Origin of the sequence: Kitasatospora sp. NPDC001527, assembly GCF_040298605.1 — a bacterium.
GTDB lineage: Bacteria > Actinomycetota > Actinomycetes > Streptomycetales > Streptomycetaceae > Kitasatospora.
This window is the reverse complement of the sequence record NZ_JBEPAM010000004.1, coordinates 55,348-167,632: the sequence shown is the minus strand read 5'-3', so window position 1 is coordinate 167,632 and position 112,285 is coordinate 55,348. Positions and strand designations below refer to the sequence as shown.

Sequence of the window (112,285 nt, the reverse complement as noted above, 5' to 3'; positions counted from 1 at the left end):
CGCGCCCGCTCGACGCCGACCTGCGGTTCACCGGCCCGGAGCCCGCGCTGCCGCTCGCCCTGCCGTACGAGCAGGACGACGGCAGCCTCGCCAAGGCGGTGCGCCGCTGCGTGGGCGTCGCCAAGTGCGTCGACCCCGACACCGGGGTGATGTGCCCCAGTTACATGGCCACCGGCGAGGAACGGCACTCCACCCGCGGCCGCGCCCGGCTGCTCGCCGAGATGCTGCGCGGCGGCGGCCGCAGCGGGGGCGCGATCCCGGACGGCTGGCGCTCGGCCGAGGTCCGCGAGGCCCTGGACCTCTGCCTCGGCTGCAAGGGCTGCGCGAGCGACTGCCCGGTGCACGTCGACATGGCCACCTACCGGACCGAGTTCCTGTACCAGCACTACCGGCACCGGCCGCGGCCCGTCGCGCACTACGCGCTGGGCCGGCTGCCGCTCTGGCTGCGCGGCGCTGGCCTGTCCCCCGGCCTGGCGCCGGCCCTGGCCAACACCGTCGCCCGGTCCCCGGCGGCGGGCGCGCTCAAGCGGCTCGCCGGGATCGACCCGCGCCGGGTGCTGCCGGTCCTGCCGCCGGAGACCTTCACCCGGTGGTACCGGCGCCACCGCGCCGCCCGTCCGGCCCCGGCGGGCGCGCCGCCCGTCCTGCTCTGGCCGGACACCTTCGCCAACCACCTGCAGCCGGAGGTGCTGCGCGCGGCCGTCGAGGTACTGGAGCACCTGGGCTTCGACGTCCGGCTGCCGGCCGGACCGGTCTGCTGCGGCCTGACCTGGTACTCCACCGGCCAACTCCCCGGCGCCCGGCGGGTGATGCGGCGCAGCCTGGCCGCGCTCGCCGCCACCGGTCTGCCGGCCGGCACGCCGGTGGTCGGGCTCGACCCGAGCTGCACCGCGACGCTGCGCGAGGAGGTGCCGCGGCTGCTCGGCGCCGAGGGCCGCCCGCTGGCCGAACGGACCCGCACCTTCGCGGAGTTCGTCGACGAGTACGCGCCCGACGCACCGCTGCCGCAGCTGCCGGTGGAGGCGGTCACCCAGACCCACTGCCACCAGCACGCCGTGCTCGGCAGCGCGGCGGACCGCCGGGTGGAGCGGCGGATGGGCGTCACCAACCGGGTGCTGGACTCGGGGTGCTGCGGGCTGGCCGGCAACTTCGGCTTCGAGCTCGGCCACTACGAGGTGTCGGTGGCGATCGCCGAGCGCGTCCTGCTGCCGGAGGTCCGCGCCGCCGGACCGGACACCGTGGTCCTCGCGGACGGCTTCAGCTGCCGCACCCAGATCGCCCAGCTGGCCGACGGCCGGCGGGCGCTGCACCTGGCGGAGCTGATGCAGCGGGCGCTGCACGCCCACGAGACCAAGCCGTGAGAGCCGTGACAGCCGTGACAGCACGGCGGCCGAGGCCCTGACACCGCGCGCCCCGGCGGTCACCATGACGGGAGGACCCTCACCACCGCCGAGGCGGACAAGATCCTGGCCGACGACTTCGCCCCCTGGGTGCAGGCGCTCGGCCTGTCGGTGACCGACACCGGCGAGCGCCACGCCGTGCTCCGCCTGCCCTGGTCCGACCAGGTGGCCCGGGAGGGCGGCGCGCTCTCCGGGCAGGCCCTGATGGCCGCCGCCGACACCGCCGGGGTGATCGCGGTCTCGGCCGCCCGGGGCGGCTTCGGTCCGGTGACCACCGTCCAGCAGTCGACGTCCTTCCAGCGCGCGGTCACCGGGCGGGACGTCCTGGTGCACGCCCGGATCACCAAGCTGGGCCGGCGGATCGCCTTCCTGGACGTCACCCTCACCGCCGAGGGCGAGCAGGAGCCGGCGGCCCACACCACCGCGGTCTACGCGCTGGCCTGAGCCGCCCGGCCCCGCCTGTCCGTTCTGTCCGTCCTCAGACGCCCTGCGGCGTCTCCAGCACCTCCTTGGAGCGCGGCGGGTCCTCGGCGCAGACCGCCGTCACGAACTCCGCCACGCGCGCCTGCGGCATGCCGCGCGCGATGTCCGCCTCGCTGATCATGCCGACCAGCTCGTGCTCCGGGTGGTTGATCACCGGAAGCCGGCGCACCCGGTACTGCTCCATCACCCGCAGCACCTGGTCGACGTCCTCGTCCGCCTCCACCGTCATCGGCCGCCCCTGGGCCACGTCGCCGGCCGTCACCTGCTCCGGATCGAGGCCCTCGGCCACGCACTTGAGCACGATGTCCCGGTCGGTGAGGATGCCCAGCAGCTTCTGCCGCTCCCCGCAGATCGGCAGTGCCCCGACTCCGCGTTCCTTCATGATCCGGGCCGCGGCGGCGAGCGTCTCGTGCTCGCGCACGCATTCGGCGCCCCGGTGCATGATGTCGCCCGCATTGGTCATGATCGGCCTCCTGACCTGCCTGCCACTCCCACGTCTCCATCGTGGTCCGGCGCCGTGAGCCTCGCCACCGGGCCGGGCGCGGGCCCGTGCCCGGCCCGTCACGCCGGGCCGCCGTCCTCCCCGCCGCCGCCCTCGCGCCGCCGCTGCGGGTCCAGCGGCGAGCGGTCCAGCACCTCCTCCAGCGGCGGCAGTTCGAGCTGCTCCATGCCGGGCAGCGGGGTCTGCGCCGGCAGCGGCTCCGCCGGCTCCACCGCGTCCGCGTCCGCGCCGGGCCCGTCCCGCACCGCCGCACGCCGGTGGGTCTCGGCCGCGCTGTCCAGGAACCGCAGCAGCTCCACCGGGAAGGGCAGCACCAGCGTCGAGTTCTTCTCCGCCGCGACCTCCACCACCGTCTGCAACAGCCGCAGTTGGAGTGCCGCCGGGGTCGTGCTCATCACCGCGGCCGCCTCCGACAGCCGCGCGGACGCCTGGAACTCGCCGTCCGCCGTGATGATCCGCGCCCGCCGCTCCCGCTCGGCCTCCGCCTGCCGGGACATCGAGCGCTTCATCGACTCCGGCAGGGCGACGTCCTTGATCTCCACCCGGTCGATCTCGATCCCCCAGCCCAGCGCCGGACTGTCGATCATCAACTCCAGGCCCTGGTTGATCGGTTCGCGGTTGGCCAGCAGGTCGTCCAGCTCGCTCTTGCCGATGATCGACCGCAGCGAGGTCTGCGCCACCTGGGAGATCGCGAAGTTGTAGTCCTGGACGTTGACGATCGCCTTCACCGGGTCCTCCACCCGGAAGTACACGACGGCGTCCACCCGGACGGTCACGTTGTCCCGGGTGATGCCCTCCTGCGCCGGGATCGGCAGCGTCACGATCTGCACGTTCACCCGGCGCAGCCGGTCCGCGACCGGCACCAGCGCGACCAGCCCCGGATCGCGCACCTCGTCCCGCACCCGCCCGAACCGGAACACCACGCCCCGCTGGAACTGCTGCACCACCCGCAGGCTCAGGCCGCCCACCACGGCCGTCAGCATCAGCACCGCGACAATGACCCCGATCACCACATCGACGACCATGACGGCCTCCTCGCGCTCCTCGCGCAGCAGCGGGCCCCGGCCGTCGCCACCGCTGCCCGGCCGTCGGCCGCCGGAACCACCGCTTCCACGCTACGCCTGCCCGACGGCTGCGGACCCAACCCGATTTCCGCCCTAGGATCGCCCCATGCCGCAGCCCCCCGCCGGCCCGCCGGACCCCGCCGACGACCCGGAGCACCCGCGCCACCCCGCCGAGGCCGCCGCCCGCGCCGTGGACCTCACCGTCCTCGACCGCGTCGTCACCGGCTGCCGCGCCTGCCCCCGGCTGGTCGAGTGGCGCGAGGAGACCGCCCGCACCAAACGCCGCGCCTACCAGGACTGGGACTACTGGGCCCGCCCGATCCCCGGCTTCGGCCCGCCCGACGCCCCGCTGGTGCTGGTCGGCCTCGCCCCCGCCGCGCACGGCGCCAACCGCACCGGCCGGATCTTCACCGGCGACCCTTCCGGCGACCTGCTCTACGCCGCCCTCCACCGGCTGGGCCTCGCCAACCGCGCCGAGTCCGTCCGGCACGGCGACGGCCTGGCCCTGCACGGCGTGCGGATCACCGACCCGGTGCGCTGCGCCCCGCCCGACAACAAGCCCAGCACCGCCGAACGCGACACCTGCCGCCCCTGGATCGCCCGCGAACTCGAACTCCTGCGCCCCACCGTGCGCAGCGTCGTCGCCCTCGGCGGCTTCGCCTGGCAGGCGCTGCTCCCCGCACTCGACACGGCCGGCTGGACGGTCCCCCGGCCCCGCCCGCTGTTCGGCCACGGCGCCCACGTCACCCTGCCGGCCCGCGACGGCGGCCCGCCCCTGGAGCTGTTCGGCTGCTACCACGTCAGCCCGCGCAACACCAACACCGGCCGCCTCAGCACCCCCATGCTGCGCGACCTGCTACGCACCGCCGCCCGCACCGCCGGACTCGACCCGGCCGACGACTGACCGGCTCCGCCTCCACCGAGGCGCCCACCTGCTCCCCCGCCACCCGCACAGCACACCGAAACCGAACAGCCCCGCCGAGACACCCGCCCGCACCCGACCCCGCCGACGCCCCTCGGCCAAGCGCGCCGGCCTCGGCCGGGCCGCCCGTACAGCGCCCCGAAAACCAACGGCTCCGCCGAGGCGCCCGCCCGCTCCAGCAGAGCGGCCGACGTCCCGGTACTCGCCCAGCACCTCCTGAACGGCCCGCCACCGGCGCCGCGGCCTCACTCGCGCACCGGGCACGCCTGGCCGCCTACCGCGCCTCGTGCGACGCCGCATCCTTCTCCGCCGGACCCGACCCGGCCCAGGCACCGCTCAGGCGAAGCGCGCCAGCTTCGGCCGCGCCGCCCGCGCCCACACCCCCGGCAACGCGAGCCTCGCCCGCTCCGCCTCCGCCAACTGCTGCCCGTACAGCACACCGAAGCCGAACGGCTCCGCCGAGGCGCCCGCCTGCTCCCGCAGGGCGGCCGACGCCACCACCGCGTCCTGGTGCTCGCCCAGCACCTCCTGGACGGCCCGCATCCGCGCCACGTACCGCTCCGCCGCACGGCCCGCCACCGGCACCGCGGTCTCGCCCGCGTACCGGGCGCGCTTGGCCGCCTTCCGCGCCTCGTGCAGCGCGGCGTCCCGCTCCGCGCCGCCCGCGAGCGCCGCCCGCACCCGCCCGGCCGTGCGCCGCTGCTCCCGCTCGGCCACCCGGGCCAGCTCCGGCCCGGCCGCCCGGCCCGCCCGGCGGCGCAGCGGCGGGTCGGCCAGCAGCTCCGCCAGGCCGTCCGCCAGGGCGCGCCGGCGCGGGCTGTCCAGTGCGGCCACCACCTCCGGCCAGACCCGCCGGTACTCGCCGCTCCCCCAGCGCTCCAGCTCCGCCGCGACCCGTTCGGGCCCGCACTCCGCGGGCAGCTCGCGCGCCCGCGCGGCCAGCCGTTCGGCGAGCACCTCGCGATCCCGGGCCCGTCCCAGCGCCGCCGCCAGCCAGCGCAGCTCGGCCACCAACGTGTCCGCGGCGCCCGGCGTGAGCAACCGCCCGTAGGTGCGGAGCGCGCTGCGCAGCCGCCGGCAGGCGACCCGCATCCGGTGCACCGCGTCCGGCTGGTCGGCCCGGACGGCCTCGTCCAGCCCGGCCAGCACCTCGGCCTGCGCCCGGATCCGCCCGAGCACGACCTCACCGACGGTGACCACGTCACCCGCCATCCGCCCGCACCCCCTCCCGGGGACTCCGGAACACCTCCGGGTCTCCTCCAGGCTAGGCCCTCTCTTTCGGATCAGGTCGGACCAGCGGGCGTCTCCCCGGCCTTCGGCGACCGGCGACAAGCCGGCGCGGGGGCGCCGCCCGGCCGAAGGCCGGGGGAGTGCGTGCTCCGGCGGCGACCGCCCGGCGTGATCCGGAAGAGAGGACCCACCCGGTCGGCTGTCGGGCCCCGGCCGGCACCCCGATCAGGATCGGCGTCGGCACCCTCGACGGGCAGGCCGTCCTGGAGGTCGCCGACCACGGCCCCGGCCTCACCGAAACCCAGCGCCGGCGCGTCTTCGACCGCGTCTACCGCGCCGACGGCTCCCGCAACCGGGCCACCGGCGGCTCCGGCCTCGGCCTCGCCATCGCCGAGGCCCTGGTCACCGCCCACGGCGGCCGGATCACCCTCGACACCACCCCGGGCGGCGGCTGCACCTTCCGCGTCCTCCTCCCCCTGCCGCCGACCTGACCGGGTCCTCCCGGGCGGGGCGTCAGGGGCGGAGCTGGACGGCCAGGGACATGGTGTAGCCGACGAGCGAGGCGAAGAAGACGACGGCGGTGGTGTAGCGGGCGGTGAAGGGCAGGCCGGCGAGGGCGGGGTAGAGCAGGACGGCGGTGCCGGCGGCGATGTCGGCGAGATAGAGGCCCCGGGGCGGGACGACGCCGGTGGTGCGCGCGGCCCAGCCGGTGGCGACCAGGAAGCCGGTGAGCAGGATGAAGCCGGACAGCAGGCCGGAGCCGATGCTGGAGAGCACGGGATGGGGTTCGGGCGGTTGTTCGCCCTCGGGAACGGCCGGGCGCACCCGGTGCGCGACGGCGAGGGCGCCGACGGCGAGGATCACGCAGCCGGCGGCGCTCAGCAGCGGGGCGGGGTTCATCGGCGGCTCCGGGAGGTCGCGTGGTGGTGGCCCAGGGCGGCGGCGAGCGCGGCCGGCACCAGGACGGTGAGGACGAGCACGGCCGACCAGGTGGCCGGGTCGAGCCCGGCGGCGGGCGGCTCGGCGGGCGGCGGGGGCGCGGCGGCGACGACCGCGACGCCGGCCGCCGGGCTCGGGGCGGGCGGCGGGGCCAGGGGCGGGGGCTGGGGCGGGGCCGGGCGGCTCGGCGAGGCCAGCACCGGGCCGGGTGCGGGTGGCCACAGGGGTGGCGCCGCCTCCACGGTGATCGGGGCCCGGGGCGGGAGCGGAGCCGGTTTCACCGCGTGCGGAGAGGCGAGCGGGGACGTCGGCACCACCGCCACCGCCGACGGCACGAGCCCGGGCGCGGGAGCAGCGGGCACGGGCACGGGCACGACGGTCGGCGACGGCGACGGCGTGACGGCCGGGGACGGCACGACGGGGGTCGGCGCGGCCGTGGGCGAGGCCGGAGCGGACGGCGAGGGCGAGAGCGAGGGCGACGGCGAGGCGGCCGACGGTGACGGCGAGGCCGACGCCGACGGCGACGGACAGGGCCACGACCAGGGCGAGGGCCACGGCGCCGTCGGCCGGGACGGCGGAGAGGGCGGCGGAGGCGGCGACGGCACCGGAGGCCCCACCGGTCCCGCGCCGAGCGCGTAGTCCATCGGCCGATTGTCGGACCGCCCCACCACTCCCGTCTCCGCGGCCTGACGGCCCCTCACCCGCCCCGCGCCCCGCCAAACCCATCGCTCCGGTGAACTCTCCGCCCCCGACTCCCGAACGGGCGATCGATGCGGGACAACCTGTGCACCGATCCGGCCGGGAACCGGGACGCAGCCTCGTGCCCGATGTAAACGTCGTGACATACTCCCGAACATGACGACCTCCACCCACGCGACGAGGGCCCTGCGGGCCGCGGTGTTCACCGCGCTCGCCGTGCCGCTGTCCGCGCTGGGCCAGGTCCTCATCACCGGCCGGCCGCTGCCGCTCACCCTGGTGGTGCTGGCCGGCGTCGTCGTCTTCCTGGTCACGGCCACGCTGGCCGGCGGGGAACGGCGGCTGTCGCAGATCGCGGCCGTGATGGTCCCGGTCGAACTGCTGCTCAACACGACCTTCAACCTGGGCCAGACCACCTGTGGTCCGGCCCTCGGCGGTGACCTCCCGGCCCGCGGCATGAACCTGCTGGTCTGTGGCGGCGGCTCGGTGGACGGATCGTCGCTGTTCTACGGCCAGCTGGGGCACTCCGGGCGGCTGGCGCCCGCCGCCACCCAGCTGCTGCTCCTGCTGGTGCACCTGGTGATCGCGTTGGCCGCCGCCGCCTGGCTGCGGCTCGGCGACGCCGCCCTGTCCGGCCTCGGGCGGGCGCTGCGCGCGCTGCGCCAGGCCGTCGCGGCGCCGCTGCGGGCGCTGGTCCTGCTGCTGGTCCCGGCGCCGGCCCGGCCGGTGCTGCGGATCCCGCTGCCGGTCCCCGACCGGCGCCGCCCGCGCCGCGAGGACGTGGTGCTGAGCCCGGCACCGCGCCGCGGTCCGCCGCTGCTCGCGCCTGCCCGCTGACGAGCCTTTCGAAGGCCGGTCCTCCGAAGGACCCGTGGCGGGCGGCGCACAACTCCGACCTCTCGTCCGGTCCCCTCTCCGGCCGACGCGCGCCCCGTGCCGCGCGCCGGAGCGGGACACCCCCGCGCGCCCCGAGTCGCGCCCCACCACGGAGTTGACCGAGCATGGCTCACCCCAACCAGAAGCCCTCCCGCAAGCAGGCCCAGAAGATCAGCGCCCGTGAGCGCATCCAGGAGGCGCAGCGCCAGGAGAAGCTGGCCGCCACCCGCCGCCGGCGGATCGTCGTCGCCGTCTCGGCCGCCGTCGCGCTCGCCCTGGTCGGCGGCACCGCCCTCGCGATCAGCGCGGCCGGCGACAACAAGTCCTCCTCGGCGGCCGAGCCGACCGAGCTGGTCGTCCCGGCGAACACCTCCGGCACGGACGGCACCGTGATCACCTACGGCAAGCCGGACGCCGCGCACACCGTCCAGGTGTTCGAGGACTTCCGCTGCCCGGTCTGCAAGACCTTCGAGGCCGCCAACGGCGACTCCCTCAAGAAGCTGGCGGACGAGGGCTCCGTCAAGGTCGAGTACCACCTGGCCGCGTTCCTGGACAAGAACCTCGGCGGGAAGGGCTCGCGCACCGCGCTGGCCGCGGTCGGCGCCGCGGTGAACGAGGGCGTGGACAAGTTCAAGGCGTACCACGACGTGCTGTACGCCAACCAGCCGGACGAGCGCGAGGACGGCTTCGGCGACGTCAACCACCTGCTGAGCCTGGCCGACCAGGTGCCGGGCCTGAAGACGGACGCCTTCGTCAAGGCGGTCACCGACCGGACGTACGCGCCGTGGGCGAAGAAGGTCGCGGACGCGTTCAACGACAGCGGGGTGACGGGGACCCCGACGGTGAAGGTGGACGGCAAGCCGCTGCCGCTGTTCAGCGGCAACCGCGCCCTCACCCCGGAGCAGTTCACCGCCCAGGTGAAGCAGGCCGCGGGCTTGCAGTGAGCACCACCGGCCCGGCCGACTCCCGGCCGGGCCGGCCCCTTCCTCACCCACGGAGTGCTCTGCCATGACCGCATCGACCGCTCTGCCACCCTCCTCCCCGTCCTCCCGCCCCGCCTCCCCCGCTCCGGCGCCGCCCGGTGGGGCGCCGATCGGCGCGGGCCGCGTGTTCTCGCTGTTCGTGCTGATCGCCGGCCTGATCGGGCTGGCCGCCTCGGCCGTGCTGACCTTCGACAAGCTCCGCATCCTGGAGGACCCCTCCTACATCCCGAGCTGCAACCTCAACCCGGTGATCAGCTGCGGTTCGGTGATGCGCACCGACCAGGCCGAGGTGCTCGGCTTCCCCAACCCGCTGCTGGGGCTGGCCGCGTTCGGCGCGCTGGCGGCGGTCGGCGCCGGGCTGCTGGCGGGGGCCGCGTACCGCCGGTGGTTCTGGCTCGGCCTGCAGGCGGGGACGGTGTTCGGGCTGGGCTTCGTGCACTGGCTGATCGACCAGGCGCTGTACGACATCGGCGCGCTCTGCCCGTACTGCATGGTGGTCTGGGCGACGGTGGTCACGCTGTTCTGGTACACGACGCTGCACAACCTGCGCTCCGGGGTGATCCCGGTCGGGCCGCGCTGGCAGCCGGTGGTCCGGGAGGCGGCGCGCTACCACTGGGCGCTGCCGGTGCTGTGGGCCGCGGTGATCGCGCTCCTGGTGCTCAACCGCTTCTGGTACTACTGGTCCACCCTGATCTGACGCTCCGTCGCGATCGAACGACGGACCCCGGCCGCCCCTGCGGCGACCGGGGTCCGTTCCGTCGGCCCGGTCAGCCGAAGACCGCCCGGCGGAAGGCGTTGCGCAGGTCGGTGAGCGGCTGGAAGTCCCGGCCGTAGTGGACCTTGTTGGTGAGCAGCAGGGCCCAGCGGCCGCGCCGGCGGGAGACCCAGATGCCGGTGCCGGTGAAGCCGTAGTGCACGAAGGTGCCCTCGGCCGGATCGGTGCCGGCGGCGCAGAGCCAGGACAGGCCGCGGGCGGGCGCCAGTCCGCCGGTGTGCACCCGCAGCGACTCGGTGATCCACGGCTCGCCCCAGGGCAGTTCGGCCCCGGCGGGCGGGTCGAGCAGTGCGGTGAGGAAGCGCTCCAGGTCCCGGGCGGTGGAGAAGGCGCCGGCATTGCCGGAGACGCCGCCGAGCAGCCGGGCGGAGGGGTCGTGCACGAGGCCGCACAGCACCCCGCCCACCGTCCGCTCGTACTCGGTGGGGGCGGTGCGGTCCGCGTCCCGCGGGCCGAGCGGGCCGTAGCGGGTGTCGGCCATGCCGAGCGGGCGCCAGGTCTGCCGGGCGGCGAGTTCGTCGAGCGGGGCGCCCGCCAGGGACTCCACCAGATGGCCGAGCAGGACGGCGGCCCGGTCGGTGTACTCGACGGCGGCGCCGGGCGGGCGGTGCAGCGGGGCGGCGAGCACTCCGGCCCGGATCGCCGCCGGATCGCTCCCGTACAGCTCGGCGAACCGGGTGCGCAGCGGCAATCCGGCGGTGTGGGTGAGCAGTTGACGGGCCGTCACCGAGCCGACCGGGCGACCGGCGGCGGGCCGCCAGTAGTCGCCCAGCGGCCGGTCGAGCGGGAGGAGCCCGGCCTGCCGGAGGGCTCCGGCGCACGGCCAGAGCGCGATGATCTTGGTGACGCTGGCGAGGTCGAAGACGGTGTCGTGGCCCATCGGCCGCCCGCCGTACGGGCCCCGGCCGAGCACGCCGGCGCGGCCCCGGCCCCGGGCGCCGCCCGCGTCGCCGACCGACCAGACGCCGCCGGTCCCGGCGGCGCGCAGCCCGTCGGCCACCAGGCGCTCCAACGGCCCGCCGGGCGCGGCGAGTTCGTCGAGCGGGGCGGGTGGCGTTGCTCCGGTCACGATGCTGCTCCCCGTCTCCCGCGAGCCCTCCCGAGCGGGCCCCGTCGGACCCCTCGGGAGGCTACCCGCCCCGGGTGCGGGTCAGACGGCGGGCGCGCCGCCGAACTCCTTGCCGAGGCAGATGCTCTGCTCGTGCTCGCGGTAGAGGCCGAACTTCTCGATCGCCGTGTAGCCCTCGGAGGTGTACAGGGCGACGGCCTCGGGCTGCTCGGTGCCGGTCTCCAGGATGAACCGGGTGCGGCCGGCCCCGGCGGCGGTCTGCTCCAGGTGGCGCAGCACCACCCGGGCCAGGCCCCGTCCGCGCGCCTGCGGGCGGACGAACATCCGCTTGAGCTCCGCGTCGGTGGCGCGGATGCCGAACGACGCGGCCCGCTTGGCCCGCCAGCCGCCGCAGGCGACCGGCGCGCCGTCCAGGTAGGCGACCAGGAAGAGCCCGGCCGGTGGCTCGAAGTGCTCGGGGTGCAGCTCGGTGAGGTCGGCCTCGCCGTAGCGCCGGACGTACTCCTGTTGGACCTCGGCCGCCAGGAGCTGGGCGTCGGGGTGTCCGTAGCCGGTGATCCGGATCTCTATGCCGTCACCCTTCGTGTCGTGCACGAAGGCTCCGCCGGTGGTGCTGCTCTCCATGGTCGTCAAGGGTACGGCCCGCGCTCACAGCGCCTCGGGGCGGCCCTCGAATCGGGCGACCAGCGCCTCCTTGCCGAACATCCGGGCGGTGTCGACGGCGGACGGGGTGCCGGCGGACGGGTCGGCGCCGCCGGTCAGCAGCGCGTCGACGACGTCGTCGTTGCCCTTGAAGACGGCTCCGGCGAGCGGGGTCTGGCCCCGGTCGTTGGCCCGGTTCGCGTCGGCGCCGCGCTCCAGCAGGGCGGCGACGGCGGGGGCGTGGCCGTGGTAGGCGGCGAGCATCAGCAGGGTGTCGCCGCGGTCGTTGGTGAGGTCGGCCGGGGCACCGGCGTCGACGTACGCGGCGAGGGTGGCGGCGTCGCCGGCCCGGGCGGCGTCGAAGAGCCGGCCGGCCAGGGCGATCACATCGGCGTCGGGGGTGTCGGTCATCTCTCGGCCTTTCTCCGGGGACGCACCCCGCGCGGGGGCCGTCCGGCGTTGTCGGCGGTCGCGCCGCAGGCACGGTAGCGCACGGAGCACGGACGCGAAGGCCGCGCGGCCGTTGGGACGAACTTTCCGGCGCGGAGCGGCAAGTCCGGAAATCCACCCATTTGCCCCGTTCCATCCGCTATTACCTTTTGTCACGATTGTGGCACTTTCCGTGGCACTGTCCCCGCCCCCTCCCCCCGAGGAGCAGATCGTGATCCTCTCGATTTCCGGCATCGTCCTGTTCGGCACCATCGCCTTCCTCTTCTTCCGCAGGGACGGACTCAAGGTCTCCCATGCCATCGTCTGCGCCCTGCTCGGCTTCTACATCGCCGGCTCCTCGATCGCCCCGAGCATCACGGCGGGTGGCGCCAGCCTCGCCAGCCTGCTCGGCGGCATCAAGTTCTGACCCCTCTCCCCGTACCGGCCCGGGCGCGGATCCCACCGCCCCGGGCCAGGTCGTTGCAGCAAGCCCTTCCCACCGACCGTCCCACTCGCCCGGGGAGCCAGGAATGCCGCTCAACCGCCACCACCTCGCCAGGGGCCGCGACCTCGTCCGCACGGCCGGCGACCACGCCTCCGACATGTTCGCCCCGCTCACCGTCATCGGCCGCGGCCTGCGCCACCACACCGCCTGGGTCAGGGAGCGCTGGCAGTCCACCCCGAAGGACCGGCGCGGCCCGACGCTCTTCCTGACCGCCGCGATGCTGACGGGGATCTACCTGCTGCCGCACGGCCTGCTGTTCGCGCTGATCGCGCTGATGGCCAGCGCCGCCTGGGCGGGCCGCGCGCCCAAGGCCCCGCCCGCCGCCCCCGAGCCGGACCTCGCCGACGTCAAGCTCGGCGCGCTCTACGCCGCGCTGACCCCGTACCTGGCCGGACCGGACGGGCTCAGCCCGCTTTACCACCACGAGGGCAGCTACCGGGAGGTCTTCTCCGGGTGGGAGTTCGACGCCGAGGGCCGGCTCGCCCGGCTGGAGATCGCCTACCCGGCGTACTTCACCGACACCGAGCCGGCCGCCCGGGCCCGGATCGAGCAGGTCGTCCAGGGCAAGGCCGGGCGGGCCCGGGAGTACCGCTTCGACTGGGACGAGGAGTCCAACAAGCTGCGGATCGCCGCCCTGGCGCCGCTGCCCACCGACATCGCCGCCCAGCGGTTCGTGGCGGCCCCGGGCGAGATCGTGCTCGGCTTCACCGACGGGGACGGCAGCGCCCGCACCATCCCGGTGCACCAGGGCGGGGCGCTCGCCCAGCAGCCTCCGGTGGTCTGGCGCACCGGCCCGCGCTCGGGCGAGCCGCACCTGCTGGCGCTCGGCGTCAGCGGTTACGGCACCTCCAGCCTGATCCGCTCGGTGGCGCTGCAGGCCCTGCCGTTCGCCGACCTGGTGGTGATCGACGGCGCGGGGACCGGCGAGCACGCCTGCCTGGTCAACCGGCCGGGCGTGCACACCGTGGAGACCAGCCTGCACGGCGCGCTGGCCGCGCTGCACTGGGCGGCCCAGGAGACCGAGCGCCGGCTCACCGCGCTGAACGCCGCCCGGCACGCCGGCACCGCCCCGCCGGAGGACGCCACCCGGCCGCTGTGGCTGCTGCTCGACCACCCGACCGAGCTGAGCGAGCTGGCTCACGCCGAGGGGCGGCCGGACCCGCAGGACCTGCTGGAGCTGCCGCTGCGGCACGGCCGGGCCGCCCGGGTCACCGTGGTGGTCGCCGACGACGTCGAGGCCCGGGAGCGGATCTCGCCGAGCGTGCGGGCCACCACCCGGGCCCGGGTGGTGCTCGGCCCGACCGGCCCCGAGGAGGGCCACGCGGCGCTCGGCGTGCCGCTGGACATCGTGCCCGCCGCCCAGGCCCCGGCCGGGCGCGGCTACGCCCGGATCGGCGCCGGCGCCCCGGTCCGCCTCCAGGTGCCGGCCACCGTCGACCCGCTGGACGAGGACGCCCCGGCCGCGCTGCGGGACGCGGTGATCGCCCTGCTGCCGCACCGCGACACCCGCACCGAGGCGCCCGCCCCGGCCGCGCCCGCGCAGCCCGTGCAGCCGCTCCCGGAGGGCCCGCCGACCGTCCAGGTGGAGCTCGACCCCGCCGCGCACGCCGGGGTGGACCTCGCCAAGGGCCCGGCCGCGCTACGCTTCCGCCCGCTCGCCTGAACCGGCGGGCCGGCACCCGAACGGGAGGGGCGGCGCGGACCGCCGGTCACCGCCCCGGTAGGCTCGTCCGGGAACGGCTGCCCGATCACCAGATGTGAAATAGGTGACACCTGGGGTGATATCACCGGCCAGATGTGACAAATCGGGCGCTGGTGGGTACAAACAGGGGCGGCACGACAGACGACGCATGTCCCGGGACGGGAATCTTCGTCGGAAGCCGAGCGTTGACCGAACGACGAAGAACAGCGACCACTAGTCCTGTGGGCCATAAGCCCGGGAGGCACGATTCATGAGCGAGCGAGCTCTCCGCGGCACGCGACTCGGGGCCACTAGCTACGAGACCGACCGTGGTATCGATCTGGCTCCCCGCCAGACCGTCGAGTACGCATGTCAGAACGGACACCGATTCGAGGTTCCCTTCTCGGTCGAGGCGGAGATCCCTCCGGCCTGGGAATGCCGATTCTGTGGTCAGGAGGCGGCTCTTCTCGACGGCGACGAGCCGGAGGAGAAGAAGGTGAAGCCGACGCGCACCCATTGGGACATGCTGATGGAGCGCCGGACGCGCGAGGAGCTGGAGGAGGTGCTGGCCGAGCGGCTGGCCGTGCTCCGCTCCGGTGGGATGAACCTCGCGGTGCACCCGCGGGACACCCGCAAGAGCGCCTGACCCCGCTCCCGCCGAGGGGTGGGAGCACGCGAAAAGGGACCCTGGTCACCAGGGTCCCTTTCGCGTTGGCCGGGGTCCGCCTGCCAGGGGTGGCCGGAGCCGGCCGCCCCTGCGGGCGGCCGGCGGCCGCGGCCGGTCAGCCGTTCAGCGGTGGCCGGTAGGCGGTGTCCGGGCCCTGCGGGCCGGCGGCCGGACCGCTGCCCGGCTCGACCACCTCGCCCTGGATCACCTTGCCGTCCGGGCGGTGGATGCGCAGCTGCTCCTGCAGCCGCATCGCGTCCGCGAACGCGTCGGTGCCGACGCCCGCGGTGGAGCGCAGCGCCTTGTCGGCCATCCGGCGGCCGACCGCCCGCCACAGCGCGCGGGTCGGCGGGAGGAGCAGGGTCAGCGCCAGGACGTCCGACAGGAAGCCCGGCAGGATCAGCAGCAGGCCGGCCAGCACGGTCAGGCTGGTGCCGGTCTGCGGCTGCTTCGACTTCGGGTCGCGGGTCTGCTCGAAGGCCGCCGACAGCGCCCGCGCGCCGGCCCGCTTGATCAGCGAGCCGCCGATCACCGCGCCGGCGATCAGCAGCAGCACCACGGTCAGGCCGCCGAGCCAGGAGCCGACCTGGACCAGCAGCCAGATCTCCAGCACCAGCCAGGCGGTCAGCAGCAGCGGCAGCACCCGCCGCAGCTTCGAGCGCGGCGCCGGACGGGCGGGGGTAGCTTGCTGGGTCACGGTACGAATCCACTCCAAGCGGTGCTCTGCGCGCCGCACGGGAGGTCCGGGCCGGCTACGGCACCACCTGGTCCAACGATCAGCCGGCGGCCGGTGTTCCGTCCGGGGTGTCCGCCGTGCCCCTGCGGCCCCGGCGGGCGAGCAGCACGCCGCCGGCGCAGGCGAGCAGGCCGGCCACCGCGAGGGTCCACTCGGGGGCGGCGCCGACCCGGTCGGCGACGGTGGTGCCGTCGCGCAGCGGGACGGTCGCGGACAGCTCGGCGGCGGTCAGCTCCTCGGTGCGCTGGACGACGGTGCCGTCCGGGGCGATCACCGCGCTGATGCCGCTCGTCGCGGCGATCAGCACCGCGCGGCCGTGCTCGACGGCGCGCAGCCGGCTCATCGCGAGCTGCTGCTCCGGCTGGCCGGTCTTGGCGTAGGTGGCGTTGTTGGTCTGCACGACGAGGACCCGGGCGCCCTGGTCGACGGTGTCGCGGACGATCTCGTCGTAGGCGACCTCGAAGCAGATGACGTCGCCGATCCGCGCCGGGCCGAGCTGCATGACGCCGTTGTGGTCACCGGGGTAGAAGTCCCGGGCGACCCGCTGGAGCCGGGTGACGACCTTGGACAGCTGGTCGCGGAAGGGCACGTACTCGCCGAACGGCACCGGGTGCTGCTTGGTGTAGGAGGCGCCGGGGCCGGCCGTCGGGTCCCAGACGATGCCCTGGTTCTGCACGTGCTGCTCGTCCGGGCCGTCGACCAGGGTGCCGACCAGGGTGGGCACCCCGACCGCCCGCACCGCCTCGTCGATCCGCGCGTAGGCCAGCGGGTCGCTGAACGGGTCGAGGTCGGAGGAGTTCTCCGGCCAGATCACGATGTCCGGCTTCTCGGCCCGGCCCGCCTTGATGTCCTCGGCGAGCTTCTCGGTGGCGGCGGCGTGGTTGTTGAGCACCATCATCGGGCGGCCGAGGAAGTCCATGCCGGGGTTGGGCACGTTGCCCTGGATGACGGCGACCTTGACGGTGTCGGCGGGCGCGGTGGGCACCGGCACCAGGTAGCCGGCGAGCAGCGCGGCGACGGCGCCGAGCCCGGCGGCCGCGGCCTGCGCCGGGCGGCGGGCGGTGCCGCGGCCGGCCACCCGCAGGGCGGCCCAGGCCAGCAGGGTGCCGGAGAGGGCGACCGCGAAGGTCACCAGCGGCGCGCCGCCGAGCGCGGCCAGCGGGGTGTACGGGGTGGCGGTGTTGGCGAAGGCGAGCCGGCCCCAGGGGAAGCCGCCGAGCGGCAGCCGGTCGCGGGCCCACTCCTGGGTGATCCACAGGCAGGCGCCCCAGAGCGGCCAGCCGGGCAGCCGGGAGGTGACGGCGAGTCCGGAGCCGAGGGCGGCCAGGAAGAGCGCCTCGACGACCGACAGACCGATGGTGGCGTCCCAGCCGATCACCCGCAGCCAGCTGAGCAGCATCAGGAAGAACGGCAGGCCGAAGGCGAAGCCGGTCCAGGCGGCCTGCCGGCCGGTGCGGCCCCGGGTGAGCAGGGAGAGCGCCGCGACGCCGAGGACCGACAGCGGCCACAGGTCGAAGGGCGGGAAGGCCAGCGCGAGCAGCAGTCCGGCGAGCGCGGCCAGCCCGGTGCGGGGCAGGCCGGCCCGGATCCTGGCGAGGGCGCGGGCGCCGCGGCCCGGGCCTGGTGCCTCGTCGGGGGTCTCGGGTGCGGTACCGGACCGCTCCTGGGTGACGGGCATGGCCACCGTCGCACCATCTCTCTCGACGCCGCCCCGCGGGGGTACGGGGACGGCTGTTCGGACGCTGTCCGAAGAAGGTACCCCGGAACGTCACCCGGCTGTGAGCTGAGGGCCGTAGCGGTGCTCAGCGCGGGCTGTCGCGGACCTCGCCGAACGGCCAGTCGGCGGCCAGCCAGTCGCGGACGGCCCGGTGCAGCGGGGCGTCCAGCGCGGCCCGGTCGGCGCGGACCCAGGAGCGCACCCGGGGGACGGCGGGCTCCGCGCGGTCGGGGTAGAGGTAGACGCAGCCGACGACGGCGTCGCCGGGCACCTCGCGCACCGTGTAGGTGAAGCCCCGGCGGGCCTCGAAGTCGGCGGCGTGGCGGCGCAGGTCGTCGCGGTTGCGCTCCGGGCTCATGCCCTCGACCGGCGGCCAGTGGCCGTGCTCGAAGCCGGGGGTGGCGCGGATGTGGTCGATGCTGCCGCTCCAGGCGGCGTGGTCGGCCTCGTTGTGCTGCTCGCCGAGGGGCTCCAGGCGGAACCCCTCGGCGGCGAGCGTGCGGGGCACGGTGAACTCGGCGGGTACGAAGGGCTGATCGGTCATGGGGGTCAACCTACGGCAGGCCCGCCGCCGTGGCCGACCGCTTTTCCCCGCGGCGCTACTCCGCGGCGGCCAGGTGGACGGTGCGGCCGCGGACCACGGTGCGCAGGCAGGTGGGCAGCGGCTCGCCGGGGGTGAGGTCGGGCAGGCCCGGGGTACCGGAGCGCGGGTCGGTGGACCAGCCGGCCACCCGGTCGTCCGGGGCCTGGACGACCAGCTCGCCCGCGGCCCAGACGGCGAAGCTGGCGACCGCGCCGGGGACCAGCACGCCGTCCTGGTCGCGGCCGATCGCGCGCCAGCCGCCGCGGGTGTGGGCGGTGAACGCGGCCCGCACCGAGATCCGGTGCTCGGGGGTCCGGTGGAAGGCGGCGGCCCGGACGGTTCCCCAGGGGTCGAGCGGGGTGACCGGGGCGTCCGAGCCGAAGGCCAGCGGGACGCCGGAGCGCAGCAGCGCGGCGAAGGGGTTGAGCGCGGCGGCCCGCTCGGCGCCCAGGCGCCGCACGTACATGCCGTCCGGTCCGCCCCAGGCGGCGTCGAAGGCGGGCTGCACCGAGGCGGTCAGGCCCAGGTCGGCGAAGGCGGCGACGGTCTTGTCGTCCAGCGCCTCGGCGTGCTCGACCCGGTGGCGCAGCGCCCGGACCCGGTCGGCACCGACCCGGTCGCCGGCGGCGCGCACGCCCTCGACGACGGCGGCGACCGCGGCGTCGCCGATCGCGTGGAAGCCGGCCTGCAGGCCCGCCTCGGTGCAGGCGGCGACGTGGTCGGCGACCTGGGCGGCGGTCAGGTAGGCGGTGCCGGTGTGCGGGGCGTCGGCGTAGTCGTGGTGCAGGCAGGCGGTGTGCGAGCCGAGCGCGCCGTCCACGAAGAGGTCGCCGCCGGCGCCGACGGCGCCGAGCCGGCGGGCGGTCTCGACGCCGCCGCGCTCGCTCGGTTCGCCCCAGTAACCGAACACCTCGGGGCCCTCGCCCTCGGCGGCCAGCTCCAGCAGGCCGGCGAGGTCCTGCTCGGAGGAGATCTCCGGGCCGGCGCACTCGTGCAGGGCGCCGATGCCGAGCTCGGCGGCGCGGGCCAGGGTGGCGCGCTGGGCGGCGCGGCGCTGCTCGGGGGTGAGCCGGGCGAGCGCGGTGCGCCGCACCGCGTGGTGGGCGTCGCGGGTGAGCGGGCCGTCGGCGTCGAAGCCGGGCTGCCCGGCGAGGCCGTCGGTCAGCGCGCGCAGCGCGGTGGTGGCGAGCGCGGAGTGCACGTCGGTGCGGGAGAGGTAGACGGCGGCGCCCCCGGCGGCGGCGTCCAGCTCGGCGAGGGTGGGCGGGCGGCCCTCCGGCCAGCCGGTCTCGTCCCAGCCGTGGCCGATCAGCACGCCGCCGGGCTGCTGGGCGGCGGCGAAGGCGGTGAGCTCGGCCAGCGCGGCGGCCAGCGAGGGGGCGCCGGTGAGGTCGAGGCCGGTGAGCGCCAGCCCGGTGGAGGTGGCGTGCACGTGGGCGTCGACGAAGGCGGGGGTGACCAGGGCGCCGTCCAGCTCGACGATCTCGTCGGCGGTCTGCGCGTACGCCTCGGCGGCGCCGTCGCTGCCGACCCAGGCGACGTGCTCGCCCTCGACGAGCATGGCGGTGGCGAAGGGGTCGGCGGGGCTGTAGACGGCGCCGCCGCGCAGCAGGACGGTCCGGGGGTTGCGTTCGGTCATGCGGCCTAGTCTGCACCCCCGCGGGGCCCGGTCAGAGCTTCGGGGGTCGTGCCTCGTAGGGGGTGGACAGGACGACGGTGGTGCGGGTGGACACGCCGGCGGCGCTGCGGATGCGGGCCAGCAGGTCCTCCAGGTCGCCGGGGGCGCCGACGCGGACCTTGAGGATGTAGTTCTCGTCGCCGGCGACGCTGTGACAGGCCTCGATCTCGGGCAGGTCGGCCAGGCGCTCGGGTGTGTCGTCCGGGGCGCTGGGGTCGAAGGGTTTGACCGAGATGAAGGCGGTCAGCGCCAGGTCGACGGCGTCCGGGTCGACGATCGCGGTGTAGCCGCGGATCACTCCGCGCTGCTCGAGCCGGCGCACCCGCTGGTGCACCGCCGAGGTGGACAGGCCGGTGGCCTTGCCCAGGTCCGTGTAGCTCATCCGGCCGTCCTGGAGGAGCAGCTGGACGATGCGTTGGTCGAGATCCTCCACAAGGCGCAAACCTACCCCCTCGGGGGCACGCGGATCGCGGCGCGGGGGTCGTACGGGGGGCCTGCCCCAGAGGGGCGCACGGGAGGCCGAGGAGGGGGCGCGGAGCATCGCCGGGCGCGCCCCGGGGTGCCGTACGGGCACATGCCGGACGAATGTGGCGAAGGACACACCCGGTGCATCACAGTGCGCCGGACCGCAGGGTTATGAGTCCGTTTCGGCGGGAAGTGCTGGTTGTGGCCCCGGGCGACCACGCCGGGCCCGATCCGAGGGGGATCACCATGCGCGTTACGGACCAGCGCCCGACGGGCGCGGACGACGCCCACGATACGACCGACCGCGAGGACCTCGCGGTCCCCTACGAGACCGCTCCGGGGGTGGATCCGGGCGAGGCGGACACCTGGGACATCGTCCGGGTGCACTGCCCGTCGTGCCGGCGTCCGATCGCCCTGGTCGGCGACGAGGAGCGGCTGCCGCAGCACGCCGTCCTGCCCCGGCCCTGGCACCCCTTCTCCCCCGCGCTGTGCCCGGGTTCGGGCGCGCCGACGGACGATCTGGCCGAGGTGGAGAGCGCGGAGGACGCCGGGTCGGCCGGCCTGGAGAAGCTGCTGACGCACCCGGGCGAACTCGACTGGCGCACCCAGCCGTTCTCGCACGCGATGGTCCACCGCCCGGTCCGCTCGGCCGCCGCCCCGGCCGTCCCGGAGCAGCGCGGCCGATTCTCGCGGCGCTGAACACCCGCCCGCCGAACGGCTGCTGACGGCACGACAGGTACGACCGGTGAGACAGGTACGACAGAACGGCCCCCGGGCGTCGCTCCGCACCCTGGAGTGACGCCCGGGGGCCGTTCCGGGCCGCCCGGCGGCTCCGTGCGGAGCGCGGGCGGCCGGTCCGGGGGGTCAGGACTTGGTGAGGTGGCGGCCGATCACCAGCCGCTGGATCTGGTTGGTGCCCTCGACGATCTGCAGCACCTTGGCCTCGCGCATGAAGCGCTCGGCCGGGAAGTCCTGGGTGTAGCCGTAGCCGCCGAGCACCTGGACGGCGTCGGTGGCCACCCGCATCGCGGCGTCGGTGCAGAACAGCTTGGCCATCGCCGCCTCCTTGGAGAACGCCTGGCCGGCGTCGCGGCGGCGGGCGGCGGAGAGGTAGAGCGAGCGGCCGGCCTCGATCTGGGTGGCCATGTCGGCGAGCATGAACGACAGGCCCTGGAAGTCGGCGATCGGGCGGCCGAACTGGCGGCGGGTGCGGGCGTAGTCGACGGCGAGGTCGAGCGCGGCCTGGGCGACGCCGATCGCGCAGGCGGCGATGCCGAGCCGGCCGGAGTCCAGCGCGGCGAGCGCGATCTGGAAGCCCTGGCCCTCGGTGCCGATCAGCCGGTCGCGGGAGACCCGGACGCCGTCGAAGTGCAGCTGGGCGGTCGGCGAGGACTTCATGCCCATCTTCTGCTCCGGCGGGGCGGCCGAGAGGCCGGGCTGGGTGCCGGGCACCAGCAGGCAGCTGATGCCGCGCGCGCCCTCCTCGCCGGTGCGCACCAGCGCGCTGTAGAAGTCGGCCTGGCCCCCGTGGGTGATCCAGGCCTTGGTGCCGCTCACCACGTACTCCTCGCCGTCCAGGTCGGCGCGGGTGCGCAGGGCGGCGGCGTCGGAGCCGGACTGCGGCTCGGAGAGGCAGTAGGCGCCGAGCTGCCCGCCGGAGAGCATGCCGGGCAGCCAGCGGTCGCGCTGCTCCTCGGTGCCGAAGGTGGCGAGGGCGTGGCAGGACAGGGTGTGCACGCTGACGCCGAGGCCGACGGCCAGCCAGCCGGCCGCCAGCTCCTCCAGGACCTGCAGGTAGACCTCGTAGGGCTGGTCGCCGCCGCCGTACCGCTCCTCGTAGGGGAGCGAGAGCAGGCCCGCCTCGCCGAGCGTGCGGAAGACCTCGCGCGGGAACCGGCCGGCGGCCTCGTCCTCCGCGGCGCGCGGCTGCAGCTCGCGCTGGACGAGGTCCCGTGTGAGGTTCAGCAGCTCGCGGGCCTCCTCGCTGGGCAGCTGGCGGTCGACGGCCTTCACGGGGGAGGTGGTCATGGTGGCTGGTCGCCTCCTCGGTCGTGCGCCGGCCCCGGGGTTCGTCGGGCCCGCGCGGGGTCTGGCAGCTCGGCCCGGCCGGCACCGGATCGCGGTGAACGGCCGTTCACATGCTCGGCGATGCGAGTATGCCCGATCGCGGCCCTGCCGTCACGACCAGCACCGCATCACTGTCCGTATCGGCGCACCGGCGCCCGTAGGGTTGACGTTGTGGCTTCTTCCGAGACTTCCGCCGCCCCGGTAATGGGGACCCCCGCCGCCGAAACGCCCGCCGCGCGCGACGCGCTCGCCGCGCTCGCCGCCGAGCTGCGGGCGCTGCCGCCGTCGTGCGGCCCGGTGCGGCTGGTCGCGGTGGACGGGCACGCGGGCTCGGGCAAGACGACCTTCGCCGGCCGGCTGTCCGCCGCGCTGGGCGGCGCGCCGGTGGTGCACCTGGACGACCTGGCGACGCACGCCGAGCCGTTCGGCTGGACCGGCCGGCTGCGCACCCAGGTGCTGGAGCCGCTGGCGGCGGGGCGGGACGCGGCGCACCGGGTGTACGACTGGACGCTGCGCCGCTTCGCGGGGACGGCCGAGGTGCCGCTCGCGCCGGTGGTCCTGGTCGAGGGGGTGGGCGCGGGGCGGCGCGCGGTGCGGCCGTGGCTGAGCCGGCTGGTGTGGATGGAGCTGGACGCGGCGTCGGCCCGGCGGCGCGGCGAGGAGCGCGACGGTCCGCGGCTGGCGGAGTTCTGGGCCGGCTGGGCCGCCGCCGAATCGGCGCATTTCGCCGCCGATCCGAGCCGCCCGTACGCCGGCACGGTGGTCGACGGGGTGACCGGACGGATCGCGCCGGGCACCGTCGGTGAACCTTCAACAACCCCCTTGACCTGCGGCATCGCCGGGAAATAAGTTCTCACTCGTTGGCGGAGTCGACGATTCCGCACCTTCGGACCCGGCATTCCCGGCTTGTTCCCCCGTGAGCCGGGGATGCCGTCCGAGCGCCCCGGACCGGGCCGGGCGTCAACGACCGCCCGCCCGATCGCTTTTGAACTCGTGCGGCACCCTTCCGGATCAGCGCGGCGCCGGTACGATTCCTGGCAGGCGCATATGCGCCCCGGGGGCAGACGACCACCGGCGGGGTCCGCAACACCACCGCACCGGTCGGGCCCCGAGCCACACCGCGGGGGGCGTTGAGTGACGACGGAGAGTTCCCAGAACAACGCGGGCGGCCAGGCACCGAACCGGCTCGCCGACCGCGCCTGGCTGCGTGCCATGGACGCCTACACGGCCGGCGCGTACAGCCGCGCCGAGGAGGAGTTCCGCGCCGCCGTGCGGCTCGACCCCGGCATGGCCGACGCCTGGCTCGGCCTGCACGCGCTGCGCAGCGACACCTCCGGCGCGCTGCTCGCGATGTACCGCCACCAGCAGCGGTTCGGGGAGCAGCGCCGCCGGCACGCCCGGCCGCTCAGCTCCTGGTACTGGCTCGGCTGGTGGGTGCAGCCGGTGCTGGAGACCCCCCGCGACCTCGCCCTCGCGCACGCCTCGCACTGGCTGGACGGCCGCCATCTCGCCGAGCTGGACCAGGCGTTGGCGCAGTGCCCGACCCCGGCCGAGGACCCGTCGGCGCGCTTCCTGCACGCCTGCCGCTCCTATCTGCTGAAGGACTGGGAGCAGCTGATCCGGGACACCGACCGGCTGCTCGACGACCCGCTGCTCGGCATCGAGGCCGGGCTCTTCGCCGGCATGGCGCGGGTCCGGCTGGACATGTGCGCCCAGGCGCAGGCCCCGCTGGCCGCCTCGCTCGCCCGCTGCCGCTCCGAGCAGCCGCAGCGCAAGGAACTGCGCTACTGGCTGGGCCGCGCCTACGAGGGCGCCGGGCGCAGCGCGGCCGCGTTACCGCTCTACCGGGCGGTGCACCGGGCGGATCCCGCGTTCATGGACACCGCGGCCCGGCTCGCCGCGATCTCGGCCGAGGACGCCGTCGGTGACACCCTGCTGGACGCCGCCGGCGGCCGGGAGGCGGGGCGCACGGGCGGTCCGGAGGAGGACGCGCTGGACGCCGCGGTGCTGGAACAGCCGGACTTCGAGATGCTCGGCGCCGATCCGGCCGGGCCGGACCCGGCCGGTCCGTTCGGCGGGCCGGATCCGTTCGGCGGCCCCTTCGTGGACACACCCCTCGTGGACGGGCCGGAGGCGCCGGACGTCCTCGACATACCGGACCTGCCGGAGGTCCTGGAAGCCGAGCCGGACGACGAGGGCTCCCCCGTCGTGCCGACCGCCGCCGGACCGGGCGCGGGCACCGACAACCGGTCCGGCGGCGGCGCACCGCCCCCGCTGGCCGCCGGCGGACGCTCCGGCTCCACCGCGCCGCAGCCCGCCGCCGCCTCCCCGGTCGCGCCCGCGCCGGCCCGCGGCGAGGCCACCCTCCCCCGCCTCGCCAACGCCTCGCCGACGCTCGAACGCGAGGGCGACCAGGCCCAGTTGGACGCGGCGCTGGCCGAACTCTCCCGGATGGTCGGCCTGGAGCCGGTGAAGCGCCAGGTCCGGGCGCTCTCCGCGCAGCTGCGGATGGCCCGGCTGCGCGCCGAACAGGGCCTGCCGGTCCAGCCGCCCAAGCGTCACTTCGTCTTCTCCGGCCCCTCCGGCACCGGCAAGACCACCGTCGCCCGGATCCTCGGCCGGGTCTTCCACGCCCTCGGCCTGCTCTCCGGCGACCATCTGGTGGAGGCCCAACGGGCCGACCTGGTCGGCGAGTTCCTCGGCCAGACGGCGGTCAAGGCGAACGAGCTGATCGACTCCGCGCTGGACGGCGTGCTGTTCATCGACGAGGCCTACAGCCTCTCCAACTCCGGCTACAGCAAGGGCGACGCGTACGGCGACGAGGCGCTCCAGGTGCTGCTCAAGCGTGCCGAGGACAACCGGGACCGGCTGGTGGTGATCCTGGCCGGCTACCCCGAGGGCATGAACCGGCTGCTGGCCGCCAACCCCGGCCTCAACTCCCGCTTCACCACCCGGGTCGACTTCCCCAGCTACCGCCCCGGCGAGCTCACCGCGATCGGCGCCGCGCTCGCCGGCCAGGACGGCGACGGCTGGGACGAGGACGCCGCCGAGGAGCTGGCCTCGATCTGCACCCACGTGGTCCGCGAGGGCTGGATCGACGACCTCGGCAACGGCCGGTTCATCCGCACCCTGTACGAGAAGTCCTGCGCCTACCGGGACCTGCGGCTGACCCTGCTGCGCGAGCCGCCCGGCCGGGAGGACCTCGCCACGCTGCGGCTGCCGGACCTGCTGCAGGCCTACGGCGAGCTGATCGACGGCCGGGGCTGAGCCCGGGGACGGAACGCCCCGGGCTCCGGGCCCTCAGCCGGCCAGCGCCTTGGCCTCCAGCTCCGGGTCCAGCCCGACGGTCGGCCGGTCCGGGCGCTGCGGGGCGACGCCGCCGATCGACCGCAGCCACGCCCAGGTGTCGGCGACCGTCCGCGCCGCCGGCCGGCAGCGCAGCCCGGCGGCCAGCGCCTTGCCCGGGTCCGCGCCGTGCATGGTGTCGTAGAGCTCGCCCGGCGGGATCCAGAACGGCAGCTGGCTCCACGCCTCGATCCCGGCGGCGGCGATCGCCTCCGGGGGCGTCCAGCGCAGTTCGGCATCGGCGCCGGTGGCCGCCACGCAGGCCTCCAGCAGCTCGCCCATGGTGCTGTGCCCGCGCGGGCCGACCAGGTCGTAGGGGCCGCCGAGGCCGGCCGCGAGGGCGTCCAGGGTCCACTCTGCGAGGTCGCGGACGTCGATGAACTGCAGGCCGAGGTCGCGCGGACCGGGGGCGAGCACCGGGCCGCCGCGGGCGATCCGGTTCAGCCACCAGGGCAGCCGGCCGATGTTCTCGTACGGTCCGACGATCAGGCCGGCGCGGACCAGCAGCGCCCGGTCGCCGAAGGCGTCCAGCACCGCCAGCTCGCCGCCGCGCTTGGCCTCGGGGTAGGGCACCTCGCCGGCGTCCGGCGAGCCCTCCACCACCGGGGCGCTCTCGTCGGCCCCGGCCGGCGTCGGGTAGGCGTACACCGAGCGGCTGGAGACGTACGCGTAGCGGCCCACCCGGCCGGCCAGCAGGCGGGCGCTTTCGCGCACCACCGACGGGGCGGCCGACCAGGTGTCCACCACCGCGTCCCACTCCCCCTCGGCGAGGGCGGCGAGCCCGCTCCCGGCCGTGCGGTCCCCGTGCAGGACCCGCGTCCCGGGCGGCGCGGCGTGCGTCCCCCGGTGGAAGACCGTCACCTCCCAGCCCCGCTCCAGCGCCGCCTCCGCGACGGCCCGCCCCACGAACTCCGTACCACCCAGCAGGAGAAGTCTCATGCCGACCACCCTGCACGCGGGTGGCCGGCATGGGAACGGCAGCACGCTCAGAGCGGAATCGCCCAGAGCGAAGCGGCCTCGGGAACTCAGGCGGCCGAACGGTGGTCCGGGTCGTGCACCTCGCCGACCAGCTCCTCCAGCACGTCCTCCAGCATCACCACGCCGAGCGTGCGCCCGTCCTGGTCGAGGACGGCCGCGAGGTGGCAGGCGGCCCGGCGCATCGCGCCCAGCGCGTCGTCCAGCGGCAGGGTGCCGCGCAGCACGGTGATCGGCCGCCACAGGCGGGCCGGGACGGGGACCGTCGGGTCCTCGACGTCCAGGATGTCCTTGAGGTGCAGGTACCCGAGGTAGCCGTGGCCGGCCGGGTCGCCGTCGGTGACCGGGAAGCGCGAGAAGCCGGTGCGCAGCGCCAGCTGCTCGATCTGGGCGGCGGTCACCTTGGTGTCCACGGTGACCAGCTGCTCGGGGGTGAGCAGGACGTCGGTGAGCGGGCGGCGGCCCAGCTCCAGGGCGTCCTCCAGGCGCTCCTGGCGGTCCTTCTCCAGCAGACCGGCGTCCCCGGAGTCGGCGAGCAGGTAGATCAGCTGCTCGGTGGTGAACACCGACTCCACTTCGTCCTTCGCCTCCACCTTGAACAGCTTGAGCACGCCGTTGGCGAAGGTGTTGAGGAAGGAGATCACCGGGGCCAGCCAGCGGGCCAGGCGGTCCAGCGGCGGGCCGAGCCAGAGCGCGGCCTTCTCGGGACCGGCCAGCGCCATGTTCTTCGGCACCATCTCGCCCATCACCATGTGCAGGTAGACCACGACGGCCAGCGAGATGCCGTACGCCAGCGGGTGCTGGAGGCCGGCGGGGATGCCCAGCGCGTGGAACGGGCCCTCCAGCAGGTGGGCGATGGTCGGCTCGGCGAGCGCGCCCAGGCCCAGCGAGCAGACGGTGATGCCGAGCTGGGCGGCGGCGAGCATCGCGGAGACGTTGGACAGCGCGTGCAGCACGGTGCGGGCGCGCTTGTTGCCGGCCTCGGCGAGCGGTTCGATCTGGCTGCGGCGCACCGACACGACGGCGAACTCGGCGCCGACGAAGAAGGCGTTGCCGAGCAGCAGCAGGAGGGCGACGGCCAGTTGGAGCGCGGTCATCGGGTGCCGTCCTCGTCGGTGCCGAAGAAGTGGTGGTGTTCGGCGGTCCGTTCCACCCGGACCCGGCTGGTCCGGTGCCGGTCCACGGCCTCGACGGTGAACCGCCAGCCGGGCAGCTCGGCCTGCTCACCGGGGTCCGGGAGCTTGCCGAGCAGGTCGGCGACCAGGCCGGCCAGCGTCTCGTACGGGCCCTCCGGGGCGTGCAGGCCGATGGCCTCCAGCTGGTCGAGCCGGGCGCGGCCGTCGGCCGCCCAGACGGGCAGGCCGTCGGCCGGCGGCAGCGGCAGCAGCTCGGGCGTGTCGGCGGGGTCGTGCTCGTCCTGCACCTCGCCGACGATCTCCTCGACGATGTCCTCGACGGTGACCACGCCGGCGGTGCCGCCGTACTCGTCGACCACGATGGCCATCGGCTGGAGGCGGCGCAGCTGGTCGAGCAGCCGCTCGGCGGGCAGCGTCTCGGGCACCAGCAGCGGCGGGACGGCGAGGTCGCCGACCCGGACGGCGGCGCGCCGCTCGGCGGGGACGGCCAGCGCGTCCTTGAGCGTGACGGTGCCGGTGACCTCGTCCAGGCTGTCGGCGTAGACCGGGAAGCGGGACAGGCCGGTGGCCCGGGTGAGGTTGAGCACGTCGGCGGCGCTGGCGTCGCGCTGGAGGGCGGAGACGTCCACGCGCGGGGTCATCACGGACTCGGCGGTGAGGTCGCCGAGGCCGAGGGTCCGCACGAACAGGGTGGCCGACTCCTCGTCTATGGCACCCGCCTTGGCGGAGTGCCGGGCGAGCGAGACCAGCTCGGCGGGGGTGCGGGCGTGGCCCAGCTCCTCCTGCGGCTCGATGCCGAAGGCGCGCACGGTGCGGTCGGCCGAGCCGTTCAGGACCCGGATCAGCGGGCGGCAGGCCCGGGAGAACGCCATGTGCGGGGCGGCGACCGCGCGGGCCACCTGGAGCGGGCGGGAGATCGCCCAGTTCTTCGGGACGAGCTCGCCGATCACCATCTGGACGACGGTGGCGAGCAGCATGCCGATGACCACGGCGGCGCCGCGCGAGGCGCCGGCCGGCAGGCCGAGGCCGGTGAACACCGGCTGCAGCAGGGTCGACAGGGCGGGCTCGGCGAGCATGCCGACCACCAGCGAGGTGACGGTGATGCCGAGCTGGGCGCCGGAGAGCTCGAAGGAGAGGTGTCGCAGGGCCCGGGAGACCCGGCCGGACTTGGCGTCCCCGGCTTCGGCGGCGCGCTCGACGGCGCCGCGCTCCACGGTCACGAAGGCGAACTCGGCGGCCACGAAGAGGCCGTTGGCGAGGATGAGCAGCAGGGCCGCGAGGAGCAGCAGCCAGGCGGTGATCACAGTGCCGCCTGCCTTCCGGTGGTCGAAAGGTGGGCGGCGCAGGTACTACCGGACGGATCGTCCATGGACGGGGAGTGTCACTCCTCAGGTCGTTTTCGGCCAGATTCCGGGCAGGGCAATGCCTTTGCCCCGCTTTTACCAGCGTAGACCATACCCGTGCGGATGTAGGATCCCCGTTCGGACGCGCCCGGCGGGTCAGCCGCCGTGGTGCACGACCAGGTCGCGCAGGGCGCGGGCGTCGGCGATGGCCTGGGCCTTTCCCACCCCGGACTGGATGCCGACGGCGGCCAGCGAGGTGCCGTCGGCCAGGTCGAGGGTGGCCCACGGGTCGCCCTGGCGGAAGTTCACGCCGATGATCTCCGCCCAGGCCAGCCGGCGGCTGCGGACGAAGTTGACCACGGTCACGCCCTCGGCGTCGGCGCTGACCCGGGGCCGGGCCAGCATCAGGCCGACGGCGGCGAACAGCACGCCGCTGGCCGCCATCATGATCCGGTCGTTGAGCTGCCAGTTCGCCGGGAGGGCGACCGCCATGACGGCGAACAGCACCACCAGCAGCACGCAGACCGGCAGCAGCACGGCGCGGGTGCGGCGCGGGGCCCAGGTGACGGGGAACTCGGCGGGGGTGGACACGAGGGGGCTCCGGGGGTGCTGGTTCGAGTGGTACGGGAAGGGGTGGGGCGCCGGACGGCGGCCCACCCCATTCAACCGGTCCTTATGCCCGCGAGCCGGTCAGAGGCGGCAGGCGTGGATGTTGGTCACCAGGATGGCCCGGGCGCCGATGCTCCACAGGTCGTCCATGATCCGCTGGGCCTCCTTGCGGAGCACCATGGAGCGGACCGCCACCCAGCCCGCGGTGTGCAGCGGGGAGACGGTCGGCGACTCCAGGCCGGGGGTCAGCGCGACGGCGGCGCCGACGCTCTCGGCGCGGATGTCGTAGTCCATCAGCACGTAGCGGCGGGCCACCAGCACGCCCTGCAGACGGCGCAGGAACTGGTCGACGCCCGCGTCCTCGCCGGCGCCCTTGGGGCGGATCACCACGGCGTCGGAGATCAGGATCGGCTCGCCGAACACCTCCAGGCCGGCGTTGCGCAGGCTGGTGCCGGTCTCCACCACGTCGGCGATCACGTCGGCGACGCCCAGCTGCACCGCGGTCTCCACCGCGCCGTCCAGCTTGGTGACGGTGGCCTTCACGCCGTGGTCGGCCAGGTGCTGCTCGACCAGGCCGGTGTAGGAGGTGGCGATCCGCAGGCCCTCCAGGCCCTTGACGTCCTCGACGTCCACGCCGACCGGGCGGGCGAAGCGGAAGGTCGAGCCGGCGAAGCCGAGCGCGAGCACCTCCTCGGCGTTGGAGTGCGAGTCCAGCAGCAGGTCGCGGCCGGTGATGCCGACGTCGAGGCGGCCGGAGCCGACGTACACGGCGATGTCGCGCGGGCGCAGGAAGAAGAACTCGACCTGGTTGTCCGGGTCGACCAGGACCAGCTCCTTGGCGTCCTTGCGCTGCCGGTAGCCGGCCTCATGGAGCATCTCCGCCGCAGGACCCGAGAGCGAACCCTTGTTGGGGACGGCGATGCGCAGCATGGAGGTCAGTTCCTTACCTGTTCGGTGTGGGTGTGGGGGTTTCCGGGCCTGGGCCTAGAGGTACTTGTAGACGTCGTCGAGCGTCAGCCCGCGGGCGACCATCATCACCTGAAGGTGGTAGAGGAGCTGGGAGATCTCCTCGGCGGTCTGCTCGTCCGACTGGAACTCGGCGGCCATCCAGACCTCGGCGGCCTCCTCGACGACCTTCTTGCCGATCGCATGGACGCCCTGCTGGACGAGCTGCGCGGTACGGGAGGACGAGGGGTCGCCGGTGGCGGCCTTCTGCTGGAGCTCGGTGAAGAGCTCCTCGAATGTCTTCGAAGCCATGATGGCTCTCACCTTACGGCGTGCGGGCTGACAGGCGGTAAACGGTTCCGGACCGTGGACGGTCCGGTGGACGTCCACGGTCCGGAGGGCGGCCCGTCGGCCGGGGTTTCAGAGCGCGCGCAGCGCGACGGCGGTGGCGACGGCCGCGGTGACCGCCTCGTGGCCCTTGTCCTCGGCGGAGCCCGGCAGGCCCGCGCGGTCCAGCGCCTGCTGCTCGTCGTCGCAGGTCAGCACGCCGAAGCCGACCGGGACGCCGGTGTCCACGGCGACCTGGGTGAGGCCGGCGGTGGCGGCCTGGCAGACGTAGTCGAAGTGCGGGGTGCCGCCGCGGATCACCACGCCGAGGGCGATCACGGCGTCGAAGCCGCGCTCGGCGAGGCGCTTGGCGGCGACCGGCAGCTCGAAGGTGCCGGGGACGCGCAGGACGGTCGGCTCGGCGACGCCCAGCTCCTTGAGGGCGCGGTGGGCGCCGTCGAGGAGGCCGTTCATCACCTGCTCGTGCCACTGGGCGGCGATCACGGCGACCTTGAGGCCGGCGGCGTTGTCGATGGTGAGCTCGGGGGCTCCGTGGCCGCTCATGTGCGGGTGCCTTTCGGTGGTTCGGGCTGCGGGAGGTTCGAATGCGGGAGGTTCGGGACGCGGGAAGGGGGGCTCAGGCGTCGAGGCCGGGCAGGTCGTGGCCCATCCGGTCGCGCTTGGTCCGCAGGTAGCGCGCGTTGTGCTCACCGGCCGGGATCTCGACCGCCTCGCGGCCCTTGACCTTCAGGCCGTGCTCGGTGAGCGCGGTGAGCTTCTGCGGGTTGTTGGTCAGCAGGGTCAGCGAGCGGACCCCGAGGTCGCAGAGCATCTGGGCGCCGATGCTGTAGTCGCGGGCGTCGGCGGGCAGGCCCAGGTCGAGGTTGGCGTCGACGGTGTCGCGGCCCTGCTCCTGCAGCTCGTAGGCGCGCAGCTTGTGCGCCAGGCCGATGCCCCGGCCCTCGTGGCCGCGCAGGTAGAGCACCACGCCCCGGCCGGCCTCGGCGACCCGGCGCAGCGAGGCCTGGAGCTGCGGGCCGCAGTCGCAGCGCAGCGAGCCGAGCACGTCGCCGGTCAGGCACTCGGAGTGGACCCGGACCAGGACGTCCTCGCCGTCCGGCAGCCGGCCCTCGGCGTCCAGGCCGCCGGCGACCAGGGCGATGTGCTCGACGCCGTCGAGGGTGCCCCGGTAGCCGACGGCGGTGAACTCGCCGAAGGCGGTGGGCAGCGCGGTGACGGCGGCCCGGTCGACGTGCAGCTCGGTGCGGCGGCGGTAGGCGATGAGGTCCTCGATGGAGATGATCGCCAGGTTGTGCGCGCGGGCGAAGGCGACCAGCTCGGGCAGCCGGGCCATGGTGCCGTCGTCGTTGACCACCTCGGCGATCGCGCCGGCCGGCGGCAGTCCGGCCAGCCGGGCCAGGTCGACGGCGGCCTCGGTGTGGCCGGGGCGCACCAGCACGCCGCCCTCGACGGCGCGCAGCGGGAAGACGTGGCCGGGGCGGGCGAGGTCGCCGGGCCCGGTGCCGGGCGAGGCGAGCAGGCGCACCGTGCGGGCCCGGTCGGCGGCCGAGATGCCGGTGTCGACCCCTTCGCGGGCGTCCACCGAGACGGTGTAGGCGGTGCCCTTGCGGTCCTCGTTGACCTGGGTCATCGGGGGGAGCCTGAGCCGGTCCAGTTCGGCGCCGGTCATCGGGGCGCAGATCACGCCGGAGCTGTAGCGGATGGTGAAGGCCATCAGCTCGGCGGTGGCGGCGGAGGCCGCGAAGACGATGTCGCCCTCGTTCTCGCGGTCCTCGTCGTCGACGACGATCACCGCGCGGCCGAGCGCGATGTCGGCGATCGCCCGCTCGACCGGGTCGAGGACGAGTTCGCCGGACGGGTTGTCGGTCATGCCGTTGCTCCCTGCGGGACGGTGGTGGACACGGGGCGCGGCGCTCGGCTGCTGAGCCACCACGAGCGCAGCCCGAGCAGGACCAGGACGAAGTAGACGGAGTAGGTGAGGCCGGAGAAGGTGTAGCCGGAGTTGAAGGCGAGCGGCACGCCGACCAGGTCGACGGCGATCCAGGCGAACCAGAACTCCACCCAGCCGCGGGCCTGGGCGACCATGGCGGCGAGGGTGCCGACGAAGATGTAGGCGTCCGCCCACGGGCTCCACGAGCCGAGCGCGGGGATCGTCAGGAAGGCCCAGGCCACCAGGGCGGTGCAGGCGGCCGTGCCGGCGGCGAGCGCGGCGCGTTCGCGCCAGGTGGCGAACCGGACGGCGACCTCGCCGGCGCTCTGCCGGCCGCGCCGCCACTGCGTCCAGCCCCAGGCGGCGGCGGCGATGACGATCAGCTGCTTGCCGACCATGCCGGGCACGTCGCCGGCCAGGTAGGCGGTGATCAGGACGGCGCCGGAGGCCAGTTGGACCGGCCAGCTCCAGACCGACCGGCGCCAGCCGAGGGCGAGTCCGGCCATGCCGAACAGGTTGCCGATCATGTCGGCCCACTTCACGTGCTGGCCGAACACCGTGAAGGCGTCACCGTTGAGCCAGTTCACCGCTCCTCCCCGCCGGTCGCCGGGTCGGTCGGGGCCGCCTGGGGCAGGGTGCGGGACTCCAGCAGCCGCTCCACGTACTTGGCGAGGACGTCCACCTCCAGGTTGACGCTCTCGCCGACGGCCCTGGTGCCGAGCGTGGTCAGCGCGAGGGTGGCCGGGATGAGGCTGACGGTGAAGCTGTCGCGGGCGGCCTCGACCACGGTGAGGCTGACGCCGTCGACGGTGATCGAGCCCTTCTCCACCAGGTAGCGGGTGATGGACTCCGGCAGCGAGAAGCGCAGCACCTCCCAGCGGAGTTCGCCGGCGGCGTCGCGCTCCCCCGGCTCGCGGCTCAACAGCCGCCCGGTGGCGTCGACATGACCCTGCACCAGGTGTCCGCCGAGCCGGGCGCCGAGCGCCATGGCGCGCTCCAGGTTGACCGGCGAGCCGGGCTTCAGCTCGCCCAGGCTGGAACGGTGCAGCGTCTCGGCCATCACGTCGGCGCTGAACTCGCCGGTACCGGCCGCCAGTTGGTCGGGGGTGTCGACGACGGTCAGGCAGACGCCGTTGACCGCGATGGAATCGCCGTGGCGCGCGCCCTCACAGACGACCGGGCCGCGCAGGCGGATCCGCGAGGAGTCGCCGATCTCCTCGATCGACACGACCTCGCCGAGCTCTTCGATGATGCCGGTGAACACCCGGGTTCTCCTCGCGCTTGGGGCGCGGACTCCGGGGTGTGGCACGGGAGATGACACGGACGGGCGCAGGGCTGCACGGCTCGCCGGACGGCACCGGGGCCCGTCGCCGGGCCGCTGCCGCACCGGACGCCGGAGAAGGGGATCCCTCGACCGTCGCCGTCCACACCTCCGCGGTCCACCGGGGGACCACGGGCCTTGCTCACTCGTCCGCCGCGCACGCCTCCCATCCGGACTTTAACCGTCGGTCCAGGAATTTCACCTGGTCAACCGGCCGCTGGCTGCGGACGGGTCGCGGACTGTAACCGCCGGTTCGGATTTTCACCGACCCCGGAGTGCGCTGAACGTCACTGCTACTGCTGCGGTCATTCTGCCACGGCCGGGCGGGCGCCGGGAGAGGCCCCGGCTGTGGGCTGTTTCACGGCGGCGGCGGGAATGCGCGCCGGTGCGCGGGGGCGCAAGCTGGTGGGAGGGGCGGGTTCGGGCCGGGCGCGGGCCCCGGCCCCAGGAGGTGCGAGGGCGATGGCCAAGTTCATGGACGTCCACCACGGGATGGCCGGCATCACCGAGGAGCAGCTGCGCATGGCGCACCAGGCCGACCTGGACATCCAGGCCGACGAGGGCGTGCGGTTCGAGCAGGCGTGGGCCGATCCGGAGGCGGGCGTCGTCTACTGCCTCTCCGAGGCGCCCTCGAAGGAGGCCGTGCAGCGGGTCCACGAGCGCAGCGGGCACCCCGCGGACGAGGTGCACCCCGTTCCGCTCACGGTCTGACGGCCCGGGCCGTCCGGCCGGCGTCCGGGGCCCGGCGCCCGGGGCCCGGCGCCCCTGCCCGGTCCGGCCGCGGAGGCCTCCGTTACGTTTACCGGTATGACCAGCACACCGGGGACCGCCGTTCCGTCAACTCCCGGGCCGCAGGGCCCGTCCGGCCTCTTCGCCGCCCTCAGCGCGGACGCCGTGCGCGACACCGCGCGGCTGCGGGACGTCTACGAGCAGCCGGGCGAGCACGCGCGCCGCAAGCAGGTGGACCGCGTCCACGACGTCGCCCGGCAGTTGATCGGCTGCTCCTCGCTGGTCCTGGTGGCCAGCGCGGACGCCGCCGGGCGCTGCGACGTGTCGCCGCGCGGCGGGCCGCCCGGACTGGTGTCGGTGCTCGACGAGTTCACCCTGGCGATCCCGGACGCGACCGGGAACAAGCGGCTGGACACCCTGCACAACGTCGTCGAGACCGGCCGGGTCGGGCTGCTCTTCGTGGTGCCGGGCCGGGACACCACGCTGCGGGTCAACGGGCGGGCCTGCGTGTCCACCGACCCGCGGCTGCTGGAGCAGCTGACGGCGGTCGGCAAGCCGCCGCGCAGCGCCATCGTGGTGGCGGTCGAGGAGGTCTACGCGCACTGCCCGAAGGCGTTCCTGCGCGGCTCGGCGTGGAAGCCGGAGAACTGGCTCGCCGCGGACGCCCAGCCGAGTTCCGCCGAGGTCACCCTCTCGCACCTGGCGGACCCGGCGCTGACCATCGAGGCGATCGAGCGGAACGAGCGGGAGGCGCTGCTCCACCGCTACGAGTAGCTCCACCGGGTACCGGCGGGCGGTGGGTGCGGCGGCGGGGCCGGCCCCGGACACGACTGTCGCCCGGGGCCGGCCCCGCCGCCGCACCCGGCCCTCAGGCCGCGGCCTTGGGCTTCACGTCCACCACGCTCGCGCCGTCCGCCGCCCGCTGGACGGCCTCGACGCCCTTGTGGGCGGCGTCCTTGCTCGCGTACCCCTGGCCGGTCGCGACGATCTCGCCGTTGCCCGCCTTGAGCCGGAACCGGTACTTGCCTCCGGCGTCCTCGTACACCTCGAACTTGCCCGCCATCCGGGCCACCTCCTCGTCGACGGGACGCGCCGCGCGCCCCACCTGCACGGTGCGCCCCGACGGCACCGGAGCGCACCCGCTCGGGGTCCGCCCGGGTGACCTCCCGGCGGCCTCCCGCCGAGCGGATGCCGGGGGCGCGGCGGGCCGGTTGAATGGACGGATGGACTGCGTCTTCTGTGCGGTGGTGGCGGGCACGGAGCCCGCGCACCGGGTGCTGGACGACGAGGCGGCGGTGGCCTTCCTGGACCGCAGGCCGCTCTTCCCGGGCCATGTGCTGGTGGTGCCGCGCGCCCACCACCGCACCCTGGCGGACCTGCCGGCGGCGCAGGTCGGCCCGTTCTTCCTGCGGGTGCAGCGGGTGGCGGCGGCCGTGGAGCGCGGGCTGGGCGCGGCGGGCAGCTTCGTCGCGGCGAACAACCGGATCAGCCAGTCGGTGCCGCACCTGCACGTCCACGTGGTGCCGCGCAATCCGAAGGACGGGCTGCGCGGCTTCTTCTGGCCGCGCCGGACGTACCCCGACGAGGCGGGCGCGGCGCTGGTCGCCGAGCGGCTGCGGGCCGCGCTCGCCCCGTCCGAGGGGTAGTGCTCCGTCAGCCGACCCGGACGTCGTCCAGCACCCAGTACCAGTTGTTGCTCCCGGTGTACCGGAACCGCAGCCGCAGCCGGCCCGCGCCCGCCGGGACGGCCAGGTCGAGGCGCTGGCGGCCGTTGGTGTCGGTGGTGTAGCTCTTCACCTCGACCGGCGCGCCGCCGTCCCAGACGGCGAGCACCCGGGCGCTCTGCGCGCCCTCGGGGCGGTAGAAGGTGGTGAAGGCGACCGGAACGGTGCCGCGCCCCGCCACCGGGTACTCGGGGCTGACCAGGGTGGAGTCGTAGCCGCCCTGGAAGGCCTTGTCGGCCCACTCGTCGGAGTCGGCGACGGCGAAGACGCCCCGGGAGCGGACGTTCAGCTCGCGGTTCTGGTCGCGCTGGGTCTTGGTCCAGAACTCGTCGGTGGTGAAGGACCAGCCGCGCCACTCGCCGACGCCGCCGGTGCCCATCGCCGAGTTGTCGACCGACCAGCCGGCCGGCGGGGTGTGGGTGAAGCCGAGGACGCCGGCGGCGATGCCGGTCTCGTCGACCCGGCCGGTGAGCTGCGGGCGCAGCGCGTCGAAGGCGTCGGGGACGAGGGCCGGGATCGCCGAGCCGTTGGCGATCACGAAGGTCTGCCGCTCCTCCCAGCTGGAGCCGCCGTGGCCGCCGGTGGGGGTGTGCCCGTGGTCGGCGGCGGGGTGCTGCGGGGTCACGTCGTCCTCCTGATGCTGCGTCATGGCGCGGAAGGGGGCGGTGACCACGGTCGGATCGACGGGTGGACGGGGGTGGCCCGGCCGCCGGCCCGGGTGTGAACAACGCCCGAATTCGGTCCAGACCCGTTATCTTTTCGTGATCATGATGGAGGCGCGGAAGGACCCGGGCGGGCGCGTCAGTCCGCCCCGAGGCGGGTGGTGAAGCTGAACCGGTCGCCCCGGTAGAGCGAGCGCACCCGCTCCACCGGACGGTCCTCGGTGTCCCGGGTCAGCCGGTGCAGCAGCAGCATCGGCAGCGCCGGCGGCGTACCGATCAGCAGGGCCTCGCGCGGGGTCGCCAGCACCGTCTCGATCCGCTCGTCCGCGGCGCCGAAGCCGATGCCCGCCCTCTCGGCGAGATAGGCGTACAGCGAGGAGCCCGGGTCGAACTCCGCGTCCAGCGCCGGGACCCGGCCGACCGCCAGGTAGGTGCTCTCCAGACCCACCCGCTCGCCGTCCGCGAGCAGCACCCGCTCCAGGTGCCAGACCGGATCGCCCGGGGCGATCCCCAGCTGCCCGGCCAGCTGCGGGTCGGCGCCGAGCCGCTCCAGCCCGATCAGGGTGCGCCCGGGGACCCTCCCCTGGCGCCGCACGCCCTCGGTGTAGCTGGCGAGCGAGAGCGGCTGCTCCAGCTTGGGGCCGGCCACCACGGTGCTGCGTCCGCGCCGCCGGATCCGGCCCTGGAGCAGCAGTTCGCGCAGGGCCTGGCGGAGCGTCTCGCGGGCCACCTCGAAGCGGGCCGCGAGGTCGCGCTCGGTCGGCAGCACGCCGCCCTCGCCGAGTTCGTCGAGCAGCGCCTCCAACTGGCCCTTGACGGCGTAGTACTTGGGCACCCGGCCGTGCTCCGGGATGCCGGAGCGGATCGGTGCGCCCGGCCCGGAACGGGGGGCGGGATCGGGGGTCTCGTCCACCCGGCCATCCTTCCAGATGGAGAGACCTGACCATGACACGGCCGCCGGCGCGCCGTTCGCGCCGCGCGCCGTTTGCCCGAAACCCCTTGACAGGTATAGACCACTCCGCTTGAGTCTGGGTCAGCCCCGCACCCCCGCCCCGGCCGGACCGTCCCCCCACGACGTGCCGCCACCCGCGGGGCCCGGCTCCCCTGCCCCGACGTCCCTACCTCCACGACCGTGCGGCCCCACACCGCACAAGGGGTGATCAAGTGTCCACGAAACGCCTGCTCGCACTGCTCTCCGCCGTCGCCACGGCGCTGGCGGTGGTCCTGCTGCTGCCCGCGGCCAACGCCAGCGCCGCCGTCTGCGCCACGCCCTGGGCCTCCTCGGCCGTCTACACCGGCGGCGCCGCCGTCTCCTACAACGGCCACAACTGGCTCGCCAAGTGGTGGACCCAGAACGAGCCGCCGAGCACCGGCGGCTCCGGCGTCTGGTCCGACCAGGGCACCTGCGGCACCGGTCCGACGACGACCCCGACGCCGACCGTCACGCCCACCGTCACGCCGACGCCGACCGCCACCCCGAACCCGGGCGGATTCCCGGTCAGCCAGGCCCAGTTCGACCAGATGTTCCCGAACCGGAACCCCTTCTACACCTACCAGGGCCTGATCGACGCCCTCGCCGCCTACCCCGCCTTCGCGGCCACCGGCACCGACACCGTCCGCAAGCAGGAGGCCGCCGCCTTCCTCGCCAACGTCAACCACGAGACCGGCGCGCTGGTCTACGTCGTCGAGCAGAACACCGCCAACTACCCCCACTACTGCGACAGCTCGAAGTCCTACGGCTGCCCGGCCGGCCAGGCCGCGTACTACGGCCGCGGCCCGATCCAGCTGAGCTGGAACTACAACTACAAGGCCGCCGGCGACGCCCTCGGCATCGACCTGCTGCGCAACCCCAACCTGGTGCAGACCGACCCGGCCGTCGCCTGGAAGACCGCGCTCTGGTACTGGAACACCCAGAACGGCCCCGGCACCATGACCCCGCACAACGCGATCGTCAACGGCTACGGCTTCGGCGAGACCATCCGCAGCATCAACGGCTCGCTGGAGTGCAACGGCGGCAACCCCGCCCAGGTGCAGAGCCGGATCAACGCCTACCAGCGCTTCACCCAGCTGCTCGGCACCGTGCCGGGCAACAACCTGAGCTGCTGACGCGGGCACCCGACGCGACCGCGCCCCGCTCGTCCCCCGTACCTCCGGGGGACGAGCGGGCCGGCCGCGAAATCGTCGCCACGGTGGACGCCGCCGCCCCCCGCCGCTCCTAGGCTCGGGGCCATGAACGATCTTGGCAGCCTCGTCCAGCAGACCGCCGACCGCCTCGCCGGCCAACAGGTCGGCGCGGTGGTCGCCGGCCTCGCCCGCGGCGCGGTGGAGATCCGCGGCGCCGGGCGCACCGGCCCCGGCCCCACCGGCGGGGTGCCCGGTCCGGACACGATGTTCGAGATCGGCTCGGTGACCAAGGTCTTCACCTCGCTCGCCCTCGCCCGGCTGACCCTGGCGGGCACCGTCAGCCTGGACGAACCGCTCGCGGACGTCCTCGCCGACGCGCTCCCGCCCGGTGTCGCCGTCCCCGCCAAGGGGGCGCAGCCGTTCGCGCTGCGGCACCTGGCGACCCACACCTCCGGCCTGCCGCGGCTGCCCGCCGGCATGCTGCTGCCCTCCCTGCTCACCCCCAACAAGCCCGACCCGTACGCGCACTGCACCCCCGAGTGGCTGCTCGCGAGCCTCGGGCGGACCAAGGTGCGGGCCGCGCCCGGGCGCAGCTTCCGCTACTCCAACCTCGGCGCCGGACTGCTCGGCCTCGCCCTGGCGCACCGGGCGGGCCTGGAGTACGGGGAGCTGGTCCGGCGGGAGGTCTGCGAGCCGCTCGGGCTCACCGACACGGTCCTCGTGCCCGACGAGCGGCAGGCGGCGCGGCTCGCCCCGGGCCACACCGCGGGCGGCCGGCCGGTGCCGGGCTGGAACCTCGCCGGCCTCGCGGGGGCGGGCGCGCTCAAGTCCACCGCCGCCGACCTGGCCGTCCTCCTCCAGGCCCAGCTGGCGGCCGGCGACGGCGACGGCTCGCCGCTCGGACCCGCCATCGCGCTGACCCGCGAGGTGCGGCACCGGGTGAACCCGTTCGCCTGGATGCACCTCGGCTGGCTGGGCGACCGGCTGCACGCCCGCCAGGGCGGTCACCTGCGGATCTGGCACAACGGCGGGACCGGCGGCTACCGCTCGTTCACGGCCTTCGACCCGGAGAAGCAGGTCGCGGTGATCGTGCTGGCCAACGGCCGCCGCTCCGTCGACACCCCCGGCGTCCAGCTGTTGCGCGCCCTGCAGACCGCCCACGGGTAGCCGCCCGCCGCCCCGTGCGCCGCCGCCCGGGGCGGTGTGCCGCGCGGGGGTGGCGGGGCGCGTGGGAAGATGGCAGGGCTGGGTGGGCGACGAGCTCCGGGCGGTGCTGGCCATGGTGACCGAGCATGGTGAATGAGCGGCGCGAGGCCGCCGGGCCCGGACGCGCCGACGGTCCGGAGGCCCTGCTGATGGTGCCGATCGCCACCGCCCTGATCGAGGCCGACGGCCGGATCCTGCACTGGAGCAGCGACGCCGAGGCCCTGCTCGGCTACTCCGCGGAGGAGGCGATCGGCGAGCGGGCCGTACAGCTGCTGGCCTCCGACGAGCGGCGCCCCGAGGTGCTGGAGCTGTTCCAGGAGATCCTGGACGGCCGCGGCTGGTCCGGCGTCTTCCCGGTGCGCCACCGCGACGGCCACCACGTCAACCTGGAGTTCCGCACCCACCCGATCACCGGCCCGGGCGGCAGCCCGCTGGTGCTGGCGGTGGCCTCCGACGTGACGACGCTGCGCCGGATCCAGGCGGACCTGGCCGTGCTGGACGGCTTCTTCACCCAGGCCCCGGTCGGCATGAGCGTCTACGACACCCGCCTCGCCTTCGTGCGGCTCAACGCGGCGCTGGCCAGGATCAACGGGCTGTCGGTGGAGCAGCACCTCGGGCGGCGGCTGACCGAGCTGCTGCCCGGCATCAACGGCGCGGAGAGCGAGGCCGTGATGCGCCGGGTGCTGGAGACCGGCGAGCCGGTGGTGGACATCCGCTCGCACGGCCGCACACCGGGCGACCCGTCGCACGACCACGCCTGGTCGGCGTCCTACTTCCGGCTGGAGGACCAGGGCGGGCGGATCCTCGGGGTGAGCTCGACGGTCGTCGACGTCACCGAGCGCTTCCAGGCCGAGACCAGGGCCGCCCGCGCCCAGGAACGGCTCGCCCTGCTGGCCGAGGCCACGGCCTCCATCGGCACCACCCTGGACCTGCGGCAGACCGCCCGGGAGCTGGCCGACGCGATGGTGCCCAAGGTCGCCGACATCAGCGGCGTCTTCGCGCTGGAGGCGCTGGTCGCCGACCGCAACGTCGAGCCGCCGGACCCGGCCGCTCCGCTGCGGGTGCGCCGGCTGGCGCTGGCCACCGCCGACCCGCTCTACCCGGCGGAGTCGCTGCCGGTGGACACCGTCCACGAGCTGGCGCCGGACTCCCCCTACGCCCGGGCGCTGGCCACCGGACGGACGGTGGTGGTGCCGTCCTGGGAACTGCCGCCGCTGAGCGAGACGATCAGCGAGAGCCGCCGGCAGGCGTTCCTCGGCGACCGTCCGCGCTCGGTGCGGATCACCCCACTGGTGGCGCGCGGCACCACGCTCGGCATGGTGGTCTACTCCCGGCGCGGCGAGCGGGAGTCCTTCGCCGAGGCGGACATCACGCTCGGCGACGAACTGGCCTCCCGGGCCGCGGTCGCCATCGACAACGCCCGGCTCTACCTGCGCCAGCACCGGACCGTGCTGGCCCGCCAGCAGGCGCTGCGCGAGGCGAAGGCCGCGCAGGAGCGCCTGGCGGTGGTCAACGAGGCCTCCACCCGGATCGGCACCACGCTCGACCTCGCGCAGACGGCCCAGGAGCTGGCCGAGGTGGCGACGCCGCGGCTGGCCGACACGGTGGTCGTCGAGGTCCTGGACGACCTGGTGCGCGGTGAGCGCGAGGCCCGCCCGTCGGCCGACGGTTCGGCGCTGCTGCGGCGGATGGCCTTCCACACGGCGCGGCGCTCGACGCTGCGCCCGATCGACCGGACCGGCGGGGTGCACCGCTTCGTCGCCACCACTCCCTACGCCTGGGCGCTCGCGCACCGCGCCCCGGTGCTGGTGCCGCGGATGGACGCGGCCGGGCTGGCCTGGTTCCGGGACGACCCGGTGCGCATGGCGGCGGCGCGCGAGCAGAACGTCCGCTCGTTCATGGTGGTGCCGCTGATCGCGCGCGGGTCGCCGGTCGGCGTCGCCGCGTTCTACCGGACCGTCTCGGAGCACCCGTACGAGGAGGACGACCTGGCGCTGGCCGGGGAGTTGGCGGTGCGGGCGGCCGTGTCGATCGACAACGCGCTGCTGTTCACCCGGGAGCGGGACGCCGCGGCCGCCCGGCAACGGGCGCTCGACGAGGCGTGGGCCGCGCAGCAGCGGCTGTCGCTGCTCAACGAGGCGTCCGGCCGGATCGGTACCACGCTCGATCTCCACCGCACCGCCCACGAGTTGGTCGAGGTGGTGATCCCGCGGTTCGCCGACTTCGTGACCGTCGACCTGCGCGAGACGGTGCTGGACGGCGAGGACCCGGCGCCGGTGCCGCCCGACGGCTCGGTGCTGATGCGGGCGGTGGCGGTCGGCGAACTGGACGAGCTCGGCCGGATGTCGGACGCCGCCGACGCGATCGGGGAGACCTCGCAGTCGGCGCAGGTGTACGCGCAGAGCCTGCGCACCGGCCGGTCGATCCTGGTCTCGGAGGTGGACGAGGCGGCGCTGCGGCGGATCGTGGCCTCGCCGGACCGGGTGCAGCCGAGCCTGGAAGCCGGGGTGCACTCGTACCTGATGGTGCCGCTGCTGGCGCGCGGACTGGTGCTCGGCGGCGCGGAGTTCGTCCGCAACCGCAACCCGGTGCCGTTCGGGCCGGCGGACCGCGCGCTGGCCGAGGAACTGGTCGCCCGGACCGCGCTGGCCATCGACAACGGCCGGCTCTACCGGCGGGAGCGGGAGACCGCGCTCACCCTGCAGCGCAGCCTGCTGCCGCAGGAGATCCACCGCACGCTGGGGCTGGAGATCGCCTACCGGTACCTGCCGAGCAGCGTGGTCAGCGAGGTCGGCGGCGACTGGTTCGACGTCGTGCCGCTCTCCTCCGGCCGGGTCGCCCTGGTCGTCGGCGACGTGATGGGCCACGGCATCCGGGCCGCCGCGACGATGGGCCAGCTCCGCACCGTGGCAAGGACGCTGATCACCCTGGAGATCGCCCCCGACCGGGTGCTGCAACGGCTGGACGAGGCCACCACGGCGCTCGGCGAGGGCCAGTTCGCCACCTGCATCTGCGTGGTCTACGACCCCGTCGGCCGGCGCTGCACCGCCGCCTGCGCGGGCCACCTGCCGCCGGTGGTGGCCGACACCGAGGGCAACGCCCACCTGGTCGAACTGCCGCCCGGCGCGCCGCTCGGGGTCGGCGGAGTGGCCTTCGAGAGCGTCGAGTTCACCCTCCCCGAGGAGGGCATCCTGACCGTCTACACCGACGGCCTGGTCGAGCGGCGCGGCCGCGACCTCGACGAGGGGCTGGAGCTGCTCTGCCGCACCGTCGCCGACCGGCACGGCTCGCTGGAGCAGACCTGCGACGCCGTGCTCACCGAACTCACCGGCCGCACCAGCGAGGACGACATCGCCGTCATCATGGCGCAGGCCAGACCGGCCGGTTCGGACCGGATCGCCACCCTCCCGCTCGGCGGCGACCACGCGATGGTCGCCCACTCGCGCCGCTTCACCCGGGAGACGCTCACCGGGTGGGGGCTGGAGTCCCTCGCCGACTGCGCCGAGCTGCTCACCAGCGAACTGATCACCAACGCCCTGGTGCACGCCGGATCGCCCACCCAGCTGCGGCTGTTCTGCAACCGCACGCTCACCGTGGAGGTGGCCGACCAGGACATCGCCACCCCCCGGATCCGGCGCGCCCACGAGGAGGACGAGGGCGGGCGCGGCATCCACCTGGTGAACGAGCTCGCCCACCGCTGGGGCAGCCGGCGGACGCCGGAGGGGAAGGTGGTCTGGTTCGAGCTGGAGCTGCCCCCGGGCACGGCGGGCCGCTAGCCGGGGATCACCAGGACCACCGGGGTTCACCAGGAAGCGTGGTCCGTCCAGGCCGCCAGCGTCCGGCGGCTCTCGAAGCGGCGCCGGCGGCCGGTCAGCGGGTCGGTGAACTCCAGCACCGCGGAGAGCAGCTGGAGCGGGCGGCCGAAGTCGTCCGGGGCCGGCTCCGGCAGCACCACCGGGTACACCGGGTCGCCCAGGATCGGCAGGCCCAGGCCGCTCATGTGCAGCCGCAGCTGGTGGGTGCGCCCCGTCGCCGGCCGCAGCAGGTAGCGGCCCAGCCCGTCCCGCCGTTCCAGCAGCTCGATCCGGCTCTCGCTGTTCGGCGGCTCGTCGAGCTCGTGGGCGTCGATCCGCCCGCGCTCCTTGACGATGTGGCTGCGCACCGTGCGGGGCAGCTCCACCGCCGGGTCGTACGCCGCCACCGCCCGGTACTCCTTGCGGACCAGCCGGTCCCGGAACAGCGTCTGGTAGGCCCCCCGGTCCTGCGGCCGGACCACGAACATCGCCAGCCCCGCCGTCAGCCGGTCCAGCCGGTGCGCCGGGCTCAGCGCGGGCAGCTCCAGCGCGTGCCGCAGCCGGGAGAGCGCCGTCTCCACGACGTGCCGTCCGCGCGGGGTGGTGGCCAGGAAGTGCGGCTTGTCGACGACCACCAGGTGCTCGTCCCGGTGCAGCACCTCCAGCTCGAAGGGGACCGGCACCTCCGGCGGCAGCTCCCGGTGGAACCATAGGTGCGCCCCAGGCCGGAACGGCTCCGCCGGCCCGACGGCCCGCCCGTCCTCGCCGACCACCCCACCGGCCCGCAGCAGCGCGTCCACCCGCCCCGCCGCGACCGCCGGCAGCCGCTCCTCCAGATACGCCCGCACCGTCCCCCACGGCCCGCCCACCACGGGCAGCCGCAGGTGCACCGGATCCACCCCGAACCGCTGCGGAAGCGGCGAGGCCGGCGCCGTACTCCTACGTCTCATCTCGCCCGCCACCCTACGTCCTCCCGGGCGGGGCGACCGGCGCCGGGATGCCGGTGGGGTGGGTGGCGGTGGAGAGTGGACGGGGGGCGGGTTCTGCGGAGGCGAGGGCGTGGGCGTGGGTGGTGACGGGTCCGAGGGCGGTGCGGCGCCGCTGCCGCCGCTGCCCCGGCGGACGCGGCTGCTGCTGTACGGCGCGTTCCTGCTGCTCGTCGGGGCCGTGCTGGCGGACCTGTTCACCGGGCCCGGCACCACCCTCTCCCCCGTGCTCGCCGTGGCGCCCGTGCTGGTCGGGGCGACCACCCGGTGCGCCCGGGTGCCGCTGGCCACCGGGGCCGGGGCCATCGTGGTGGCCGGGCTGCTGGAGGAGGGCAACACCCACCTGCCCGGCACCGTCCACCTCGCCTCGCTGATCACCATCACCGCCGCCACCCTCGCCAGCACCGCCAACGTGGTGCTGATCGCGGCCCGGGAGCGCGAGCTGTTCCAGGTCCGGACCGTCGCCGAGGCCGCCCAGCGGGCCCTGCTGCGCCCGCCGCCCGAACGGGCCGGCCCGCTGCGGATCGCCGTGCGGTACGTCGCGGCCGCCGCCGAGGCGCGGATCGGGGGCGACCTGTACGAGGTGGCGGACACGCCCTACGGCATCCGGATCCTGCTCGGCGACGTCCAGGGCCACGGCCTGCCCGCCGTCGAGACCGCGGCGGACGTCCTCGGCGCCTTCCGCACCTCCGCCCGCACCGAGCCGGACCTCGCCCGGCTCGCCGAACGGCTCGACGCCGCGCTGGCCGGCCGCCCGGCCGACGGGCGGTTCGCGACCGCGCTGCTGCTCGGCGTGCCGCCGGACGGCGCCGCCCGGCTGGTGAACTGCGGGCACCCGCACCCGCTGCTGCGCCGCGCCGGCCGCGTCATCGAGCTCGCCCCCGCCCGGCACGCCCCGCCGCTCGGCCTGCTCGGCCTGGCCGGCGACGGCGGCTACCGGGCCGACCCCGTCGAGCCGCACGCCGGCGACCTGCTGCTGCTGTACACCGACGGGGTCTCCGAGGCCCGCAACGCGGCGGACGCCTTCTACCCCCTCCCCGCCCGCCTCCCCCTGCTGCCCGCCACCGGCCCCGAGGAACTGCTGGACGCCCTCCTCGCCGACCTCGCCGCCTGGGTCGCGCCCGCCGGTCTCGCCGACGACGCCGCCGCGCTGGCGATCCGCTGGGAGCGGTGAAGGGTGGCGGGCAAGGCCGCACCGGGCCGGTTGTCGGTGGGGCGTGCGAGGGTGGGGATGCGGTCGGCACGGGCCGGGCGCACGGGCTGTTCGAGGGGACGGTGCCATGGGGAGCAGGGCGAGCGGGGCGTTCGAGCTGACGGCGTTCGAGCCGGAGGAGACGGACGAGCAGCCGGGGGCGACGGTCGGCCGGGTGCGGATCACCAAGGAGTTCACCGGCGGCCTGACCGGGTCGAGCGTGGTGCGGATGCTGTCCGTGCTGGACGGCACGGGCGGCCCGGCGGCGTACGCGGCGGTGGAGCGGTTCACCGGCACGCTGGACGGGCGGCCGGGGTCGTTCGTGCTGCAGCACGCGGCGCCGGGCAGCCACGGCGAGCGGCTGGCGATCCGGGTGGTCGAGGGCACCGGCTCGGGCGAGCTGGCCGGGATCACCGGGGTGTTCGAGCTGGAGGTGGACGAGGAGGGGCGGCACACGTACGTGCTGGACTACGCGTTGAGCTGAGGATTCGCCCGACCGGCGTGGCACGATGATGCGATCAGTGCACGATCGGCGCCGGAGGGTGACGGATGGTCGGGGTGTCCACACGGAGCACGGCGGCGGTCCGGGGCATCGACGCGGTGGTGCGCCGGCTGCGGGCGATCGCGGCCGGGCTGCCGCCCGCCGACGGGGTGGCGGTCTTCAACCGGATGTACCTGACCGTCACGCAGACCGTCCGGTCCCGGCTGGACGGGTTCGCCGACCCGGCCGCGATGGCCGTGCTCGACACCGTGTTCGCCTGGCGCTACCTGCGGGCCGTGGACGCGGTCGCGGCGCGCCGCCGGCCGCCGGCCTGCTGGCGGCCGCTGTTCGAGCTGCGCGCGCACCCGCAGGTGCACCCGGTGCAGTTCGCGCTGGCCGGAATGAACGCCCACATCCAGCACGACCTGCCGCTCGCCGTCGTCGACACCTGCCGGCGGCTCGGGCGGGAGCCGGACCACCTCGCGGGCGACTACCGCCGGATCAACGACCTGCTGGCGGAGGTGGAGGCGGCCGTGCGGGAGCAGCTGATGCCGGGGCCGGACGCGCTGGAGCGGTTCGAGCCGCTGACCCACCGGCTCGGGGCCTGGTCGGTGGACACCGCGCGGGAGGCCGCCTGGGGTTCGACCCAGGTGCTCTGGGAGCTGCGCGGGCGGCCGTCGGCGGCCGCGGCGTTCGGCACGGCGCTGGACGGCGCGGTCGGGTTGCTCGGCCGCGCGCTGCTGCTGCCGCTCGGGCTGGGCGCGGCGCCGGCCGGCCCGCTCCCCGGGGCGAGGAGCGGGCCGGCCGGCGGACGCGGGGGTGCTCAGGACCAGCTGGAGTGCAGCGGCTTGCCCTCGGCGTAGCCGGCCGCGCTCTGGATGCCGACCACGGCCTTCTCGTGGAACTCCTCCAGGGTGGCCGCGCCCGCGTAGGTGCAGGAGCTGCGCACGCCCGCGACGATGGAGTCGATGAGGTCCTCGACGCCCGGGCGGGCCGGGTCGAGGAACATCCGGGAGTGCGAGATGCCCTCCTCGAACAGCGCCTTGCGGGCCCGGTCGTACGCGGAGTCCTGCGCGGTGCGGTTGCCCACGGCCCGCTTGGAGGCCATGCCGAAGGACTCCTTGTACTGCCGGCCGTCGGCGGTGGTCTGCAGGTCGCCCGGCGACTCGTAGGTGCCGGCGAACCAGGAGCCGATCATCACATTGGACGCGCCGGCGGCCAGCGCCATGGCGACGTCGCGAGGGTGGCGCACGCCGCCGTCGGCCCAGACGTGCTTGCCGAGCCGGCGGGCCTCGGCGGCGCACTCCAGAACGGCCGAGAACTGCGGTCGGCCGACGCCGGTCATCATCCGGGTGGTGCACATGGCGCCGGGGCCGACACCGACCTTCAGGATGTCGGCGCCCGCCTCGACCAGGTCGCGCACGCCGGCCGCCGAGACGACGTTGCCCGCGACCACCGGGACCTGCGGGTCCAGGCCGCGCACGGCCCGCAGCGCGGTGATCATCGACTCCTGGTGGCCGTGCGCGGTGTCCACCACCAGCGCGTCGGCGCCGGCCTCCAGCAGGGCCTTGGCCTTGCCCGCGACGTCGCCGTTGATGCCGACGGTGGCGGCGATCCGCAGCTTGCCGGCGGCGTCCACGGCCGGGGTGTAGAGGGTGGCGCGCAGCGCGTTCCTGCGGGTCAGGATGCCGACCAGGCGGCCGTCGCGGTCCACCACCGGGGCCAGCTTGCGGTGCCCCTCGCTCAGCTTGTCGAAGGCGTCCCGCGGGTCGATGTCCTCGTCGAGCAGCAGCAGCTCGCGGGACATCACCTCGGAGAGCGAGGTGAAGCGGTCGACGCCCTGGCAGTCGGAGTCGGTGACGACGCCGACCGGCCGGCCGTCCTCGACCACCACCAGCGCGCCGTGGGCACGCTTGGGCAGCAGCGAGAGCGCCTCGGCGACGGTGGCGCCGGGGTCCAGGGTGATGGCGGTGTCGTGCACCAGGTGGCGCTGCTTGACCCAGCCGACGACCTCGGCGATGACCTCGGTCGGGATGTCCTGCGGGATGGCGACCAGGCCGCCGCGGCGGGCGACGGTCTCGGCCATCCGGCGGCCGGCGATGGCGGTCATGTTGGCGACGACCAGCGGGATCGTGGTGCCGGTGCCGTCGTTGGAGGAGAGGTCGACCCCCTGGCGGGAGCCCACGGCGGATCGACTGGGGACCATGAAGACGTCGTCGTACGTGAGGTCGTACGAGGGCATGAGGTCGTTCAGGAAGCGCATGAAGGGGGCTCTCTGGCTGGGAGAAAATACACCTCGGGTGCGGGTGCGGCACGGCCGCAGGGCGCACTCGGGCGCCCCTGCACCCGACGTTCGATTCTCCGTGAGCCGTTCGCCAAAAGCCAGTTCGACCACGATTGCTGGCGCTGCACACAAGCCATGATCGAAGCTCCGCGCGTAGACCTGGAGGATCCTCCAAATACTCGGCTTTTCGCCCCGGCCCGGACCGCTCCCGTAGCATTCACGCGGTAAACGCGGCGAACGCCGTGATCGGCGAGGCGAGCGGGAAAGCGGCGAAGGCATGACGGCGGGCGTGGACGCGGGGCAGCGGCAGGACGGCACGGACACCGGGTCCGTCGAGGAGATCGACTACGGCCCCGGCCTCGACCCCGAGCGGCTCCGGCTCTGCCTGGAGGTGCTGGCCGAGCTCGACGAACTGCACGTCGACCACCCGGACGCGATCACCGTCCGCCAGGCCGTCGGCGGCATATTCCGGACCCTGAAGCAGCGCCGCCGCCAGGAGACCCGGGCCCGCAAGACCGCCAACGACCGCGAGGTCACCGCGCGCACCGCGACCGGCGCCCCGACCCGGATCGACGACGAGACGGCCGGCGCCCTCGGCCTGACCACCGTCACCACCACCGAGATCGCCGGGATCCTGGAGCGCCCCCGCTCCTGCTACATCTGCAAGCAGCGGTACGTCGAGGTCGACGCCTTCTACCACAACCTCTGCCAGGACTGCGCGGTCAGGAACCGGGCCCGCCGGGACGCCCGCGCCGACCTCACCGGCAAGCGCGCGCTGCTGACCGGCGGCCGGGCCAAGATCGGTATGTACATCGCGCTGATGCTGCTGCGCGACGGCGCCCACACCACCATCACCACCCGCTTCCCCAACGACGCGATCCGCCGCTTCACCGCGATGCCGGACAGCGCCGACTGGCTGCACCGGCTGAAGATCGTCGGCATCGACCTGCGCGACCCGGCCCAGGTGATGGCGCTCGCCGACGAGGTCGCCGCGGACGGCCCGCTGGACATCCTGATCAACAACGCCGCGCAGACCGTGCGCCGCCCGCCGGAGTCCTACCGCGAGCTGGTCGCCGCCGAGTCCGCGCCGCTGCCGGCCGGCGCGCTGCCGCAGTCGACCACCATCGGCCGGTTCAACAGCGGCAGCGTCGACCTGCCCGCCCTGCCGCACCAGGCCTCCGGCGACGGCGAGCGGATCTCCGCCGAGGACGTCACCTCGCTCGCCCTGGTCACCGGCTCGGCGACGCCCGAGCGGATCCAGGCCGGCACCGCCATCGACGCCGGCGGCCTCGTCCCCGACCTCGCGGACACCAACAGCTGGGTGCAGACCGTCAGCGAGGTCGGCCCGGTGGAGCTGCTGGAGGTCCAGCTGTGCAACTCCACCGCGCCGTTCATCCTGATCAGCCGGCTGCGCCCGGCGATGGCCGCCTCGGCGTCGCGGCGCAAGTACGTGGTCAACGTCTCCGCGATGGAGGGCGTGTTCCAGCGCGGCTACAAGGGCGCCGGCCACCCGCACACCAACATGGCCAAGGCCGCGCTGAACATGCTCACCCGCACCAGCGCGCAGGAGATGTTCCAGACCGACGGCATCCTGATGACCGCCGTCGACACCGGCTGGATCACCGACGAGCGTCCGCACCCGGACAAGATGCGGCTGGCCGACGAGGGCTTCCACGCCCCGCTCGACCTGGTCGACGGCGCGGCCCGGGTCTACGACCCGATCGTCCGCGGCGAGCAGGGCGAGGACCTCTACGGCTGCTTCCTGAAGGACTTCGAGCGCGCCGCCTGGTAGGCCCGGCCGGGAACCGGCGGGCGAGAGGGAGGAACCGACGTGACCACCGCACCGATGCTCGGGGCCGGCGTGATCGTGCCCACCGGCGACGGCCGGGTGCTGATCGGCCGCCGCACCACCGCGGGCGAGCCGCCGACCTGGAGCCTGCCCGGCGGCAAGGTCGACCCCGGCGAGTCCTTCGAGCGGACCGCCGCGCGCGAACTGGCCGAGGAGACCGGGATCGTGCTGCCCGCCGGGGAGATGCGGGTGCTCGCGGTGCTGCTGGACCACGAGCTGGGCCGCCCCCGGCTGACCGCCGCGGTGCTCGCCCCGCCCAGTCTGGCGCCCGCCGTGGTCACCGAGCCGCACGCGTGCGGCGGTTGGGAGCGGCTGCCGCTGGACGCGCTGCCGTCGCCGATGTTCTACCCGTCCGGGCTGGTGCTCGGCGCCTGGCGGCCGGAGCTGGGCGTCGGCGCGCCGCGGCCCGGGACGCACGCGTACCCCGTCAAGGGGTGAGTCCCGCCCCGGTGTCGGGGCGGGACGCACCTCCTGCGGTCAGAACTCGCTGGTGACGGTCACCCCGCCGAAGCCCTGCTGGGCCTGGAGGCTGAAGAACACGTACCCGGCGGGCGGGTTGGTGACGGTCAGGGTCTCGGAGTTGTCCGGCCCCGCCGACCGCGTGACGTAGGCGTTGGTGTACGCCCAGCTGCCCCAGTGGTAGTAGAGGTCGGCGTTGCCGGTGCCGCCGCTGCTGGTCACCCGGATCTGCTTGGTGCCGGCCGGCACGTCGAGGTAGAAGTGCGCGTAGTTGCCGGTGGTCGCCGAGACCCCGGTGCGCACGCAGTTCTTGCCGAGCCCGCGGGTGTCGCCGCTCTCGCACGTCTTGCAACTGCGGGAACTCCGGCGTGGTGGCGCAGGCGCCGGTGGCGCAGGCGCTCAGCCAGCGGTCGAAGTCGGCGTCGTAGCGGGTGCCGATCGCGGCCGTGAGGGCGAGGGAGCCCTTCCAGTCACCGGCGCGCCACTTGGCGAGCAGGGCGTCCACGTCGCCGCGGTGCTGCTCCAGCATGTAGCGCACGGCCAGGTAGCCCCACTGGTAGACGCGGGTCTGGTCGCCGTAGGCGGTCTTGAAGAGCTCGCTCAGTCGGTAGGTGTGCCGCCCCGCCGCCTGGATCGCGGCCTGGTTGACCTGCTTGTGGTACGAGGTGGAGACGACCTCGGCGAGGCCCTCGGTCCACCAGATCAGCTTGCCCTCCCCGCCCTGCCAGAAGTTGCCCCAGAGGTTGAAGCGCGCGTCGAGGTAGTGGGTGTACTCGTGGTTGAGGTTGCGGATCTCGTAGCCCCCGCCCTGCGAGGGCTCCTCGTAGGCGAGGAAGCGGGCCTGGTTGCCCGGCGCGGAGGGGTCGTCACCCTCCAGGTAGATGCCGCCGTTGTTGGTGTCGGTGTCGAAGATCACCCGGCCGAGCAGGACGTACTGGACGTCGGAGTCGAAGGCGACGACCTCCAGGGCCGTGTTGTTGTCGCCCGCGACCGGGCCCCTGTCCCGGGAGACCGCGTGGAAGAAGGATTCCTGACCGTTCAGGCTGGCGCAGGCGGTGGCCAGCTGGGCGGCCGTCAGGTCCTGGCCGAGGATGCGCAGGGTCGGGCTGCAGGTGTGCCGGACCGGCAGGTAGGCGTCCTTGAACCGCTGCGCGTCGCCGCAGGTGCCGAAGTAGCCGCAGGCGCCGTTGTCGAACTTCTGGATGGAGGCCGCGGCGGCGGCCCGCTGGGGCCAGTTCGGCCCGGTGATGCCGGCGGAGTCGACCAGGTTCTTCACCAACGGGCGGGACCGCGGGGCGATCTCCTCGAAGGCCGCGATCCGGGTCAGCTCGTCGATCGCCTGGTAGACGGTGAGGGAGTTGTTGCGGTCGGTGTCCAGCAAGTGCGACTTGGCACGCAGGATGAAGCCGTTCAGCGCCTCAAGGAGGCCCGGGTCGTCCAGGACGGCCTTCTTGAAGTCCGCGTCCTTGTCGTAGACGCCCCGGTGCAGCACCTTGGCGAGCGGGTTGACCGCCCGCAGCAGGTTGGCATTGTCCCAGGTCTCCGGCTGGTAGGCGTTCAGGACCTGCTTGACGACGTCGACGTAGTCACCGGGCTTGCGGGGCACGTCGGCCAGCACCGTCGCGTGCTCCAGCGGAACGGCGTTGGCCGTGGTGGCGTCGAGCGCGTGGGGGTTGGCGAAGAAGGTGTGGACGGCCGTCTTGATCTCGTCCGGCAGCTTGCCGTAGGGGCCGACCAGCTCCTTGTTGTCCCACTGCACCGCGTAGCCGGCCTGCACGTAGTACATCAGCTGCGAGATCGCGTCACTGTCGTTGCCCTGGTAGGTGCGGGCGCTCTCGCGCAGTGCGTCGATGACGGTGAGCATCTGGGACTCGCGGAAGGCCCCGGCCGCGTACTCGGTCGGGATCCGGAACAGCCCGTCGACGCAGTCGTGGCTCGCCGCCTTGACGAGGCGGACCAGGGCCGCGCCGGTCCGGGAGAAGGACGCCGGGTTGCAGGCGGCGGCGTCCTCGGCCTCCGTGTCCGGGCCGAGCGTCCTGGCGGAGGGCGTGGGGGCCTCGGCCGGGGCGGAGTCGGAGTCCTGGAAAGCACGCAGCTCGGGAGCGCTGTTCTCCGGCTCCGGCGTCGCGCCGTGGTCGTGCGTCGACAGTTCGCTGTCGGCGCCGGGCGGGGGGAGTTCGCCGCGATCGGCCGGGGCGGTGGAGGGGGGCGCTGCGACGGGGGCGGCCTGGCTCCGCGGGGTGAACAGGCCGATCGTCAGGAGACAGGAGAGAGCGAGGATCAGAAGTCTTGCGAGGTGCGGGAGTCGTAACACGCGTGCGGTTCTCACGTGGGGCCTCCGGGCCTGGTTCGGCCGCATTGGGGTACGGCCGGTGGGGGTGAGGACCGGGGGCGACGGGGGGTCAATTGCTGTTCCGTCGCACGGTGGGGAGATGTGAGTACCATTACACATGTCACATAGCTTTCGGAAGTCCTCTTCACCTCCTCCCCATTGGCTCCGCAAGGGAGCCGGAGCGTCAATGGCGAACTGTCCGGACAAGTGTGATGAAGGGCGATCCGCCGGAATTCGGGCCGGACGCGCGCGAACCCCGCCGCTCGGGGACGGGGTTCGCGCGGACGGGCCGTCACCGGCCCCGAAGGGTCGGCCGTCAGCTCGGCCGTGAGCTCGGCCGTGAGGTCAGCCGTTGCGGGCCGCCTCCGGGCCGGTGATCCGCCTGAGCAGCGGCAGCGTGGAGGCGATGATGCCGAGCGACACCGCGAGCCCGAGCAGCACCAGCCCGAAGTACACCGCGCCCGGCGGGACCAGGTCGTAGTCCATCTGCGACTTGAGGAACATCGCCGCCGCGCCGAAGCCCGTCCCGGTCGCGATCGCGGCCACCACCAGCAGCGGCAGCGCGCTCTCCAGTGCGATCACCCGGCGCAGCAGGCCCAGCGGCGCCCCGGTGAGCCGGAGCATCGCGAACGGCCGGCGCCGGTCGGAGAGGCCGGCCATCACGCTGACCGCGAGGCTGCAGCCGGCGATCGGCAGGGTGGTGAGCAGGACGACGTCGGCCAGCTGCCGCCAGCCGGCGAGCATCTGCTGCTGCGCGGAGCCCCAGTCCCCGACCATCCGGGCGTGCTGCTCCGGGAAGGACCGGCTCAGCAGGGCGCGTACCCGCTCCATCGCGGCCGGCGAACCGTCGGTCGTCACATAGAGCGACTGCACCGGCAGGCGGGCGGCGGCCTCGGCGGTGATCGGCGCGGTCGGCCACTCGGTGGACTGCTGGGATTCGAGGCTCAGGAAGCCGTACGGCTCGACGGCCGCCACCTCGGCGCCGGGGGCGCAGTGGCCGACCACCGGGACCTGCGCGAGGTCCGAGCAGAGCGCCAGCACGGGCACCGCCCAGTCTGCCGGTACGGAGGGGTCGCGGGCCAGGCCGTCCGGGTTGGCGTGGACGACCGCCAGGCCCTGGAAGCCCGGGACGGCCCTCACTTCGGCCAGGACCCGCTCCGGCACGGCGGCGGCCATCGGCGGCTCGCCGGCCAGAGCGCCGTGCTCCACCGCGACCCGGGTCTGCGGGTCGCCGGCGAGCACGCCCCGGTTGTGGTCGATGGTGCCGATGATGGCGACCGTCGCGGTGGTGACGAACAGCGCCAGGATCAGGCCGGCCACCGAGCGGAACCCCGCCTTCGGGTCGTCCGCCAGCCTCCGGACCGCGATCAGGGTGGCCGGGCGGCTGGTCCGGGCGGCGACCGCGCGGGCGGCCGCCATGGTCAGCCAGGGACCGGCCACCACCAGGCCGAGCATGATCACCAGGAAGCCGGTCAGGTAGGCGGCGGTCTGCCCGTTGGTGGTCGCGGGGCGGCGCCCGACGAACCAGGCGAGCTCGGCGAGTCCCGCCAGCAGCGGCGCCACCCGCCAGGCGGTCGGCGGCTTGGGGGTGGCCCGGCGGCTGACGCCGAGCGGGGAGACGGTCACCCGGCGCAGCGCGAGCCGGGCGGCCACCGCGGCCGCCAGCGGGACGCCGAGCAGCACGGCCAGGGCCTGCGGCGCGGTGACGGTGAGATCCTCGACGAAGAAGCGCTCCCCGGTGAACGGGACGGTCGCCACCAGTGGGCGCAGCGCCAGGAACAGCCCGAAGCCGAGGACGGTGCCGGCGACGGCGGCCAGGGTGGACTCGGCGGCCGCGATCACGGTGATCTGCCGGGGCGTCGCCCCGACCAGGCGCATCGCGGCGTAGCGCTGCTCGCGGGTGGCGGCGGAGAGTCGGGTGGCGGTGCCGATGAAGATCACCACGGGGAAGAGCAGAGCCCCCGCGACCACCGAGAGGATCAGGGTCATGGCGTCGCCTCGGGTGCCGGTGGCCGGGCAGTCGCTCCGGCAGTCCGCCGGGAGTTCGGTGGCGATGGCGGTGATCCGGTGGGCACCCGGCCGGGCCGCGAGGGCCGCCGGATCCTGGCCGACGACCAGGACCAGGGAGTCCGGGGAGGCGAGCGCGGCGTCGCCGATCTCGCCGGTGAGCCGGCCGGGGAAGCGGTAGGCCAGTTGGTCGGCCGGCCGCTCGCGGATCAGCTCGGCGAGGGCGGGCGAGGCGTAGTACTCGCCCGCCGAGGGCAGTTTCGCCAGGCCCGGCGGGACGGGCGAGGTCGGCCCGGTGGCGGCGACCTCGATGAACAGGAGGCGCTTGCCGTCGTAGAACTCCGGGCTGTTGTCGCGCCACCAGAGCGGGTCGACGTCGGCGGTCTCGGTGCGGCTCTTCGCCCCGCTGTTGGCCCAGAGCATCCGTTCGTTGGTGGCGCCGACGGCGTTGACGGCGGCGAGCGTGGAGAGCAGCAGGCCGACCCCGACGGCCGCCGCGGCGGCGACGGTGAGCAGCCGGACGACGGCCTGGCGGCCGCCGCTGACGGCGAGGCGCAGGGCGAAGGCGATCACGAGGCGACCCGTTCCGCCGCCGGGCCGCCGGGGGCGTAGCCGGTGGAGAGCGAGCGGGCCCGGCCGTCGCGGACGATGGCCTCGCGGTCGGCGTAGGCGGCGACCCGGGGCTCGTGGGTGACCAGGACGACGGTGGTGCCCTGGTCTCGGGCGGCGGCGACCATCAGGGCCATCACCTGCTCGCCGGTGAGCGAGTCCAGCGCGCCGGTCGGCTCGTCGGCGAACAGCACCCGGGGGCGGGTCACCAGGCCGCGGGCGAGCGCGACCCGCTGGGCCTGTCCGCCCGACAGCTCGCCGGAGCGGCGCCGCTCCAGGCCGTCGAGGCCGAGCCGGGCGAACCACGGGCGGGCGTCGGCGAGGGCGGCGGACCGGCGGACGCCGGAGAGCAGCAGCGGCAGGGCGATGTTCTCCTCGGCCGTCAGTTCCGGGACGAGCTGGCCGAACTGGAACACGAAGCCGAAGCTGTCACGCCGTAAGGCGCTGCGCCGGTTCTCGTCGAGGTTGTCGATCCGCCGGCCCTCGAAGAGCACCTCGCCCGCGTCCGGGACCAGGATGCCGGCCAGGCAGTGCAGCAGGGTGGACTTGCCGGAGCCGCTGGCGCCCATCACGGCGAGCACCTCGCCGGCCTCGGCGGCCAGGCTGGCACCGCGCAGGGCCGGGGTCTCGCCGAAGGAGAGTTCGACGTCGCGGGCTTCGATCAGGGGGGTCATGCGCGCACCTCCGCGGCAAGGGCGTCCAGGCGGGCGGTGGTCAGGTCGATCCACCGCAGGTCCGCCTCCAGATGGAAGAGGCCGTGGTCGGCGAGCAGGGCGTCGACCAGCGGGCCGGTGCGGCGCAGTTCGGTGAGCTCGCGCATCCGTTGCAGGTGGGCGGCGCGCTGGGTGTCGAGGTAGGCCTCGGCGTCGCGGCCGAGCAGCAGGGCCAGCACGACCTTGGTGAAGAGCACGGACTGCAGGGTGGGTTCGGGCGCGACGGGCTCGGCGAGCCAGTGCTCGAACTCGGTCACGCCGGCCTCGGTGATGACGTAGCGCTTGCGCTCGGGCCCGTCGCCGGGCTCGGCCTCGCCGGGCACGACCTTGCCGTCGCGCGCCAGGCGGCCGAGGGTGGCGTAGACCTGACCGTACGGCAGGGGTTTGCCGCGGCCGAAGAAGGTGTCGTAGTCGCGCTTGAGGTCGTAGCCGTGGCTCGGCTCGCGCTCCAGCAGCCCGAGAAGGGTCAGGGGAACACTCATGGGGAGGACACTACACCAGAGGTATACATCGAGTGTATAGCTGGCGAGAATACGGCCCTGACCTGGTGAAACGCGATGTCGATCAGTGGATCGGGAGCCGGATGAGCAAACGCCGCGAGCGGGAGGCGGCCCCAACCCCGCCCCCCGCTCTGCACGGCGGCCCGGCGAGCCCCCACAGCGGGCCGGGCCTCCGCGTCCCCGGCACGAGAACGCGGCCGGAGCCCAGCCTGCCCCCTCGCCCCCCGTCCCGCCGAGGGCCGAACGTCCCGGTCCCGGCCTGCCGTTAGGGGCTTAGGGCCCGCCTCCCGGCTACCCACCGGGCTCTTGTGCGAGGGGCCGGTGCCGGGAGAGATTGGAATCCGACGGGGCCGAAGCACGCCAACAGCCGTGAGGAGCACGCATCGTGTCCAGCTCACCCCGCTCGGCCCGCACCGCGTCCCTGCCCCGGCGCACCGGCCGCCGGCTGCGCCGCGCCCTCGGCAGCCGCCGCACCGTCCAGCGCCACGAACCGATCGCCCGCCCCGTCGACCGGGCCCGCAGCCGGGCCTGGCTGGTCGCCGGGCTCGCCCTGCTCGTCGGCCTGGCCGGCGTGGTCACCGCCGCCGTCCTCGGCTACCGCGCGGCCGGGCGCACCGCCGAGGCCGAACGCGGCCGGCTGCACCGCACCGAGGCGCTCGTCCTCGGCAAGCTGCGCACCGAGGAGACCGGTGCCGGCCGCTGGAGCGGCGGCTACGAGAAGCGCACCGACACCTCGGTGTCCTGGACGACGCCCGACGGCGCCGCCCGTACCGGTACCGTCGAGGCGCCGCGCAGCACCGCCAGCGGCTCCACCATCGTCCTGTGGGTCGACGACGACGGCCGGCCCGCCACCGCTCCGGCCACCCGGATCGGCCTGGCCGTGGGCGCGGTCTGCACCGGGCTGGCCGGTTCGGCCACCCTGACCGCGCTGATCGGCGGCGCGCTCGCGCTGCGGCTGCGGGTGCTCGACCGGCGCGCGGACCGCGACTGGGAACGTTCCTGGGCGCGCTGGGAGCCGCGCTGGTCGGGGCGGGGGCGGGCCAGCCAGCCGCAGGACGACTGAACGTCCGATGATCCGAGGAGCACCGTTGTTCACCACCGACCGCCTGACCGCCCGTCTCTGGGAGCACACCGACGCGGAGCGCGCGTACGACCTGTACTCGCGCTGGGAGGTCGCCCGGTGGCTGGGCGCCACGCCGCGGGCGCTGGCGTCGCCCGACGAGGTGCCGGCCATGATCGACCGCTGGCGCGGGCGCTCGGCCGACCCCCGGTACGGCGTCTGGGCGCTGGAGCGGCGGGACACCGGCGTGGTGGTCGGCTCGGTGATGCTCCTCCCGCTGCCGGACGAGGACGGCACCGGGAACGGCGAGGTCGAGGTCGGCTGGCACCTCCACCCCGACTCCTGGGGTCACGGCTACGCCACCGAGGCCGCCCGCGCCGCCCTCGCCAAGGGCTTCGCCGACGGCCTCACCGAGATCTACGCCGTCGTCCGCCCCGACAACACCCGCTCCGCCGCCGTCTGCCACCGCCTCGGCATGACCCCGCAGGGCCGCACCACCCGCTGGTACGGCAGCGAGTTCGACTCCTTCCGCACCACCCACCCCTGACGCCCCGCCCACCCGCACCTGGGGCAGGAAGTCGGCCCGGCCGACTTCCTGCCCCACACCTCACGCACGCCCACCCGCCCCGCCCCCAGCGAATATGTAGACCGGTCCACAGATTCCCCAGCCCCGGGCGCGCACCTCGGAGTGGAAAGTCGGACAGGCCGACTTCCCACTCCACCCCCACCCACACCCGCTCCGCCTGGCCAGCGAATATGTAGACCAGTCCACAGATTCCCCAGCCTCGGCAGGCGCCTTGGAGTGGAAAGTCGGACAGGCCGACTTTCCACTCCAAGGGGCGCGGCAATGGTCAGTAGACCGGTCTACATATTTGGCTGGGGCACAGCGGGGCTCAGGGGTTGGGCCAGGGGGTGGTGGGGTGGCGGGAGGCGTGGTGGGTGAGGGCGGCGACGGTGAGGAGGAGGGCGAGGGCGGTGGCGAGGGCGACCGGGACGGTGGCGTGGAGCACGAGGAAGGCGCCGAGCAGGGCGCCCGCGAACATCCAGGCGGCGGAGGCGAGCCGGCGGGCGCCGGTGCGGTCGGCGGCCAGGGCGGTGAGCGTCATGGTCAGCACGGTGGTCGTCAGGTCCGGCACCTTGAGCGCGCGGACAACCGCGTTCTGCAGGCCCATCGCGGCACCCAGCACGCCGATCAGCGGGTACCGCACCGGATCGGCGGTGTGGCCGAAGGCCGCCGCGAAGGCGGTGCACGCGGCGAGCAGCACCGACTGCACGCCCGCCGTGGCGACCAGCAGCCGCCCGCGGTGGCCGGGCCGGCGTTCGGCGAGCCGGCCACCCGCCAGCGCGCCCGCCAGGAAGGCGGCGAGGGCGGTGAGCGAGGCCGTCGCGGACAGGCCCGGCGCCCCGGCCAGGGCGAAGCCGAGGAAGACCACGTTGCCGGTCATGTTGGCGACGAAGACGTGCCCGAGCGCGAGATAGCTCACCGCGTCGACCAGCCCGGTCACCACCGTCAGCACCAGCAGCATCGGCACCAGCGGACCGTGCCGGGGGTCGCCGCGCATCCACGTCCTCCTCGCCGGCCGGCTGCTCCTCCGGCAGCCTAACGGGGCCGGCGAGGAAGGGAGCGCGGACGAACGGTCAGACGGCGAGCGCCGGGCGGTGGTGGTCCAGCCAGAGGGCGAGGTCCACGACCCGCTCCAGTCGCAGCCGGTGGCCCCACTCCAGCTGGTCGGCCGGCGTGTCCAGGCTGCTCTTGATCACCGTCTCGTCGGCGATGTCCCGCACGTGCGGCGCGTCCAGCGCCTCGCGCGCGAGCCGCTGCAGACCGCTGTTGTAGTCGGCGTGGTGGGTGGCCGGGTAGTGGTTCTTCGGCCGCCAGAGCACCGAGTCCGGGGCGATGCCCTGCCCGGCCGCGCGCAGCAGGCTCTTCTCCCGGCCGTCGTAGTTCTTCATCGCCCACGGCGTGCTGAACGCGTACTCGACCAGCCGGTGGTCGCAGTACGGCACCCGCACCTCCAGGCCCTGGGCCATCGACAGCCGGTCCTTGCGGTGCAGCAGCTGGCGCAGCCAGCGGGTCAGCGACAGGTGCTGCATCTCGCGCTGCCGGTGCTCGGCCGGGCTCTCGCCCTCGACGTGCGGGACGGCGGCCAGCGAGGCGGCGTAGGTGTCGTCGCGGAACTCGCCGATCCGCAGGTGGGCGGCGAGTTCCGGGTTGATCGGCATGGCCGCCTCGTCCCCGGTGACGAGCAGCCAGGGGAAGGTCCGCGCGGCCAGCGCCTTGGGGTTGTGGAACCACGGGTAGCCGCCGAACACCTCGTCGGCCGCCTCGCCGGAGAGCGCGACCGTCGAGTGCTTGCGGATCTCGCCGAACAGCAGGTAGAGCGAGGTGTCCATGTCGCCGACGCCGATCGGCGAGTCCCGGGAGACGACGACGGCCCGCCGGTTCTCCAGGTCCAGCAGGGTGCGCGGGTCGAGCACCACGGTGGAGTGCTCGCTGCCGATGAACGCCCCGGCCTCGGCGGCGTACGGGGTGTCGTGGCCGGTGCGCAGCACGTCGCCGGTGAACTGCTCGGCCTGGTCGCTGTAGTCGACGGCGTAGGAGCGCAGCTTGGCCTGCGGGCCCTCCTGGACGCGCAGTTCGTCGGCGACCAGGGCGGTCACGATGGTGGAGTCCAGGCCCCCGGAGAGCAGGCTGCAGAGCGGGACGTCCGCTTCCAGCTGGGCGCGGGCCGCGCGGTTGACCAGCTCGCCGATCCGCTCCTTGGTGGCGTCCAGGTCGTCGGCGTGCGGGCGCGCGGTGAGCTCCCAGTAGCGGCGCTCGCGCACGCCCGAGCGGTCGAGGACGAGCAGCCCGCCGGGGTGGACCTCGCGGACCCCGGACCAGACCGTGGGGCCGGTGTTGAAGAGCAGGCTGTAGGCCTCGCGCAGGCCGTCGGCGTCGACGGTGGGAGTGACCCCGGGGTGGGCGAACAGCGCCTTGGGCTCGGAGCCGAAGACCAGGCCGCCGTCGACCTCGGCCCAGAACAGCGGCTTGACGCCGAGCCGGTCGCGGACCAGCAGCAGCCGCTGCTCGCGCTCGTCCCAGACGGCGAAGGCGTACATGCCCTCCAGCCGGTCGACCAGGGCGTCGCCCCACTCCTGGTAGGCGCGGAGCACCACCTCGGTGTCGCTGCGGGTCTCGAAGCGGTGGCCCCGGGCGCGCAGTTCGGTGCGCAGCGCGTGGTGGTTGTAGACCTCGCCGCTGTAGGTGAGCACGGCGGCCGGCTCCTCGGGGCGGTCGGCCATGGGCTGGGCGCCGCCCTCGATGTCGATGACGGCGAGGCGCCGGTGGCCGAGGGCGGCGTGACGGCCGAGCCAGACACCGCCGGCGTCGGGGCCGCGCAGGGTCATGGTGGCGGTCATCGCCTCGATGACGGGGGCGCTGTGGCGGACGTCCTGGTGGAAGGACACCCAGCCGGTGATTCCGCACATGCGCGAGCACTCCTTGGACGAGCTGACAATCGGATCCGGCCCACCAGTCGGACAAGCGGGGGCGGTGGTTCCACGGATTCGGACACTTTTCCGGCCACGTCCCGGCGCCCGCCCACCTGCGCGTCCGCACGGCGGCGGCCGTACGATGGGCGGCGACCACGACAGCGGGACAGCGGAACAGCAGGACCAGAACAGCGGGACGGCAGAGGAGCGGACGGGTGCTGCGCGGATTCGGCGATCTGGAGGCCGAGATCATGGACCGGCTCTGGTCCTGGGCCCGCCCCGCCACCGTCCGCGAGGTCGTCGACGACCTGCAGCGCGAGCGCCCAGTCGCGTACACCACCGTCAACACGGTCGCCGACATCCTGCACACCAAGGGCTGGCTGCGCCGCGAGAAGGTCGGCCGCGCCTGGGTCTACGAGCCGACCTGCACCCGCGAGTCGTACACCGCGCAGCTGATGCACCAGGCGCTGGAGACCACCTCGGACCGGGCCGGGGCGCTGCTGCACTTCGTCGACCGGATCAGCGGCGACGAGGCGACGGCGCTGCTCGCCGCCCTGGAGCAGGTCAAGGCCCGGGACGACGCCCCGTGACCCTGCTCCTGCTCGCGCTCCACCTGGTCCTGGTCGGCTTCCTGCTCCCCCGCCGGCTGGCCGGCTCGCGTCGGCTCCAGGCCCGGCCGGTCCTCGGCAGCGCCGTCTGGCTGGCGCTGATGGCCTCCTTCGGCACCGGTCTGCTGCTGGCCGCGCACCATCTGCTCGCCCCGCTCGGACACGAGCCGGCCGGGCTGGTCGGCCTGCTGCCGCACATCGAACCGCCCACCGCCGCACCGCACGCGCACGACTGGTGGGTGCCGGCCGCGGCCGTCGGGGCGGTCGCGGCGGTGGCGGCGGCGCTGGCGGGGCGGGCCGCGCGGGCCCGGCGGCGGCACCGGACGGCGCTGGACCTGGTGGCCGCCCGGGATCCGGGGAGCCCCCTGCTGGTGCTGGACGACCCGCGGCCCGCCGTCTACTGCCTGCCCGGCCGCCGGGCCCGGGTGGTGGCCACCCGCGGCGCCCTGGACCTGCTGGACGAGCGCCGGCTCGCCGCGGCCGTCGCCCACGAGCACGGCCATCTGCGGGGCCGTCACCACCTGGTGCTGCTCGCCGCGGACACCTTCGCGCTGCTGCTCGGCCGCCGGCTGCCGCTGGCCCGCCTCGGGCGGGCGGAGGTCGCGCTGCTGCTGGAGATGGCGGCCGACGACGCCGCGCTCGCCCGGGTGACGCGCACCGACCTGGCCGGCGCCCTGTGCGCGCTGGCGACCGCCGACGCCACCGCCCCCGGACCGGGCACGCTCGCCGCCACGTCCACCGGCGTGCTCGCCCGCGTCCAGCGCCTCGCGCGCACCCCCGCGCCCCCGGCGCGCGCCTACCGGCTGGCCGCCCTCGCCACCCCGCTGCTCCCCTACCTGCTCGCCTGCGCCCCGCATCCGTAGCACGCCCCGGCGTTTCGGCGTCCCTGTGTTTCGGCGTCCCGGTGTCCCCGTGCCCCGCCGCTTCGGCGTTTCGGCGGCGCTCGGCCGGAGCGCTCCCGGGAGGATCGGACCCACCGCCCGCCACACCCGCCGGAGCCCCGGATGCGCCTGCTGATCACCTCCGACACCCATGTCCCGCCGCGCGCACGGCAGTTGCCCGCGCCGCTGCTCGCCGCCGCGGAGGAGGCCGAGGTGGTGTTCCACGCCGGAGACTGGGTCGACACCGCCACCCTGGACCTGCTGCTGGCGCGGTCCGCGCGGCTGGTCGCCGTCCACGGCAACAACGACGGACCGGCGCTGCGCGAGCGCCTCCCCGAGGTCGCACGGGTGGAACTCCAGGGCCTGCGCTTCGCCGTGGTGCACGAGAGCGGCCCGGCCCGGGGCCGCGAGGAGCGGTGCGAGGCGCGCTTCCCCGACACCGACGTGCTGGTCTTCGGCCACAGCCACATCCCCTGGGACAGCACCGCGCCCGGCGGCCTTCGGCTGCTCAATCCCGGATCGCCCACCGACCGCCGCCGCCAGCCGTTCGCCACGTACCTGACCGCCCGGGTGGACGACGGCCGCCTCACCGACGTCCGGCTCCACCGTCTGCCGCCCCGCTCCTGACCGCGGACGGGAAGCACGGACGGTCTTGCCGTCCGGCCCGGCCGCGTGATCGAATCGCCCGAGCATCGCGTGCCGGTGGCGGACCGCGCCAGGCATGGAGGTGCGGAACCGAAGGGACGGCCGATCATGGCTTCCCCCGTCGGCGACCGCGCGGTCGCCCTCAGTCTCCAGCTCTCCCGGACCCACCGGGACCTGCTCCGCCGGATCGACGACCTCAGGTCCGGCGACGACCCCGGCACCCTTCTGCCGGACGACGACCCGCTCGCCGCCCACTGCCTGGCCTTCTGCGACGCCCTGACGTCCCATCACCAGGGCGAGGACGACGGCCTGTTCGCCCAACTGCTGCGCGAACGCCCCGCTCTCGCGCCGACGATCGCCAAGCTCGTCGAGGACCACGAGCTGATCTCCTCGATCCTGTCGAGGGTGCGCGACCTCGCGCTGCGGTCCGCGAGGACGGACGCCACCGAGCGCAAGGCGATCCGGGGCGAACTCGACGGCCTCTCGGCGATCATGCACTCCCACTTCCGGTACGAGGAACGGACGATCAGCGCGGCCCTCGACGCCACGTCGCCGGTCGGCGACTGGCCCGACACGGTCTTCCACCCCGACGGACCCGGACGTCCGGCCGTCTGACCCCGGCCGCGCCCGCTCCCGCGGTCCCGCCGCCCGGCGCGGCTCGGCGCCCACGCGCAGGCGTGGACGCCGACCGCCCGGGCAGCCGCCCGGCACGGACGTGACGCACCCGACCCGGCCACGCGCCGGAGGACCCACCCCCGCGCCCGGGGACACCCGGCCGGACCGCCGGTGGCTCGGGATCCACCTCAGCGACCACCTGGCCGGAGCCACGCCCGGCCTGGCGCTCTCCCGCCGGGCCGGCCGGGCCCACCGGAAGGACCCGCTCGGCCCCGGCCTGCGCCGGCTCTCCCAGGAGATCGCCGAGGACCGCGGGGCCCTGCTCTCCCTGATCCGGCGGCTCGACCTGCCGGTGCGGCGACACAAGGCCGCCGCCGCCTGGCTCGGCGAGAAGGCCGCCCGCCCCAAGCCCAACGGCCGCCTGCTGAACCGCTCGCCGCTCAGCGACGTCCTGGAACTGGAAGCGCTCGCCCTGGGGATCCGGGGCGAGGCGATGCTCCGGCGGACCCTGCTGCAGATCGCCGACCGCCACCCCGCCCCGCTCGACCCCGGCCGCCTCGAACGCCTCGCCGATCGCGCCGACCGCCAGGCCGGCGAGGTCGACACCCTGCGCGCCGCCGTCGCCAGGGAGGTCCTCGCCTGACCCGCCACGGCCGTCCGCCCGTGGATCAGGGGCGGACGGCGCCGACGTAGGGCATCGCGTCGATGGGCAGGACCTCGACGTTCTTGCCGGTGCGCGGGGCGTGGATCATCTTGCCCTCGCCGATGTAGAGGCCGACGTGGTGCAGGTCGGCGTAGAAGAAGACCAGGTCGCCCGGCTGCAGGTCGGCGCGGGCGATCCGGGCGCCGGCCTTCCACTGGTCCTGCGAGACGCGCGGGAGCTTGACGCCCGCCGCGCGGTAGGCGGCGCCGGTCAGGCCGGAGCAGTCGTAGCCGGACGGGCCGGTGGCGCCCCAGACGTAGGGCTTGCCGAGCTGGGCGTAGGCGAACTGGACGATGGTGGCGGCCCGCCCGGTGGCGGGGCCGGCGTAGGCGGGGCGCTCGGCGGCGGAGCGGGAGGCGCGGGTGGCGGCGGCCTCCTGGGCGTTGACCTTGGCGCGGTCGGCGGCGCTCAGCTTGTTGAGCAGCGCCTGCGCCTTGGCCAGCTTCTCCTGGATCGCCTTCTTCTCCGCCGCCAGGGCGGTGCCGGCCCCGTCCAGCTGGGCGAGGGTGGCGGTGGCCTCGGCGCGGTCCTGGTCCAGCCGGCGCTGCTCGTCCAGGGCCCGGCGCAGCAGCGCCGCCTGGGAGTCGACGACCTGGTTCTGGGCGGAGGCCCGGGCCAGGTAGCCGCCCGGGTCGGAGTCGAGCATCAGCTGCACGGACGGGTCGATGCCACCGTTGCGGTACTGCTCGGCCGCGATGCCGCCGAGCTGGGTGCGCAGTTCGTTCATCGCCTCCTGGCCGCGGGCCACCTTCTCCTGGATCCGGTTGGCATCGCCCTGGAGCGTCCGCTGCTTCTCCTGGAAGCCGTTGTAGCGCTCGATCGACTGCTCGGCCTCCTCGTTCAGCTGGTCGACCTGCTCCTTGACGGCGGCGAGACCGGGCGTCGGCTCGGCCTGGGCGGGGCCCGCGGTGAGGACGACGCCGCCGGCCATCGCGGTGGTGACGACCGCCAGGCGGGCCCGGCTCGGCGGGCTGGGCTTGCGGCGCTTTCCCATGACGGCTGACTCCTCGGGGCAGGACGGGACAGGACGGGACACGGTGGAACGGGGCGGGACGGGACACGGCGGGGCACGGCGGAGCGGGGGAGGGAACGCGGGCAGGGGCGATTCCGGGGGGAGCGTCACCCTCCGCCCGCGTTCTACGAAGTAAGTTAATAGATGATGCCCGCCGTTCCGCAAGCCGCCCATCGCACGACCACGCCGCATCCACTGTGCGACCACCCCGCGACCACTTCCGGGCCACGCCACAGCCACGCCACAGCCACCGCGCACCCACCCCGCAGCCCCCGCCCGGCACCGGTAGTGCAACAGAGTGCAGAGCGAGGGCAAGGTCACACCCTCCGCCTCTCCTGCACCGCCGCGAACGGGCGCTAACCTGCGGGGCATGACGGTCCCGCCCGAAGGGCTTCCCCTGGCCGCCGAGTTCCCGGCCGCCCACCGCGAGCAGTGGCAGACCCTCGTCGAGGGTGTGCTCCGCAAGTCGGGGGCGCAGCCCGAGGACGGCGCCGCGGCCGAGCACGCGCTCAGCACCGCGCTCCAGGACGGGCTGCGCGCCCGCCCGCTGTACACCGCCGAGGACGCCCCGGCCGGCCCGGGCTTCCCCGGCTTCCCGCCGTTCGTCCGCGGCGCCCGCCCGCAGGGCGCCGCGGTCGCGGGCTGGGACGTCCGCCAGCGGCACGGCGACCCCGATCCCCGGCGCACCAACGAGGCGGTGCTGGCCGACCTGGAGCACGGCGGCGGCTCGCTCTGGCTGCAGCTGGGCGGCGCCGGCCTGCCGGTCACCGCCCTGGGCGAGGCGCTCACCGGCGTCTACCTGGACCTGGCCGGGGTGGTGCTCGACGCGGGCGCCGAATTCCCCGAGGCCGCCGACCGGTTGTTCGAGCTGTACCAGGAGCGCGAGGTCTCCCCGGGCTCCGCCGCCGGCACCCTGGGCGCCGACCCGCTGGGCCTGCAGGCCCGCACCGGCGACGCCGCGCGCACCGACGCGCTGCTCGCCGGGGCCGCCGCGCTCGCCACCCGCTGCGCCGAGGGCTTCCCCGGCCTGCGGGCGCTGGCCGTCGACGCGCTGCCGTACCACGAGGCGGGCGCCTCGCCCGCGCAGGAGCTGGGCGCCTCGCTGGCCACCGGCGTCGCCTACCTGCGCGCGCTGACCGACGCCGGGCTGTCGGTGGACGCCGCGCTCGGCCAGCTGGAGTTCCGCTACGCCGCGGACGCCGACCAGTTCCTGACGATCGCCAAGTTCCGTGCCGCGCGCCGCCTGTGGGCCCGGGTGGCCGAGGCCTGCGGCGCCTCCCCGGCCGCCTCGGCGCAGCGTCAGCACGCCGTCACCTCCGCGGTGATGATGACCGCCCGCGACCCGTGGGTGAACATGCTCCGCACCACGATCGCCTGCCTGGCCGCCGGGGTCGGCGGGGCGGACGCGGTGACCGTGCTGCCGTTCGACGCGGCGCTCGGCCTGCCGGACGCCTTCGCCCGCCGGATCGCCCGCAACACCCAGGCGATCCTGCTGGAGGAGTCGCACCTGGCCCGGGTGGTCGACCCGGCCGGCGGCTCCTGGTACGTGGAGCGACTGACCGACGAACTGGCGCACGCCGCCTGGGCGTGGTTCCAGGAGATCGAGCGGGCCGGCGGCCAGCGCGCCGCGCTGGAGTCGGGCCTGGTCGGCGAGCGGATCGCCGCGACCTGGGCGGAGCGCTCGGTGCGGCTCGCCAAGCGGCGCGAACCGGTCACCGGCGTCAGCGAGTTCCCGAACCTCGGCGAGCAGGCGCTGGTCCGCGAGCCGGCCCCGGCCGCTCCGGGCGGCGGGCTGCCGACGGTGCGCCGCGCCGAGGCCTTCGAGGCGCTGCGCGACCGCTCGGACGCGCGGCTCGCGGCCACCGGCGCCCGGCCGCGGCTGTTCCTGGCGTCGATCGGCACCGCCGCCGCGCACACCGCGCGCACCACCTTCGCCGCCAACCTGTTCCAGGCCGGCGGCATCGCCACCACCGCGCACGAGGGCACCGACCCGGCGGCCTTCGCCGGGGCGTTCGCCGCGAGCGGCGCCGCGGTGGCCTGCCTCTGCTCCAGCGACGCGCTGTACGGCGAGCACGCCGAGGCGGTCGCCGCCGCGCTCCGGGCGGCCGGTGCCAGCCGGGTGCTGCTGGCCGGCCGGCCGGGCGCGACGCCGCCGGCGGGCGTGGACGGGTTCGTGTTCGCGGGCGGCGACGCGGTCGCCGTCCTGACTTCCCTGCTCGACCTGCCCGACCAGCCCGACCAGCCCGACCTGCCCGACCGGCCCGGCGCGCCCGCGCCGGTCGACGCGCCCGACGCGATCGGAGTGGCCCGATGATCCCCGACTTCACCTCGATCGGGCTGGACGGGGACTCCCCCGCCGACGTCACCGACGGCCAGTGGCGCGCCGCCTGGCGGCAGGCCACCGGCAAGGACGTCGAGGAGCAGCTCTGGGACACCCCCGAGGGCATCGGCGTCAAGCCGCTGTACACCCCGGAGGACCTCGCGGGCCTGGACTTCCTGGGCACCTACCCGGGCATCGCCCCCTACCTGCGCGGCCCGTACCCGACGATGTACGTCAACCAGCCGTGGACGGTGCGCCAGTACGCCGGCTTCTCCACCGCCGAGGAGTCCAACGCCTTCTACCGCCGCAACCTGGCCGCCGGCCAGAAGGGCCTGTCGGTCGCCTTCGACCTGCCGACCCACCGCGGCTACGACAGCGACCACCCGCGCGTCACCGGCGACGTCGGCATGGCGGGCGTGGCGATCGACTCGATCTACGACATGCGCCAGCTGTTCGACGGCATCCCGCTGGACCGGATGTCGGTGTCGATGACGATGAACGGCGCGGTGCTGCCCGTCCTCGCGCTGTACATCGTGGCGGCCGAGGAGCAGGGCGTACCGCCCGAGAAGCTGGCCGGGACCATCCAGAACGACATCCTCAAGGAGTTCATGGTCCGCAACACCTACATCTACCCGCCGCAGCCGTCGATGCGGATCATCTCGGACATCTTCGCGTACACCTCGCAGAAGATGCCCCGGTACAACTCGATCTCCATCTCCGGCTACCACATCCAGGAGGCCGGGGCCACCGCCGACCTGGAGCTGGCCTACACCCTGGCCGACGGCGTGGAGTACCTGCGGGCCGGCCTGGACGTCGGTCTCGACGTGGACGCGTTCGCGCCGCGCCTGTCGTTCTTCTGGGCGATCGGCATGAACTTCTTCATGGAGGTCGCCAAGCTGCGCGCGGCCCGCCTGCTCTGGGCCAAGCTGGTCAAGCAGTTCGACCCGAAGAACGCCAAGTCGCTGTCGCTGCGCACCCATTCGCAGACCTCGGGCTGGTCGCTCACCGCCCAGGACGTCTTCAACAACGTCACCCGCACCTGTGTGGAGGCGATGGCCGCCACCCAGGGCCACACCCAGTCGCTGCACACCAACGCGCTGGACGAGGCGCTGGCGCTGCCGACCGACTTCTCCGCCCGGATCGCCCGCAACACCCAGCTGCTGCTCCAGCAGGAGTCCGGCACCTGCCGGGTCATCGACCCGTGGGGCGGCTCGGCGTACGTCGAGAAGCTGACGAACGACCTGGCCAACCGCGCCTGGCAGCACATCCAGGAGGTCGAGGCGGCCGGCGGCATGGCCAAGGCGATCGACGCGGGCATTCCCAAGCTGCGCGTCGAGGAGGCCGCCGCCCGCACCCAGGCGCGGATCGACTCCGGCCGCCAGCCGGTGATCGGCGTCAACAAGTACCGGGTGGAGAGCGACGAGCAGATCGAGGTGCTCAAGGTCGACAACTCCGCGGTGCGCGCCCGCCAGATCGAGAAGCTGCGCCGGCTGCGCGAGGAGCGCGACGAGGCCGCCACCCGCTCCGCGCTGGAGGCGCTGACCCGGGCCGCCGAGGCCGGTCCGCAGCGCGGCGGTTCGCTGGACGGCAACCTGCTGCACCTGGCGGTGAACGCGGCCCGCGCCAAGGCCACCGTCGGCGAGATCTCGGACGCCCTGGAGAAGGTGTACGGCCGGCACTCCGGCCAGATCCGTACCATCTCGGGTGTGTACCGAGACGAAGCGGGCCCGTCGGCCCCCCTGCAGCGCACCCGGGACCTGGTCGAGCGGTTCGAGCAGGCCGAGGGCCGCCGCCCGCGCATCCTGGTCGCCAAGATGGGCCAGGACGGCCACGACCGGGGCCAGAAGGTGATCGCCACCGCCTTCGCCGACCTCGGCTTCACGGTGGACGTCGGCCCGCTGTTCCAGACTCCGGCCGAGGTGGCCCGCCAGGCCGTCGAGGCGGACGTGCACATCGTCGGCGTCTCCTCGCTGGCGGCCGGCCACCTCACCCTGGTGCCGGCGCTGCGCGCCGAACTGGCCGCGGCCGGCCGCGAGGACATCACCATCGTGGTCGGCGGGGTGATCCCCCCGCAGGACTTCGACGCGCTGTACGAGGCGGGCGCCGCGGCGGTCTTCCCGCCCGGCACGGTGATCCCGGAGGCCGCCTACGACCTGCTGAAGTCGCTCGCCGCCGACCTCGGCCACGAGCTCTGAGGCGCTGAGCGGATGGCGCCCCGGACGATCGACCTCGACAGCTACGCGACGGGTGTGCGGGAGGGCTCGCGCGCGTACATCGCGCGGGCCATCACCCTCGTCGAGTCCATCCGGCCGGACCACCGCGCGCTGGCGCAGCAGCTGCTGACGATGCTGCTGCCGCACGCGGGCGGGGCGGTGCGGGTGGGCATCACGGGGGTGCCCGGGGTCGGCAAGTCGACCTTCATCGACGCCTTCGGCACCATGCTCACCGGGCTCGGGCACAAGGTCGCGGTGCTGGCCGTCGACCCGACGTCCAGCCGCACCGGCGGCTCGATCCTGGGCGACAAGACCCGGATGGAGCGCCTGGCCGTCGACCCGCACGCCTTCGTGCGCCCCTCCCCCACCTCCGGCACGCTCGGCGGGGTGGCCAAGGCCACCCGGGAGTCGATGCTGGTGATGGAGGCGGCGGGCTACGACGTGGTGCTGGTGGAGACGGTCGGCGTCGGCCAGTCGGAGACCACGGTGGCCGGCATGGTGGACTCCTTCCTGCTGCTGTCGCTGGCCCGCACCGGCGACCAGCTGCAGGGCATCAAGAAGGGCGTGCTGGAGCTCGCCGACGTCATCGCGGTCAACAAGGCGGACGGTCCGCACGAGACCGACGCCAAGGGCGCCGCCCGGGAGCTCGCGGGCGCGCTGCGGCTGCTCCAGGCCCCGGACGCGCCGTGGACGCCGCCGGTGCTGACCTGCTCGGGGCGCGACGGCAGCGGTCTGGACACCGTCTGGGAGCGGCTCCAGCAGCACCGCAAGGTGCTGGACGCGACCGGCGCGCTGGCCGCCAAGCGGCGCGACCAGCAGGTGGAGTGGACCTGGGCGATGGTGCACGACCAGCTGCTGGCCCGCCTGCACGCCCACCCCGAGGTGGGGCGGCTGGTCCCGGAGCTGGAACGGCGGGTGCGCGAGGGCACGATGACTGCCACCCTGGCGGCGGACAGAATCCTGGACGCCTTCAGCACGCCACCGGCGAGCTGAGCACGAGGCCGAGCGCCGTGCCCCACCCATGCGTGGGGCACGGCGCTTCGTCCTGCTCGGGGACCTCGAACCAGACCACCTTCCCCGGGCCTTCGGGGTACCAGCCCCACGCAACGGCCAGCGCCTCCACGAGCAACAGCCCACGCCCGCCCGTTTCTTCGGCCCCGCGCTCCCGCCTCGGGAGCACGGGGCACCGGTCAGTCACCTCGACTCTCAGTCGCCCCGGCCGCCGCAGCACGGTCACGGCACAACGGTCCCCGGTGTGCAGCAGCGCATTGGCGATCACCTCACTGGCACACAGCTCCAAGTCCTTGAACACGTCGCCCGAGAGCGGCACACCCCACTCCCGCACGATCGCCCCCACCAGCCACCGCGCCGCCGGCAACGCCTCCGGTGCCGGCGGCATCCCCCATTCCAGCGGAACCGGGAACCGGGCACTGCTGAGCGGGCTGACCACCATGAACGCCTCCACGTGGACGGGGCAGGAATGCTGCCGGTGCGAGGCCGCACGTCAAACAGAGCGGCCTGTCACCGACAGTCAACAAGTGGTCACGTGTATGGGACGATCGATGATGCGGCGCCCGCATACGCGTATGCGGGCGCCGCATCGGAGCGCGTCGCCGGCCCCGGGTGGGCCCGTAGCTTCGGGTGGGCTGGTGAACTGGAACTCGGTCGTGGTCCGGGAAGCGTCCCGGACCGGGAACTACGGCAAGGTCGTCGAACTGGCTCGAATCCACCGGCGGCTGACCCAACTGCAGTTGGGTGCGGCGTGCGGACTGTCGCAGTCGGCCGTCTCCCGGCTGGAGAAGCGCGGCAGCGGACCGTACGCCATGGACGTCCTGCTGCGGATCTCACGACATCTGGAGATCCCGCCGGCCGTGCTGGGCCTGGCCGGCCCGCCGACGCGGACGACGAAGGGAGGCGAGAACGTGGAAAGGCGTCAGTTCCTGGGCGCGGCGGCGGCGATCGCCGTCGCCGCGCCCGTTCTCGCCGTCGTCGACCACGTCATGGACGAGACCGAGCCGCAGACAGGCTCCGGCTCGCCACGACCTCGTACCGGAGGCTGGACGGTGTTCACCTTCGACGAATCCAAGATCGCCGCGGTCCGTGTCAACTGCGGCGCCAAGTTGGGGCTCGCCACATGGACGTCCGAGGGCGTCCGCTCCCCGGCCGCCACCGGTCACGCGAAACAGCGGGCGCTGCTGTTCATGGATGTGGCGGCGGGCCACCTGGCCGCGGGGCGGGTCGAGGCGGCGTTCGCGCTCGGCGGCCAAGCCCTGGAGATCGGCCTCCAGTACCGCTCGGGACGGATCGTCGAAAGAGGCCGTTCCCTGCGGAGATCGTTCAGCACGTCCTCGCCGTCCAAGGCCGTTCGTGAATTCGACGAGCGGCTGCACGGCGTACACCTCTAGGAAGGAGCACGACGCGGATCGGGATCACGGGGCACCGGGGGCTGGACGCCGAGCTGGAGCAGAAGGTCCGACAGCTGCTGGCCGACTCGCTGGCGGGCGAAGACACGTCCGAACTCACCGTCGTGTCCTGTATCGCGGACGGGCCGGATGCGTGGATCGCCGAGCTCGCGCTCGACCGGGGTGCCCGGCTCGAAGTGGTCGTCCCCGCCCAGCGGTACCGCGAGGGCCTGCCGGAGTGGCACCACCCGGTCTACGACCGTCTCCTCCGGGACGCCTCCGAGGAGCACCGCACCGGCCGGGTGGAGTCGGACGAGGCCGCGCACATGGCCGGGAGCGAGCTGCTCGTCGGCCAGGTCGACCGGCTGATCGCCGTCTGGGACGGACTGCCCGCCCGGGGCTTCGGCGGGACGGCGGACGTCGTCGCCCACGCACGGCGGCTGGGTGTTCCCGTCCAGGTGCTCTGGCCCGCCGGGGCCCGGCGCTGAGCGATCGAGGAAGGGGAGGAGCATGGGATTCGGCCTCGTTGTACGGTTCGTGGCCCGTGATGCGACAGCCGCTCACGCCTTCGACGAACTGGCACGGGAAGCACTCGAAGGGATCCGCGCCAAGGAGCCCGCGACTCTCGTCTACGTCAATCACGCCGTGCCGGACGAGCCGCGGGTCCGGGTCTTCTACGAGCTGTACGCGGACCGCGAGGCGTTCGAGGAGCACGAGCGGCAGCCCCATGTCCGCCGGTTCCTGGCCGAGCGCGGCCGGTGCCTCGAATCGTTCGAGGTCACGTTCCTGGACGAGATCGACGGCAAGGGGTCTGCCTGACGTGCACGGAAGGGCCCCCGGACGGTTCGCACCGTTCGGGGGCCCTTCGTTACCTGCCCTGCCCTGGGTCAGGTGTTTGCGGGCGGCTCACCCCAGAACCAGCGGGGTCAGGCGCTCTTCGCCGCCGTGAAGCGGGCCGAGACGTCCTGCCAGTTGACGACGTCCCACAGGCGGGTGACGTAGTCCGGGCGGACGTTGCGGTACTGCAGGTAGTAGGCGTGCTCCCAGGCGTCGAAGGCCAGCAGCGGGGTGGTGCCCTGGCCGACGTTGCCGTGGTGGTCGTAGACCTGCTCGACGATCAGGCGGCCGGCCAGCGGCTCCCAGGAGAGGATGCCCCAGCCCGAGCCCTGCACGCCGGTGGTGGCGTTGGTCAGCTGCTTCTTGAACGCCTCGAAGCTGCCGAAGTGCTCGGTGATGGCGTCGGCCAGCTCGCCCTCGGGGCGGTCGCCGCCCTCCGGGGAGAGGTTCTGCCAGAACAGCGAGTGCAGCACGTGGCCGGAGAGGTGGAAGGCGAAGGTCTTCTGAAGGCCGACCAGACCGCCGAACTGCTCCTTGTCACGCGCCTCGGCCAGCTGCTCCAGGGTGTCGTTGGCGCCCTTGACGTACGCGGCGTGGTGCTTGGAGTGGTGCAGCTCCAGGATTTCCGCGGACATCGCGCGCTCCAGCGCGGAGTAGTCGTACGGCAGGTCGGGAAGCGAGTAGGTGCCCATCAGGACACGGCCCCTTTCGGCGGGTTCAACGGTGACGATCGTGCCGGGTCAACACTATTGCGTATCAGTTGCAAGAACGAAGCAGGGGCTCCTGCATATTCCGCAAGTCGCGCCGGAGATCCACGCCGACATCGGCGCCGACATCGGCACCGGCCGTTGAGGCTGGGTCAATTCAGGACAAAGGCCGCATTCGTCAGGCCTATGACAACGTTTCGATTGCGGCGAACGATTCTTCGATCTCCGGTCTTCCCACCGCACTGTGACCTGTGCCATTTTACATGTCACACATCGAGAGGCCGCGCCCCCCATACCGCGGCCCCGAACGGCCCCGGAGGCCCCCACAGATGCGTCCCTTCCGGATATCCACGGCCAACGCGCGCAGGCTCCCTGCGCTCGGTGCCGCCTTCTTCATCGCCCTCGGCCTGTTCGCCCCCCAGAGCCAGGCCGCCCCGGCCGGCTCCGCCACGGCCCCGGCCGGCAGCAGCGCCGCCTCGTCGACGCCGCGGTCGATCCCGGTGCCCAAGTCCCCCGACGCGAAGAGCACCAGCCCCTTCAAGCTCTCCGCCCAGGACAGCGCCGAGGAGCTGGCCCCGCCGGCCGCCCCGGCCACCCAGCCGGCGAAGGCCGCCAAGGGCTTCTCGGCCGCGGCCGCCGAGCCCTGTCCCGACCTCTCCGGAGTGCTCAGCGCCACGGGCAGCGCGCTGGTCCAGCAGCTCAAGGCGCTGCCGCGGGTCGACTGCACCTACCCGCTGTTCAACCTCACCGGTGACAGCGTGAAGGCCTTCCGCGAGGCCAACATGGTGACCGTCGCCAACGCCCTGCGCGACGCCTCCGCCACGTACCCGGGCGACAACAGCACCAACATCGGCCAGCTGGTCCTGTTCCTGCGCGCCGGCTACTACGTGCAGTGGAAGTACCCGGACCTGGTCGGCGCCTACGGCCCGACGCTGAAGGGCGCGACCGGCGCCGCGCTGGACGCCTTCTTCGCCTCGGCGCACGGCAAGGACGTCACCGACGCCAACGGCGCGCTCCTCGTCGAGGTCGTCAAGGTGATCGGCCAGAGCGACACCCTCGGCCGCGAGGCCGGCGTGTTCAAGTGGCTGCTCTCCAGCTACAACGGCAGCTGGCCCACCCAGATGACCAACACCGTGTCGGAGTTCGACTGGGTCCTCAAGGACGCCTACGAGTCCAAGACCGACGCCGCCGGCTGGAAGGCCGCCCTCAAGGCCGACCCCTCCCTCCTCAACAGCTGGTCCGGCTTCATCACCCGCAACGACTCGCAGCTGAACCGCTGGGACGTCGTCAGCAACATCGGCCGCTACCTCGGCCACGCCCTGCAGGTCGACGAGCTCAAGCCCGCGCTGCGGCCGGTCCTGAAGGACCTGATCAACCGCTACCCGAACGTCGGCCCGACCGCCCCGATCACCATGAACCTGGGCTGGGCCACCCGCCAGTTCGACAAGGGCAACTGCGCGGCCTACGGCATCTGCGACCTGAGCACCCGCCTCATGCCGGTGATCCTGCCGATCCAGCGGGTCTGCAACGACGGCCTGAAGATCAAGGCCCAGGACATGTCCCCCGGTCAGCTGGACGCCACCTGCACCAGCCTGATCAACCAGGACGCCTACTTCCACAAGATCATCGGTGACAAGGGCGCCATCCCCGGCGACGTGAACACCAACCTGGAGGTCGTCGCCTTCGACGACTACGACCAGTACTCGCTGTACGCCTGGGCCTTCTACGACATCGACGTCGACAACGGCGGCATGTACGAGGAGGGCGACCCGAGCAAGGCGGGCAACCAGGCCCGCTTCATCGCCCACGAGGCGTCCTGGCTGCGGCCCTCGTTCTCGATCTGGAACCTCAACCACGAGTACACCCACTACCTCGACGGCCGCTACAACATGGGCGGCGACTTCGAGGCCAGCCAGACCACCCCGACCATCTGGTGGGTCGAGGGCATCGCGGAGAACATCTCCTACGGCTACCGCAACGAGCGCAACGCCGACGCGATCACCGAGGCCGGCAAGAAGACCTACAAGCTCAGCGAGCTGTTCGACACCGTCTACGGCCAGACCGCCGACGCCGACGAGAACTCCAACCGGGTCTACCGCTGGGGCTGGCTGGCCGTGCGCTACATGCTCCAGGAGCACCGCTCCGACATCGACGCGGTGCTCACCAAGTACCGTGCCGGCGACTTCAACGGCGCCCGCACCATCCTGAAGCAGACCATCGGCACCCGCTACGACGCCGGCTTCGACGCCTGGCTGACCAAGTGCGCCGCCACCGACTGCGGCCCGCTGCCGGAGGCCCCCACCGGTCCGGTCACCCCGACCACCCCGCTCTGCACCATCCCCGACACCCGCCAGTTCGACAACAACTGCCGCCGTGACAACCTGGCCGCCGTCACCGGCAACTACAGCTACCACTTCATCAACCTGCCGGCCGGCGTCAAGACGCTGACCATCACCAGCAGCGGTGGCACCGGCAACGCCGACCTCTACTACGGCGGCTCCAACTGGGCCACCACCACCAACGCCCTGGCCAAGTCCACCAACGCCGGCAACGGCGAGACGCTGACCATCACCAACCCGCCGTCCGGCTGGGTCTACTTCAGCCTCGCCGCCCAGCAGAGCTTCACCGGAACCACCCTCTCCGTCCAGTACCAGTAACGGACCCCGCACCACCAAGGGCCCCGCCGGTTCGCCCGGCGGGGCCCTTCGCCGTCGCCCGCGGCTACAACTCCTCCTCCGGGGCGAGGCGGTGGACACCGGGGAGGTGGGTGTCGAGTTCGCCGGGTTCGAAGCGGCACATGCCGACGGCGTGCCAGAACTCGCCGGCCACGTCGCCCTCGCACTTGTAGGCGCCGGAGGGCAGCAGGGCGGCCCAGCCGTCGGGGGCGCCGAGCAGGGTGGCGAGGGCGGTGGGGCGGCCGTCGGCGGGGACGCGCCAGAGCCGGACGGTGCCGTCCTCGCCGCCGCTGGCCAGCAGCGAACCGTCCGGGCTGAAGGTGACGGCGAGGATCCGGCCGGTGTGGCCGCGCAGGCCGGCCAGTTCGGCGCCGCTGAGCGGGTCCCAGATCCGGACCACGCGGTCGTCCCCGGCGGTGGCGAGCAGCGGGCGGTGCGGGTGCGCGGCGGCCGTCCACAGCCGGCCGACGTGACCGGTGAGGCGGTGGCGGACGGCGCGGTCGGCCCAGATCAGCGCGGTGCCGTCCCAGGAGGCGCTGGCCAGCCAGTCGCTGTGCACGGACGGCGCGACGGCGTACACCCGGTCGGTGTGGCCGTCGAGTTCGGCCTCGACCCGGCCGGTCGCGATGTCGGAGATCCGCACCGTGGTGTCGTCGCACCCGGTGAGCAGCTGCCGCCCGTCGGGGCTGAAGGCGATGGAGCGGACCCGGCCGCGGTGCTCGCGCAGCGTGGTGAGGTGGGCGCCGGTGCGCCGGTACCAGATGCGGACGGTGTCGTCGTCGTTGGCGGTGGCGACGAGGACGCCGTCGGCGCTGAAGGCCTCCGCCCAGACGTGCTCGGTCTCGACGTCCATCTCGCGCAGGTACTCGCCGGTGCGGGCGTTCCACAGGCACAGGTCGCCGTCGTTGGTGGCGGTGGCCAGCACGGCCTCCTCCGGGCTGAACACGGCGGAGACCAGCCGGCTGCTGCGGCCGGAGAGTTCGCGCAGGCGCCGGCCGGTGGCCGGGTCCCAGACCCGGATCGCGCCGTCGTTGCCGCCGGCCGCGAGCAGGGTGCCGTCGCCGCTGAAGGTGAGCGATCCGATCCGCCGGCCGTGGCCGCGCAGCAGTTGCCGGCTGCGGCCGCTGGGCGGGTCCCAGAGCCGGACCCGGCCGTCGTTGCCGCCGGTGACGAGCAGCGGGTCGTTCTCCGCGCCGCCGCGCCCCGAGCCCGGCCGGAACCGGCAGGCCCAGACCGAGCCGCGGTGCTCGGGCGGCTGGCGGCGCAGCGGCACCACCTCGCGCGGCCCGGCGGCGCCCGAGGCGGCCGCGCTCTCGGGGGCGCCGACCCGCCAGACCCGGACCCCGCCGTCGCTGTCGCTGGCCGCGAACCGGGTGCCGGCCTCGTCGAAGGTGACCTGGTAGATCTTTCCGGTGGAGTCCTCGGCCCGGCCGGCGACGGTGCCGTCGAGGGGGTTCCAGAACCGGATCTGGCCCTCGGTGTCGCCGCTGGCGAGCAGGTCGCCGTCGGGGTGGAAGGCGAGGGTGTAGATCCGTCCGGCGTGGCCGGGCATGCTGTGGCGCAGCCGGCGCCCGGCCACCTCCCAGATCCGCACGGTGCCGCCGGTGCCGTCGTCCGGTCCGCCGTCGGCGGTGGCCACCAGGGTGCCGTCCGGGCTGAACGCGGAGCGGTAGACGGTGCCGCGGTGGCCGGGCAGGACGGCGAGCCGGCGGCCGTTGACGGTGGACCACAGGCGGGCGCCGCCGCCCTGGTCGCCGGTGACCAGCACGGTGCCGTCGGGGTTGAACACGGCGGTGTAGACGGGCGCGGCGTGGCCGGGCAGGCGGTGCAGCGGCTCGCCGGTGGCGGTGTCCCAGAGGGTGACGACGCCGTTGAGGTCGCCGGTGGCGACCAGGGTGCCGTCGGGGGCGAGCGAGACCGGCCAGACGCCGCCGGGGTGGACGTCCAGGCGGTGGCGGCACTCGCCGGAGACCGGGTCCCAGAGCCGTACGGTGCCGTCGGCGCTGCCGGTGGCGAGCACGTCGCCGGCGAACTTGACGACGTAGACGCGGCCGATGTGGTCCTTGAGGGTGCGCAGGGCGACGCCGGTGACGGCGTCGCAGACCAGCACGCTGCCGTCCTCGGAGCCGACCGCGAGCAGGTGGCCGTCGCGGCTGAAGGCGACGGGTTCGGGCAGCCGGGTGGAGCGCACGTCGAAGCCGTAGGGGACCCCGACCTCGGAGGGGCTGAAGCCGGCCTCGACGGGCAGGCCGGGGGCTATGGCGGCGGCACGCAGTTCGGGGGCGGCCAGCACCTCCTCGTCGGTGACGGCGGAGATCAGCGCGGCCCGCTGCCAGCGGCTGCCGCGCAGGCGGGCGCCGCGCAGGTCGGTGCGGATCAGCCGGGCGCCGTGCAGGTCGGCGAAGCGCAGGTCGGCGCCGCTGAGGTCGGCGGAGTCCAGGCGGGCGTCGGCGAGCCGGGCGCCGCGCAGGTCGGCGCCGGCGAGGTTGGCGCCGAGCAGCCGGGCGCCGCGCAGGTCCGCGCCGAACAGGTCGACGCCGGACAGGTCGCGGTGCGAGAGGTCCTCGCCGGCCAGGGTGGCGCCGCGCAGGTCGGTGTGGGCGGGCACGCGCAACCGGTCGAGGACCTTGACGGCGTTGAGCCGGGCCGCGTCGGAGGTGGCCTCGGAGGCGTCCAGGACGGAGCGGGCCCAGCGCTGGCAGAGCTGGTGGTCGGCGAGGTCGCAGAGGAACTCGACGGCGAGGCGGCTGAGCGGGCCGCGGGCGAGCAGGGTGCTGTCGCCCTGCCGCAGCGCCTCGGCGGCGGCCCGGGCGACCAGCCACTCCGCCACCGAGCTGTGGATGAAGTGGAACATGCCCTCGTCGGAGCGGACCAGCAGGCTGCCGGAGCCGACGGCGTGGGCGACCTGCGGGGTGGGCATCCGGTTCTCGGTGAGGCCGCTGAGCACGCCGGCGATGTCGACGATCTCGTCCAGCGGGATGGAGCTGCGCCCGCTCTCCCACAGGCGCAGCGCGAGCAGGGTGACGGCCTGCCAGAGCTGGTCGAGGTGCAGGCCGGGGGCGGCGCCGGGGCCGCCGTGGCCGCGCTGCTCCTCGAACCGCAGCCAGGAGGTGAAGACCTCCTGGTAGAGGCCGGCGGCGCTGAGCGCCCGGCCGGCCCCGGCGACGGCGCGCAGCCGGTCGTGGTCGAGGTCGGCGACGAAGCTGAGCAGGCGGGGGTTGCGGCACAGGGCGAGCAGGTCGGGGATGGCCTCCAGCAGGCGCATCCGGCGGTCGGCGGCCTCCTGGTCGCCGTAGCGGTTGCCGAGGTAGCCGCGGATCTGGTGCGGGGTGAAGTCCTGGACGGCGATCAGCCGGCGCTGCGGCAGCAGGCCGACGCGTTCGCCGAGCGCGGTGAGCACCTGCTCGTGGGAGCTGAAGTGCTGGGTGCGGCTGGTGACGACGATCTTGGCGTTGTCGACGGCGGCGTCGAGCAGTACCTGGAGGTGGTCGGCGGCGCGTTCGTAGCTGACCCGGTTGACGAGTTCGTCGAAGCCGTCGAAGAGCAGCACGACGCGGCCCTGCCGGAGCATGTAGCGGAAGGCCCGCAGGTCGAGGGTGTCGATGCCGTGCTCGGTGAGGTGGGCGGCGACCAGGCCGTCCAGCGAGTGCGCCTTGTCCAGTGCGCTGAGTTCGATGAACAGCGGTGACAGGTGCGGGAGTTCGGCGGGCAGCCGGCGGGCGAGCTCGCGCAGGGCGAAGGTCTTGCCGCGGCCGAAGTCGCCGAGCAGCAGGACGAAGCGGCCGTGGTCGGAGTCGAGCAGCCGGAGCAGTTCGTCGACCAGGCCGTCGCGCTCCTCGGCGCCGGGGCGTTCGGTGTCGCGGTAGCGCTGCGGCAGGTAGAGGTTGGGGTGGTACTGGCTGTCGGTGGCGAGCCGTTCGGTCTGGGCGGCCACGTGGCCGCGCAGGTCGATCAGGCCCTGGAACTCCAGGAAGCTGCGCAGCCGCACGCCCCGGCGGCGGGCCCGGTCGCGCAGTTCGCGCGAGGGCGGCGGGCCGTCGTGGACGAGTTCGGCGTCGAGGGTGGCGCCGTCGGCGTGCACCGCCTCGGCGAAGCGCTCGACCTCCTCCTCGGTGGGGGTGCCGACGCTGGCGGCGACCCGCTGCTGGCGGACCAGGCCGCCCTCGGCCCAGGTGACGAAGAGCTGGCCGGCGGTGCCGGCGACGGGGCGGATCTGGGCGCCCGGGTGGCGGGTGCGGCAGACCTCGGCGACCCGGGCGAGCAGGGCCTCCTCCGGGGTGGCGAGCGCGCGGGTCTCGTGGTCGGTGTCGGCCGGTTCGCGGACCTCGTCCAGCTGCGGCGGGCCGGCCTGCGGGGCGGGTTCGGGGGCCGGGAAGGCGCGCTGGGCCCGGCGCCAGGGCACGGTGAGCCGCTGCTGTTCGGCGGTGGGGGCGGGCCAGCGGGTGAGGCCCTCGCGGGTGAGCCGCAGCAGCTGGTGGGCGCCGGGGGCGGCGGCGCCGAGCACGGGCAGTTCGCCGGCCGAGGTGGTGAGGGTGCGCGGGGCGGTGCGGCCGTCGCCGGGGCCGTGCAGCAGCAGGTGGAGGCGGGGCGCGGTGAGCCGGGTGAAGCGGTCGCCGTCGCGCAGCGGTTCGGCGTCGCCGCGCGGGCGGGCGGGCGCGAGGTTGCCGGAGCGGGGGCCGGGGCCGGTGGCGGCGACCGGGTGGCGCACGGCGCCGATCCGCAGCCAGCCGTCGTTCTCGTAGGGGCGCAGCGCCTGGGCGAACCAGGCGGCCTGTTCGGGGCCGAGCCAGCCGTAGCGGTCCTCGGGCCGGTGGGTCCAGGCCATCGAGGAGTTGAGCCCGGCGACGACGGTGCCGAGTTCGGGCACCGGGAAGAGCGTCCAGGGCTGGGCGCTGTCGAAGACCACGTCCAGGCCCTGGTAGAACTCCCGGAACAGCCGGGCGTAGTGGCGCCACTTGGGCCAGTACGGCGCGGCGGGGCGCAGTTCGTCGGCCTCGCAGGTGGCGAAGTAGGCGCGGGAGGCGGCCTGGCTGACGTCCTGGCCGCCGGGCAGCAGCGCCACCCGGTGCGGTTCGAGGCCGAGCAGGGCGCGGATGCCGGTGAGGAAGGAGAGCGCCTGCTCGCATTCGCGGGGGCTGCCGGTGGCGGTGAGGTCGCCGGTGACGACGACGAGTTCGGGCGTGGGGGCGCCGGCGTCGGCGAGTTCGACGAGGTCGCCCCAGATGGCGGCCTGGAGGTCGACCGGGTCGGCGCCCTGGCCGAAGGCGGGCCCGGCCAGGTGCAGGACGGTGACCGCCTCGCGGCCGCCGGGGCGCCCGGCGGCGGGCGGGTACTCGGGCTGGACGGAGGGGCGGCGGCGTCCGGACCGGCCGGTGCCGCCGGCCTGGCGCGGGGCGGGGACGGGGCTCTCCCGCGCGGTGAGGGGCCCCCGGGCCTGCACGGCGCCGTCCGGGAGGCCGTCGCCCGGGTAGCCGGGGACCAGCTCGGGGCGGGCCCGGCCGTCCATCGCCTGGGCGACCCGGGCGAGCAGCAGCTCGCGGGCGCGGGCGGGCTCGCCGACGCCGACGAGGTCGATGTAGGTGAGGGTGGCGAGCAGGCCGTCCACCGGGATGTCCTCGATGCGGACGGTCAGCAGCCGGCGCTCGGGGGCGTCCGGGTCGGCGCGCAGCGCCGCCTGCCACTCCATCCTGCCGTAGCGCGAGCGTTCGTAGTTGCGCGAGAGCAGCGCGATGACGGCGGCGGACTCGGTCACGCCGCGGTCCATGAAGTCGACGAAGTTGGTGCCGGGCACGAAGTCCCAGGCCTGGAGGAAGGCCCGGTAGCCGGCCTCTTCCAGGGTCCAGGCGATCCAGGCCGCCCAGCGTTCGTCGGCAGGCGAGTACGAGATGAAGAAGTCGATCGGCCCGGGGCCACCCGGGCTCGCGTCAAGAGCCCCCATGGAAGGAGCTTATGACCGATCCGGAGATGCTCAACCCTCTTTCACCGCAACGGGTCCGGGTGGTTTTCGGGCGCCGCCCGTCGAACGCGTGACCGGAGTCCGGCCCTCCGTGCGGACCGCGGCCTCGACCGGCAACGCCTCGTGTGCGACCCTGACCTCCGTGTTCGCGTACTGGCCCGCTGTCAAGCGGCTGCACCCCCTGGACCTGCTGGCCGCGGGACTTCTCGCCTGCGGCCTGCTCTTCCTCGCCACCGGTCTCCTGCCGGCCGACTCCGCCGGAGCGGCCGTCCAACGGATCGCCCCGCTGCTGGCGTTCCTCGGCTCGGTGATCGTGCTCGCGGAACTCACCAGCGCCGCCGGCGTGTTCGACGTGGTGGCGGCCTGGGTGGCGCGGGCCGGGCGGGGCAGCTATCCCGCGCTGTTCCTGCTCTGCGTCGCCTTCGCCGCGCTCACCACGACGGTGCTCAACCTGGACACCACCGCCGTGCTGCTCACCCCGGTCATGCTGGCGCTGGCCGGCCGGGTGGGCATCGCCCCGCTGCCGCTCGCGATGACCACGGTCTGGCTGGCCAACACGGCGAGCCTGCTGCTGCCGGTCTCCAACCTCACCAACCTGCTGGCCGCCGACCGGGTCGCGCTCTCCCCCGCCGGCCTGGCCCGCGCCATGTGGGCGCCGCAGCTGGCGGCGCTGCTGGTCACCATGGCCTGCCTGTGGGGCTTCTACTGGCGGCGCGGACGGCGCGGCGCGGACGTCTACGTGCCGCCGCAGGCGCACCGCCCCGCGGACCGGACGCTGTTCCGGGTCTGCGCGCTGGCCTGCACCGGCTTCCTGGCCGCCAGTCTGGCGGCGGTCGTCCCGCTCTGGGCGGCCTCGGGCGCGGCCGCGGCCGTGGTGGTGGCGGCCTTCGCGGTGCGCCGCCCGGAGGCGCTGCGGACCTCGCTGGTGCCGTGGCGGCTGCTGGTGATGGTGCCCGGCATGTTCCTGGTGGTGCAGACGGTGGACGCGCACGGGCTGCACCGGCTGCTGGCCGACGCGATCGGCACGGACGGCGGCACCCTCGGCCTCTTCCGGGCCTCCGCGGTCGGCGCGGGGCTGTCCAACCTGCTCAACAACCTGCCGGTCTACCTGGCCGGCGAGGCGGCGGTGCCGGAGGGCAACCACACCCAGCTGCTGGCCCTGCTGATCGGCACCAACGTCGGCCCGCTGGTGACGCCGTGGGCCTCGCTGGCCACCCTGCTCTGGTACGAGCGCTGCCGGTCGGCGGGCCTGCGGGTGCCGCTGCGCGGCGTCGCCGCGACCAGCGCGGTGCTGGCCCTCGGCGGCGTCCTCCTGGCGACGGCGGCGCTCGCGCTGACCGGGTGACGGTCCCGGCGTCCGACGGCACCCCTCAGCCCGTGGCTCCCGCCACCAGGTCCAGCAGGGACGGCAGCAGCTCGGGGCGGCCCGCGACATAGCTGCGGGCGGTGTCCGGCCGGCCGATCCGGGCGCTGAAGGGGCCGCCGTCCAGCGCGCGGACGTCCAGGCCCGCCTCGGTGGCGAGCAGGCCCCCGGCCGGCAGGTCGATCTCCTCCGCCCGGTAGCCGACGAAGCCGTCGATCAGCCCGCAGGCCAGCAGCGACCAGGTGAGCAGCGGTGCCCACAGCTGGAGCACCCGGCGCGCCCCGCTCTCCAGACCGTCCTTGAGGGCCCGCGCCACCGGGTCGCCGGCGGGCACGGCGTGGCCCTGGGTCCAGCCGAGCACCGGCCGGCCGGCGCCGGGCGGGCGCGGGGCCACCCGCAGCCGCCCGCCCGGGCCGTACGCGCCGGACCCGCGCACCGCGCGCCAGGTGCGGCCCGCCACCGGGTCGTGCACCACGCCGAGCACCGGTTCGTCGTCCACGCACAGCGCGATGCCGACCACGTAGGCGGGCAGGCCGATCACCACGTTGTTGCTGCCGTCCAGCGGGTCGACCAGCCAGGTGCGGCGGGCACCGGGCGCGCCGGCGCGGTCTCCGCCCTCCTCGGCGCGGATCCGGTCGGCGGGGAACCGCTCGGCCAGCCGCCGGGTGACCAGGTCCTCGGCGAGCAGGTCGAGTTCGGTGACCACGTCGCCGTCCGGGCCCTTGGCGTCCACCCGGAAGGCGCCGAGGAAGCGCGAGCGCAGCAGGGCGCCCGCGTCCTCGGCGGCGCGCACCGCGACCCGGCACTCCTCCGCGTAGCCGCCGGCCTCCTCAGCCGGATCCGCCGTCGTACCGTCCACCGATCCTCCTGGCTGCCTCGTCGGCGATCCGGGCCGTCCGGTCCGCGTCGCAGAGCCGCCGCACCACGCGGCGGGCGCCGCCGTCCACCGGCCCCAGCACCACGTCCACCGGTCCCGGCACGGTGCGGCCGAGCACCACGGTGGCGGTGGGCGCGCCGTCCGGCAGCACCGTGGCGTGGAACTCCCCCGCCCGCAGGGTGTACGTCTCGCCGCGCCCGCTGGTCTGCTCCTCCAGCGGCTCCCAGCGCACCAGCCGCGCGGTGGGCCGGACCTCGTCCACCCCGGCGGCGGCGTCGCTGCGCACCTCGTAGGCCCGGTGGGTCGGCCGGGAAGGCTCGTCGTACACCCCGATCCGCAGGTTGCCGATCCGCCCGTAGAGCACACTGCTCTTCAGCTCCCAGCTGTGGCAGTGGATCTCGCGCTGCCCGGCGGCGACCACCGGGTCGAAGACGTGCACGCAGACGCCGAGCGCGCCGTCGCGCAGCACCGGCAGGCAGTAGAACCCGAGCGGGTGGGCCACCGCCCGCAGCACCCGGGTGCCGCGCGCCACCTGGGTCAGCAGGCCCCCCACCAGCGTGTCCAGCCCGGGTCCGGCGGCCGTGCGGCCGGCGGCCCGGTCGAGCGTCGTGAACAGGTCGTTGCTCATCGCTCCCCCTCTGCGGGCGCCCCCTCGCGGCTACCGGCCGTGCGGGCCGCACGCCGTGCCGCCGTCCCCCGTCGCCCCCGCACCATGCTAGAACCGGCCCGAACCCGCCGACCAGGCTGCCGACACCGCGCCCCGCCGTTTCCCGTCGCCGCAACGGCCGCGGGCCCGCGACGCGTGGTGCGTCGCGGGCCCGCGGTGCGGTGCGGTGGGAGCCGGTCAGGCCGCGCTGGGCAGGAGCATCCAGCGCTGGTTGGCGTTGCCGTTGCAGCCCCAGATGCCCAGGGAGGTGCCGTTGGCGTCGTTCCAGCCGGGCAGCTCCAGGCAGGCGTTGGCGGCGGGGTTGTGGAGCGTACCGTCGGCGCGGTACGTCCAGATCTGGCCGGTGCCGGCCCGGCAGTCCGTGAGGACCGCCGGCTCGCCCCAGTGGGTCACGTCGTTCTGGACGGTCACGCAGCGCCCGCCGGTGCGCAGGGTGCCGTCGGAGCCGAAGGCGAACTGCTGGTTGGCGCCGTTCCAGCAGTCGTAGAGGCGCAGGGAGCCGCCGGCGGGCGCGCCGTAGTTGTCGAGGCAGCGGGCCGCGTTGTACGCGGAGGCGATGCCGTAGTCGACGGACCGGTCCCGCGGGATGACCTGCGGCGCGGTGAAGCGGGGCTGGGTGCCCTCCGGGGCGGTGCCCGGGAAGCGGACCAGCCGGCCGTCGTAGACGTCGGCGACCAGGTCGGGGTAGCCGTCGCCGTTCATGTCACCGGGCGAGTCCACGGTGGGGAAGACGTCCGCGGCGAGCCCGATCGGGAGCACGGCCCGGGCGGCGGGCGCCGACCACTCCGCGCCGGCCGCGCCCTTGGAGCAGTCGTTGATCACCAGGCGGCTGCCCGGCCCGGCGCCGGTGCCGGGCACGTCGAGGCACCTGCCCGAGTTCGGGTTCTGCAGCGTGCGCGGGTAGGGGCCGGAGACCCACTTCTGGGCCGGGCTGCCGTTGCAGTCCCACAGGTTGACGGGCGAGCCGCTCGCGGTCGCGCCGCCGGTGACGTCCAGGCACTTGCCGAGGACGTGCAGCGAGCCGTCGGTGCCGAGGGTGAACTGCTGGTTGGGAGCGGCGCTCTGGCCGGCGCAGGTCCACAGCAGGGCGGCGGTGCCGTTGCCCGTCCAGCCGTGGTCGATGTCGGCGCAGACGCTCGTGCCGTCGGCGGGCTTGAGGCCCCACTCCAGGGGCTTGTGGGCGGGCGGCGTCAGGGGCGCGAAGCCGCTGACGGGCTGGCCGGCGGCGTCCAGCGGCAGCGGCAGGCCGGTGACGGCCCCGGTCACGGTGTCCCGCACCCAGAGCGTCGCCGCGCCGTTGACCTCACCGGGGTGCATCAGGGTGAAGCCGCTCCAGTCGCCGCCGGCCGCGCCGAGCTCGACGCCCGTGCCCAGCTGGCAGATGTTGCTGGAGGGGTAGTAGCGCAGGTGGCCCTGCTCGACCGTGACGAGACCGGTGCCCCCGGTGCTCCGCCGGACGGCCGTCAGCTGGGTGACGTGGTTCCAGGTGCGGTCGATGCCCAGCTCGCACATGCTGTTGCTGCGCAGTTCGGTGGACGAGCGGGTGAAGTGGCCCTCGACGCCGCCCGGGAGCTCGTTGGCGTCGTTGGTGTAGACGAAGAGCTGCTTGGTGACCTTGTTGTAGGCGAACAGCGAGTCGCCGCTCCCCCTGACGGCGCCGCGGTGGGCCAGCAGGTAGTTGTTCCAGTCGTCCCCGCGCGGGCTGCGGTCCGCCGTGGAGGCCGTCTCGGGGCGCACGAGCGTGGATCCGCTGCCGCCCGGGAACAGGGTCAGCGAGCCGTCGGCGGCCGGGGCCAGGTAGTCCGGGACGCCGTCGAAGGTGGCGTCGCCCGGCACCGCCGCGCCCGGCCTGGAGGGAGCGAAGAAGCTGTAGGTGGCCGCCTGGGGATCGGTGTTGCCGGCCCCGTCGACGGCGCGGACGTACAGCGTGTGCGAGCCCGGGTCGGCGGCGCTGACGCTGATCGGCACATCGGCGTACGCGGTGCCGTCGGGCGCGATGCCGGCCGGAACGGTCGCGGTGCCGGTGGGCGAGCTGGTGTCGTCGAGCGAGTACTGGAACCCGCGGACGCCGCTGGCGAGGCAGCCGCCGCCGGTGCAGCCGGCCGGGAGCGGGTCCTTGCTGGTGACGCGGACGGTGACGCCGCGGTCGCCGGCGTAGCCGGTGGGCCTGGCGCCGCTGCCCAGCGGCGGGAACACCGGGGAGGGCGCGATCGCCGCGAGCGTCGGCGCGGTGAGGTCGACGTTGAAGGCGCAGTTCGCCGACACGGGGCTCTTCGCGGTCCCGTCGGTGGTCCAGGCGTTCCAGCCGTACTGGTGGCCGTCCTGCAGCGCGCGGCCGACGTAGGCCTCGCCCCAGCCGCCGGTGGGCGGCAGGCTCTGGCTGGTCGGCCAGGATCCGCCGGACTCGCCGCTCTCCCCCGCGGTCGTGTCCCACACGTGGAACCCGATCACGACGTTGCCGGCGGGGACGCCGCCGACCCAGGCGGACATCCGGACGTCGGAGGTTCCGTTGCCCAGGGGCACCGTCCGGCCGATCCACCCGGGCGTGCCGCCGCCGCAGGCGTCGCCGTCGGGGTTGGAGGGCTTGGGCCGGAGGTTCATCCCGGTGGGGGTGCTCGACCCGAGGTCGTTCGCGGCCTGGGCGTACCCGGCCGCGTCCGCCGCCGACGGGGCGTCCGCGAAGGCGGCGCCGGGGGCGGCCAGCACGAGACCGACCGCGCACAGGGGCGCCAGGCGTCTCGCCAGCGGTCCCCGCAGCATCCTGAGGGGACGGGATTCTCGCATGATTGTCAGTTCGCCTTCGCAGCAGCGCCCGCCCGTGCACGACCGACCGCCGCACGTCTGACCGGCGGCCGGAGGAATTGGAGGGGTCTTTGTCCGATGTAGTGCGCATTCCGACCCTCTGTCAGGTGACAGCACATCATCCGGCCGTCGGCGCGCGGTCGAACGCTAGTGCTTCCGGCCTCGGGCTGGCAATCAGGTTTCGTCCGATCGCCGGCGGCCTGGGCGCGGCGATCGGCGCAGGTCACGGGCGGTGCGCCGGACGGCGAAGCGCTCGGCCCCGGCCGGAGGGTTCCGGTCGGGGCCGAGCGCCGTGGTGATGCCGTGTCGTGGCGGTGCGCTGTGGTGCCGCGTCGTGGCTCTGCGTCGTGGTGCCGCGGGGTCAGCGGAGGTCGAAGACCAGGCGGGCCGAGACCTTGCCGTTCAGGACCTCGTCGAAGCAGGTGTTGACGTCCTCCAGCCGGCGGGTCTCGCGGACGACGCGGGTGCGGCCGAGGGCGTGCAGCCGGAAGACCTCGGCGAGGTCCTCGCGGGTGCCGACGATGGAGCCGATGACCTTGGTGCCGTTGAGCACGGTGTCGAAGACGGGCAGTTCGAGCCTGCCCTCGGCGGGGAGGGCGACCAGCACGAGGCTGCCGCCGCGGCGCAGGGCCGCGTAGGCCGCCTGGAAGGAGGCGTTGCTGACCGCGAGGGCGATCGCGGCGTGGGCCCCGCCGAGCTTCTGGACCTCGGCGGCGACGTCGTGCACGCGGGCGTCGAGGACGTGGTCGGCGCCCAGCTCGCGGGCCAGGGCGAGCTTGTCGTCGGTGACGTCGACCGCGATGGTCTCGGCGCCGGCGATCCGGGCGTACTGCAGGGCCAGGTGGCCGAGGCCGCCGATGCCGGAGATCAGGACCCGGGTGCCGGGGCCGGCGCCGGAGACCTTGAGGGCCTTGTAGGTGGTGACACCGGCGCAGGAGAGCGGGGCGGCGTCCAGCGGGTCGATGCCGTCGGGCACGGGGACGACGTAGTCGCCGTGGGCCAGCGCGTGCTCGGCGTAGGCGCCGTCGACGGAGTAGCCGCTGTTGTGCTGCCGGGTGCAGAGGGTCTCCCAGCCGGAGACGCAGTGGTCGCAGCGCCCGCAGGCGTCGGCGAGCCAGGGGATGGCCACCCGCTCGCCGACCCGGACGTGCCGGACCTCGGAGCCGGCCGCCTCGACGATGCCGACGCCCTCGTGGCCGGGCACGAACGGCGGGTTCGGCTTGACCGGCCAGTCACCGTGCGCGGCGTGGATGTCCGTGTGGCAGAGGCCGGAGGCCTCGACCCGCACCCGCACCTGGTGCGGGCCGGGCTCGGGCACCGGGCGCTCCTCGATCACGAGCGGCTGGGTGAAGTCGTGGACGACGGCGGCCTTCATGGTTCCTGCTCCTGCCCTTCGTGCCGACGGGGCCTTTCCCGTGCTCGCGGGACCCCGCTTCCCTTCCATCCCACGCCACGGCCGGGCGGGCCGCCAGGGCCGGACGGGTGAACCGGGCGGGACCATGGTCCCGGCTCCCGCTCCGGCTTCGGCACCGGCACCGGCCGGGGTCAGGGCGCGCGGTGCACGATGCGGCGGACCAGCTCGGGGACCCACTCGACGTACTCGACCTCCGCGCCGTCGGCGTGGCGGGCGTACAGGAAGCGGCCGGTCGGGGAGGCGGTCTCGGGGGTGGTGACGACGGCGCCCGCGGCCTCCAGGGCCTCGGTCAGCTCGTCGAGGTCGGAGACCACGACGGTCGCCGAGGCGTGCGCGTACTTGGCGCGCTCGGAGGGCGGGCCGGCGATCACCAGGAAGTCGCCGATGGCGGCGAGTTCGATCTCGTGGAAGCGGAACAGCAGGTCCGGCTCGGCCCCGGTGAGGGTGCGCAGCAGCGGGAGCGCGTGGTCCAGGCCGTCGGCCCAGAGCCGGGCATAGGTCTTGAGGATGGCCATAGGTGCTCCGAGGCGTTCGGTGTCGTCCAGTGGTCGTCCGGAGCCCTGATGCATCATGAGGCATCGTGAGGCGCCGGCCGGTGTCAATCCGCCGGACGCCGGGTCCCGGCGGGTACCGGATCACCGTAAGCGGGTGAACTCCCGTGCAGAAGACCGTACTTTGCGGTGCGTCAGTGCCTGTCGGTAACCGACCCGCCACCTCGGGCGGAGCGGGCGCCCGGGCCGGACCGGTCGGCGTCCCAGGCGATCAGCATGCGCAGGGCGTCCTCGGACGGGCTGCCGGGGTCGGGGGCGTAGGTCACCAGGGCCTGGTCCGGGTCGTCGGCGGAGCGCAGCGTCTCGTAGACCAGTTCCATCCGGCCGACCAGCGGGTGGTGGAACACCTTGCGCCCGGAGGTCTTGTCGCGCACCGGGTGCTCCGCCCACCACTGGCGGAACTCCGGGCTGCGCACCGAGAGTTCGCCGATCAGCTCGGCGAGCCGGGGGTCGTCGGGGCGGCGTCCCGCCTCCAGCCGGAGGAAGGCGGCGTTCTCGCGCGCGCAGCCGACCCAGTCGTCGTAGAGGGTGCGCGAGGCCGGGTCGAGGTAGGTGATCCGGGCGATGTTGCGCTCGGCCGGGTCGAGCGCGCCGTAGTCGCCGAGCAGGGAGACGGCGGCGCGGTTCCAGGCGAGGACGTCCATCCGCCGGCCCATCACCACGGCGGGTACGTCGGGCATCGCCTCCAGCAGCCGGGCCAGCGTCGGGCGGACCTTCTGCGGGCCCGAGGAGCGGCCGCCGGCGCCACGGCCGGCGCGGGTGCGGTCCGGGCGGATGCGGGCGAGGCGGTGCAGGTGGCCGACCTCCTCGGGGTCGAGGCGCAGCGCGCGGGCGACCGCGTCGAGCACGGCGTCCGACGGGTTGCCGACCCGGCCCTGTTCGAGCCGGGTGTAGTAGTCGACGCTGACGCCGGCGAGCTGAGCGAGTTCCTCTCGGCGCAGGCCGGAGACGCGCCGGCGGCCGCCGAGGTCCGGCAGGCCGACGTCCTCGGGGTGGAGGCGGGAGCGCCGGGTCCGGAGGAACTCGGCGAGGCCGGCGGCGGCGCCGGCCGCGTGGGCGGGGCTCGTGCTCATACGGCCATTGTGGGCGATCGGCGCCGCCGCAGCCTGGCCCTGCCAGGACCAGGCTGCGGCGGGGGCGGTCACCAGCCGTTGGCGACGGCCACCACGCCGCCGTCCACCACGAGGTCCTGGCCGGTGATGTAGGAGGCGCGCGGGGAGAGCAGGAAGGCCACCGTCTCGGCGACGTCCGCCGCCTCGCCCAGCCGCCCGAGCGGCACCCCGGCGCGCACGGCGTCCTGCTGGGCCGGTTCGGTGATCACCTCGTGGAACATCTCGGTGACGATGTAGCCGGGGCTGACCGAGTTGATCCGGATGCCGCGCCCGGCGAGTCCGCTGCCGAGGGTGCGGGCGAGGTTGTGCACGGCCGCCTTGGTCGCCGCGTACACGGGGGCGTTGGGCAGGCCGCGGTGCAGCGTCCAGGAGGCGTTGAGGACGATCGACGCCCCTGTGGCCGACTTCTCCAGCAGCGGCAGAGCGTGCTGGACGGTGAAGAAGACGCCCTTGAAGTTGACGTCCACGGTGCGGTCGAAGCTCTCCTCGGTCACCTCGTCCGGGGTCTCGAAGACGCCGACGCCGGCATTGGCGAACACGCCGTCGAGGCGACCGTGGCGCTCCCCCACCCGTTCGGCCAGCCGGGCGAGATCGGCGGGGCGGGCGGAGTCGGCGCGGACGGCGAACAGCCGCTCGCCGCCGTCGAGTTCGGCCTCGGCGCGGCGCATTCGGGCGTCGTCGCGGCCGGTGATCACGACGCTCGCGCCGCGCTCCAGCAGCAGCCGCGCGGTGGCGAGGCCCATGCCGCTGGTCCCGCCGGTGATCAGCACCGTCCGGCCGTCGAAGTCCCGGTCGGCGTTCTCGGCGCCCCCGGTGCTCTCGGGGTTCTCGGGGCTCTGGGGGTTCTGGGGGTTCTGGGGGTTCTCGTTCGCAGAAGCCATGTCCCCACCCTCGCCTCCGCCCGGAAGGCCGCACCAGGCCCGCTCCGACCCCGGGTCCACTAGGACCACCCTTGCGGGTTCATACCCCCTGGGGGTATGTTTCCTGGCGTCTCGAAGGATACCCCCACCCGGTATTGGAGAACGCTGCCGTGTCCGACCTCACCGCCGCCTCCGCGGCACCCGCCGCGCCGCCCGAGGCGCCTTCGCCCCGCCGCTGGACGGCGCTCGGGCTCATCGCCCTCGCCCAGTTCATGGTGATCATGGACACCTCGATCATCGGGGTCGCCTTGCCGGAGATGCAGTCCGTGCTCGGTTTCTCCCAGGAAGGCCTGTCCTGGGTCTTCAACGCCTACGTCGTCGCCTTCGGCGGCCTCCTGCTGCTCGGCGGCCGGCTCTCCGACCTGTTCGGCGCCAAGCGCCTGTTCGCCACCGGCTGGGCCGTCCTCGCCGCCGGCTCGCTGCTCGCCGGCCTGGCCGGGAACCCCGGCCTGGAACTCACCGGCCGCGCCGTCCAGGGCGCCGGCTCCGCGCTGATCGCCCCCGCCGCGCTCACCCTCCTCATCAGCCTGTTCGGCGCCCGCCCCCAGGAGCTCGGCAAGGCGCTCGCCCTCTACGGCGCGGCGGCCCCGGCCGGCGGCACCGCCGGCGTCTTCCTCGGCGGCGTGATCACCCAGTACCTCAGCTGGGAGTGGGTCTTCTACGTCAACATCCCCGTCGCCCTGGGCGTCCTGCTCGCCACGCCCGGCGTGATGCCCACCGCCCCCGCCCGCCGCGGCTCGGTGGACTGGCTCGGCGCGCTCACCGTCACCGCCGGCCTCGCCGTCTCCGTCTACGCCGTCGTCCGCGCCCCGGAGACCGGTTGGGGCTCGGCGAGCACCTGGCTGGTGCTGGCCGGCGGCGTGCTGCTGATCCTCGCCTTCGTCGCGCTCCAGGCCAGGCGGCGCGAGCCGCTGATGCGCCTCGGCATCTGGCGCAGCCCCAACCTGGCCGGCGCCAACCTCGCCCAGCTGCTGATGGCCGCCGCCTGGATCCCGATGTGGTTCTTCCTGAACCTCTACCTCCAGCAGGTGCTCGGCCTGAAGGCCTTCGCCTCCGGCGCCGCGCTGCTGCCGATGACCGCCGCCATCATGCTGATGATGATCGTGCTGGCGCCCCGGCTGATCGCCCGCTTCGGCCCCAAGCCGCTCATCGTCACCGGTCTGCTGGCGCTCGCCGGCGGCATGGTCTGGCTCTCCTTCGCCCGCCCCGACGGCAGCTTCGCCGTCGACGTACTGCCCGCCTCGCTGCTCGCCGCCGTCGGCATGTCGCTCGCCTTCATCCCCTCGCTCGGCACCGCGCTCGCCGTGCCCGACCCGGCCGAGGGCGGTCTGGCCTCCGGCATCGTCAACACCAGCTACCAGATCGGCTCCGCGCTCGGCCTCGCCGCGATGACCGCCCTGGCCGCCGCCAACGGCTCGCGCGCACTCGGCGACCCGGTCGCGCTGACCGACGGCTTCTCCGCCGCCTTCCTGGGCGCCGCCGCGCTCGCCGTGCTCGGCGCGCTCGCCTCGGCGCTCACCACCCGTACCGCGCAAAGTCGTTGAGCCGCCGGCCCGGACCCTGCCGATCCCCCGGCCGCTCCCCCGACCGCGCCGCCGCCCCCGCCGGCCCGGCGGGGGCGGCGGCCTGTCCGGGAACCGCTCCGGGAGATCTCCGGGCACGATCGCTCCGCAGGAGGATCCGGACCGCGCCCGCCTCGGCGGAGGCTGGGGCCGGGGGGCGAGCCTCGTCGACTCGGAGGAACGCATGAAGCACAGCAGCAGGACGGTCCGGCACGCGGTGGGGGCGGCCGCGGTGGCCGGCGCCCTGACGGCGGTGGCGGCGGCGCCGGCGGCCGCCGCGCCCGGCGGACCCGCGCACACGGCGACCCGGACCGCGATGGAACAGGCCGTCCAGGCCTCGGGGTTGCCGGGGATGGTCGCCACCGCCGTGGACGGGAAAGGGCGTTGGTCGACGGCCGTCGGAGTGGCGGACACCACGACCGGTCAGCCCCGGTCGGCCCGGGAGCGGTTCCGGATCGGCAGCGTGACGAAGCCCTTCGTCGCGACCGTGCTGCTCCAGCTCCAGGCCGAGGGGCGGCTCGGCCTCGACGACACGGTGGAGCGGTGGCTGCCCGGCCTGGTGAGCGGGAACGGGAACGACGGCTCGGCCATCACCCTGCGCCAACTGCTCAACCACACCAGCGGCGTGTTCGACTACGGCGACGACCCCGGGATGGGCGCCTCGCTGTTCACTCCGGCCTTCCTGACGCTTCGTTACGACACCTACAGTCTCGAACAGTTGGTGCGGATTGCGGTCGCCCACCCCCCGGTCTTCGCGCCCGGGACCTCGCACCGGTACTCCAACACCAACTACCTGCTGGCCGGCCTGGTCATCGAGCGGGTGACCGGCCGCCCGTGGGGCGAGGAGGTGGAACGGCGGATCGTCCGGCCGCTGGGGCTCACCGGGACGAGCGCGCCCGGCACCGCGACCGGCCTGCCCCGGCCCCACGCGCGCGGCTACTCGACCCTGTTCGGCGGCTCGGCGACGCCGCTGGACGTCACCGAACTCAACCCCTCGATGGCCGGATCGGCGGGCGCGATCGTCTCCACCACCGCCGACCTGACCCGGTTCCTCTCCGCCCTGATGCGCGGACGGCTGCTCCCGCAGGCCGAGTTGGACGAGATGACCACCCCCGGACCGCACGGCAGCGGCGGGCTCGGCCTGGGCGCCGGAACCCTGTCCTGCGGCGTCACCGTCTGGGGGCACGACGGCGGAATCCACGGCTCGTCGACGCTGGCGCTGACCACCCGGGACGGGCGGCACACCCTGGCGCTCAACACCAACGCCGACTGGTTCCGCGACAAACTCCCGCTGGCCGAGGCCGAGTTCTGCGGCCGACCGGGCCGGGCGGGGTAGCGTCCGGAGCCGGCGTTCGACGGTCGGCGGTCGGCGTCAGCCGGAGACCGGGTGCCAGGGGGCGTCGGGCCGGGTCGGCGTCGGGTCCGCCGCGAGCCGCAGCGCGTAGACGTCACGTCCCTCGGGGTCGGGCACGGGGCCGAGGTAGTGGTGGCCGGTGAGGTGGCACCAGGCGGGCAGGTCGAGCGGCGCCGCGGGGTCGGTGCTGACGATGTGCACCGTCGTCCCGGCGGGGTGGCCCGCGATGCGCTTGCGCAGGTGCAGCAGCAGGGTGACGCAGAGCATGCCGCTGCCGTCCACGACGACCGTGCCGTCACCGCCGCCGGCGGCGGCCGTCGCGCCGAGCGGCGCGGCCTCGTGGGCGGGATCTCCCAAAACGTCCTCCAGATGTCCAGGGAGCAGTGTAGAGGCAGGGGTGGGCCCGCCCCTCGGCCGGGGACCACCGGATCGGCCGGCAGCACCAGGCGCCCGGTCCCGGCCGGGCCGCCCGCCGGAACGCGGCGGAGGTGCCGCCCGGTGATCCGGGCGGCACCTCCGTTCGCCCACCACCGCTACGGCCGCTCGCCCGAGGGCCGTCGTCGGCGTTCCGCGACCTCCGCCTCACCGTTCCACGGCAAGCCGCACCCCCAGGCCGATGAAGATCCCGCCGGTCGCGGCGTCCACCCGGCGGCGGGCCGAACGGCGGCGGCGCAGCCAGTTCCCGATCCGCCCGGCGAGCACGCCCACGGTGCCGTCCACCAGGAACTCCAGCACGATCAGCGCCACCCCGAGCACCGCGAACTGCAGCCCCACCCGGCCCAGTTCGGGCCGGACGAACTGCGGCAGGAAGGCGATGGTGAAGGTCACCATCTTGGGGTTGAGCAGGTTCGTCAGCAGTCCGCGCAGGTACGCGCGGCGGCCCGAGAGCCCGCCCTCCCCCGGCTTGGGCAGCTCGCTCGCGACGCCCTCGCGGTGGCGGATCATCCGCACGCCCAGGTGCACCAGGTAGACGCCGCCGGCGATGCGCAGGGCCGTGAACGCGACCGGTACGGCGGTGAAGAAGGCCGCGAGCCCGGCCGCCGCCACCGCGACGTGCACCGCCTCGCTGGTGGCGACACCGGCGGTGGCCAGCAGTCCGACGCGCGGGCCGCCGCGCATCCCGCAGCCGAGCACGAACAGCATGTCCGGGCCGGGGCTGATCATCGCGACCGTCGTGGTCAACAGGAAGGCGAGGAAAAGGTGTTGATCGATCGGCATCCTTTCAGCCTCACACGCGTCGACGCCCGTCGGCGAACGAATTCCCGGCACCTGGCCGCCCGGGAATCGGCTCGGCGGTCCTTCCACCGGATGGATCACGACACGCCCCGCTCCCCCTCCCCCCGATCCGGATCGGGGGGAGGGTCCGCGCGGTCAGCGCAGGGCCGACCGGCGACCGGGCAGCAGGCGGGCGGAGGACGGGGCCGCGGACCGGCGGGGTGCCGGGGCCGGGACGGGCCGCCAGGCGCGGGTGGCGAGGGCGGCCGCGGCCAGGGCGAGGGCGCCGAGGGCGAGGGTGGCGGCGGGCAGGCCGGCGGTGGCGCCGAGCAGTCCGGCCAGGGGGTAGGCGAGCAGCCAGCAGCCGTGCGAGAGCGAGAACTGGGCCGCGAACGCGGCGGGCAGGTCCGCCGGCGGCACGGCGGACCGCAGCAGCCGGCCGCCCGGGGTGAGGATCAGCGAGCCGGCCGCGCCGAGCCCGGCCCACAGGGCGAGCAGCGCGGGCCAGCGCCACCCCCCGCCGTCCGCCGCCCGCCCCGCCGTGGTGACCACCGCCAGGGCGGCGAGCAGCCCGGCGACGGCGAAGGCGGCCGGCAGCATCACCGCCCGGTCGGCGACCCGGTCGAGCACCCGGGGCAGCAGCAGCGCGACCGCCATCGATCCGCCGCCGTACGCGCCGAGCGCCAGCGGGACGTCGCCCGCGGAGCGGCCCAGCTGGTCGCGGACGTAGACGACGGTGTTGACGATCACCATCGCCCCGCCGGCGGCGACGGCGAGGTCCAGGGCGAGCAGCGCCCGCAGCCGCGGCACCGAGAGGAAGAGCCGGATCCCCGCCAGCGACCGCGCGGCGAGGGGCCGCGCGGCCCGCGGTCCGGCCGCCCCTGCCGCCGCCACGGCCGCGCGGACCGGAAGGGCGACCGACACGACCAGGGCCGCTGAGGCGAGGAAGCCGGTCACCGTCCCCCAGAACAGCCACCGGTAGCCGACCAGCACCAGCAGCCCGGCGGCCAGCACCGGGCTGACCAGGCTCTCGGTGTCGTAGGCGAGGCGGGAGAGGGACAGCGCCCGGGTGTAGTCGCGCTCCGCGGGCAGGACCTCGGGGATCACCGACTGGAACGCCGGGGTGAAGGTCGCCGAGGCCGCCTGGAGGACGAGGATCAGCAGATAGACCTGCCAGACCGAGCCGACGAACGGCAGTCCGAGCGCGACCCCGGCCCGTGCCAGATCGGCGGCGACCAGCAGCCGGCGGCGCGGGATCCGGTGCGCGAGCGCGGCGACGACCGGGGCGATGCCCACGTAGGCGACCATCTTGATCGCCAGCGCGGTGCCGAGCACCGATCCGGCGTCGGACCCGGCGAGGTCGTAGGCGAGCAGGCCCAGCGCCACGGTGGCCAGGCCGGTACCGGCGAGGGCGACCACCTGGGCGGTGAACAGGTGCCGGTAGGTGCGGTTGCGGAGGACGGAGAGCATCGGGGCTCCGTTCGGACTCGGCGCGGGCCGGTGCGCCCGGTTCGGGGCGCCACTCCTCCAGAATAGGCCAACATGTGCATACGTGTGCACATGTTGGTGAGAAAGGCGGCCGCCCTTCCCGCACCGAACCGGGTGGGGCGGCCGCTCGCCGCGCTCCGGGCGCTCAGTCGTGCGGGGGCAGCCCGCTGATCTGGTGGTCGGCCACGTTCAGCGCCTCGTGGACCAGGCGCCGCAGGTGCCCGTGCCGCAGTGCGTACACCACCCGCCGGCCGTCCTTGCGGGTCGACACCAGGCCGGCCAGCCGCAGCTTGCCGAGGTGCTGGCTGACCGACGGGCGCGCCGCGCCGGCGGCCTCGGTCAGCGTGGTCACGTCCGCCTCCCCCTCGCTCAGCCGCTGGAGCAGCGCGAGCCGGGTGCGGTCGGCGAGCAGGGCGAGGATGCCGGCGGCCACGTCCAGCCGTTCGTCCGCGCCGGGCTGTTGCGACACATGTGCACCTGACACCTGGAGGCTCCCGCTCATGGCCTCATCGTAGAGGGCGCGCGACCACCCTTCACCCGCCCCGACCGGCGCGGTTCACGCCCGCCCGCCCACGGGCAGGAGGGCCGGTGGGCAGGAGGACTGGCGGACTGCCGGGCTCAGGGCAGTACGTCGTAGGTGAAGAGGGCCGTCGAGTCGAGCACGGACTCGGGCGTGGCGGAGGAGCCGAGCGGGGAGACGATCGGGTCCTTGAGCCGGTGGCCCAGCAGCACGGCCGGGGCGGACTGGTCGGGCAGGTAGTGCCGCCCGTTGCGGCGCATCCACCCCTCCCAGATCCGGTCGACGTTGCAGTGGTGCAGGTAGAAGGCCGGCTCGTTGGGCGAGGAGGCCAGGCCCATGTCCCGGCCGATGTAGACGTGCACCAGGTTGTGCAGGCCGAAGGGGTTGAACCCCTCCAGGCGGTTGCGGAACCCCTCGGAGTCGACGTCCCACGGCGCGAAGTCGTAGACGGCGAGGTTGGGGTTGCCGGTCAGCGGGTCGCTGTCGTACGCGGCCGTGACGTCCTCGGCGCTCGGCAGGTTGGACGCGTCCCTGCCCAGGGCCCGGCGCAGGCCGCGCGGCGGGCGGTTGATCAGCGCCAGCGAGGAGTTGACGTCGATCCGGACGCGGAACGCGTTCGGATCCTGCGGGTTGGCCGGGTCGACGCCGAACGGGCCGTCGGAGACCGGGCTTCCGCTGCCGCCCATGCAGGTCGGCTGCCAGAAGTCGCTGTCCGAGGGGAGGTCGAGCGCCGAGTCCACCGTCCAGTCCCAGTAGGGCAGCCCGAAGGACGGGTCGCCCAGCACCCGCTGGAGGTTGGCCTCCATCAGGTCGAGCATGACCCGGTGCCAGGGCAGGAAGATCGGGCCGCGGTGGGCGGCGTTGCGGATGTTGGAGTCGCCGCCGGGCGGGACGGCGGTGCGCATCGCCATCACGTGCCAGATCACGAACAGGTCGTAGGTGCGGACGGGTTCGGCCGGGCCGGCGATGCCGAAGTCGGCGGTGGTGAAGCTGCTGTGCTCGCGTTTGAGCAGGTTGACGCCGGAGGTGTAGGCGTCGCGGACGGCGGTGTCGGTGAGGATGTTCCTCCGGATGACGGCGGCCATCTCAGCCACCTCCGTGCTCGTGGCCGTGGTCGCCGTGGTCGCCGTGACCACCGTGGTCGCCATGGCCGCCGTGCCCGCCCGCGTCCGGGCCGGGGCCTGCCGGATCGGTGAACTCGTCGGGGTAGTTGTCGATCAGCGCCTTCACCGCGTCCAGCGCCGACAGGAACTGGTAGGCGGGCAGCGCGTGGCAGTGCACGTTGCCGTTCGGGTCCACGCCGAGGTGCGCGCCGATCGGCCGGCCGTCCACGGTGATCTCGTAGGTGGTGGTGACGACGACCCGGTGACCGTCGTACAGCGTCGTGCGGACCGTCCTCGCGGGCCCCGTGTGATGGTGGGCGGGCGGGCGCGGCAGGCTGCTGAGGTACCCGCCGAGCTTCGCCGGGGTGGCGGCAGCGGCCAGGCCTTCTGGGTCCATGGCTATCTCCCGGGTTACGGGCGGCCCCGGGCGGGCCCCGGGGCGCGGACCTCCCGCCTCCCACCGTCCCGCAGAACCGCCCGGTGCGCGCGGCGAGCCGGTTGCCCGGCCGCTCAGCCCTCCCGGAGGTCCGCGATCCGGCGGATCTTGCCGACCGAGCGCTCCAGGCTGTACGGGTCCACCACCTCGACGTCCACGCTCACGCCGACCCCGTCCTTGACGCCGCGCGCGATCGCCGCGGCGGCCGCGTCCCGCTGCTCGGGGGCGGCGTCCGGGCGCGCCTCGACCCGCACCGTCATGCGGTCCAGCCGGCCGCGGCGGGTCAGCCGGAGCTGGAAGTGCGGCGCGACGGCGGGCACCCGCAGCAGGACCTCCTCGATCTGGGTCGGGAAGACGTTGACCCCGCGCAGGATGATCATGTCGTCGCTGCGCCCCGTCACCCTGGCCATCCGGCGGAAGGCGGGGCGGGCGGTGCCCGGCAGCAGGCGGGTGAGATCGCGGGTGCGGTAGCGGACCACCGGCAGCGCCTCCTTGGTGAGCGAGGTGAAGACGAGTTCGCCGCTCTCGCCGTCCGGCAGCACCTCGTCGGTGAGCGGGTCGACGACCTCGGGGTAGAAGTGGTCCTCCCAGATGTGCAGGCCGTCCTTGGTCTCCACGCACTCCTGGGCGACGCCGGGGCCCATCACCTCGGAGAGGCCGTAGATGTCGACGGCGTGCAGGTCCATCCGCCGCTCGATCTCGGCGCGCATCTCCTCCGTCCACGGCTCGGCGCCGAATATGCCGATCCGCAGCGAGGTCGTGCGCGGATCGACGCCCTGCCGGTCGAACTCGTCGAGCAGGGTGAGCAGGTAGGACGGGGTCACCATGATGATCTCGGGGCGGAGGTCCTGGATCAGCTGGACCTGGCGGGCCGTCATGCCGCCGGACGCCGGGACGACCGTGCAGCCGGCCCGCTCGGCGCCCGCGTGCGCGCCCAGTCCGCCGGTGAACAGGCCGTAGCCGTAGGCGATGTGCACCGTGTGGCCGGGTCGCCCGCCGGCCGCCCGGATCGAGCGGGCCACCACGCCGGCCCACACGTCGAGGTCGTGCTCGGTGTAGCCGACCACGGTGGGGCGGCCGGTGGTGCCGCTGGAGGCGTGGATCCGGCGGACCTCCTCCTTCGGGACGGCGAACATGCCGAAGGGGTAGGTTTCGCGCAGGTCCGCCTTGGTGGTGAAGGGGAAGCGGGCGAGGTCGGCCAGGGTGCGGCAGTCCTCGGGGGCGACACCGGCCGCGTCGAACTTGCGGCGGTACAGCTCGACGTTGTCGTAGGCGTGGCGCAGCGTGGCCCGCAGGTGGGCGAGCTGGTGCGCGCGCAGGTCCTCGCGGGTCATCCGCTCGCCGTCGTCGAGGAGGTCCTCCGGCGGCGGGGCGCCGAGCCGCGTCGGGGCCGGGGTCGCCTCCGGGGCCGCCGCCGCTCCGCCCGGGTCCGCCGTTGCGCCGCTCATCGGGCCTCCCTCCACCGCTACCGACCGATCATTCGGTCGGAGTTCGACAGGGCCCAAGTAATCCAGTGCGCGAACCACCTGTCAAGGCTCGACGCGCGCCAACCCCTGTCCTTCGTCAGGGCCGCTCCCCGTCGAAGGACCAGGGCCGATCTCTGCCGAACGGCAGATGGCAGCGGCCCGCCGATCGGGGAGGCTCATCGGCGTCACGCACCTCCACGCACCGGCCGGAAGAGCAACGCCCATGAGCAGCCACGACGTCCTCCCCCGGGTCCGGCCCGGGGTCCGACCCGAGGTCCACCGCACCGATCACCCTCCCCTTCTCGAACTGACCGACGTCAGCAAGGTCTACCGGGGCGGCAAGCGTGCCGTCGACGGTCTCTCGCTGAGGCTCGGCCCCGGGCTGCTCGGCCTGCTCGGGCCGAACGGCGCGGGCAAGTCCTCGCTGATGCGCATCGTCGCCACCGTCACCCGGCCCACCGCCGGCCGACTCACCTACCGGGGTGCCGACGTGCTCGCCCGGCCCGAGCCGCTACGCCGCGAACTCGGCTTCCTCCCACAGGACTTCGGGGTCCATCCGCAGCTCACCGCGCGCGAGTTCCTCGGCTACCTGGCCGCCGCCAAGGGGCTCTCCGCCCGCTCGGCGCGGGCCAGGATCGACGAGTTGCTCGCCCTGGTGAACCTGACCGAGGCGGTGCGCCGGCCGCTCGGCGCGTACTCCGGCGGCATGCTGCGCCGGGTCGGGATCGCCCAGGCGCTGCTCGGCGATCCGCGCGTCATCGTGGTCGACGAACCCACCGCCGGGCTCGACCCGGAGGAGCGGGTGCGCTTCCGCAACCTGCTGAGCGCGCTCGCCGAGGAGCGGGTGGTGCTGCTGTCCACCCACATCGTCTCGGACATCGAGTCGGTGGCCGGGGACATCGCGGTCGTCGCCGGCGGGCGGCTGCTGCGCCGGGGCAGCCCGGAGGAGCTGCTGAACGGCCAGGCCGGCCGGGTCTGGGAGGTCCTGGTCGACACCTCGGCGGTGGCCGCCGTGCAGGCCCGGTACACGGTGAGCCGGATGGTGCGCACCGGGGACGGCCGGGTGCGGCTGCGGCTGCTCGCGGACGCTTCGCCCTTCGCCGAGGCGGTGCCGGTCGCACCGGACCTGGAGGACGCCTACCTGGGTCTGGTCCGGCCCGTCCCCGCCCACGACCGTCCGGAGGTGCGGCGATGACCGCGAACATCCTCACCGCGGGGCGCCCGCCGGGCCTCGCGCCCGCCCGCGCCGCCGTGCCCGGACGCCTCTGGCAGCTGGCCCTCGGCGACTTCCGGGACCGGGTCCGCCGCCCCGCCTACGCGGTGACGCTGCTGGCCGCCGTCGGGCTCGGGCTGCTCGCCGTGCCGCCCGCCGACGGGCACTGGGCGATCCTCGCGCTGGGCCGCTACCGGGGCGAGTACACCAGCGCGTACGTCGGCACCGCGACCGCCCTGGCCGGCGCGCTCTGGCTCACCCTCGGCGGGTTCTACGTGGTCCGCAAGGGGCTCGGGCGCGACGAGGAGACCGGCGTCGGCCTGCTCCTCGCCGCGACGCCGCTGCGCACCGTCGAGCTGCTGCTCGCGAAGTTCCTCGGCAACCTGCTGGTCCTCGCGTCGATGCTCGGTGTGCTGGCGCTCACCGCGCCCGCCCTGCAGCTGGTCCGGGGCGAGGACCGCTCACTCGACCCGGTCGCCCTGCTGACGCCCTTCCTCGTCCTGACGCTGCCGCTGCTCGCGGCGACGGCCGCCCTGGCCCTGCTGTTCGAGACGGTGCCGCTGCTGCGCGGCGGGCTGGGCAACGTCGTCTGGTTCGCCTGCGCCCCGCTCGTCCTGATCGCCGGTGAACGGCCCGGCGCCCCGCTCGGCGGGCTCGGCCTCGGCCCGGTGGCCGACTCGCTGCGCGACGGGTTGGCCGCGCGCGGGATCGACCTCGGCGGCGACGAGTTCAGCCTGGGCCTGACCGAGGTCGACACCCCGCTGGAGTCGTTCCGGTGGGACGGCGCGGGGCTGGACGGCGGCTTCCTCGCCCAGCGGCTGCTGCTGGTGCTGCTCGCGGTGGCGCTCGCCGCGCTGCCCGCGCTCTGGTTCGCCCGCTTCGATCCGGCGCGTGCCACCCCGGCCGAGCGGCGGCCGGCGGCGGGCCCCGGCGAGGCGGCGCCGACGGTGCCGGCCACTCCCCCGGCGCTCCCGCCCGCCCTGCCCGCCACCGCGCCGGCCGGGCCCGGCCCTGGGCTCGCCTTCGGCCGCCTGCTGCTCGGGGAGGCGCGGATCCTGTTCGCCGACGCCTCGCGCTGGTGGTGGCTCGCCGCCGCGGGTCTGGCCGCGGCCGGTCTCGCCGTGCCGCCGGACACCGGCACGGCGGCGGTGCTGCCCGCCGCCTGGATCTGGCCGGTCCTGCTCTGGTCCCGCCTCGGCAGCCGCTCGGCCGAGTACGGCCTGGAGGCCCTGCTCGGCGCCTACCCCGCCGCCCGCACCAGGCTGCTCGCCGAATGGGCCGCCGGGTTCCTGCTCACCGCCCTGATCGGTGCGGGCGTCCTGGTCCGGCTGGTGGCGGCCGGTGACACGGCCGGCCTGGCCGCCTGGTCGGCCGGCGCCCTGTTCATCCCCTCCCTGGCCCTCGCCCTCGGCAGCCTCTCCCGCACCCACCGCCTCTTCCAGGCCCTCTACCTCCCGCTCTGGTACCTGGCGGTGAACCAGGTCGCGGCCCTGGACTTCATGGGTGCCGTCCGCCGCTCCGGCCACCCCGCCGGCCCCTCCCCCGTCCTGGTCACCGCCCTGACCGTGGCGCTGCTCGCCACCGCCCTGCTCATCACCAGCGCCCGCCGGAGCCTTCGTGACTGATCACCCGAACGCGGCGGCGACAGCCGCCCGGCTCACCAGTCGGCGCCGATCCGGTCGGCGACCGCGAAGTCGGTCGCGCAGTCGGGGCAGGTGCCGTGGCCGAAGACATAGGTCAGCACACGGGCGAGCTCGGGCCGGCCGTCGGCCAGCGCGAGGCCGTGGAGGCGGCGGCCGATACCGTCCAGCTCGGCCGGCGCCGCCGGGCGCAGGGGGCGGGTCTCGACCTCGCCGGCCGCGATCGCGTAGTCGTCGGCGGCGGAGAAGAAGCCGCGCTCGCCGAGGGCGATGAACAGGTCGACCTCGCAGCCCGGGCAGGCCACCTGATACTCCTCGTTGAGGATCCCCCAGGCCAGCTCCTCGCTCCAGCCGTGGACGCCTTCGAAGCCCAGCATGGCCTCCAGGAGGTGGACGTAGTCGGTGGCGTCGGCGCCGCTCCGGAGGTGCCGGTTGACGGCCGCCAGCAGGACGGCGGTCTCCGCCGCGTACTGCGCGCGGACGTCACCCGCCCCGTGCGCCGGCCGGGCTCCGGCGATGATGGCGCCGGCCAGCAGCACGGCGTGGACCTCCTGCTCCCGGTCCCCGCCGCGAGCCTGTCCGGCCAGCCAGGGCAGGGCCGCGAGGCTGGCCGGGTAGACGCTGCCCTGGTGGCAGAGAGCCGACCACAGGTCGTTCCAGAGCTCGTCGGTCGGCGCCGAGGCGATCCGGTCCAGCAGGTCCGGGATGTCGTCGGCGGGGCCGTAGGCGTGGCTGAGTCGGGACCAGTCCGTCATTCCGGGATCCAACCAGACCGGCGGACCGGCACCGTCGGCGGGGGCCGGACGTGCGGATGGCGCTACTCTCACTAGCACCATGTTGCTGAAGCTGGAGGCCGGGAACACGCGGCCGTTGCACGAGCAGGTCGCGGGGGCGATCCGGCGGGCCGTCGGGGAGGGGGAGCGCGCGCCCGGGGAACGGCTGCCGCCCGCGCGGGAGTTGGCCGCCGCGCTCGGGGTGAACGCGAACACGGTGCTGCGGGCACTGCGGGCACTGCGCGACGAAGGGGTGCTGGAGTTCCGCCGGGGGCGCGGCGTCACGGTCGCGCAGGGCGCCGACCGGCGGGCCGAACTGCTCGACGCGGTACGCCGGTTGGTCGCGGACGCGGCGCACGCGGGCTTCGGCAGGGAGGAGCTCGTCGAGATGATCAGGGGGCTGGAGTGAGCGACGGTTCACAGCGGGATCCGCAGAGCCGCGGCGGAACGGCCGGGCGGGCGGGATGGGCCGTCGGGGTCCTCGGGGTGCTCGCGCTGCTGCTCGGCCTGCCCTGGGCGGCCCGGGGCCGGCTGCCGGAGCCCGTGGCGACGCACTGGGCCGGAACGCACCCGGACGGTTCCACGTCGCTGACGGCCGCGGCGCTGTTCCCGGCCGCCGTGTGGGCCGTCGCGGCCGCCGTCGCCACGGGCGCCCGGTGGCACGGCGGGGCGCAGGCCCGGCTCTGGTCCGCGGTCGGCCTGGCCTTCGGAGGCGCGCTGCTGACAGGCGCCCAGACCTCCATCGTCTCGGCCAACCTGGACCACCCGAGCTGGCAGGAGGCCCGTTCGCCGGACATCGGGGTGGCACTGTCCCTGCTGGCGGCGGTCTCGGCGGGCCTGGCGGCCTGGCGGCTCACCCCGCACGGCGACCCGGGACCGCGCGCCGCGACGGCCGCCGTCGGGCCGCGGCTCGAACTCCCCGCCGGCCGGCGCGCCGTCTGGATCTCCCGGGCGGTCAACCCCTGGCTCGGCCTGCTGGCCGCCGTCGCCGGGCTGGGCGCGGCGGGATCGGCCCTGGCCGCCTTCGCCGGGCTGGGCGGTCCGGCCTGGGCGCTGACCGCGCCGCTGGTGGTCGTCGGGCTGGCGGGGGCCGGCTGTTCGTCGGTGCGGGCGCGGGTCACCGAGCGGGGCCTGACCGTGGCGTTCGGCCCGCTCGGCCTGCTCTCCCGGCACTGGGCGCCGGAGGAGATCGCCTCCGCCCGGGCCGAGCAACGCACCCCGGCCCAGGTGGGCGGCTGGGGCTACCGGTTGAGCGGGCTGGGCACCACGGTGATGCTGCGCCGCGGCGAGTGTCTGGTGATCCGGCCCCGCACGGGCGCCGACTTCGCGGTGAGCGTGGACGACGCCGAGCGCGGCGCCGCCCTGCTGAACGCCGTGATCGCCCACCGGAACACCTGAACCCTTCCATCAACATGTGTGTGCGGACGACGACTTGACGTTCAGTCAGCCGTTGGGGGGAACGTCCCCGGGAAGCGGGCGAAGGCCCTAGATGAAAGTGATTATCAACGCTACTCTGCCTCCGGGCTCACCGACTGACGGTGAGCAGACAGGACCTGCCGTCCGCCCGTACCCCGCGGCGGGCGGCCGGCGAGCTGAGGAGCGGTCACCGTGGTGGAGACGAGTCTCGGCAGCGTCCGACAGCCCCCGGCGCCACCGGCGTTGACCGCGCCGCGCCACCGGCGCACGGGCCCGCGCAGCCTGCGCACCGGAGCGCTGCTGCTGCTCGCGGCGGCCGCCGCGCCGGTGCTGGCCCGGACCTGGGACACCGGCGGACTGCGCGCCTGGCGCACGCTCCTGGTGGCCGTGGTGGTGCAGGGGCTGCCGTTCCTGCTGCTGGGCACGGTCGTCTCGGCGGCCATCGGCGCGTTCGTCCCGGCCCGGGCCTTCGCCCGGCTGCTGCCGCGCAACCCCGCCCTGGCGGTCCCGGTGGCCGGGGTCGCGGGCGCCGTGCTGCCCGGCTGCGAGTGCGCGTCCGTCCCGGTCGCCGGCAGCCTCATGCGGCGCGGCGTCGCCCCGGCCGCCGCGCTCGCCTTCCTGCTCGCCGCACCCGCCGTCAACCCGGTCGTGCTGGTGTCCACCGCGATCGCCTTCCCCGACGCCCCGGAGATGGTGCTCGCCCGGCTCGCCGCCTCGCTCGGCACCGCGCTCGCGATGGGCTGGCTCTGGATCGCCTTCGGCCGCCCCGACTGGCTGCGCCTTCCCCCGGGCCCGGCCGAGCACGGCGCCGGACGCCACCCGCTGGACGAGTTCCGGCGCGGCCTCCAGCACGACTTCCTGCACGCGGGCGGCTTCCTCGTCCTCGGCGCGGCCGCCGCCGCCACCTTCAACGTGCTCGTCCCGCCGTCCCTGCTGCGCGCCTTCTCCGACTCGCCCTGGCTCGGCGTCCCGGCACTCGCGGTGCTCGCCGTCGTCCTGGCCGTCTGCTCGGAGGCGGACGCCTTCGTCGCCGCCTCGCTCACCGGCTTCTCCCCCACCGCCCGGCTGGTGTTCCTGGTGGTCGGCCCGATGGTCGACCTCAAGCTGATCGCCCTTCAGTCCGGCTCCTTCGGCCGCGCCTTCGCCGCCCGGTTCTCCAGTGCGACCTTCGTGGTCGCCGTCCTCGCCGGCGTCCTGACCGGAGGGATCCTGCTGTGACCGCCGCCGCCCTCACCCGCCTGCGGAGGCTCGCGCCGCCGCTGCTGCTCGTCCTGCTGGGGACCGCGCTGCTGCGGATCACCGTGGGCAGCGACGTGTACCTGCGGTACGTCAAGGAGGAACTGCGGCTCCCGCTGGTCGCCTCCGGGGTGATCCTGCTCGGCCTGGGCGTCGCGGGCGCGGCGACGCGACTCGCGCCGCACGGCGGCGGGCACCGCGACCACGACCACGGGCACGACCACGGGCATGCCCACGGGCACGGCCCCGGGGTGGCGTGGCTGCTCGCCCTACCGGCGGTACTGCTGCTCTGCCTGACCCCGCCCGCGCTCGGTTCGTTCACCGCCTCCCGCGCGGACACCGACGCCGCCGTCGACCCCGGCGCCTACCCGACGTCGCCGCTCGCCGACCTGCCCACACCGCTGCCACTGTCGCTGGGCGAGTTCATCGCCCGCAGCCGCGACCCGCGGCACACCCTGGCCGGCCACCCGGTCCGGCTCACCGGCTTCGTCACTCCCGGCACCGCGCCCGGCGAGTGGTACCTGAACCGCCTGGTCGCCCACTGCTGCGCCGCCGACGCCCGCCGCCTGCGGGTCCTCGTGCACGCCGACGGCCCCACCCCGGCCACCGACAGCTGGGTCGAGCTGACCGGCGTCTGGCACCCCACTCCGGCCGCCCCCGCCACCACCCCGCCCCGCCTCGACGCGACCGCCCGCCACCCCGCACCCCACCCCCGCACCCCCTACCGCGACACCCCGCCCCCACCCGCCTGAGCGCGCGCCTGACCCTGGGCCGGGAGGTCGCCCCGGCTGCGACGACTCGATCACCAACACCCACCTGCGCGGCCCACCGCAGAGGCGCCCGCGACCTGCGTCGGGCACGCCTCCCCCCACCGGCACGACCTCGCCCGGACCGCCCTGAACCAGCAGGCCGGACCACCCGTCCGCCGGCCCGCGCCCGGCCCCTTGCGACCAGCTTCAGCTCCGGCCACCGCCTGCCGATCACGATCTGCGGCGGGCCCACCGGCAACGGCGCAGCGGCGTGCTCCTCCGTGGCCACCACACGGAATGCCACACACCGGCGAGCCGCCAGGCGCGCAGCCTCGTCCCGCGCCGTGACGCGCCGCCGGACCGGACCGGGCTCGCGGTCGAGGACCGCCGGCCGCCGCAGCGGGCCATCGGGCGTTCCCGGCTCCCGCCGACCGCACCCGAACGCCCGGTGCGGCGCTGCGAAGGCGCCGCACCGGGCGAATCGGTCCATGTCGACGTCAAGAAGCCCGGCACCGCAGCCGGACCTCCACCGGCGGCGCCAGACCATGGCAGGACCCGCCCGCGCCGAGCCGCCGACGGGCGGCGGGCCAGGGCGGAGGGTCAGCCTCGGCGCTTGGGGCGGCCTCGGCGAGGGGTCGGCGAGGAGCCGGAGCCGCCGCGGGAGCGAGCGCCTCCGGTGCTGCGGCTCGGGGCCGGGCGGCCGCCGGCCTTGCCCGCGGCCTTCGCGGTGCCGGCCTTCGCGGAGCCGCCGGGCTGCTTCGCGGGGGCCGGGGCGGCGGTCTGGCCCCGGCCCCGGGAGCTGTTGACCGTCCGGCCGCGGACGATGCCGATGAACTCCTCCACCAGGTCGGTGGTCCGCTCCTCCAGCCAGGACAGCGCGATCCGGGACTGCGGGGCGTCCGTCATCGGCCGGTAGGTGAGGTCCCGCCGGTGGTGCAGGCGCGCCAGCGACTGCGGGACGAGCAGCACGCCGACGCCGGCCGCGACCAGCTCGATCGCGTCCGCCGTGGTCGCCGGGCGCTCGATGGCGGGCCGGCCGGGCAGCTGCTCCCACTCGAGCGTGTCGTCGAGCGGGTGGAAGACCACGTCCTCGGCGAGGTCCTCGACGGTGACCTCCTCGGCCGCCGCCAGCCAGTGGTCCTTGGGGAACACCACCACCGTCGTCTCGGTGTACAGCGGGATGGCGCTCAGGCCGGTCCGGTCGACCGGCAGCCGCACCAGCCCCGCGTCCGCGTCGCCCGCCCGCAGCGCCGGCTCCCCGGCGGCGGCTTCCACCGCGACCAGGGCCAGCGGAACGTCCGGCAGCCGCTCCGACCAGACGCGCGCCCACTTGCCGGGGGTCACTCCCGGGACGTACGCCAGCCGGAACGAGGGTGTCACCTGCATCTCTGTCACGCGACCAAGGCTACCGACCGTGACAGGGGGCGTCGGCCGCTCGCTTACCCTGGTGACCATGACATCGCTCAAGCAGAAGACCACGCAGACCATGAAGCCGGCGACGGCGGCGAAGAAGCTCGGGGTCTACCTCGGCGCCACCCCCGCCGACTTCCAGTCGGGCGTGATCTCCCGCGAGGAGCTCACCGCCCTGCAGACCGAGCCGCCGCAGTGGCTGCAGGACCTGCGCCGCAACGGCCCGCACCCGCGTTCGGTGGTGGCCTCGCGGCTCGGCGTCTCGGCGTCGGGCCTGGCCCGCGGCGGCGTCACCGAGGCGCTCACCTCCGAGCAGATCGAGGCGCTGCGCGAGGAGAACCCGGAGTGGCTCCGGCGCGAGCGCACGATCCAGGCGGAGGTCCGCAAGGAGTCCGTGCGGATCAAGGAGAAGCAGGAGAAGGAGGAGAAGCGGCGCAAGCAGGCCGCCGCCGCGGCCGAGCGCCAGCAGGCCCGCTGACCTGCGGCGTTCCGGCCCGTTCGCACACGCTTCTCCCACGGCCCCCCGGCGTCCGCGCCGGGGGGCCGTCGTCTGTCCGGAACGGCCCGTACGGCCTTCCGGGGCCCGTCCGAAATCCACCCGAATGCCGCACATCAACCGGACGTCGAGCGGTTCGGGCCCGCGCGCACGAGGCTCGGCGCCGACGGTGGCCACGGGACGGGAGTGCGGCCGGGGCCGGTCGGGTGGTGGCGCGGGGCCGGCCGGGTGACCCCGCCGACGTGTCGGCGACGGGACGGCGCCCCCGGCGTGCGTCGGTGGGAACGCGCCGCCCCCATGCGGTGCACGCCCTTGTCCCCGGACCTGAGAGCCGCCCATGCCCCCCACCGCGCACCTGCGCCGCCTGCTCCCCACCGCCGTCTGCACCCTGGCTGCCGCCGTCCTCGCCGCCCCCGCGGCGCACGCCGCGCCACCGGGTCGGGGAGGTGGGGCGGGCACCGATCGGGGGGCCGTGATCGACTGGGACCGGGTGGCCGCCTGCGAGAGCAGCGGGAACTGGCACGTCAACACCGGCAACGGCTACTTCGGCGGCCTCCAGTTCGACCAGCCGACCTGGCGGGAGAACGGCGGCCTCGCCTACGCGCCGCGCGCCGACCTCGCCAGCCGCGAGGATCAGATCGCCGTCGCCGAACGGCTCGCCGAACGGCGCGGGCTCACCCCG

104 protein-coding genes, 1 pseudogene and 1 riboswitch (2 of these 106 running past the window's edge) are annotated in these 112,285 nt (G+C 74.8%); of the genes and pseudogenes, 50 read left to right on the top strand and 55 right to left on the bottom strand.

What is annotated here, in order from left to right:
• On the top strand, positions 1-1,361 hold the final stretch of the coding sequence (locus ABT238_RS06125) for an FAD-binding and (Fe-S)-binding domain-containing protein (protein WP_502891403.1). The gene continues 1,621 nt to the left of window position 1, outside the view; only the last 1,361 of its 2,982 coding nucleotides appear in the window; the start codon falls outside the window, past its left edge; it ends in the stop codon at positions 1,359-1,361.
• Positions 1,362-1,490: 129 nt separating this feature from the next.
• Positions 1,491-1,844, top strand: a complete 354-nt coding sequence (locus tag ABT238_RS06120; RefSeq protein ID WP_350755682.1) for a PaaI family thioesterase — start codon at positions 1,491-1,493, stop codon at positions 1,842-1,844.
• A gap of 34 nt (positions 1,845-1,878) precedes the next feature.
• On the opposite strand, the gene ABT238_RS06115 is transcribed toward ABT238_RS06120, so the two are convergent.
• Both ABT238_RS06115 and ABT238_RS06110 read right to left on the bottom strand, forming a co-directional pair.
• The gene (locus ABT238_RS06115) at positions 1,879-2,346 is read right to left on the bottom strand and encodes a CBS domain-containing protein (RefSeq protein WP_350565728.1); all 468 of its coding nucleotides are present in this window, start codon (positions 2,344-2,346) and stop codon (positions 1,879-1,881) included.
• 98 nt (positions 2,347-2,444) lie between these two features.
• Positions 2,445-3,410 carry a slipin family protein gene (locus tag ABT238_RS06110; protein ID WP_350565726.1) on the bottom strand — a complete coding sequence of 322 codons (966 nt, stop codon included), beginning with the start codon at positions 3,408-3,410 and terminating at the stop codon, positions 2,445-2,447.
• Positions 3,411-3,555: 145 nt separating this feature from the next.
• Between ABT238_RS06110 and ABT238_RS06105 the strand changes: the two genes are divergently transcribed.
• Positions 3,556-4,353, top strand: coding sequence for a uracil-DNA glycosylase (locus ABT238_RS06105; protein WP_350755680.1), 798 nt, complete (start codon positions 3,556-3,558; stop codon positions 4,351-4,353).
• A gap of 354 nt (positions 4,354-4,707) precedes the next feature.
• On the opposite strand, the gene ABT238_RS06100 is transcribed toward ABT238_RS06105, so the two are convergent.
• Positions 4,708-5,583, bottom strand: a complete 876-nt coding sequence (locus ABT238_RS06100; protein ID WP_350565722.1) for a CHAD domain-containing protein — start codon at positions 5,581-5,583, stop codon at positions 4,708-4,710.
• 158 nt (positions 5,584-5,741) lie between these two features.
• On the opposite strand from ABT238_RS06100, the gene ABT238_RS06095 reads away from it, so the two are divergent.
• Positions 5,742-6,092, top strand: coding sequence for a sensor histidine kinase (locus ABT238_RS06095; RefSeq protein ID WP_502891402.1), 351 nt, complete (start codon positions 5,742-5,744; stop codon positions 6,090-6,092).
• 22 nt (positions 6,093-6,114) lie between these two features.
• Here ABT238_RS06095 and ABT238_RS06090 read toward each other — a convergent pair whose 3' ends face one another.
• Complete coding sequence (locus ABT238_RS06090; RefSeq protein ID WP_350565721.1) at positions 6,115-6,501, bottom strand: hypothetical protein; 387 nt, start codon at positions 6,499-6,501, stop codon at positions 6,115-6,117.
• On the bottom strand, positions 6,498-6,908 hold the full coding sequence (locus ABT238_RS06085; RefSeq protein WP_350565719.1) for a hypothetical protein: 411 nt from the start codon (positions 6,906-6,908) through the stop codon (positions 6,498-6,500). Before ABT238_RS06085 ends, ABT238_RS06090 begins: the two co-directional genes overlap by 4 nt.
• Before the next feature lie 28 nt (positions 6,909-6,936).
• On the opposite strand from ABT238_RS06085, the gene ABT238_RS06080 reads away from it, so the two are divergent.
• From ABT238_RS06080 to ABT238_RS06065, 4 genes are all read left to right on the top strand, one after another.
• The gene (locus ABT238_RS06080; protein WP_350755677.1) at positions 6,937-7,179 is read left to right on the top strand and encodes a hypothetical protein; all 243 of its coding nucleotides are present in this window, start codon (positions 6,937-6,939) and stop codon (positions 7,177-7,179) included.
• Positions 7,180-7,395: 216 nt separating this feature from the next.
• Complete coding sequence (locus ABT238_RS06075; RefSeq protein WP_350565715.1) at positions 7,396-8,073, top strand: hypothetical protein; 678 nt, start codon at positions 7,396-7,398, stop codon at positions 8,071-8,073.
• Positions 8,074-8,237: 164 nt separating this feature from the next.
• Positions 8,238-9,056, top strand: coding sequence for a DsbA family protein (locus ABT238_RS06070; protein WP_350565713.1), 819 nt, complete (start codon positions 8,238-8,240; stop codon positions 9,054-9,056).
• 64 nt (positions 9,057-9,120) lie between these two features.
• The gene (locus tag ABT238_RS06065; protein WP_350565711.1) at positions 9,121-9,792 is read left to right on the top strand and encodes a vitamin K epoxide reductase family protein; all 672 of its coding nucleotides are present in this window, start codon (positions 9,121-9,123) and stop codon (positions 9,790-9,792) included.
• A 70-nt stretch (positions 9,793-9,862) separates the two neighbouring features.
• On the opposite strand, the gene ABT238_RS06060 is transcribed toward ABT238_RS06065, so the two are convergent.
• The 3 genes from ABT238_RS06060 to ABT238_RS06050 form a co-directional block, all read right to left on the bottom strand.
• On the bottom strand, positions 9,863-10,939 hold the full coding sequence (locus tag ABT238_RS06060) for a serine hydrolase domain-containing protein (RefSeq protein ID WP_350755675.1): 1,077 nt from the start codon (positions 10,937-10,939) through the stop codon (positions 9,863-9,865).
• Between the two features lie 81 nt (positions 10,940-11,020).
• Positions 11,021-11,563, bottom strand: coding sequence for a GNAT family N-acetyltransferase (locus ABT238_RS06055; protein WP_350565708.1), 543 nt, complete (start codon positions 11,561-11,563; stop codon positions 11,021-11,023).
• 24 nt (positions 11,564-11,587) lie between these two features.
• Positions 11,588-11,992 (bottom strand): ankyrin repeat domain-containing protein, encoded by a 405-nt coding sequence (locus tag ABT238_RS06050; RefSeq protein ID WP_350565706.1) that lies wholly within the window; start codon positions 11,990-11,992, stop codon positions 11,588-11,590.
• Positions 11,993-12,242: 250 nt separating this feature from the next.
• Here ABT238_RS06050 and ABT238_RS06045 point away from each other — a divergent pair, with 250 nt between their 5' ends.
• From ABT238_RS06045 to ABT238_RS06035, 3 genes are all read left to right on the top strand, one after another.
• Positions 12,243-12,437, top strand: coding sequence for a hypothetical protein (locus tag ABT238_RS06045; RefSeq protein ID WP_148646425.1), 195 nt, complete (start codon positions 12,243-12,245; stop codon positions 12,435-12,437).
• A 103-nt stretch (positions 12,438-12,540) separates the two neighbouring features.
• Entirely contained in the window at positions 12,541-14,178 is a 1,638-nt protein-coding gene (locus ABT238_RS06040; RefSeq protein ID WP_350565704.1) for a hypothetical protein, read from the top strand.
• Positions 14,179-14,467: 289 nt separating this feature from the next.
• The gene (locus tag ABT238_RS06035; protein WP_030243354.1) at positions 14,468-14,842 is read left to right on the top strand and encodes an RNA polymerase-binding protein RbpA; all 375 of its coding nucleotides are present in this window, start codon (positions 14,468-14,470) and stop codon (positions 14,840-14,842) included.
• A gap of 136 nt (positions 14,843-14,978) precedes the next feature.
• On the opposite strand, the gene fxsA is transcribed toward ABT238_RS06035, so the two are convergent.
• The 5 genes from fxsA to ABT238_RS06010 all read right to left on the bottom strand — a co-directional run bounded on the left by fxsA (position 14,979) and on the right by ABT238_RS06010 (position 20,010).
• Positions 14,979-15,560: an FxsA family membrane protein gene (gene fxsA, locus ABT238_RS06030; protein ID WP_350565702.1), complete on the bottom strand. Its 582-nt coding sequence runs from the start codon at positions 15,558-15,560 to the stop codon at positions 14,979-14,981.
• 79 nt (positions 15,561-15,639) lie between these two features.
• On the bottom strand, positions 15,640-17,277 hold the full coding sequence (gene lnt, locus ABT238_RS06025; protein ID WP_350565700.1) for an apolipoprotein N-acyltransferase: 1,638 nt from the start codon (positions 17,275-17,277) through the stop codon (positions 15,640-15,642).
• A gap of 124 nt (positions 17,278-17,401) precedes the next feature.
• A complete protein-coding gene (locus tag ABT238_RS06020; RefSeq protein WP_350565698.1) occupies positions 17,402-17,860 on the bottom strand; it encodes a GNAT family N-acetyltransferase in 459 nt (152 codons plus the stop codon).
• A 55-nt stretch (positions 17,861-17,915) separates the two neighbouring features.
• Positions 17,916-19,538, bottom strand: a complete 1,623-nt coding sequence (locus ABT238_RS06015) for an amidohydrolase (protein WP_350755673.1) — start codon at positions 19,536-19,538, stop codon at positions 17,916-17,918.
• Between the two features lie 31 nt (positions 19,539-19,569).
• Positions 19,570-20,010, bottom strand: coding sequence for an Lrp/AsnC family transcriptional regulator (locus tag ABT238_RS06010; protein ID WP_350541033.1), 441 nt, complete (start codon positions 20,008-20,010; stop codon positions 19,570-19,572).
• 278 nt (positions 20,011-20,288) lie between these two features.
• Between ABT238_RS06010 and ABT238_RS06005 the strand changes: the two genes are divergently transcribed.
• Positions 20,289-20,741 carry a hypothetical protein gene (locus ABT238_RS06005; protein WP_350565694.1) on the top strand — a complete coding sequence of 151 codons (453 nt, stop codon included), beginning with the start codon at positions 20,289-20,291 and terminating at the stop codon, positions 20,739-20,741.
• Positions 20,742-20,906: 165 nt separating this feature from the next.
• On the opposite strand, the gene ABT238_RS06000 is transcribed toward ABT238_RS06005, so the two are convergent.
• On the bottom strand, positions 20,907-22,070 hold the full coding sequence (locus tag ABT238_RS06000) for an acyl-CoA dehydrogenase family protein (protein ID WP_350565692.1): 1,164 nt from the start codon (positions 22,068-22,070) through the stop codon (positions 20,907-20,909).
• Between the two features lie 243 nt (positions 22,071-22,313).
• Between ABT238_RS06000 and ABT238_RS05995 the strand changes: the two genes are divergently transcribed.
• Both ABT238_RS05995 and ABT238_RS05990 read left to right on the top strand, forming a co-directional pair.
• A complete protein-coding gene (locus ABT238_RS05995) occupies positions 22,314-22,958 on the top strand; it encodes a uridine kinase family protein (protein ID WP_350755812.1) in 645 nt (214 codons plus the stop codon).
• A 363-nt stretch (positions 22,959-23,321) separates the two neighbouring features.
• Positions 23,322-25,376 carry an AAA family ATPase gene (locus ABT238_RS05990; RefSeq protein WP_350755810.1) on the top strand — a complete coding sequence of 685 codons (2,055 nt, stop codon included), beginning with the start codon at positions 23,322-23,324 and terminating at the stop codon, positions 25,374-25,376.
• A 33-nt stretch (positions 25,377-25,409) separates the two neighbouring features.
• Here the strand turns inward: ABT238_RS05990 and ABT238_RS05985 are convergent, their stop codons facing one another.
• The 10 genes from ABT238_RS05985 to ABT238_RS05940 form a co-directional block, all read right to left on the bottom strand.
• The gene (locus ABT238_RS05985) at positions 25,410-26,393 is read right to left on the bottom strand and encodes an NAD-dependent epimerase/dehydratase family protein (protein WP_350565690.1); all 984 of its coding nucleotides are present in this window, start codon (positions 26,391-26,393) and stop codon (positions 25,410-25,412) included.
• A gap of 86 nt (positions 26,394-26,479) precedes the next feature.
• Positions 26,480-27,526: a hemolysin family protein gene (locus ABT238_RS05980; RefSeq protein ID WP_350565688.1), complete on the bottom strand. Its 1,047-nt coding sequence runs from the start codon at positions 27,524-27,526 to the stop codon at positions 26,480-26,482.
• Entirely contained in the window at positions 27,523-28,869 is a 1,347-nt protein-coding gene (locus ABT238_RS05975) for a hemolysin family protein (RefSeq protein ID WP_350565686.1), read from the bottom strand. The genes ABT238_RS05980 and ABT238_RS05975 overlap by 4 nt, the downstream gene beginning before the upstream one ends.
• A gap of 195 nt (positions 28,870-29,064) precedes the next feature.
• A complete protein-coding gene (locus tag ABT238_RS05970) occupies positions 29,065-29,499 on the bottom strand; it encodes a PH domain-containing protein (protein ID WP_350565684.1) in 435 nt (144 codons plus the stop codon).
• Positions 29,500-29,598: 99 nt separating this feature from the next.
• Positions 29,599-30,447 (bottom strand): ATP phosphoribosyltransferase, encoded by an 849-nt coding sequence (gene hisG, locus ABT238_RS05965; RefSeq protein WP_350565682.1) that lies wholly within the window; start codon positions 30,445-30,447, stop codon positions 29,599-29,601.
• A 54-nt stretch (positions 30,448-30,501) separates the two neighbouring features.
• Positions 30,502-30,774: a phosphoribosyl-ATP diphosphatase gene (locus ABT238_RS05960; RefSeq protein WP_030306151.1), complete on the bottom strand. Its 273-nt coding sequence runs from the start codon at positions 30,772-30,774 to the stop codon at positions 30,502-30,504.
• 108 nt (positions 30,775-30,882) lie between these two features.
• The gene (gene ribH, locus ABT238_RS05955; RefSeq protein WP_350565680.1) at positions 30,883-31,353 is read right to left on the bottom strand and encodes a 6,7-dimethyl-8-ribityllumazine synthase; all 471 of its coding nucleotides are present in this window, start codon (positions 31,351-31,353) and stop codon (positions 30,883-30,885) included.
• A gap of 73 nt (positions 31,354-31,426) precedes the next feature.
• A complete protein-coding gene (locus ABT238_RS05950) occupies positions 31,427-32,680 on the bottom strand; it encodes a bifunctional 3,4-dihydroxy-2-butanone-4-phosphate synthase/GTP cyclohydrolase II (RefSeq protein WP_350565678.1) in 1,254 nt (417 codons plus the stop codon).
• Complete coding sequence (locus ABT238_RS05945) at positions 32,677-33,327, bottom strand: nicotinamide mononucleotide transporter family protein (protein ID WP_502884259.1); 651 nt, start codon at positions 33,325-33,327, stop codon at positions 32,677-32,679. The genes ABT238_RS05950 and ABT238_RS05945 overlap by 4 nt, the downstream gene beginning before the upstream one ends.
• Positions 33,324-34,004, bottom strand: a complete 681-nt coding sequence (locus ABT238_RS05940) for a riboflavin synthase (protein ID WP_350565676.1) — start codon at positions 34,002-34,004, stop codon at positions 33,324-33,326. Before ABT238_RS05940 ends, ABT238_RS05945 begins: the two co-directional genes overlap by 4 nt.
• A gap of 211 nt (positions 34,005-34,215) precedes the next feature.
• Positions 34,216-34,343, bottom strand: a riboswitch (FMN riboswitch).
• A gap of 180 nt (positions 34,344-34,523) precedes the next feature.
• On the opposite strand from ABT238_RS05940, the gene ABT238_RS05935 reads away from it, so the two are divergent.
• Positions 34,524-34,772 (top strand): SCO4226 family nickel-binding protein, encoded by a 249-nt coding sequence (locus tag ABT238_RS05935; protein WP_350565674.1) that lies wholly within the window; start codon positions 34,524-34,526, stop codon positions 34,770-34,772.
• Positions 34,773-34,868: 96 nt separating this feature from the next.
• Positions 34,869-35,564: an MSMEG_1061 family FMN-dependent PPOX-type flavoprotein gene (locus tag ABT238_RS05930; RefSeq protein ID WP_350565672.1), complete on the top strand. Its 696-nt coding sequence runs from the start codon at positions 34,869-34,871 to the stop codon at positions 35,562-35,564.
• Between the two features lie 94 nt (positions 35,565-35,658).
• On the opposite strand, the gene ABT238_RS05925 is transcribed toward ABT238_RS05930, so the two are convergent.
• The gene (locus ABT238_RS05925) at positions 35,659-35,853 is read right to left on the bottom strand and encodes a YegP family protein (protein WP_350570835.1); all 195 of its coding nucleotides are present in this window, start codon (positions 35,851-35,853) and stop codon (positions 35,659-35,661) included.
• A gap of 160 nt (positions 35,854-36,013) precedes the next feature.
• On the opposite strand from ABT238_RS05925, the gene ABT238_RS05920 reads away from it, so the two are divergent.
• The gene (locus ABT238_RS05920) at positions 36,014-36,436 is read left to right on the top strand and encodes an HIT family protein (RefSeq protein ID WP_350570837.1); all 423 of its coding nucleotides are present in this window, start codon (positions 36,014-36,016) and stop codon (positions 36,434-36,436) included.
• A gap of 7 nt (positions 36,437-36,443) precedes the next feature.
• Here the strand turns inward: ABT238_RS05920 and ABT238_RS05915 are convergent.
• Positions 36,444-37,115 (bottom strand): annotated as a pseudogene (locus tag ABT238_RS05915) (alkaline phosphatase family protein); the annotation flags it as partial.
• Between the two features lie 200 nt (positions 37,116-37,315).
• Positions 37,316-38,089 (bottom strand): GntR family transcriptional regulator, encoded by a 774-nt coding sequence (locus ABT238_RS05910; protein ID WP_350570838.1) that lies wholly within the window; start codon positions 38,087-38,089, stop codon positions 37,316-37,318.
• A 251-nt stretch (positions 38,090-38,340) separates the two neighbouring features.
• Here ABT238_RS05910 and ABT238_RS05905 point away from each other — a divergent pair, with 251 nt between their 5' ends.
• From ABT238_RS05905 to ABT238_RS05895, 3 genes are all read left to right on the top strand, one after another.
• Positions 38,341-39,282 carry a glycoside hydrolase family 19 protein gene (locus ABT238_RS05905; protein ID WP_350570840.1) on the top strand — a complete coding sequence of 314 codons (942 nt, stop codon included), beginning with the start codon at positions 38,341-38,343 and terminating at the stop codon, positions 39,280-39,282.
• A 123-nt stretch (positions 39,283-39,405) separates the two neighbouring features.
• Positions 39,406-40,467 carry a serine hydrolase domain-containing protein gene (locus ABT238_RS05900; protein WP_350570841.1) on the top strand — a complete coding sequence of 354 codons (1,062 nt, stop codon included), beginning with the start codon at positions 39,406-39,408 and terminating at the stop codon, positions 40,465-40,467.
• A gap of 125 nt (positions 40,468-40,592) precedes the next feature.
• The gene (locus ABT238_RS05895) at positions 40,593-44,282 is read left to right on the top strand and encodes a SpoIIE family protein phosphatase (protein WP_350570843.1); all 3,690 of its coding nucleotides are present in this window, start codon (positions 40,593-40,595) and stop codon (positions 44,280-44,282) included.
• A gap of 26 nt (positions 44,283-44,308) precedes the next feature.
• Here ABT238_RS05895 and ABT238_RS05890 read toward each other — a convergent pair whose 3' ends face one another.
• Positions 44,309-45,250, bottom strand: coding sequence for a pseudouridine synthase (locus tag ABT238_RS05890; protein ID WP_350755670.1), 942 nt, complete (start codon positions 45,248-45,250; stop codon positions 44,309-44,311).
• Between the two features lie 109 nt (positions 45,251-45,359).
• Here ABT238_RS05890 and ABT238_RS05885 point away from each other — a divergent pair, with 109 nt between their 5' ends.
• The 3 genes from ABT238_RS05885 to ABT238_RS05875 all read left to right on the top strand — a co-directional run bounded on the left by ABT238_RS05885 (position 45,360) and on the right by ABT238_RS05875 (position 47,822).
• Complete coding sequence (locus ABT238_RS05885; protein ID WP_350755668.1) at positions 45,360-46,460, top strand: PP2C family protein-serine/threonine phosphatase; 1,101 nt, start codon at positions 45,360-45,362, stop codon at positions 46,458-46,460.
• A gap of 106 nt (positions 46,461-46,566) precedes the next feature.
• Positions 46,567-46,962, top strand: coding sequence for a DUF3224 domain-containing protein (locus ABT238_RS05880; protein WP_350755666.1), 396 nt, complete (start codon positions 46,567-46,569; stop codon positions 46,960-46,962).
• A 74-nt stretch (positions 46,963-47,036) separates the two neighbouring features.
• The gene (locus ABT238_RS05875; protein WP_350755664.1) at positions 47,037-47,822 is read left to right on the top strand and encodes a DUF5995 family protein; all 786 of its coding nucleotides are present in this window, start codon (positions 47,037-47,039) and stop codon (positions 47,820-47,822) included.
• Here the strand turns inward: ABT238_RS05875 and ABT238_RS05870 are convergent.
• On the bottom strand, positions 47,783-49,222 hold the full coding sequence (locus tag ABT238_RS05870; RefSeq protein WP_350570849.1) for a GuaB1 family IMP dehydrogenase-related protein: 1,440 nt from the start codon (positions 49,220-49,222) through the stop codon (positions 47,783-47,785). The two genes, ABT238_RS05875 and ABT238_RS05870, sit on opposite strands and share 40 nt — an antisense overlap.
• A 298-nt stretch (positions 49,223-49,520) precedes the next feature.
• Here ABT238_RS05870 and ABT238_RS05865 point away from each other — a divergent pair, with 298 nt between their 5' ends.
• Complete coding sequence (locus tag ABT238_RS05865; protein ID WP_350755662.1) at positions 49,521-51,035, top strand: SDR family NAD(P)-dependent oxidoreductase; 1,515 nt, start codon at positions 49,521-49,523, stop codon at positions 51,033-51,035.
• Positions 51,036-51,074: 39 nt separating this feature from the next.
• Entirely contained in the window at positions 51,075-51,530 is a 456-nt protein-coding gene (locus tag ABT238_RS05860) for a nucleotide triphosphate diphosphatase NUDT15 (protein WP_350570852.1), read from the top strand.
• On the opposite strand, the gene ABT238_RS05850 is transcribed toward ABT238_RS05860, so the two are convergent.
• The 4 genes from ABT238_RS05850 to ABT238_RS05835 all read right to left on the bottom strand — a co-directional run bounded on the left by ABT238_RS05850 (position 51,520) and on the right by ABT238_RS05835 (position 57,694).
• Positions 51,520-53,865, bottom strand: a complete 2,346-nt coding sequence (locus ABT238_RS05850) for a collagenase (protein WP_502891401.1) — start codon at positions 53,863-53,865, stop codon at positions 51,520-51,522. The genes ABT238_RS05860 and ABT238_RS05850 overlap by 11 nt on opposite strands.
• A 363-nt stretch (positions 53,866-54,228) precedes the next feature.
• A complete protein-coding gene (locus ABT238_RS05845; RefSeq protein ID WP_350755660.1) occupies positions 54,229-56,463 on the bottom strand; it encodes an FtsX-like permease family protein in 2,235 nt (744 codons plus the stop codon).
• Entirely contained in the window at positions 56,460-57,173 is a 714-nt protein-coding gene (locus tag ABT238_RS05840; RefSeq protein ID WP_350570857.1) for an ABC transporter ATP-binding protein, read from the bottom strand. The genes ABT238_RS05845 and ABT238_RS05840 overlap by 4 nt, the downstream gene beginning before the upstream one ends.
• Entirely contained in the window at positions 57,170-57,694 is a 525-nt protein-coding gene (locus tag ABT238_RS05835; protein ID WP_350570858.1) for a PadR family transcriptional regulator, read from the bottom strand. The genes ABT238_RS05840 and ABT238_RS05835 overlap by 4 nt, the downstream gene beginning before the upstream one ends.
• A 403-nt stretch (positions 57,695-58,097) precedes the next feature.
• Between ABT238_RS05835 and ABT238_RS05830 the strand changes: the two genes are divergently transcribed.
• Complete coding sequence (locus ABT238_RS05830) at positions 58,098-58,775, top strand: Rv1733c family protein (RefSeq protein ID WP_350755658.1); 678 nt, start codon at positions 58,098-58,100, stop codon at positions 58,773-58,775.
• Between the two features lie 25 nt (positions 58,776-58,800).
• Positions 58,801-59,319 carry a GNAT family N-acetyltransferase gene (locus tag ABT238_RS05825; RefSeq protein ID WP_350755656.1) on the top strand — a complete coding sequence of 173 codons (519 nt, stop codon included), beginning with the start codon at positions 58,801-58,803 and terminating at the stop codon, positions 59,317-59,319.
• A gap of 346 nt (positions 59,320-59,665) precedes the next feature.
• Here the strand turns inward: ABT238_RS05825 and ABT238_RS05820 are convergent, their stop codons facing one another.
• Together ABT238_RS05820 and asnB are read right to left on the bottom strand one after the other, a co-directional pair.
• A complete protein-coding gene (locus tag ABT238_RS05820; RefSeq protein WP_350570863.1) occupies positions 59,666-60,334 on the bottom strand; it encodes a YoaK family protein in 669 nt (222 codons plus the stop codon).
• A 76-nt stretch (positions 60,335-60,410) separates the two neighbouring features.
• Complete coding sequence (gene asnB / locus ABT238_RS05815) at positions 60,411-62,243, bottom strand: asparagine synthase (glutamine-hydrolyzing) (protein ID WP_350755654.1); 1,833 nt, start codon at positions 62,241-62,243, stop codon at positions 60,411-60,413.
• Positions 62,244-62,464: 221 nt separating this feature from the next.
• Between asnB and ABT238_RS05810 the strand changes: the two genes are divergently transcribed.
• From ABT238_RS05810 to ABT238_RS05790, 5 genes are all read left to right on the top strand, one after another.
• Entirely contained in the window at positions 62,465-62,836 is a 372-nt protein-coding gene (locus tag ABT238_RS05810; protein ID WP_350570893.1) for a BlaI/MecI/CopY family transcriptional regulator, read from the top strand.
• Positions 62,833-63,717: a M56 family metallopeptidase gene (locus ABT238_RS05805; protein WP_350570866.1), complete on the top strand. Its 885-nt coding sequence runs from the start codon at positions 62,833-62,835 to the stop codon at positions 63,715-63,717. The genes ABT238_RS05810 and ABT238_RS05805 overlap by 4 nt, the downstream gene beginning before the upstream one ends.
• A gap of 141 nt (positions 63,718-63,858) precedes the next feature.
• Complete coding sequence (locus tag ABT238_RS05800) at positions 63,859-64,362, top strand: metallophosphoesterase family protein (RefSeq protein WP_350570867.1); 504 nt, start codon at positions 63,859-63,861, stop codon at positions 64,360-64,362.
• Between the two features lie 126 nt (positions 64,363-64,488).
• Positions 64,489-64,995 carry a hemerythrin domain-containing protein gene (locus tag ABT238_RS05795; RefSeq protein WP_350570869.1) on the top strand — a complete coding sequence of 169 codons (507 nt, stop codon included), beginning with the start codon at positions 64,489-64,491 and terminating at the stop codon, positions 64,993-64,995.
• A 100-nt stretch (positions 64,996-65,095) separates the two neighbouring features.
• Entirely contained in the window at positions 65,096-65,638 is a 543-nt protein-coding gene (locus tag ABT238_RS05790; RefSeq protein WP_350755652.1) for a hypothetical protein, read from the top strand.
• Positions 65,639-65,663: 25 nt separating this feature from the next.
• Here ABT238_RS05790 and ABT238_RS05785 read toward each other — a convergent pair whose 3' ends face one another.
• Entirely contained in the window at positions 65,664-66,692 is a 1,029-nt protein-coding gene (locus ABT238_RS05785; protein ID WP_350755650.1) for a C40 family peptidase, read from the bottom strand.
• Between the two features lie 388 nt (positions 66,693-67,080).
• Between ABT238_RS05785 and ABT238_RS05780 the strand changes: the two genes are divergently transcribed.
• The 3 genes from ABT238_RS05780 to meaB are packed head-to-tail and all read left to right on the top strand — an operon-like array spanning position 67,081 to position 72,236.
• Positions 67,081-69,024 (top strand): methylmalonyl-CoA mutase subunit beta, encoded by a 1,944-nt coding sequence (locus tag ABT238_RS05780; RefSeq protein ID WP_350755648.1) that lies wholly within the window; start codon positions 67,081-67,083, stop codon positions 69,022-69,024.
• A complete protein-coding gene (gene scpA / locus ABT238_RS05775; RefSeq protein ID WP_350570874.1) occupies positions 69,021-71,225 on the top strand; it encodes a methylmalonyl-CoA mutase in 2,205 nt (734 codons plus the stop codon). The genes ABT238_RS05780 and scpA overlap by 4 nt, the downstream gene beginning before the upstream one ends.
• 12 nt (positions 71,226-71,237) lie before the next feature.
• The gene (gene meaB / locus ABT238_RS05770) at positions 71,238-72,236 is read left to right on the top strand and encodes a methylmalonyl Co-A mutase-associated GTPase MeaB (RefSeq protein WP_350570876.1); all 999 of its coding nucleotides are present in this window, start codon (positions 71,238-71,240) and stop codon (positions 72,234-72,236) included.
• On the opposite strand, the gene ABT238_RS05765 is transcribed toward meaB, so the two are convergent.
• The gene (locus tag ABT238_RS05765; protein ID WP_350755646.1) at positions 72,214-72,696 is read right to left on the bottom strand and encodes an ATP-binding protein; all 483 of its coding nucleotides are present in this window, start codon (positions 72,694-72,696) and stop codon (positions 72,214-72,216) included. The two genes, meaB and ABT238_RS05765, sit on opposite strands and share 23 nt — an antisense overlap.
• Before the next feature lie 196 nt (positions 72,697-72,892).
• Between ABT238_RS05765 and ABT238_RS05760 the strand changes: the two genes are divergently transcribed.
• Genes ABT238_RS05760 through ABT238_RS05750 form a run of 3 tightly spaced genes read left to right on the top strand, consistent with a single transcriptional unit; the run spans position 72,893 to position 74,464 of the window.
• On the top strand, positions 72,893-73,648 hold the full coding sequence (locus tag ABT238_RS05760) for a helix-turn-helix domain-containing protein (RefSeq protein ID WP_350570880.1): 756 nt from the start codon (positions 72,893-72,895) through the stop codon (positions 73,646-73,648).
• 17 nt (positions 73,649-73,665) lie between these two features.
• Positions 73,666-74,133, top strand: coding sequence for a hypothetical protein (locus ABT238_RS05755; protein ID WP_350755806.1), 468 nt, complete (start codon positions 73,666-73,668; stop codon positions 74,131-74,133).
• A gap of 22 nt (positions 74,134-74,155) precedes the next feature.
• The gene (locus tag ABT238_RS05750; RefSeq protein WP_350755644.1) at positions 74,156-74,464 is read left to right on the top strand and encodes a putative quinol monooxygenase; all 309 of its coding nucleotides are present in this window, start codon (positions 74,156-74,158) and stop codon (positions 74,462-74,464) included.
• Positions 74,465-74,571: 107 nt separating this feature from the next.
• On the opposite strand, the gene ABT238_RS05745 is transcribed toward ABT238_RS05750, so the two are convergent.
• Entirely contained in the window at positions 74,572-75,174 is a 603-nt protein-coding gene (locus ABT238_RS05745; RefSeq protein ID WP_350570883.1) for a superoxide dismutase, read from the bottom strand.
• 344 nt (positions 75,175-75,518) lie between these two features.
• On the opposite strand from ABT238_RS05745, the gene ABT238_RS05740 reads away from it, so the two are divergent.
• On the top strand, positions 75,519-77,846 hold the full coding sequence (locus ABT238_RS05740; protein ID WP_350570885.1) for a M9 family metallopeptidase: 2,328 nt from the start codon (positions 75,519-75,521) through the stop codon (positions 77,844-77,846).
• A gap of 64 nt (positions 77,847-77,910) precedes the next feature.
• On the opposite strand, the gene ABT238_RS05735 is transcribed toward ABT238_RS05740, so the two are convergent.
• On the bottom strand, positions 77,911-83,802 hold the full coding sequence (locus tag ABT238_RS05735; protein WP_350755642.1) for a WD40 domain-containing protein: 5,892 nt from the start codon (positions 83,800-83,802) through the stop codon (positions 77,911-77,913).
• A gap of 160 nt (positions 83,803-83,962) precedes the next feature.
• On the opposite strand from ABT238_RS05735, the gene ABT238_RS05730 reads away from it, so the two are divergent.
• Positions 83,963-85,165 carry an ArsB/NhaD family transporter gene (locus ABT238_RS05730; RefSeq protein ID WP_350755640.1) on the top strand — a complete coding sequence of 401 codons (1,203 nt, stop codon included), beginning with the start codon at positions 83,963-83,965 and terminating at the stop codon, positions 85,163-85,165.
• Positions 85,166-85,190: 25 nt separating this feature from the next.
• Here the strand turns inward: ABT238_RS05730 and ABT238_RS05725 are convergent, their stop codons facing one another.
• From ABT238_RS05725 to ABT238_RS05695, 7 genes are all read right to left on the bottom strand, one after another.
• Positions 85,191-86,042, bottom strand: coding sequence for an inositol monophosphatase family protein (locus tag ABT238_RS05725; RefSeq protein ID WP_350570890.1), 852 nt, complete (start codon positions 86,040-86,042; stop codon positions 85,191-85,193).
• Complete coding sequence (locus ABT238_RS05720) at positions 86,014-86,688, bottom strand: hypothetical protein (RefSeq protein WP_350570892.1); 675 nt, start codon at positions 86,686-86,688, stop codon at positions 86,014-86,016. The genes ABT238_RS05725 and ABT238_RS05720 overlap by 29 nt, the downstream gene beginning before the upstream one ends.
• 216 nt (positions 86,689-86,904) lie before the next feature.
• The gene (locus ABT238_RS05715) at positions 86,905-89,487 is read right to left on the bottom strand and encodes a ricin-type beta-trefoil lectin domain protein (RefSeq protein ID WP_350755638.1); all 2,583 of its coding nucleotides are present in this window, start codon (positions 89,485-89,487) and stop codon (positions 86,905-86,907) included.
• A 403-nt stretch (positions 89,488-89,890) separates the two neighbouring features.
• Positions 89,891-90,904, bottom strand: coding sequence for an alcohol dehydrogenase AdhP (gene adhP, locus ABT238_RS05710; protein ID WP_350755636.1), 1,014 nt, complete (start codon positions 90,902-90,904; stop codon positions 89,891-89,893).
• A 170-nt stretch (positions 90,905-91,074) separates the two neighbouring features.
• Entirely contained in the window at positions 91,075-91,458 is a 384-nt protein-coding gene (locus ABT238_RS05705; RefSeq protein ID WP_350571358.1) for a VOC family protein, read from the bottom strand.
• A 170-nt stretch (positions 91,459-91,628) separates the two neighbouring features.
• Complete coding sequence (locus tag ABT238_RS05700) at positions 91,629-92,567, bottom strand: helix-turn-helix transcriptional regulator (RefSeq protein ID WP_350571357.1); 939 nt, start codon at positions 92,565-92,567, stop codon at positions 91,629-91,631.
• A 68-nt stretch (positions 92,568-92,635) separates the two neighbouring features.
• Complete coding sequence (locus ABT238_RS05695) at positions 92,636-93,487, bottom strand: SDR family NAD(P)-dependent oxidoreductase (protein WP_350755634.1); 852 nt, start codon at positions 93,485-93,487, stop codon at positions 92,636-92,638.
• Between the two features lie 149 nt (positions 93,488-93,636).
• Between ABT238_RS05695 and ABT238_RS05690 the strand changes: the two genes are divergently transcribed.
• Both ABT238_RS05690 and ABT238_RS05685 read left to right on the top strand, forming a co-directional pair.
• Positions 93,637-95,070, top strand: a complete 1,434-nt coding sequence (locus ABT238_RS05690) for an MFS transporter (RefSeq protein ID WP_350755632.1) — start codon at positions 93,637-93,639, stop codon at positions 95,068-95,070.
• Between the two features lie 202 nt (positions 95,071-95,272).
• Complete coding sequence (locus ABT238_RS05685) at positions 95,273-96,424, top strand: serine hydrolase domain-containing protein (RefSeq protein ID WP_350755630.1); 1,152 nt, start codon at positions 95,273-95,275, stop codon at positions 96,422-96,424.
• A gap of 36 nt (positions 96,425-96,460) precedes the next feature.
• Here ABT238_RS05685 and ABT238_RS05680 read toward each other — a convergent pair whose 3' ends face one another.
• The 7 genes from ABT238_RS05680 to paaK form a co-directional block, all read right to left on the bottom strand.
• Positions 96,461-96,799, bottom strand: coding sequence for a sulfurtransferase TusA family protein (locus ABT238_RS05680; RefSeq protein WP_350571353.1), 339 nt, complete (start codon positions 96,797-96,799; stop codon positions 96,461-96,463).
• Between the two features lie 225 nt (positions 96,800-97,024).
• Positions 97,025-97,660 carry a LysE family translocator gene (locus tag ABT238_RS05675; protein ID WP_350571352.1) on the bottom strand — a complete coding sequence of 212 codons (636 nt, stop codon included), beginning with the start codon at positions 97,658-97,660 and terminating at the stop codon, positions 97,025-97,027.
• Between the two features lie 153 nt (positions 97,661-97,813).
• Positions 97,814-99,127 (bottom strand): MFS transporter, encoded by a 1,314-nt coding sequence (locus ABT238_RS05670; protein WP_350755628.1) that lies wholly within the window; start codon positions 99,125-99,127, stop codon positions 97,814-97,816.
• A gap of 163 nt (positions 99,128-99,290) precedes the next feature.
• A complete protein-coding gene (locus ABT238_RS05665) occupies positions 99,291-99,647 on the bottom strand; it encodes an ArsR/SmtB family transcription factor (RefSeq protein ID WP_350571350.1) in 357 nt (118 codons plus the stop codon).
• A gap of 116 nt (positions 99,648-99,763) precedes the next feature.
• Complete coding sequence (locus ABT238_RS05660; protein ID WP_350571348.1) at positions 99,764-100,750, bottom strand: tyrosinase family protein; 987 nt, start codon at positions 100,748-100,750, stop codon at positions 99,764-99,766.
• 1 nt (position 100,751) lies between these two features.
• Positions 100,752-101,165 (bottom strand): hypothetical protein, encoded by a 414-nt coding sequence (locus ABT238_RS05655; protein WP_350755626.1) that lies wholly within the window; start codon positions 101,163-101,165, stop codon positions 100,752-100,754.
• A 113-nt stretch (positions 101,166-101,278) separates the two neighbouring features.
• Positions 101,279-102,652 (bottom strand): phenylacetate--CoA ligase PaaK, encoded by a 1,374-nt coding sequence (gene paaK, locus ABT238_RS05650; RefSeq protein WP_502891400.1) that lies wholly within the window; start codon positions 102,650-102,652, stop codon positions 101,279-101,281.
• 241 nt (positions 102,653-102,893) lie between these two features.
• Between paaK and ABT238_RS05645 the strand changes: the two genes are divergently transcribed.
• Positions 102,894-103,865: an ATP-binding cassette domain-containing protein gene (locus tag ABT238_RS05645; protein ID WP_350755624.1), complete on the top strand. Its 972-nt coding sequence runs from the start codon at positions 102,894-102,896 to the stop codon at positions 103,863-103,865.
• Complete coding sequence (locus ABT238_RS05640) at positions 103,862-105,508, top strand: ABC transporter permease (RefSeq protein ID WP_350755623.1); 1,647 nt, start codon at positions 103,862-103,864, stop codon at positions 105,506-105,508. Before ABT238_RS05645 ends, ABT238_RS05640 begins: the two co-directional genes overlap by 4 nt.
• Before the next feature lie 32 nt (positions 105,509-105,540).
• Here the strand turns inward: ABT238_RS05640 and ABT238_RS05635 are convergent, their stop codons facing one another.
• Complete coding sequence (locus tag ABT238_RS05635) at positions 105,541-106,278, bottom strand: hypothetical protein (RefSeq protein ID WP_350571341.1); 738 nt, start codon at positions 106,276-106,278, stop codon at positions 105,541-105,543.
• Positions 106,279-106,357: 79 nt separating this feature from the next.
• On the opposite strand from ABT238_RS05635, the gene ABT238_RS05630 reads away from it, so the two are divergent.
• From ABT238_RS05630 to ABT238_RS05615, 4 genes are all read left to right on the top strand, one after another.
• Positions 106,358-106,705 carry a GntR family transcriptional regulator gene (locus ABT238_RS05630; protein ID WP_350755622.1) on the top strand — a complete coding sequence of 116 codons (348 nt, stop codon included), beginning with the start codon at positions 106,358-106,360 and terminating at the stop codon, positions 106,703-106,705.
• Positions 106,702-107,694 carry a DUF1648 domain-containing protein gene (locus ABT238_RS05625; protein ID WP_350755621.1) on the top strand — a complete coding sequence of 331 codons (993 nt, stop codon included), beginning with the start codon at positions 106,702-106,704 and terminating at the stop codon, positions 107,692-107,694. Before ABT238_RS05630 ends, ABT238_RS05625 begins: the two co-directional genes overlap by 4 nt.
• Before the next feature lie 210 nt (positions 107,695-107,904).
• A complete protein-coding gene (locus ABT238_RS05620) occupies positions 107,905-108,930 on the top strand; it encodes a permease (RefSeq protein ID WP_350571336.1) in 1,026 nt (341 codons plus the stop codon).
• The gene (locus tag ABT238_RS05615; protein WP_350755620.1) at positions 108,927-109,700 is read left to right on the top strand and encodes a TIGR03943 family putative permease subunit; all 774 of its coding nucleotides are present in this window, start codon (positions 108,927-108,929) and stop codon (positions 109,698-109,700) included. Before ABT238_RS05620 ends, ABT238_RS05615 begins: the two co-directional genes overlap by 4 nt.
• Positions 109,701-110,297: 597 nt before the next feature.
• Here ABT238_RS05615 and ABT238_RS05610 read toward each other — a convergent pair.
• A complete protein-coding gene (locus ABT238_RS05610) occupies positions 110,298-111,083 on the bottom strand; it encodes a LysR family substrate-binding domain-containing protein (RefSeq protein WP_350571363.1) in 786 nt (261 codons plus the stop codon).
• Between the two features lie 67 nt (positions 111,084-111,150).
• Between ABT238_RS05610 and ABT238_RS05605 the strand changes: the two genes are divergently transcribed.
• Complete coding sequence (locus tag ABT238_RS05605; protein WP_350571334.1) at positions 111,151-111,585, top strand: DUF5997 family protein; 435 nt, start codon at positions 111,151-111,153, stop codon at positions 111,583-111,585.
• A gap of 355 nt (positions 111,586-111,940) precedes the next feature.
• A protein-coding gene (locus ABT238_RS05600; protein ID WP_350755619.1) for a transglycosylase family protein crosses the window boundary here: on the top strand, positions 111,941-112,285 show its 5' end (the start). Its footprint extends 384 nt past the window's final position; 345 of the gene's 729 nt are visible here — the first part of the coding sequence; its start codon is at positions 111,941-111,943; its stop codon lies beyond the right edge, outside the window.

Excerpts from the sequence above, each read along its gene's own strand:
- ABT238_RS06055 (WP_350565708.1), bottom strand. The coding sequence starts at position 11,563 with ATGGAGAGCAGCACCACCGGCGGAGCCTTCGTGCACGACACGAAGGGT.
- ABT238_RS05610 (WP_350571363.1), bottom strand. The coding sequence starts at position 111,083 with ATGCAGGTGACACCCTCGTTCCGGCTGGCGTACGTCCCGGGAGTGACC.
- ABT238_RS05925 (WP_350570835.1), bottom strand. The coding sequence starts at position 35,853 with ATGGCGGGCAAGTTCGAGGTGTACGAGGACGCCGGAGGCAAGTACCGG.
- lnt (WP_350565700.1), bottom strand. The coding sequence starts at position 17,277 with ATGCCCGTCACCCAGGAGCGGTCCGGTACCGCACCCGAGACCCCCGAC.
- ABT238_RS05950 (WP_350565678.1), bottom strand. The coding sequence starts at position 32,680 with ATGACCGACAACCCGTCCGGCGAACTCGTCCTCGACCCGGTCGAGCGG.
- ABT238_RS05920 (WP_350570837.1), top strand. The coding sequence starts at position 36,014 with ATGGACTGCGTCTTCTGTGCGGTGGTGGCGGGCACGGAGCCCGCGCAC.
- ABT238_RS05745 (WP_350570883.1), bottom strand. The coding sequence starts at position 75,174 with ATGGGCACCTACTCGCTTCCCGACCTGCCGTACGACTACTCCGCGCTG.
- ABT238_RS05640 (WP_350755623.1), top strand. The coding sequence starts at position 103,862 with ATGACCGCGAACATCCTCACCGCGGGGCGCCCGCCGGGCCTCGCGCCC.
- ABT238_RS06040 (WP_350565704.1), top strand. The coding sequence starts at position 12,541 with ATGCCGCTCAACCGCCACCACCTCGCCAGGGGCCGCGACCTCGTCCGC.
- ABT238_RS05785 (WP_350755650.1), bottom strand. The coding sequence starts at position 66,692 with ATGGGAAAGCGCCGCAAGCCCAGCCCGCCGAGCCGGGCCCGCCTGGCG.
- ABT238_RS05835 (WP_350570858.1), bottom strand. The coding sequence starts at position 57,694 with ATGAGTGTTCCCCTGACCCTTCTCGGGCTGCTGGAGCGCGAGCCGAGC.
- ABT238_RS06090 (WP_350565721.1), bottom strand. The coding sequence starts at position 6,501 with ATGAACCCCGCCCCGCTGCTGAGCGCCGCCGGCTGCGTGATCCTCGCC.
- ABT238_RS06075 (WP_350565715.1), top strand. The coding sequence starts at position 7,396 with ATGACGACCTCCACCCACGCGACGAGGGCCCTGCGGGCCGCGGTGTTC.
- ABT238_RS05895 (WP_350570843.1), top strand. The coding sequence starts at position 40,593 with ATGGTGAATGAGCGGCGCGAGGCCGCCGGGCCCGGACGCGCCGACGGT.
- ABT238_RS05780 (WP_350755648.1), top strand. The coding sequence starts at position 67,081 with ATGACGGTCCCGCCCGAAGGGCTTCCCCTGGCCGCCGAGTTCCCGGCC.
- ABT238_RS05765 (WP_350755646.1), bottom strand. The coding sequence starts at position 72,696 with ATGGTGGTCAGCCCGCTCAGCAGTGCCCGGTTCCCGGTTCCGCTGGAA.
- ABT238_RS05630 (WP_350755622.1), top strand. The coding sequence starts at position 106,358 with ATGTTGCTGAAGCTGGAGGCCGGGAACACGCGGCCGTTGCACGAGCAG.
- ABT238_RS05935 (WP_350565674.1), top strand. The coding sequence starts at position 34,524 with ATGGCCAAGTTCATGGACGTCCACCACGGGATGGCCGGCATCACCGAG.
- ABT238_RS05670 (WP_350755628.1), bottom strand. The coding sequence starts at position 99,127 with ATGCTCTCCGTCCTCCGCAACCGCACCTACCGGCACCTGTTCACCGCC.
- ABT238_RS06110 (WP_350565726.1), bottom strand. The coding sequence starts at position 3,410 with ATGGTCGTCGATGTGGTGATCGGGGTCATTGTCGCGGTGCTGATGCTG.
- ABT238_RS06005 (WP_350565694.1), top strand. The coding sequence starts at position 20,289 with ATGCGCGTTACGGACCAGCGCCCGACGGGCGCGGACGACGCCCACGAT.
- ABT238_RS05865 (WP_350755662.1), top strand. The coding sequence starts at position 49,521 with ATGACGGCGGGCGTGGACGCGGGGCAGCGGCAGGACGGCACGGACACC.
- ABT238_RS05985 (WP_350565690.1), bottom strand. The coding sequence starts at position 26,393 with ATGAGACTTCTCCTGCTGGGTGGTACGGAGTTCGTGGGGCGGGCCGTC.
- ABT238_RS05605 (WP_350571334.1), top strand. The coding sequence starts at position 111,151 with ATGACATCGCTCAAGCAGAAGACCACGCAGACCATGAAGCCGGCGACG.
- ABT238_RS05820 (WP_350570863.1), bottom strand. The coding sequence starts at position 60,334 with ATGCGCGGCGACCCCCGGCACGGTCCGCTGGTGCCGATGCTGCTGGTG.
- ABT238_RS06020 (WP_350565698.1), bottom strand. The coding sequence starts at position 17,860 with ATGACCGATCAGCCCTTCGTACCCGCCGAGTTCACCGTGCCCCGCACG.
- ABT238_RS05995 (WP_350755812.1), top strand. The coding sequence starts at position 22,314 with ATGGGGACCCCCGCCGCCGAAACGCCCGCCGCGCGCGACGCGCTCGCC.
- ABT238_RS06035 (WP_030243354.1), top strand. The coding sequence starts at position 14,468 with ATGAGCGAGCGAGCTCTCCGCGGCACGCGACTCGGGGCCACTAGCTAC.
- ABT238_RS05700 (WP_350571357.1), bottom strand. The coding sequence starts at position 92,567 with ATGAGCACGAGCCCCGCCCACGCGGCCGGCGCCGCCGCCGGCCTCGCC.
- ABT238_RS05655 (WP_350755626.1), bottom strand. The coding sequence starts at position 101,165 with ATGGACCCAGAAGGCCTGGCCGCTGCCGCCACCCCGGCGAAGCTCGGC.
- ABT238_RS05900 (WP_350570841.1), top strand. The coding sequence starts at position 39,406 with ATGAACGATCTTGGCAGCCTCGTCCAGCAGACCGCCGACCGCCTCGCC.
- ABT238_RS05645 (WP_350755624.1), top strand. The coding sequence starts at position 102,894 with ATGAGCAGCCACGACGTCCTCCCCCGGGTCCGGCCCGGGGTCCGACCC.
- ABT238_RS06115 (WP_350565728.1), bottom strand. The coding sequence starts at position 2,346 with ATGACCAATGCGGGCGACATCATGCACCGGGGCGCCGAATGCGTGCGC.
- ABT238_RS05870 (WP_350570849.1), bottom strand. The coding sequence starts at position 49,222 with ATGCGCTTCCTGAACGACCTCATGCCCTCGTACGACCTCACGTACGAC.
- ABT238_RS05840 (WP_350570857.1), bottom strand. The coding sequence starts at position 57,173 with ATGACCCCCCTGATCGAAGCCCGCGACGTCGAACTCTCCTTCGGCGAG.
- ABT238_RS06015 (WP_350755673.1), bottom strand. The coding sequence starts at position 19,538 with ATGACCGAACGCAACCCCCGGACCGTCCTGCTGCGCGGCGGCGCCGTC.
- ABT238_RS05635 (WP_350571341.1), bottom strand. The coding sequence starts at position 106,278 with ATGACGGACTGGTCCCGACTCAGCCACGCCTACGGCCCCGCCGACGAC.
- ABT238_RS05795 (WP_350570869.1), top strand. The coding sequence starts at position 64,489 with ATGGCTTCCCCCGTCGGCGACCGCGCGGTCGCCCTCAGTCTCCAGCTC.
- adhP (WP_350755636.1), bottom strand. The coding sequence starts at position 90,904 with ATGAAGGCCGCCGTCGTCCACGACTTCACCCAGCCGCTCGTGATCGAG.
- ABT238_RS05980 (WP_350565688.1), bottom strand. The coding sequence starts at position 27,526 with ATGACCGCGCTCCAACTGGCCGTCGCCCTCCTGCTGCTGCTCGGCAAC.
- ABT238_RS05990 (WP_350755810.1), top strand. The coding sequence starts at position 23,322 with ATGGACGCCTACACGGCCGGCGCGTACAGCCGCGCCGAGGAGGAGTTC.
- ABT238_RS06000 (WP_350565692.1), bottom strand. The coding sequence starts at position 22,070 with ATGACCACCTCCCCCGTGAAGGCCGTCGACCGCCAGCTGCCCAGCGAG.
- ABT238_RS05890 (WP_350755670.1), bottom strand. The coding sequence starts at position 45,250 with ATGAGACGTAGGAGTACGGCGCCGGCCTCGCCGCTTCCGCAGCGGTTC.
- ABT238_RS06105 (WP_350755680.1), top strand. The coding sequence starts at position 3,556 with ATGCCGCAGCCCCCCGCCGGCCCGCCGGACCCCGCCGACGACCCGGAG.
- ABT238_RS05930 (WP_350565672.1), top strand. The coding sequence starts at position 34,869 with ATGACCAGCACACCGGGGACCGCCGTTCCGTCAACTCCCGGGCCGCAG.
- ABT238_RS05660 (WP_350571348.1), bottom strand. The coding sequence starts at position 100,750 with ATGGCCGCCGTCATCCGGAGGAACATCCTCACCGACACCGCCGTCCGC.
- ABT238_RS05695 (WP_350755634.1), bottom strand. The coding sequence starts at position 93,487 with ATGGCTTCTGCGAACGAGAACCCCCAGAACCCCCAGAACCCCCAGAGC.
- ABT238_RS05720 (WP_350570892.1), bottom strand. The coding sequence starts at position 86,688 with ATGAGCAACGACCTGTTCACGACGCTCGACCGGGCCGCCGGCCGCACG.
- ABT238_RS05880 (WP_350755666.1), top strand. The coding sequence starts at position 46,567 with ATGGGGAGCAGGGCGAGCGGGGCGTTCGAGCTGACGGCGTTCGAGCCG.
- ABT238_RS05750 (WP_350755644.1), top strand. The coding sequence starts at position 74,156 with ATGGGATTCGGCCTCGTTGTACGGTTCGTGGCCCGTGATGCGACAGCC.
- ABT238_RS05960 (WP_030306151.1), bottom strand. The coding sequence starts at position 30,774 with ATGGCTTCGAAGACATTCGAGGAGCTCTTCACCGAGCTCCAGCAGAAG.
- asnB (WP_350755654.1), bottom strand. The coding sequence starts at position 62,243 with ATGTGCGGAATCACCGGCTGGGTGTCCTTCCACCAGGACGTCCGCCAC.
- ABT238_RS05715 (WP_350755638.1), bottom strand. The coding sequence starts at position 89,487 with ATGCTGCGGGGACCGCTGGCGAGACGCCTGGCGCCCCTGTGCGCGGTC.
- ABT238_RS05800 (WP_350570867.1), top strand. The coding sequence starts at position 63,859 with ATGCGCCTGCTGATCACCTCCGACACCCATGTCCCGCCGCGCGCACGG.
- scpA (WP_350570874.1), top strand. The coding sequence starts at position 69,021 with ATGATCCCCGACTTCACCTCGATCGGGCTGGACGGGGACTCCCCCGCC.
- ribH (WP_350565680.1), bottom strand. The coding sequence starts at position 31,353 with ATGAGCGGCCACGGAGCCCCCGAGCTCACCATCGACAACGCCGCCGGC.
- ABT238_RS06050 (WP_350565706.1), bottom strand. The coding sequence starts at position 11,992 with ATGACCGACACCCCCGACGCCGATGTGATCGCCCTGGCCGGCCGGCTC.
- ABT238_RS06070 (WP_350565713.1), top strand. The coding sequence starts at position 8,238 with ATGGCTCACCCCAACCAGAAGCCCTCCCGCAAGCAGGCCCAGAAGATC.
- hisG (WP_350565682.1), bottom strand. The coding sequence starts at position 30,447 with ATGCTGCGCATCGCCGTCCCCAACAAGGGTTCGCTCTCGGGTCCTGCG.
- ABT238_RS05735 (WP_350755642.1), bottom strand. The coding sequence starts at position 83,802 with ATGGGGGCTCTTGACGCGAGCCCGGGTGGCCCCGGGCCGATCGACTTC.
- ABT238_RS05705 (WP_350571358.1), bottom strand. The coding sequence starts at position 91,458 with ATGGCCATCCTCAAGACCTATGCCCGGCTCTGGGCCGACGGCCTGGAC.
- paaK (WP_502891400.1), bottom strand. The coding sequence starts at position 102,652 with ATGAGCGGCGCAACGGCGGACCCGGGCGGAGCGGCGGCGGCCCCGGAG.
- ABT238_RS05665 (WP_350571350.1), bottom strand. The coding sequence starts at position 99,647 with ATGAGCGGGAGCCTCCAGGTGTCAGGTGCACATGTGTCGCAACAGCCC.
- ABT238_RS05685 (WP_350755630.1), top strand. The coding sequence starts at position 95,273 with ATGAAGCACAGCAGCAGGACGGTCCGGCACGCGGTGGGGGCGGCCGCG.
- ABT238_RS05740 (WP_350570885.1), top strand. The coding sequence starts at position 75,519 with ATGCGTCCCTTCCGGATATCCACGGCCAACGCGCGCAGGCTCCCTGCG.
- ABT238_RS06065 (WP_350565711.1), top strand. The coding sequence starts at position 9,121 with ATGACCGCATCGACCGCTCTGCCACCCTCCTCCCCGTCCTCCCGCCCC.
- ABT238_RS06100 (WP_350565722.1), bottom strand. The coding sequence starts at position 5,583 with ATGGCGGGTGACGTGGTCACCGTCGGTGAGGTCGTGCTCGGGCGGATC.
- meaB (WP_350570876.1), top strand. The coding sequence starts at position 71,238 with ATGGCGCCCCGGACGATCGACCTCGACAGCTACGCGACGGGTGTGCGG.
- ABT238_RS05675 (WP_350571352.1), bottom strand. The coding sequence starts at position 97,660 with ATGCCGATCGATCAACACCTTTTCCTCGCCTTCCTGTTGACCACGACG.